The sequence below is a fragment of the Campylobacter sp. BCW_4338 genome, assembly GCF_001763255.1.
GTDB classification, from domain to species: Bacteria; Campylobacterota; Campylobacteria; order Campylobacterales; family Campylobacteraceae; genus Campylobacter_D; species Campylobacter_D jejuni.
On record NZ_MJYJ01000034.1, the window covers coordinates 1 to 99,287 of the forward strand.

General features: G+C 30.0%; 100 protein-coding genes and 4 pseudogenes. 41 read left to right on the top strand and 63 right to left on the bottom strand.

Going from position 1 to position 99,287, the window contains the following annotated elements; all coding sequences use genetic code 11:
- Positions 1 to 184: 184 nt before the first annotated feature.
- From AJN69_RS03285 to mog, 3 genes are all read left to right on the top strand, one after another.
- Entirely contained in the window at positions 185 to 1,939 is a 1,755-nt protein-coding gene (locus tag AJN69_RS03285; protein WP_070290204.1) for a hypothetical protein, read from the top strand.
- A 113-nt stretch (positions 1,940 to 2,052) separates the two neighbouring features.
- Positions 2,053 to 3,036, top strand: a complete 984-nt coding sequence (gene corA / locus AJN69_RS03290; RefSeq protein ID WP_002861405.1) for a magnesium/cobalt transporter CorA — start codon at positions 2,053 to 2,055, stop codon at positions 3,034 to 3,036.
- Between the two features lie 20 nt (positions 3,037 to 3,056).
- Positions 3,057 to 3,599 (top strand): molybdopterin adenylyltransferase, encoded by a 543-nt coding sequence (mog, locus tag AJN69_RS03295; protein ID WP_002861404.1) that lies wholly within the window; start codon positions 3,057 to 3,059, stop codon positions 3,597 to 3,599.
- Here mog and AJN69_RS03300 read toward each other — a convergent pair.
- Complete coding sequence (locus tag AJN69_RS03300) at positions 3,596 to 3,781, bottom strand: hypothetical protein (RefSeq protein ID WP_002861403.1); 186 nt, start codon at positions 3,779 to 3,781, stop codon at positions 3,596 to 3,598. The genes mog and AJN69_RS03300 overlap by 4 nt on opposite strands.
- Positions 3,782 to 3,907: 126 nt before the next feature.
- On the opposite strand from AJN69_RS03300, the gene AJN69_RS03305 reads away from it, so the two are divergent.
- The 5 genes from AJN69_RS03305 to AJN69_RS03325 are packed head-to-tail and all read left to right on the top strand — an operon-like array spanning position 3,908 to position 7,846.
- Positions 3,908 to 5,095 carry a M48 family metallopeptidase gene (locus AJN69_RS03305; RefSeq protein ID WP_070210737.1) on the top strand — a complete coding sequence of 396 codons (1,188 nt, stop codon included), beginning with the start codon at positions 3,908 to 3,910 and terminating at the stop codon, positions 5,093 to 5,095.
- Positions 5,092 to 5,907, top strand: a complete 816-nt coding sequence (locus AJN69_RS03310) for a HemK/PrmC family methyltransferase (RefSeq protein WP_052949698.1) — start codon at positions 5,092 to 5,094, stop codon at positions 5,905 to 5,907. Before AJN69_RS03305 ends, AJN69_RS03310 begins: the two co-directional genes overlap by 4 nt.
- 12 nt (positions 5,908 to 5,919) lie before the next feature.
- A complete protein-coding gene (locus AJN69_RS03315; protein ID WP_002871299.1) occupies positions 5,920 to 6,390 on the top strand; it encodes a DUF4149 domain-containing protein in 471 nt (156 codons plus the stop codon).
- A 37-nt stretch (positions 6,391 to 6,427) separates the two neighbouring features.
- Positions 6,428 to 7,177 (top strand): flagellin C, encoded by a 750-nt coding sequence (flaC, locus tag AJN69_RS03320; protein ID WP_070287780.1) that lies wholly within the window; start codon positions 6,428 to 6,430, stop codon positions 7,175 to 7,177.
- Between the two features lie 36 nt (positions 7,178 to 7,213).
- Positions 7,214 to 7,846: a YggS family pyridoxal phosphate-dependent enzyme gene (locus AJN69_RS03325; RefSeq protein WP_070287779.1), complete on the top strand. Its 633-nt coding sequence runs from the start codon at positions 7,214 to 7,216 to the stop codon at positions 7,844 to 7,846.
- Between the two features lie 12 nt (positions 7,847 to 7,858).
- Here the strand turns inward: AJN69_RS03325 and dnaE are convergent, their stop codons facing one another.
- Complete coding sequence (dnaE, locus tag AJN69_RS03330; RefSeq protein ID WP_070282766.1) at positions 7,859 to 11,461, bottom strand: DNA polymerase III subunit alpha; 3,603 nt, start codon at positions 11,459 to 11,461, stop codon at positions 7,859 to 7,861.
- Positions 11,462 to 11,656: 195 nt separating this feature from the next.
- Here dnaE and AJN69_RS09640 point away from each other — a divergent pair, with 195 nt between their 5' ends.
- Positions 11,657 to 11,899, top strand: a complete 243-nt coding sequence (locus tag AJN69_RS09640; RefSeq protein WP_257841545.1) for a SelT/SelW/SelH family (seleno)protein — start codon at positions 11,657 to 11,659, stop codon at positions 11,897 to 11,899.
- Between the two features lie 12 nt (positions 11,900 to 11,911).
- Here AJN69_RS09640 and AJN69_RS03335 read toward each other — a convergent pair whose 3' ends face one another.
- From AJN69_RS03335 to AJN69_RS03420, 18 genes are all read right to left on the bottom strand, one after another.
- Entirely contained in the window at positions 11,912 to 12,241 is a 330-nt protein-coding gene (locus AJN69_RS03335) for an ArsC/Spx/MgsR family protein (protein ID WP_002861397.1), read from the bottom strand.
- Complete coding sequence (locus tag AJN69_RS03340) at positions 12,238 to 13,578, bottom strand: class II 3-deoxy-7-phosphoheptulonate synthase (RefSeq protein ID WP_002861396.1); 1,341 nt, start codon at positions 13,576 to 13,578, stop codon at positions 12,238 to 12,240. Before AJN69_RS03340 ends, AJN69_RS03335 begins: the two co-directional genes overlap by 4 nt.
- Before the next feature lie 23 nt (positions 13,579 to 13,601).
- Positions 13,602 to 14,015 carry a hydroxyisourate hydrolase gene (uraH, locus tag AJN69_RS03345; RefSeq protein ID WP_002852246.1) on the bottom strand — a complete coding sequence of 138 codons (414 nt, stop codon included), beginning with the start codon at positions 14,013 to 14,015 and terminating at the stop codon, positions 13,602 to 13,604.
- Between the two features lie 132 nt (positions 14,016 to 14,147).
- Positions 14,148 to 14,504: a 50S ribosomal protein L19 gene (rplS, locus tag AJN69_RS03350; RefSeq protein ID WP_002861395.1), complete on the bottom strand. Its 357-nt coding sequence runs from the start codon at positions 14,502 to 14,504 to the stop codon at positions 14,148 to 14,150.
- A 9-nt stretch (positions 14,505 to 14,513) separates the two neighbouring features.
- The gene (gene trmD / locus AJN69_RS03355) at positions 14,514 to 15,218 is read right to left on the bottom strand and encodes a tRNA (guanosine(37)-N1)-methyltransferase TrmD (RefSeq protein WP_004305579.1); all 705 of its coding nucleotides are present in this window, start codon (positions 15,216 to 15,218) and stop codon (positions 14,514 to 14,516) included.
- On the bottom strand, positions 15,215 to 15,754 hold the full coding sequence (gene rimM, locus AJN69_RS03360; RefSeq protein WP_004305577.1) for a ribosome maturation factor RimM: 540 nt from the start codon (positions 15,752 to 15,754) through the stop codon (positions 15,215 to 15,217). The genes trmD and rimM overlap by 4 nt, the downstream gene beginning before the upstream one ends.
- A complete protein-coding gene (locus AJN69_RS03365; protein WP_002861392.1) occupies positions 15,747 to 15,989 on the bottom strand; it encodes a KH domain-containing protein in 243 nt (80 codons plus the stop codon). Before AJN69_RS03365 ends, rimM begins: the two co-directional genes overlap by 8 nt.
- Positions 15,990 to 15,991: 2 nt before the next feature.
- Positions 15,992 to 16,219 carry a 30S ribosomal protein S16 gene (rpsP, locus tag AJN69_RS03370; RefSeq protein WP_002852274.1) on the bottom strand — a complete coding sequence of 76 codons (228 nt, stop codon included), beginning with the start codon at positions 16,217 to 16,219 and terminating at the stop codon, positions 15,992 to 15,994.
- Positions 16,220 to 16,283: 64 nt separating this feature from the next.
- Positions 16,284 to 17,621 carry a signal recognition particle protein gene (gene ffh / locus AJN69_RS03375; protein ID WP_002861391.1) on the bottom strand — a complete coding sequence of 446 codons (1,338 nt, stop codon included), beginning with the start codon at positions 17,619 to 17,621 and terminating at the stop codon, positions 16,284 to 16,286.
- Between the two features lie 67 nt (positions 17,622 to 17,688).
- Complete coding sequence (locus AJN69_RS03380) at positions 17,689 to 18,441, bottom strand: RluA family pseudouridine synthase (RefSeq protein WP_004305576.1); 753 nt, start codon at positions 18,439 to 18,441, stop codon at positions 17,689 to 17,691.
- Positions 18,422 to 19,579, bottom strand: coding sequence for a lipid IV(A) 3-deoxy-D-manno-octulosonic acid transferase (gene waaA, locus AJN69_RS03385; protein ID WP_004305574.1), 1,158 nt, complete (start codon positions 19,577 to 19,579; stop codon positions 18,422 to 18,424). Before waaA ends, AJN69_RS03380 begins: the two co-directional genes overlap by 20 nt.
- Positions 19,576 to 20,292 (bottom strand): zinc ribbon domain-containing protein, encoded by a 717-nt coding sequence (locus AJN69_RS03390; protein WP_002861388.1) that lies wholly within the window; start codon positions 20,290 to 20,292, stop codon positions 19,576 to 19,578. The genes waaA and AJN69_RS03390 overlap by 4 nt, the downstream gene beginning before the upstream one ends.
- 9 nt (positions 20,293 to 20,301) lie before the next feature.
- Positions 20,302 to 21,027 carry a Nif3-like dinuclear metal center hexameric protein gene (locus tag AJN69_RS03395; RefSeq protein WP_002861387.1) on the bottom strand — a complete coding sequence of 242 codons (726 nt, stop codon included), beginning with the start codon at positions 21,025 to 21,027 and terminating at the stop codon, positions 20,302 to 20,304.
- A complete protein-coding gene (gene glyQ, locus AJN69_RS03400; RefSeq protein WP_002861386.1) occupies positions 21,014 to 21,877 on the bottom strand; it encodes a glycine--tRNA ligase subunit alpha in 864 nt (287 codons plus the stop codon). The genes AJN69_RS03395 and glyQ overlap by 14 nt, the downstream gene beginning before the upstream one ends.
- A gap of 11 nt (positions 21,878 to 21,888) precedes the next feature.
- Positions 21,889 to 22,425 carry a DUF3972 domain-containing protein gene (locus tag AJN69_RS03405; protein ID WP_004305571.1) on the bottom strand — a complete coding sequence of 179 codons (537 nt, stop codon included), beginning with the start codon at positions 22,423 to 22,425 and terminating at the stop codon, positions 21,889 to 21,891.
- A gap of 9 nt (positions 22,426 to 22,434) precedes the next feature.
- Complete coding sequence (purE, locus tag AJN69_RS03410; RefSeq protein WP_002861384.1) at positions 22,435 to 22,929, bottom strand: 5-(carboxyamino)imidazole ribonucleotide mutase; 495 nt, start codon at positions 22,927 to 22,929, stop codon at positions 22,435 to 22,437.
- Positions 22,930 to 24,183: a peptidase U32 family protein gene (locus AJN69_RS03415; protein WP_002861383.1), complete on the bottom strand. Its 1,254-nt coding sequence runs from the start codon at positions 24,181 to 24,183 to the stop codon at positions 22,930 to 22,932. It abuts the gene before it with no gap.
- A complete protein-coding gene (locus tag AJN69_RS03420) occupies positions 24,180 to 24,875 on the bottom strand; it encodes a chemotaxis protein (protein WP_002861382.1) in 696 nt (231 codons plus the stop codon). Before AJN69_RS03420 ends, AJN69_RS03415 begins: the two co-directional genes overlap by 4 nt.
- A gap of 202 nt (positions 24,876 to 25,077) precedes the next feature.
- Here AJN69_RS03420 and glnA point away from each other — a divergent pair, with 202 nt between their 5' ends.
- Positions 25,078 to 26,508 (top strand): type I glutamate--ammonia ligase, encoded by a 1,431-nt coding sequence (gene glnA / locus AJN69_RS03425; protein WP_002854995.1) that lies wholly within the window; start codon positions 25,078 to 25,080, stop codon positions 26,506 to 26,508.
- Positions 26,509 to 26,574: 66 nt separating this feature from the next.
- Here the strand turns inward: glnA and flgG are convergent, their stop codons facing one another.
- From flgG to AJN69_RS03450, 5 genes are all read right to left on the bottom strand, one after another.
- Positions 26,575 to 27,366: a flagellar basal-body rod protein FlgG gene (flgG, locus tag AJN69_RS03430; protein WP_002852142.1), complete on the bottom strand. Its 792-nt coding sequence runs from the start codon at positions 27,364 to 27,366 to the stop codon at positions 26,575 to 26,577.
- A gap of 29 nt (positions 27,367 to 27,395) precedes the next feature.
- Entirely contained in the window at positions 27,396 to 28,208 is an 813-nt protein-coding gene (locus tag AJN69_RS03435) for a flagellar hook-basal body protein (RefSeq protein ID WP_002861380.1), read from the bottom strand.
- 154 nt (positions 28,209 to 28,362) lie between these two features.
- On the bottom strand, positions 28,363 to 29,475 hold the full coding sequence (gene ftsZ, locus AJN69_RS03440; protein ID WP_002852071.1) for a cell division protein FtsZ: 1,113 nt from the start codon (positions 29,473 to 29,475) through the stop codon (positions 28,363 to 28,365).
- Positions 29,476 to 29,490: 15 nt separating this feature from the next.
- The gene (gene ftsA / locus AJN69_RS03445) at positions 29,491 to 30,879 is read right to left on the bottom strand and encodes a cell division protein FtsA (protein ID WP_074469321.1); all 1,389 of its coding nucleotides are present in this window, start codon (positions 30,877 to 30,879) and stop codon (positions 29,491 to 29,493) included.
- Positions 30,876 to 32,366 (bottom strand): peptidylprolyl isomerase, encoded by a 1,491-nt coding sequence (locus AJN69_RS03450; protein WP_070287776.1) that lies wholly within the window; start codon positions 32,364 to 32,366, stop codon positions 30,876 to 30,878. Before AJN69_RS03450 ends, ftsA begins: the two co-directional genes overlap by 4 nt.
- A 159-nt stretch (positions 32,367 to 32,525) precedes the next feature.
- Here AJN69_RS03450 and rsmH point away from each other — a divergent pair, with 159 nt between their 5' ends.
- Both rsmH and AJN69_RS03460 read left to right on the top strand, forming a co-directional pair.
- Positions 32,526 to 33,464: a 16S rRNA (cytosine(1402)-N(4))-methyltransferase RsmH gene (rsmH, locus tag AJN69_RS03455; protein WP_079860796.1), complete on the top strand. Its 939-nt coding sequence runs from the start codon at positions 32,526 to 32,528 to the stop codon at positions 33,462 to 33,464.
- Positions 33,464 to 34,402: a hypothetical protein gene (locus AJN69_RS03460; protein WP_004305554.1), complete on the top strand. Its 939-nt coding sequence runs from the start codon at positions 33,464 to 33,466 to the stop codon at positions 34,400 to 34,402. The genes rsmH and AJN69_RS03460 overlap by 1 nt, the downstream gene beginning before the upstream one ends.
- Here AJN69_RS03460 and AJN69_RS03465 read toward each other — a convergent pair.
- The 3 genes from AJN69_RS03465 to pta all read right to left on the bottom strand — a co-directional run bounded on the left by AJN69_RS03465 (position 34,390) and on the right by pta (position 37,658).
- Positions 34,390 to 34,881, bottom strand: a complete 492-nt coding sequence (locus tag AJN69_RS03465) for a hypothetical protein (protein ID WP_002855147.1) — start codon at positions 34,879 to 34,881, stop codon at positions 34,390 to 34,392. The genes AJN69_RS03460 and AJN69_RS03465 overlap by 13 nt on opposite strands.
- A 70-nt stretch (positions 34,882 to 34,951) precedes the next feature.
- Positions 34,952 to 36,139: an acetate kinase gene (locus tag AJN69_RS03470; RefSeq protein ID WP_070287773.1), complete on the bottom strand. Its 1,188-nt coding sequence runs from the start codon at positions 36,137 to 36,139 to the stop codon at positions 34,952 to 34,954.
- A 13-nt stretch (positions 36,140 to 36,152) separates the two neighbouring features.
- A complete protein-coding gene (gene pta, locus AJN69_RS03475) occupies positions 36,153 to 37,658 on the bottom strand; it encodes a phosphate acetyltransferase (protein ID WP_072238616.1) in 1,506 nt (501 codons plus the stop codon).
- 89 nt (positions 37,659 to 37,747) lie between these two features.
- Here pta and flgH point away from each other — a divergent pair, with 89 nt between their 5' ends.
- The gene (flgH, locus tag AJN69_RS03480) at positions 37,748 to 38,446 is read left to right on the top strand and encodes a flagellar basal body L-ring protein FlgH (protein ID WP_002864738.1); all 699 of its coding nucleotides are present in this window, start codon (positions 37,748 to 37,750) and stop codon (positions 38,444 to 38,446) included.
- 29 nt (positions 38,447 to 38,475) lie between these two features.
- Here the strand turns inward: flgH and ispG are convergent, their stop codons facing one another.
- Positions 38,476 to 39,549 carry a flavodoxin-dependent (E)-4-hydroxy-3-methylbut-2-enyl-diphosphate synthase gene (gene ispG, locus AJN69_RS03485; protein ID WP_002854766.1) on the bottom strand — a complete coding sequence of 358 codons (1,074 nt, stop codon included), beginning with the start codon at positions 39,547 to 39,549 and terminating at the stop codon, positions 38,476 to 38,478.
- Between the two features lie 122 nt (positions 39,550 to 39,671).
- Here ispG and AJN69_RS03490 point away from each other — a divergent pair, with 122 nt between their 5' ends.
- Positions 39,672 to 40,196, top strand: a complete 525-nt coding sequence (locus tag AJN69_RS03490) for an adenylyl-sulfate kinase (protein WP_002876965.1) — start codon at positions 39,672 to 39,674, stop codon at positions 40,194 to 40,196.
- Positions 40,197 to 40,206: 10 nt separating this feature from the next.
- A pseudogene (locus AJN69_RS03495) lies at positions 40,207 to 41,597 on the top strand (DUF2972 domain-containing protein).
- Between the two features lie 660 nt (positions 41,598 to 42,257).
- Here the strand turns inward: AJN69_RS03495 and AJN69_RS03505 are convergent.
- Positions 42,258 to 42,812: a hypothetical protein gene (locus AJN69_RS03505; protein WP_070287770.1), complete on the bottom strand. Its 555-nt coding sequence runs from the start codon at positions 42,810 to 42,812 to the stop codon at positions 42,258 to 42,260.
- A gap of 255 nt (positions 42,813 to 43,067) precedes the next feature.
- Between AJN69_RS03505 and AJN69_RS03510 the strand changes: the two genes are divergently transcribed.
- Both AJN69_RS03510 and AJN69_RS03515 read left to right on the top strand, forming a co-directional pair.
- The gene (locus AJN69_RS03510) at positions 43,068 to 43,697 is read left to right on the top strand and encodes a S24 family peptidase (protein ID WP_002877660.1); all 630 of its coding nucleotides are present in this window, start codon (positions 43,068 to 43,070) and stop codon (positions 43,695 to 43,697) included.
- 59 nt (positions 43,698 to 43,756) lie between these two features.
- Positions 43,757 to 44,041 carry a hypothetical protein gene (locus AJN69_RS03515; protein ID WP_002877661.1) on the top strand — a complete coding sequence of 95 codons (285 nt, stop codon included), beginning with the start codon at positions 43,757 to 43,759 and terminating at the stop codon, positions 44,039 to 44,041.
- Here the strand turns inward: AJN69_RS03515 and AJN69_RS03520 are convergent.
- Positions 44,038 to 44,589 (bottom strand): ImmA/IrrE family metallo-endopeptidase, encoded by a 552-nt coding sequence (locus tag AJN69_RS03520; protein ID WP_002877662.1) that lies wholly within the window; start codon positions 44,587 to 44,589, stop codon positions 44,038 to 44,040. The two genes, AJN69_RS03515 and AJN69_RS03520, sit on opposite strands and share 4 nt — an antisense overlap.
- Positions 44,590 to 45,027: 438 nt before the next feature.
- Positions 45,028 to 45,201 (bottom strand): annotated as a pseudogene (locus AJN69_RS09645) (DNA adenine methylase); the annotation flags it as partial.
- Here AJN69_RS09645 and AJN69_RS03530 point away from each other — a divergent pair.
- The 8 genes from AJN69_RS03530 to AJN69_RS03560 all read left to right on the top strand — a co-directional run bounded on the left by AJN69_RS03530 (position 45,179) and on the right by AJN69_RS03560 (position 52,080).
- Complete coding sequence (locus AJN69_RS03530; protein ID WP_002877665.1) at positions 45,179 to 45,622, top strand: S24 family peptidase; 444 nt, start codon at positions 45,179 to 45,181, stop codon at positions 45,620 to 45,622. The pseudogene AJN69_RS09645 and the gene AJN69_RS03530 overlap by 23 nt on opposite strands.
- Positions 45,623 to 45,795: 173 nt before the next feature.
- Positions 45,796 to 46,101, top strand: coding sequence for a hypothetical protein (locus AJN69_RS10030; RefSeq protein ID WP_002877666.1), 306 nt, complete (start codon positions 45,796 to 45,798; stop codon positions 46,099 to 46,101).
- A gap of 233 nt (positions 46,102 to 46,334) precedes the next feature.
- Complete coding sequence (locus AJN69_RS10035; RefSeq protein ID WP_002877668.1) at positions 46,335 to 46,502, top strand: hypothetical protein; 168 nt, start codon at positions 46,335 to 46,337, stop codon at positions 46,500 to 46,502.
- Positions 46,503 to 46,785: 283 nt separating this feature from the next.
- Positions 46,786 to 47,559 (top strand): class I SAM-dependent methyltransferase, encoded by a 774-nt coding sequence (locus tag AJN69_RS03540; protein WP_002877669.1) that lies wholly within the window; start codon positions 46,786 to 46,788, stop codon positions 47,557 to 47,559.
- Positions 47,560 to 47,611: 52 nt separating this feature from the next.
- Positions 47,612 to 48,373, top strand: a complete 762-nt coding sequence (locus AJN69_RS03545) for a class I SAM-dependent methyltransferase (protein ID WP_002877671.1) — start codon at positions 47,612 to 47,614, stop codon at positions 48,371 to 48,373.
- Positions 48,374 to 48,387: 14 nt separating this feature from the next.
- A complete protein-coding gene (locus AJN69_RS03550; protein WP_002877672.1) occupies positions 48,388 to 50,727 on the top strand; it encodes a PEP-utilizing enzyme in 2,340 nt (779 codons plus the stop codon).
- Entirely contained in the window at positions 50,718 to 51,320 is a 603-nt protein-coding gene (locus AJN69_RS03555; RefSeq protein WP_002877673.1) for a gamma-glutamyl-CDP-amidate hydrolase, read from the top strand. The genes AJN69_RS03550 and AJN69_RS03555 overlap by 10 nt, the downstream gene beginning before the upstream one ends.
- A gap of 1 nt (position 51,321) precedes the next feature.
- Complete coding sequence (locus AJN69_RS03560; protein ID WP_002877674.1) at positions 51,322 to 52,080, top strand: CTP:phosphoglutamine cytidylyltransferase; 759 nt, start codon at positions 51,322 to 51,324, stop codon at positions 52,078 to 52,080.
- On the opposite strand, the gene AJN69_RS03565 is transcribed toward AJN69_RS03560, so the two are convergent.
- Genes AJN69_RS03565 through AJN69_RS03580 form a run of 4 tightly spaced genes read right to left on the bottom strand, consistent with a single transcriptional unit; the run spans position 52,073 to position 54,804 of the window.
- Positions 52,073 to 53,926 carry a primosomal protein N' gene (locus AJN69_RS03565; RefSeq protein ID WP_002877679.1) on the bottom strand — a complete coding sequence of 618 codons (1,854 nt, stop codon included), beginning with the start codon at positions 53,924 to 53,926 and terminating at the stop codon, positions 52,073 to 52,075. The two genes, AJN69_RS03560 and AJN69_RS03565, sit on opposite strands and share 8 nt — an antisense overlap.
- Entirely contained in the window at positions 53,908 to 54,345 is a 438-nt protein-coding gene (locus tag AJN69_RS03570) for a prepilin-type N-terminal cleavage/methylation domain-containing protein (RefSeq protein WP_002852324.1), read from the bottom strand. The genes AJN69_RS03565 and AJN69_RS03570 overlap by 19 nt, the downstream gene beginning before the upstream one ends.
- A complete protein-coding gene (locus tag AJN69_RS03575; RefSeq protein ID WP_002854947.1) occupies positions 54,342 to 54,584 on the bottom strand; it encodes a hypothetical protein in 243 nt (80 codons plus the stop codon). The genes AJN69_RS03570 and AJN69_RS03575 overlap by 4 nt, the downstream gene beginning before the upstream one ends.
- The gene (locus tag AJN69_RS03580; RefSeq protein WP_002852327.1) at positions 54,574 to 54,804 is read right to left on the bottom strand and encodes a hypothetical protein; all 231 of its coding nucleotides are present in this window, start codon (positions 54,802 to 54,804) and stop codon (positions 54,574 to 54,576) included. Before AJN69_RS03580 ends, AJN69_RS03575 begins: the two co-directional genes overlap by 11 nt.
- Before the next feature lie 153 nt (positions 54,805 to 54,957).
- Between AJN69_RS03580 and uvrB the strand changes: the two genes are divergently transcribed.
- Positions 54,958 to 56,931 carry an excinuclease ABC subunit UvrB gene (gene uvrB, locus AJN69_RS03585; protein ID WP_014516973.1) on the top strand — a complete coding sequence of 658 codons (1,974 nt, stop codon included), beginning with the start codon at positions 54,958 to 54,960 and terminating at the stop codon, positions 56,929 to 56,931.
- Here uvrB and AJN69_RS03590 read toward each other — a convergent pair.
- The 10 genes and pseudogenes from AJN69_RS03590 to AJN69_RS03630 all read right to left on the bottom strand — a co-directional run bounded on the left by AJN69_RS03590 (position 56,926) and on the right by AJN69_RS03630 (position 67,765).
- The gene (locus AJN69_RS03590) at positions 56,926 to 58,857 is read right to left on the bottom strand and encodes a sensor histidine kinase KdpD (RefSeq protein ID WP_002877682.1); all 1,932 of its coding nucleotides are present in this window, start codon (positions 58,855 to 58,857) and stop codon (positions 56,926 to 56,928) included. The genes uvrB and AJN69_RS03590 overlap by 6 nt on opposite strands.
- Positions 58,858 to 58,859: 2 nt before the next feature.
- Positions 58,860 to 59,468, bottom strand: a complete 609-nt coding sequence (kdpC, locus tag AJN69_RS03595) for a potassium-transporting ATPase subunit KdpC (RefSeq protein ID WP_070261150.1) — start codon at positions 59,466 to 59,468, stop codon at positions 58,860 to 58,862.
- 1 nt (position 59,469) lies between these two features.
- Complete coding sequence (gene kdpB, locus AJN69_RS03600) at positions 59,470 to 61,515, bottom strand: potassium-transporting ATPase subunit KdpB (RefSeq protein WP_070243512.1); 2,046 nt, start codon at positions 61,513 to 61,515, stop codon at positions 59,470 to 59,472.
- Positions 61,516 to 61,524: 9 nt separating this feature from the next.
- Positions 61,525 to 63,216 (bottom strand): potassium-transporting ATPase subunit KdpA, encoded by a 1,692-nt coding sequence (kdpA, locus tag AJN69_RS03605; RefSeq protein ID WP_070210739.1) that lies wholly within the window; start codon positions 63,214 to 63,216, stop codon positions 61,525 to 61,527.
- Positions 63,217 to 63,225: 9 nt separating this feature from the next.
- Positions 63,226 to 63,413, bottom strand: a pseudogene (gene kdpF / locus AJN69_RS09660) (K(+)-transporting ATPase subunit F).
- A 141-nt stretch (positions 63,414 to 63,554) separates the two neighbouring features.
- Entirely contained in the window at positions 63,555 to 64,979 is a 1,425-nt protein-coding gene (locus tag AJN69_RS03610; protein WP_070243511.1) for an anaerobic C4-dicarboxylate transporter, read from the bottom strand.
- Between the two features lie 165 nt (positions 64,980 to 65,144).
- Entirely contained in the window at positions 65,145 to 66,395 is a 1,251-nt protein-coding gene (locus AJN69_RS03615) for an RNA polymerase factor sigma-54 (protein ID WP_052949653.1), read from the bottom strand.
- Positions 66,395 to 67,123, bottom strand: coding sequence for an LPS export ABC transporter ATP-binding protein (gene lptB / locus AJN69_RS03620; protein WP_002855252.1), 729 nt, complete (start codon positions 67,121 to 67,123; stop codon positions 66,395 to 66,397). Before lptB ends, AJN69_RS03615 begins: the two co-directional genes overlap by 1 nt.
- Positions 67,116 to 67,523, bottom strand: coding sequence for a tRNA (adenosine(37)-N6)-threonylcarbamoyltransferase complex ATPase subunit type 1 TsaE (tsaE, locus tag AJN69_RS03625; protein WP_044778954.1), 408 nt, complete (start codon positions 67,521 to 67,523; stop codon positions 67,116 to 67,118). Before tsaE ends, lptB begins: the two co-directional genes overlap by 8 nt.
- Entirely contained in the window at positions 67,520 to 67,765 is a 246-nt protein-coding gene (locus tag AJN69_RS03630) for an RNA-binding S4 domain-containing protein (RefSeq protein WP_070210754.1), read from the bottom strand. The genes tsaE and AJN69_RS03630 overlap by 4 nt, the downstream gene beginning before the upstream one ends.
- A 154-nt stretch (positions 67,766 to 67,919) precedes the next feature.
- Here AJN69_RS03630 and AJN69_RS03635 point away from each other — a divergent pair, with 154 nt between their 5' ends.
- The 9 genes and pseudogenes from AJN69_RS03635 to AJN69_RS03690 all read left to right on the top strand — a co-directional run bounded on the left by AJN69_RS03635 (position 67,920) and on the right by AJN69_RS03690 (position 77,390).
- Positions 67,920 to 69,140 carry an argininosuccinate synthase gene (locus AJN69_RS03635; RefSeq protein WP_002861361.1) on the top strand — a complete coding sequence of 407 codons (1,221 nt, stop codon included), beginning with the start codon at positions 67,920 to 67,922 and terminating at the stop codon, positions 69,138 to 69,140.
- 12 nt (positions 69,141 to 69,152) lie between these two features.
- Positions 69,153 to 69,596 (top strand): 50S ribosomal protein L9, encoded by a 444-nt coding sequence (gene rplI, locus AJN69_RS03640; RefSeq protein WP_002781628.1) that lies wholly within the window; start codon positions 69,153 to 69,155, stop codon positions 69,594 to 69,596.
- Complete coding sequence (gene hslV, locus AJN69_RS03645; RefSeq protein ID WP_002776411.1) at positions 69,596 to 70,138, top strand: ATP-dependent protease subunit HslV; 543 nt, start codon at positions 69,596 to 69,598, stop codon at positions 70,136 to 70,138. Before rplI ends, hslV begins: the two co-directional genes overlap by 1 nt.
- Positions 70,135 to 71,454, top strand: coding sequence for an ATP-dependent protease ATPase subunit HslU (hslU, locus tag AJN69_RS03650; RefSeq protein ID WP_004305504.1), 1,320 nt, complete (start codon positions 70,135 to 70,137; stop codon positions 71,452 to 71,454). The genes hslV and hslU overlap by 4 nt, the downstream gene beginning before the upstream one ends.
- Positions 71,451 to 72,326, top strand: coding sequence for a GTPase Era (era, locus tag AJN69_RS03655; RefSeq protein ID WP_004305501.1), 876 nt, complete (start codon positions 71,451 to 71,453; stop codon positions 72,324 to 72,326). The genes hslU and era overlap by 4 nt, the downstream gene beginning before the upstream one ends.
- A complete protein-coding gene (locus tag AJN69_RS03660; RefSeq protein ID WP_079264390.1) occupies positions 72,313 to 73,419 on the top strand; it encodes a hypothetical protein in 1,107 nt (368 codons plus the stop codon). The genes era and AJN69_RS03660 overlap by 14 nt, the downstream gene beginning before the upstream one ends.
- A complete protein-coding gene (locus AJN69_RS03665) occupies positions 73,412 to 73,960 on the top strand; it encodes a hypothetical protein (protein ID WP_070287767.1) in 549 nt (182 codons plus the stop codon). The genes AJN69_RS03660 and AJN69_RS03665 overlap by 8 nt, the downstream gene beginning before the upstream one ends.
- A 125-nt stretch (positions 73,961 to 74,085) precedes the next feature.
- Positions 74,086 to 75,584: pseudogene (locus tag AJN69_RS10305) on the top strand (peptide MFS transporter).
- 15 nt (positions 75,585 to 75,599) lie between these two features.
- Complete coding sequence (locus AJN69_RS03690) at positions 75,600 to 77,390, top strand: aminopeptidase P family protein (protein WP_070287762.1); 1,791 nt, start codon at positions 75,600 to 75,602, stop codon at positions 77,388 to 77,390.
- Positions 77,391 to 77,510: 120 nt separating this feature from the next.
- On the opposite strand, the gene mrdA is transcribed toward AJN69_RS03690, so the two are convergent.
- The 12 genes from mrdA to AJN69_RS03750 form a co-directional block, all read right to left on the bottom strand.
- Complete coding sequence (mrdA, locus tag AJN69_RS03695; protein ID WP_002859991.1) at positions 77,511 to 79,316, bottom strand: penicillin-binding protein 2; 1,806 nt, start codon at positions 79,314 to 79,316, stop codon at positions 77,511 to 77,513.
- Positions 79,317 to 79,811: a membrane protein gene (locus AJN69_RS03700; protein WP_002852364.1), complete on the bottom strand. Its 495-nt coding sequence runs from the start codon at positions 79,809 to 79,811 to the stop codon at positions 79,317 to 79,319.
- Positions 79,808 to 80,404 (bottom strand): ribosome biogenesis GTP-binding protein YihA/YsxC, encoded by a 597-nt coding sequence (gene yihA / locus AJN69_RS03705; RefSeq protein WP_002867727.1) that lies wholly within the window; start codon positions 80,402 to 80,404, stop codon positions 79,808 to 79,810. Before yihA ends, AJN69_RS03700 begins: the two co-directional genes overlap by 4 nt.
- Positions 80,401 to 80,862, bottom strand: a complete 462-nt coding sequence (locus tag AJN69_RS03710; RefSeq protein ID WP_002871339.1) for an LptA/OstA family protein — start codon at positions 80,860 to 80,862, stop codon at positions 80,401 to 80,403. Before AJN69_RS03710 ends, yihA begins: the two co-directional genes overlap by 4 nt.
- Positions 80,844 to 81,359, bottom strand: a complete 516-nt coding sequence (locus tag AJN69_RS03715; RefSeq protein ID WP_002859585.1) for a hypothetical protein — start codon at positions 81,357 to 81,359, stop codon at positions 80,844 to 80,846. Before AJN69_RS03715 ends, AJN69_RS03710 begins: the two co-directional genes overlap by 19 nt.
- Entirely contained in the window at positions 81,350 to 81,838 is a 489-nt protein-coding gene (locus AJN69_RS03720; RefSeq protein ID WP_044780548.1) for an HAD-IIIA family hydrolase, read from the bottom strand. Before AJN69_RS03720 ends, AJN69_RS03715 begins: the two co-directional genes overlap by 10 nt.
- Positions 81,839 to 81,843: 5 nt before the next feature.
- The gene (locus AJN69_RS03725; protein ID WP_002852227.1) at positions 81,844 to 82,671 is read right to left on the bottom strand and encodes a septal ring lytic transglycosylase RlpA family protein; all 828 of its coding nucleotides are present in this window, start codon (positions 82,669 to 82,671) and stop codon (positions 81,844 to 81,846) included.
- Positions 82,631 to 83,749 carry a lytic transglycosylase domain-containing protein gene (locus tag AJN69_RS03730; protein WP_004305487.1) on the bottom strand — a complete coding sequence of 373 codons (1,119 nt, stop codon included), beginning with the start codon at positions 83,747 to 83,749 and terminating at the stop codon, positions 82,631 to 82,633. The genes AJN69_RS03725 and AJN69_RS03730 overlap by 41 nt, the downstream gene beginning before the upstream one ends.
- Positions 83,749 to 84,564: a TatD family hydrolase gene (locus AJN69_RS03735; RefSeq protein WP_070287760.1), complete on the bottom strand. Its 816-nt coding sequence runs from the start codon at positions 84,562 to 84,564 to the stop codon at positions 83,749 to 83,751. Before AJN69_RS03735 ends, AJN69_RS03730 begins: the two co-directional genes overlap by 1 nt.
- The gene (gene cbrR, locus AJN69_RS03740; RefSeq protein ID WP_070287758.1) at positions 84,555 to 85,799 is read right to left on the bottom strand and encodes a bile resistance response regulator CbrR; all 1,245 of its coding nucleotides are present in this window, start codon (positions 85,797 to 85,799) and stop codon (positions 84,555 to 84,557) included. Before cbrR ends, AJN69_RS03735 begins: the two co-directional genes overlap by 10 nt.
- 104 nt (positions 85,800 to 85,903) lie before the next feature.
- Positions 85,904 to 87,427, bottom strand: coding sequence for an AAA family ATPase (locus AJN69_RS03745; protein WP_002861340.1), 1,524 nt, complete (start codon positions 87,425 to 87,427; stop codon positions 85,904 to 85,906).
- Entirely contained in the window at positions 87,427 to 88,287 is an 861-nt protein-coding gene (locus tag AJN69_RS03750; RefSeq protein ID WP_044778968.1) for an NAD(+) kinase, read from the bottom strand. Before AJN69_RS03750 ends, AJN69_RS03745 begins: the two co-directional genes overlap by 1 nt.
- A 90-nt stretch (positions 88,288 to 88,377) precedes the next feature.
- Between AJN69_RS03750 and aspS the strand changes: the two genes are divergently transcribed.
- Genes aspS through msrA form a run of 4 tightly spaced genes read left to right on the top strand, consistent with a single transcriptional unit; the run spans position 88,378 to position 91,770 of the window.
- Complete coding sequence (gene aspS / locus AJN69_RS03755; RefSeq protein WP_070287784.1) at positions 88,378 to 90,129, top strand: aspartate--tRNA ligase; 1,752 nt, start codon at positions 88,378 to 88,380, stop codon at positions 90,127 to 90,129.
- A complete protein-coding gene (locus AJN69_RS03760; RefSeq protein ID WP_002855137.1) occupies positions 90,126 to 90,704 on the top strand; it encodes an adenylate kinase in 579 nt (192 codons plus the stop codon). Before aspS ends, AJN69_RS03760 begins: the two co-directional genes overlap by 4 nt.
- Positions 90,705 to 90,713: 9 nt before the next feature.
- Positions 90,714 to 91,232: an inorganic diphosphatase gene (gene ppa / locus AJN69_RS03765; RefSeq protein WP_002871349.1), complete on the top strand. Its 519-nt coding sequence runs from the start codon at positions 90,714 to 90,716 to the stop codon at positions 91,230 to 91,232.
- Between the two features lie 40 nt (positions 91,233 to 91,272).
- Positions 91,273 to 91,770: a peptide-methionine (S)-S-oxide reductase MsrA gene (msrA, locus tag AJN69_RS03770; protein WP_070274938.1), complete on the top strand. Its 498-nt coding sequence runs from the start codon at positions 91,273 to 91,275 to the stop codon at positions 91,768 to 91,770.
- A gap of 174 nt (positions 91,771 to 91,944) precedes the next feature.
- Here the strand turns inward: msrA and AJN69_RS03775 are convergent, their stop codons facing one another.
- The 5 genes from AJN69_RS03775 to ilvC are packed head-to-tail and all read right to left on the bottom strand — an operon-like array spanning position 91,945 to position 96,064.
- A complete protein-coding gene (locus tag AJN69_RS03775) occupies positions 91,945 to 92,784 on the bottom strand; it encodes an RsmB/NOP family class I SAM-dependent RNA methyltransferase (protein WP_079396361.1) in 840 nt (279 codons plus the stop codon).
- A gap of 28 nt (positions 92,785 to 92,812) precedes the next feature.
- Positions 92,813 to 93,196, bottom strand: coding sequence for a Holliday junction resolvase RuvX (ruvX, locus tag AJN69_RS03780; RefSeq protein WP_044794336.1), 384 nt, complete (start codon positions 93,194 to 93,196; stop codon positions 92,813 to 92,815).
- Positions 93,193 to 93,966 carry a DNA-processing protein DprA gene (locus AJN69_RS03785; RefSeq protein ID WP_070287757.1) on the bottom strand — a complete coding sequence of 258 codons (774 nt, stop codon included), beginning with the start codon at positions 93,964 to 93,966 and terminating at the stop codon, positions 93,193 to 93,195. The genes ruvX and AJN69_RS03785 overlap by 4 nt, the downstream gene beginning before the upstream one ends.
- On the bottom strand, positions 93,956 to 95,038 hold the full coding sequence (locus AJN69_RS03790; RefSeq protein WP_002869356.1) for a divergent polysaccharide deacetylase family protein: 1,083 nt from the start codon (positions 95,036 to 95,038) through the stop codon (positions 93,956 to 93,958). Before AJN69_RS03790 ends, AJN69_RS03785 begins: the two co-directional genes overlap by 11 nt.
- Positions 95,039 to 95,041: 3 nt before the next feature.
- On the bottom strand, positions 95,042 to 96,064 hold the full coding sequence (ilvC, locus tag AJN69_RS03795) for a ketol-acid reductoisomerase (protein WP_070287755.1): 1,023 nt from the start codon (positions 96,062 to 96,064) through the stop codon (positions 95,042 to 95,044).
- 118 nt (positions 96,065 to 96,182) lie between these two features.
- Here ilvC and AJN69_RS03800 point away from each other — a divergent pair, with 118 nt between their 5' ends.
- Complete coding sequence (locus tag AJN69_RS03800) at positions 96,183 to 98,117, top strand: ribonuclease R family protein (protein ID WP_052949629.1); 1,935 nt, start codon at positions 96,183 to 96,185, stop codon at positions 98,115 to 98,117.
- Positions 98,110 to 99,075 carry a DNA polymerase III subunit delta gene (gene holA / locus AJN69_RS03805; RefSeq protein WP_070287753.1) on the top strand — a complete coding sequence of 322 codons (966 nt, stop codon included), beginning with the start codon at positions 98,110 to 98,112 and terminating at the stop codon, positions 99,073 to 99,075. The genes AJN69_RS03800 and holA overlap by 8 nt, the downstream gene beginning before the upstream one ends.
- The last annotated feature ends 212 nt before the right edge of the window (positions 99,076 to 99,287 follow it).

Below are 99,287 nucleotides of genomic sequence, written 5' to 3' on the forward strand. Positions count from 1 at the left end.
AGTTTAATTAGTTTTTACTCTCCTACTTGTTAAAAATTTCATCCTAATAATTTTAAAATTATTAGGATGGATGTTTTTATTGTATTTATTTTTGTTTTATTATTTAATTTTATAAAAATATAATTATCTTTTTATGCAACTTATAAGATAATATAGGATTTTAATTTTATTATCTAGGAAGATCATGTTTGATAAAATTCATTATTATTATTTTAATGCTAATTATGAAAAATGTTTAAACTTGAGTGAGCAATTTTTAAAAGAAAGTCCAAAATTTGCTTTAGAATTTGCTATGCTTTCTTCTTATAAACTTTCTCTTTTTCAAAAAGCTTTATATTATGCTCAAGAGCTTTTTTCTTTAAATCCTACAAGTTTTAATGGTCTTATACTTGCTAAAAGCTATATTGAAAATTTAAGATTTGATGAAGCCTTGAATTTATTACAAACACTTTTAACTCGCAAAGATGATTTAGAAGATGAACTTAAGTTAGAATTGGCTTTTATTTATAAACTGAGTAATAAACTAGAAGAATCTGAACAAATTTTCAAAGAATTACTTTCTAAAGATATGTATAATCTTAATCTATGGAAAAATTATGCAGAAATTTATTTTAAACATGATTTTACGAAGGCATTAAATGCACATGAGCACTTGTGTCATTTTATGCAAGATTTGATTGATAAACTACAAAAAGGAATCATTGCTGAACAAACCAATCTTAATTTAATTAAACTCGAAGATAGGCTTCACAGTAAAACCAAAGAAAATCTTACTATTTCTAAAATAGAAGATTTTTTAACTCATCAAATTTTACCCCAAAAAGCATACTTGCTTTTTAAGCTTTTTAGAATATCTGATTCTTTAGAACTTTTTCAATCACTACAAGAAGCCAATCAACACCATGCACAGTTTTGGCAAAACTATGCTAAGGTCTTAGAATTTAATTCAAACTATCAAGAAGCTTATTATGCTTATAAAAAATGTCTTAGTTTGGATTCTCATGCAACCTATCAATTTGATTTGGCTTATCTTTTGATGCGTATGGGAGTGGATGATAATTTTGAAGAGGGCAAGAAATATTATGAAAGCAGATTATTTTATGCTCATAATGAAACTTTTTCTACTTATCATTATAATGAAAGCTTAAAAGCTTTTAATAAATTTGGCGTTGATGCTTTTAAAAATAAAGAAGTTTTAGTATTTTGCGAGCAAGGCTTTGGCGATACTATAATGTATGCAAGATGCTTAGAAAAACTTTGCAAAATCGCTTCAAAGGTTTTATTTGCTCCTCAAAGTGCCATGTATGAAATGTTTAAAAATCAAATCAAATTTTTAAATCAAAATGATGATATTTTTAAAAATGTAAAGGTTTTAAAAAATCTACCTACAAATTTTGATTATGCTATTCCTATTTGTTCTTTGCCTTTTTTTATTGATATTAAGCTTGATGAGATTTCACGATTAAAAACACCTATATTGCCACAGAAAAAACCGCATAATCAAAGAAAAAAACTTGGTATTTTTTATGCTACTCCTAATGCTGAAAATTCTGATTTATTAAGAAATGTAAAATTTGAATTTTTATTTGATATATTAAAAGACTTAGATTATGAAATCATTTCTTTTCAAATGCAATTAAAAGAAGAATTGCCTAAGGTAATAGAAGATAGAAGCAAGCTTATAGAAAATTGGAATGATACTCTAAATTATTTATATGATATTGACTGTATGCTTAGTATTGATAGTGCTATAGCGCATTTAAGCTTAGCTATGGATATTCCTACTATAGTTCTTTTACATCCTAGATTTGATTGGCGTTGGGGAAAATTTGAAAATCCTAAAAGTTATTTTTGGCCAAAAGCAAAATGTTTTATCATAAAAGAACAAGAAGAAACAAAAAGGAATTTGCAAAAACTGATTAAAGATATTTTAAACTAAAGCTTAGTTTAAGAGCTTTAGGTGGAAAATTTGGTTTTTGATTTGCAAAAATTAAAAAATTGATTTTTAAACTAATCAAGGTATAATTTTAAAGTTAAAAATAAGGAATAACTATGCTCTATGTTTATATTAAAACTCAAAATGCTTTAGTTCAAAGAATCAACTTTAATCTCGATAGTCAAGAACTACCACAAAATATTTTATGGATTGATTTACTTCATCCAAGTGCAGCAGAAATTGCTTTTATATCAAGTGAATTTAATCTTGAGTTTCCTACAAAAGAAGAAAGAGAAGAAATAGAACTTAGCGCAAAATATTGGGAAGACAATGCGACAATAACCATCAATGCTCATTTTTTAGTAAGAGATCTTAAAAGCGATGAAGAAGATAGGAATTTAATCAAGCTTCGCACAGAAATTGTTACTTTTGCTACAGCTAAAAATATCTTATTTACTATAAGATATAACGAATTTAGTACTTTTGAAGAAATTCAAGCAAGAATTTTAGCTAGTCCGAAGAATTTTGAAGATGGTTTTGATATTATTGATAAAATGTTTGAAGTGCGCGTTGAAAAAGATGCGGATTTACTAGAATGGATAGATAAAGAAGCAAGACGCTTAAGAACAAGTGTTTTAGAAAAAAAAGATGAATATAGTTATGATGAAATGCTAAAGGATATTTCAAGCTTACAAGAGCTTAATATGCGTGTAAGAGATTCTTTATTTGATAAACGTCGTGCTATGACTTCTTTGCTAAAAAGCGATAAAATTGATAAAGATATAAAACAAAATCTTACTATAGTTTTAAAAGACTTAAATTCTTTGGTTGAATTTAGTGTTTCACAACTTAATATCTTAGACAATATTCAAACCATTTTAGCCAGCCAAATCAACATAGAACAAAACAAAATCATTAAAATTTTTACCGTTGCAACTGTTGCCATGATGCCTCCTACTTTAATAGGAACTGTTTATGGTATGAATTTTAAATTCATGCCAGAACTTGAACTTCACTATGCTTATCCCATAGTGCTTGGCGTGATGGTAATTTCTATCATTTTACCTTTGGTTGTTTTCAAGAAAAAAGGATGGTTATAAAAATTTATTAAGGAGGAACAATGGATACGATAAACATAGGAATTTTAACCCTAAGCGATAGAGCAAGTAGTGGCATATACGAAGATAAAGCTACTGCTGAAATTGAAAGAGTGTTAAATTCATATATAAAAAATGATATTATTTATCATAAAGAATTAATCCCTGATGATTATGATTTGATCATTAAAAAATTACTTTATCTAGCAGATGAAAAAAAATGCGATTTGATTGTTACAAGCGGAGGTACAGGTCCAGCGCTTCGTGATGTAACCCCAGAAGCCACGGAAGCCGTGTGTGATAAAATGATGCCAGGTTTTGGAGAGCTTATGCGCTTAGAAAGTTTAAAATATGTCCCAACAGCTATACTTTCAAGACAGAATGCAGGAATTCGCAATAAATCTTTTATTATTAATTTACCAGGAAATCCTAAAGCTATAAAAGAATGTCTAGAGCCTGTTTTTCCAGCTATACCTTATTGTATTGATTTAATAGAAGGTGCTTATATAGAAGCAAATGATGAAGTTATTAAGGTTTTTCGCCCTAAGAAAAAATGTCAAAATTAAAATTTATTAGCTCTGATAAGTCTGCTTAATTGTCTAGCAAGCAGACTTGCCGAAGCTTCATCTTTACTTATCTTTTGCACTTTATTTTTAAACTTACAAAGTCTGTCATCTAAAATCATATCATTGATTGGAATTTTAGGCTTTTCTTTTTGCTTTTGTGAAATCTTTTTCTTAAAAAACATTCTTTAATCCTTTTTTATAAATATACATCAACTTAGTTGAAAAGAATATTATTTTAGATTTTAAGCTATTAACTTTATTTCATTATTTTAAGCTAGAATTCGCAAAAAACCAATCAAGGAAAAATAATGACCTTAATTGCAATTTTATGTCTTTACACAGCACTTTTATCTTGGATTTCCTATACTCAAATTCGTTTCTTAGAAAGAGAAAAAGACAAACAAGCTCAAATTTTAAGCGAAAAAGACTATCAAAATGCAGCAGACATTGCCATCGAAAATGAAAAATTTAAACTATTTTCCAATTTTTATAATTTAATCATCAATGTTGCATGGATAGGTTTTGGATTTTTATATCTTAAAGAATTACTTATCTCAAATAACACTCGTTTTGAAAATACTTTATTTTTATTATCTTTTTTAATAATCACAAGCATTTTAAATCTACCTTTAAGTATTTATGAAAGTTTTATCAAAGATAAAGCCCATGGTTTTTCAAATATGACTGCAAAACTTTTTATCAAAGACACTGTAAAAAGTCTTATTTTAACTTTAATATTTGGATTTTTAATCCTTTATGCTTTGCTTTTTTGCTATGATTTTTTTGGAACTTTTTGGTGGATTGCGGCCTTTATTTTTGCCTTTTGTATTATAGTAATTATAAATCTCATTTACCCTACCTTGATAGCACCTATTTTTAATAAAATGGAAAAACTAAACGATGAAAATTTGCTGAAAAAAATCAGCTCTTTAATGAAACAATGTGGGTTTAATGCAAATGGGGTTTATGTTATTGATGCAAGCAAAAGAGATAAACGTTTAAATGCTTATTTTGGTGGACTTTTTAAAAGCAAAAGAGTGGTTCTTTTTGATACATTATTAAAAGCTTTAAATGAAAGAGAACTTTTAGCTGTTTTAGGACACGAGCTTGGACATTTTGTTCATAAAGATATTATCAAAGCTTTATTTAACGGTGCTATAACTATGTTTTTACTTTTTTTTGTTTTTGCAAATTTACCTGAATTTGTTTACTTAGAAAGTCATCTAGAAGGAGTAAATGGCGGTGTATTTGCTCTTTTATTTATCTTTGCAAATATTTTTAGCTTTTTAATCTCTCCTATACTTAATGCCTTAAGTAGAAAAAATGAATTTGCAGCTGATCAACACGGAGCTAAAGTTACAAGCAAAGAAGATATGAAAAATGCGTTGATAGCTCTAGCAAGAGAAAATAAAGCTTTTATCAAAACAAGTAAAATATATACATTTTTTTATCTCAGTCATCCAAGTATTAGCGATAGAATCAAGGCTCTTTCTTGACTATAAAAAATGCTCTTATAGAAGCTAAATCTAGGTTAAAAGGCTATGAAAATGAAGCAGTATTTATACTCTGTGAATATCTAAAAAAAGATAAAGCTTGGTTATTTTTAAACCAAGATATAGAAATAGATCACAAACCTTATTTTGAGCTTATAAGACGTTTTAAATCTGGAGAACCTTTTGAATATATATTTGAAAAAGTGGATTTTTGGGGCTTAGAATTTAAGATAAAAAAAGGTGTTCTAATCCCTCGTTACGATAGTGAAATTTTACTTTTTCAAATTTTAAATTTATGCAAAAAAAATACTTTTAATAAGATTTTAGAAATAGGATTTGGAAGCGGAATTTTAAGCATTGTTTTAGCCAAAGAACTTGGGTTAAAAATCACAGCCTGTGATATCAATCCTAAAGCCTTAGAATTAGCTTTAGAGAATGCCAAATTACACAAAGTCGATCACTTGATTGACTTTAAACTTTGTAATTTTAAGCAAATTAAAGAAAATTATGATTTTATTTTTTCAAATCCACCTTATATTAAAAATTCATATCCTATAGATATTTGGGTACAAAAAGAACCCAAAGAAGCTTTATTTGGCGGAGAAAAAGGATATGAAATTCTAGAAGAAATCATACATTTTTCCCTCGATAAAAAAGTTAAATTTTTAGCTTGTGAATTTGGCTATGATCAAAAAGAAATTTTGGAAAAAATCTTATATCAAAATAATTTCATTGTTGATTTTTTCAAAGATGAACAAGGTTATAATCGTGCTTTTATAGCTAAATTTACAAATATGCGTTATGATAAAAAATAAAAGGAGAAACTTTTGAAAGCTGTTAATTTATTTTTACTTGCCTCCATCATAGGGGTTGAACTCATACTAGGAATAGTTGTTGCACCAACAATTTTTTTTCCTCAGAATCTTATAGGGGAAGGAGTGTTGAGCCATTTTCAAAGTGGCTTAATGATGACGCAAATTTTTATTAAAATGGGATATTTACTGATTTTTGTTTCAGTGGTTAATTTTTTATATGAAATTTATTCTCTTATAAAAGATGAAATAAAATTTCAAATAAAATTTTCAAAATTTATGCTGAGTTTGCTTATTTTGATTTTAAGCTTAATATTTGTTTTTTATTTTACTAATACCATAATTGAACTCCAAAACTTAGGAGAAAACGCTACAAAAACTCAAGAATTTATCAGTATCCATAATGCAAGTGAAGTGGTGATTAAAATCATCTTGATAATGCAAGTTTTTTTATATTTCTTAAGCTTTAAAATAGCAAAAAAATGATAAAATATAAATAAATCTGAAAGAGAAGGAGTAGGCCATGATGATCTCTGAAGCAACTATGATGCAACAAAATTATTATTTAAATAATGCACAAAAAGCTAGCGATAAAGCTTTAGAAAATATTGCAGCTGTTCGCGCAATAAGTGGAGTTGATAGTGCTAATTTAGCTATTGCTGATTCTTTAAGATCTCAATCAAGTACTATAGATCAAGGTGTCGCAAATGCTTATGATGCTATAGGGGTTTTACAAATTGCAGATGCTAGCCTTACCAATATCTCTCAAAGCGCAGATAGACTTAATGAACTTTCAGTAAAAATGAACAATGCTGCACTTAATGATTCTCAAAAAGGAATGCTAAGAACAGAAGCAACACGCATACAAGAATCCATCAATGATTCTTTTAATAATGCAACTTATAATGGAAAAAATGTCTTTCAAACTATGAATTTTGTAGTAGGTAGCGGAACTGAAACTACAAATTTAAATCCATTGGCAACAGGTGGATTAAGCATAGATAATCAAGATAGTATTACAAATTTTATGGATCAACTTGGAAGTTTAAGAAGTGAAATAGGCTCAGGTATCAATGCCATTACATCAAATATTAATGCAAGTGTTCAAAACAGCATCAACTCAAAAGCAGCTGAAAATAATTTACTAAATAATGACATGGCAAAAAATGTTAATGATTTTAATGCCAATTATCTAAAAGAAAATGCTGCTGCTTTTGTTGCTGCACAATCTAACATGCAGCTTCAAAGCAAAATTGCTAATTTACTACAATAATATAAGCCCTAAAATAGGGCTTATTTCTTTATCAAAATGACTTTAGAACAAATTTTAGAAAAAACCAAAAACATTCGCCTTGTAGCTGCAAGCAAGTATGTCGATGCAAGTATAATTGAAAAGCTTTTTGATCAAGGTATAGTAGAATTTGGAGAAAATCAAGTCCAAGCTCTAGCACAAAAAAAAGAAAATCTTGATGAAAAAAAATTAGACATAAAGTGGCATTTTATAGGAACTCTACAAAGCAACAAAATCAATCTCTTAATCAAACAAAAACCTATATTATGGCACTCTTGCAATGGTATTAAAATAGCTAAAGCTATGGACAAAAGACTTGATTATAAATTAAATACTTTATTAGAAATCAATAGTGCAAATGAAAATAGCAAAAGCGGTCTAGATCCAAATCAAGCTGTAGAAGAATATTTACAAATACAAGAAGAATGCTCTAATCTAAATCTTTGTGGCGTAATGAGCATAGGATCACACAGCCAAGATAAAGAAAGTATTATCAAAAGCTTTGAAACTACATTTAAAATTTATGAAATTCTTCAAAAACATGGAGCTAAAATTTGCTCTATGGGAATGAGTAATGATTTTGAAATTGCTATAAAATGCGGATCCAACTTGGTAAGACTTGGGAGCATTTTATTTAAAAATCTCAAGTAAGAACAATCTTACTTAAGCATATTTATTAGAAATTTCCTCTACTATACTATCAGAGATAATAAAATCTGTATGATAAAGCAAGCAAGATCCCGCGCTAATAACTTTTAAAACAAGTTTTTTATTATTTTTTTCATTAGGATTATGTGCATTTCTAGCAATTTCATGAATTTCATAGATTAATTCTCTATTTAATCTTGTCAAATCTAGCTCTATGATATTTTTTTCAAATTCCTTAGGTTCTGCGGTAAAATGATTTTCTTCTTTATTTTTGAAATCTTTTTTTGCTCCAAATTTTTTTATAGCTTTAATCTCGCCATCTTCAAGACTTTGTAAATCTTTAATTGCTTTTAAAAAAAAGCTAGGCTTCTCCCCTCCCTCAGCTTTAAATCCCAATACAAAACCATAGGCATTATTTTTTAAATTTTCATCTTTGATGATGTTTTCTATTTCTTCTACATTGCTTTCAAATACAGTAGCATCAAACGAAGAATAATAATCCAAAATTTCAATTCTACCATAACGCTTATTATTTTTACTCATCATGGATTTGAAATCTTCAATTTTACCTATACTTAAAATTTCTCCATTGTTTTTTAAACTTTCAAAATCTAAACTTTTAACATAATCTATGGCATTAATTTGTTCATAAAATCGATCTAAAGGATGGCCTGAAACATAAATTCCTAAAATTTCTTTTTCATATCCTAATTTTTCCATCACTTCAAATTCTTCATTTTTGGGAGTAAAATTTACTTGAACACCTGAAGTTAATTCCTCTTCACCAAAAAGAGAACTTGCAGCATTTTTTCTTACTTCAGCCATTTTACGCGATGCTTCGCTAAGATTTTCCATATTATCAAACAAAGCTTTTCTAGTAAAACCAAACTCATCAAAAGCCCCTGCCTTAATAAGACTTTCTAATGTTCTACGGTTTATTTTGGTAGGATCTATCTTACCTAAGAAATCATTAATATCCTTAAATTCTCCATCTTGTCTTGCTTCAAGTAAATTTTCAACTGCAGGAATACCCACACTTTTTATAGCCCCAAGTCCGTATATAATAGCATCCTTGCCATCTTGCTCTAAAGCACTAAATTCACGGATCGCTTTGTTAATCGATGGAGGTAAAAGTTTAATATTCATTTTTTTCATCTCATCAATATAAACAGCAATTTTATCCACATTGTTTTCTTCGCTTGTTAAAAGCGCTGCCATAAATTCACTAGGATAATAAGTTTTTAAATAAGCTGTTTGAAAAGTAATCAACGCATAAGCCGCAGAGTGAGATTTATTAAAACCATATCCTGCAAATTTTACGATAAGCTCCCATAAATCCTCAGCTTTTGCTCTATCATATCCTTGTTTTTCTGCTCCATCTGCAAAATCAGTCTTAAGCTTTTTCATCTTTTCAGGATCTTTTTTACCCATAGCACGACGCACTACATCAGCACCTCCTAAAGAAAAGCCACCTATAATTTGAACAATTTGCATAACCTGTTCTTGATAAACGATAACCCCATAAGTAGGCTCTAAAACCTTTTCTAAACTGTCAAAAGGATATTCTATACTTTTTAAACCATGCTTTCTGTCGATAAAATCATCAAGCATTCCTGATTCCATAGGGCCTGGACGATAAAGCGCAAGAACCGCAATGATATCTTCAAAACGCTCTGGTTTTAAGCGTGCATTTAAGCTTTGCATACCGCCTGATTCGATTTGAAAAATCCCTAAAGTATTTCCACTTTGTATGGTTTTATAAACTTTGCTATCATTTACATCTATAGTTTCCCAAATAATGTCTTTATTATAACGCTTTTTAATAAGCTTGATTGCATTATTGATTACTGTTAAGGTTTTAAGACCTAAAAAGTCAAATTTTATCAAATCCACATCTTCTAAATGATCTTTAGAATACTGCGTTACCAAATGTCTTTCATCATTTTTACTTTGTCTAAAAAGCGGAGTTTTCTTCCATAAACTCTCATTAGAAATTACAACACCTGCTGCGTGCATACCCGCATTGCGATTTAATCCTTCTAAAGCTCTTGCATACTCCCAAACTTCAGGACCTTTAGGATGACGATCGATAAATTCTTTGATTTTAGGTTCTTTTTCATAAGCAGCATCAAGAGTGATTTTAAGCTCTTCAGGCACAAGTTTAGCAAGCTCATCAGCATCTTGAATACTCATATCACAAACTCTAGCCACATCACGAATCACCCCTTTAGCTAAAAGCTTACCAAAGGTAATAACCTGTGCAACCTTATCCGCTCCATATTTATCAATCACATAATCAATCACTTCAGCACGTCTGTCTTGACAAAAATCCACATCAATATCAGGCATGCTCACACGCTCAGGATTTAAAAAACGCTCAAAAAGTAGACTATAAGGAATAGGATCTAAATCCGTAATCCTTAAACAATAAGAAACCAAACTTCCTGCAGCTGATCCTCTTCCAGGACCTACTGGAATGCCTTTATCTTTAGCCACTTTAATAAAATCATGAACAATAAGCATATAACCTGAAAATTTCATATTTTTAATGATATTAATTTCTACCTCAAGTCTTTGTTTGTATTCTTTATGCTTGCTTTCATCGATAAATTTTAATCTCTCTTCAAGTCCCTTTTTACAAAGCTCTTCAAAAACTATGTCATCATTATCAAAGCTAAATTCTTTTGTTTCTTCAGGCAAGGTAATATTATGATCTTTAGCATATTCTCTTGTAAATTTGAAATTCGGTGGAGTGGGATTGCCAAGATTAAGCTCTAAATTACATTTTTGCGCGATTTCTTGTGTATTTTCTATAGCTTCTGGAATATCTGCAAAAAGCTCACTCATTTGCTCAGGGCTTTTAACATAAAATTCATGCACACTATGACGCATTCTATCAGGGTCATTAAGTTTTTTTCCCATAGCTATACACATAAAAACCTCATGGGCAGCCGCTCTTTCTTTAAAAGTATAATGCGTATCATTTGTAGCAATGATTTTTATATTTAATTCTTTAGAAAGTCTGATAATATCATCATCTATCATTCTTTGATCACCTATACCATGACGCATGATTTCAAAATAAAAATCATCTTTAAAAACTTTTTTATACCATAATGCTGCTTCTTTTGCTGCTTCATAGCCTTTTGCACCAAAACGCACATTTCTTTCACTATAAGTATTTAAGTGCCAATTTACTTCACCTTGCAAGCAAGCAGAAGAACAAATAAGACCTTCGCTATATTTTTCTAAAAGCTTTTTATTGATACGCGGATAATAATACAAACCTTTAATATAACTTTGAGAACTTAAATACATTAAATTTTGATATCCGATCTCATTTTTTGCATACAAACAAAGGTGAAAACGCTGACGAGAACTTTTATCATCTAATTCATCGTGATTATGTAAATACGCTTCCATACCAATGATAGGTTTTAAACCTTGTGCTTTCATTGTTTGATAAAAATCAATTGCCCCAAACATATTTCCATGATCTGTCATAGCAACACTTGTAGCACCCTGCTCTTTTAAAGTCAAAGCTAATTCTTTAAGCTTATTAGCTCCATCAAGCAAAGAATATTCTGTATGTAAATGCAAGTGTGTAAATTGACTCATTTTCTTCCTTTAGTTTTTTAAGGCTTATTTTAATTTTGATAAAAATTATAAATTTTTCTCGCTGAATTTGAAAGAAATTGACCCTAAATTTCAACTTAAATTTTACAAAAAAGGCAAAAATTCAGCCAAAATAAACTATAATAAAAATTTAAGATTTTAATCTTAAATAAAATAAACTTTTCAAAGGATGAAATGATGAAAGTAAAAATTGCTTATTGCAATCTTTGAAATTATCGCCCACAAGCTGCAAGGGTTGCAGAAGAACTACAAAGCGATTTCAAAGATGTTGAAGTAGAATTTGAAATTGGCGACAGAGGTGATTTTATCGTTGAAGTAGACGGAAAAGTTATCTTCTCTAAAACACAACTTATTAATTGCGAAAGTGAAAGATTTCCATATCAAAATGAAATTAATCAATTAATAAAAAATAGAGTGTAATCAAACACTCTATCATAATATTTTCTCATATTCCTTGCCAATATATATGTTTTGCTCATACTCGATAATAGGACGCTTAATACAGCTTGGATTTTCTAATACAATTTTCTCAAGTTCTTTTTCATTTAAACTTTTAACTTTTTCTTTGTTTAAACCAAGTTTTTTAGAAGTTAATCCAGCAGTATTGATAAGATCTTCAAAAGATTTTTGTTTTAACCATGTGTATAAAATATCTTGATTAATCTTTTTAATATCCATAAAATCAAATACAACACCTTTTTGTGTTAAAGCATCCATAGCTTTCTTTACAGAATTACAATTTTTAATACCATAAAGTTTCATTTTCTAGCCTTTTTTACTAAATCTGCAATTAAAAAAGCAAGCTCTAATGCTTGATCCGCATTAAGCCTTGGATCGCATTGAGTCTCATAACGATCTTCTAAGCTTTGAGCAGTAACATTGCTTGCACCACCTGTGCATTCTGTTACATCTTTTCCGGTCATTTCAAGATGCACTCCACCTGGATAAATCCCTTCGCTTATTGCAATCTCAAAAAAAGATCCCACTTCTTGCATGATTTTATCAAACTCACGTGTTTTAAAATTACCTGCTTTTACTGTATTTCCATGCATAGGATCTATGCTGTATACTAAATTTAAACCTTCACTTTTAAGTTTGGAGAAAATTTTTGGCAAATTATTGATAATTTTATCTGCACCCATGCGGATAATAATATTTAATCTTCCTTCTTCATTATTTGGATTTAAAACATTTGCTAAAGCTATGATATCATCAGCACTTGCACTAGGTCCTATTTTAACCCCTAAAGGATTTTTTACTCCTCTTAAAAAATGTACATGAGCTTCATCAAGCGCCCTTGTTCTTTCACCTATCCAAAGCATGTGAGCTGAACAATCGTAAATTTCTCCACTTAAACTATCCACTCTAGTTAAAGCTTCTTCATAAGGCAAAAGTAAAGCTTCATGTGAAGTATAAACACTAACTTCTCTTAGACTCGGAGTATTACTTGTATTAATCCCACAAGCTTCCATAAAAGCCAAAGCTTGTGAAATTTTTTCACTGATATCAGTATATTGCTTATGGAGTTCACTCTTTTTTAAAAACCTCAAATTCCAACGATGCACTTCATGCAAATCTGCTAAACCACCCTTAGCAAATCCGCGCAACAAATTTAGCGTTGTTGCACTTTGATAATAAGCTTCAAGCATTCTATGAGGATCAGGAATGCGCGCTTGTTCGCTAAATTCAAAACCATTAATAATATCACCACGATAACTAGGAAGACTTATACCATTTAACTCTTCAAAATCACTACTTCTTGGCTTGGCAAACTGCCCTGCAATACGACCAATTTTTACAACAGGACATCCACCGGCAAATGTAAGCACTATAGCCATTTGAAGTAAAATCTTAAACATGTCACGGATATTTACAGCGCCAAAATTTTCAAAGCTTTCAGCACAATCTCCACCTTGAAGTAAAAAAGCTTCTTTTTTACAAACTCTTGCTAAAGACTTTTGAAGATTTCTCACTTCTCCAGCAAAAACCAAAGGAGGAAGTTTCTCAAGTCTTGCTAAAACTCTATTCATTTCCTCTTGATCTGGATAGATAGGTTGCTGTTTTATGGGATAGTTTTTCCAAGAATTCTTAGTCCACATGGTTTTTTCTTTCGTTTTATTGATCAGCTTCCTCTATAAGTTGAATAACCAAAAGGAGAAAGGGTTATTGGAACATGATAATGTTTTTGATCTTTAGAAAGCTCAAAACTTACCTCTACAAAAGGATAAAAAGTATTTATTTTGTGTGATGTGTAATAGTCTTTTGTAAAAAATTTAAGCTTATAAATTCCAAAAGCCCTATTTTCAGCTTTTTCATATGGTAATAAATCCCCTATTCTACCATTTTCTTCGGTAAATTCTTCACTTACTTTTTTCCACTGTTGATTTGCTTCCAACTTATAAAGCTCAACTTTTACTTTAGGAGCGGGTTGTCCAGAAGTAATATCCAAGACATGAGTGCTTAATTGATATTCAGTAGCACTCAAAAACATTGGCACGCTTGCTAATATTAATAAAGTTTTTTTAATAGAAAACATTTTCTCTCCTTATATAATATTTACAAGGAATATTATATAAGAGCATTATTAATAATTAAAATCAAATAATAAAAATTATAAATTAATTATAATTATTTAATTGTTAGACTTATAATAAAAAATAATTATAAATTATTTTTTAAGCTCTTTAATACGTGCTGCTTTACCGCGTCTATCTCTTAAGTAGAATAATCTTGCACGGCGTACACGACCACGACGCAAAACAATAATACTTTCCAAACTCTCACTATAAATAGGGAAAATTCTCTCAACGCCAACATTATTAGCACCCATTTTACGTACGATAAAAGTTTCGCTTACGCCATTACCTCTTCTAGCAATACAAATACCCTCAAAATTTTGGATTCTTGTTTTATCTCCTTCTTTGATACGAATTGCAAGCTTTAAAGTATCACCAGCACGAAAATCTGGAACATTTTTACCTTCAATTTGTTTTGCTTCAAATTGTTCTATATATTTATTTTTCATAAAAATCCCTTATTTTTTGCGTTCATGCTCTAAAAATAAATCTGGACGAAAAAATTTCGTTTTGCAAGACGCCAAAGTAGTTTTTAAACTTGCAATTCTAGCGTGATTACCCTTTAAAAACTCTGAAGGAGTATAAAATTTTTGATTTTTTTTCTCAAAAATAAAAGGTTTTGAAAAAGCAGGTGCTTCGAGTAAATTATTTTCAAAGCTTTCTTCTTCCAAACTTTCCATATTCCCTAAAACCCCGTTAACATTTCTTAAAATCGCATCACACATTACAAGCGCAGGTAATTCTCCTCCTGTTAAAATAAAATCCCCTATGCTAAAAACTTCATTCGCAAAAATTTCAAGCACTCTTTCATCTATACCTTCATAGCGCCCACATACAAAAACTATGTGTTCTTTTTTACTTAAGCGTTTGGCGTCTTTTTGATTAAAAGTTTTACCACTTGGATTTAAAAAAATAAAATAGGGATTTTCTTTTTTTTCTTGAATACTTTTTAACACCTCATACATAGGTTCAACTTGCATCAAAAGTCCAGCTCCACCACCTATTTTATAATCATCGACTTTATGATAAGAATTTTTAGAAAAATCTCTTGGGTTATAAAAATTAAGTTTGAAAAGTTTTTTTTCTTTTGCTCTTGCAAGTATAGAATCCTGAAAGTAAAATTTCATAAGATTAGGGAATAAAGAAACGAAACTAAATTTCATGAATTTTCTAAAATTAAAAAAGCATCTTGCGTGCAAAAAATCTGTCGTTTTTCTATATCTATATTTTTAACAAATTTATCTAGATACGGAATAAAAAATATTTTAGAATATTTTTTATTCACCCATTTTTCATCACTTTGAATTTCAAATAAATAAGAAGCTCCAATTTCCAAGATATCAACAACTTTACCTAATCTTTTATCTTCTTCAAAAACTTCACACTCTAAAATATCAAAATAAAAAAACTCATCTTTTTTTAATTTACAAGTTTGTCTGCTTTTCTCGATACTCTGAAAAAGAATAAGATTGGTTAATTCTTTAGCTTTTTCTATATCTTCATAATTCTCAAATAAAACAGTAGAATTGCTTGCATTATAATGCTTAATCTTTAATATTTCTTTGGTATTTTTTATAAAAAAGGTAGCATCTTTTTTAAATTGAGAAGAAAAGTCGCTCAGGTTATGCAATTTTACATAACCCTTAAGACCCACAGTTTTACCAAGTTTTGCAACTTGAACAAAATCTTTTTCACTCAAGTGCTTTTACCGTTACCCTATAAGAACTTGCATCCTTGCTCTTATAAGCAGAGATTACGGTTTTTATAGCATTGATCATTTTTCCATTTTTACCTATAAGCTTACCTGTATCAACCTTATGTGCAAAAAGAACAATCTCAAAAAAATTTTCACTTAATTCAATTTTTTGAGTGTTAATCTGTTCAGGATAATCTGCAATTAATTTTGCGTATTCCCTAAGAAAATTCTCTACCATGATTATTTGCTAGTGATAGAAGCAACTTTATCGCTAAGTTTTGCACCAACACTTTTCCAATAAGCTAAACGCTCTGCATCAACTTTAATTACCTCAGGTTCTACCATAGGATTATAATATCCAATACTTTCTATCCAACCACCATCGCGACGTTTTCTACTGTCTGTAACCACAATACGATAAAATGGTCTTTTAGTTCTACCCATTCTTGTAAGTCTAATAACTGTCATTTATACTCCTTAAAAATTAAAAATTTTATTTATAGATACTATAAAAAGTATTTATAAATAAAATTTAAAATTGTCTTCTAGCTTGGCTCATCATTTGTGTCAAATTCTCCATTCCTTTTTTGCCTGAAAATCTTTTTGCAAGTTTTGCTGCATTACTAAATTGTTTTAAAAAACGATTGACTTCTACCTGAGAAAGACCTGCTCCCTCTGCTATACGACGTTTTCTAGCATTATTTAACAAATCAGGATTTTCTCTTTCTTTTGGAGTCATTGAAGAAATCATTGCCTTAATATGTATAATCTCTTTAGAATTATCCAAATCTATATCTTTTACCGCATTTGCCATTCCGCCAAGCCCTGGTATCATACCGATTAAAGACTTCATACTTCCTAATTTTTTAATACTTTCCATTTGGTTAAGAAAATCATTAAAATTAAATTCACCTTTTTTGATTTTTTGATTGAGTTTTTTAGCTTCTTTTTCATCAATCACTGCAGCAGTTTTTTCAGCTAAAGTAGCCAAATCACCCTCGCCCATGATACGACTTACTATGCGATCTGGTATAAAAACTTCTAAATCTGCTACTTTTTCACCTACACCAATAAATCTTAAAGGAATACCGATTTGTTTTGCTATACCTAAGGCTACTCCACCTTTAGTATCTGCATCAAATTTTGATAAAATTACCCCGCTGATACCTAAAACTTCATTAAAACTAGCCGCAGTCTTAACCCCATCTTGACCACTCATTGCATCAGCAACATAGAAAATCTCATCAGGATTTAAAACATCCTTAACTGCTTTTAATTCATTCATCAAAGTCTCATCTATAGCCAAACGCCCAGCAGTATCCACAAGCAAAACATCCACCATAGAACTTTCAGCCTTTTTTAAAGCCTCTTTAGCAACCCTAATAGGATCTTTTTCATTTTCTATGAAGAAAAGTTCAATTTCATTAGCTTCACAAAGTTGTCTTAGCTGCTCCACTGCCGCTAAACGCTGTAAATCACAAGCTGCAACTAAAACTTTTTTATTGCGTAATTTTAAATAATTTGCAAGTTTGATAGTGCTTGTAGTCTTACCGCCCCCTTGCAAACCTGCCATTAGAACTACTGTTGGGGGTTTAGAAGCAAAAACAAAACCTTGATTTTTGCCATTGACACTTAAAATATTTTCTAAATTTACTTTAATGGCATTTAAAAATTGTTTTTGACCTATTCCGTTTTGCTTTACATCTTCTTCTATCGAAGTCAAAAGCTCTTTAGTTACCTTATGGTGAACATCTGCTTTTAAAAGAGCTTTTTTTAAGGTTTCTAAAGCGTTCTTAAGTGCTTTTTCATCATCAACAAAACGTAATTTATTAATCGCTGATTTAAAAGATTCGCTAACTAACTCAAACACTTTATCACCTTTCTATAAAATTTTTAAATTAAACCTTGCATTATACAAAATTTTTTCTTAAATGGCTTTAAAAATCTAAATTTTTTATCTCAAAGCCAACTTTTGCAAAACTATTATCTAGCTCAGCCTTAAAATAATAATCAAAAATTTTAATTTCATAACTATGTAAATACATTCTATCGCTTGAAATTTTAGCATATTTTTCATCACCTACAACGCCATGTTTTATAAATTTAGCATGCACTCTGATTTGATGAGTTCTACCTGTTTGAATGACTATTTTTGCTAAGGTTTTTTTTGACTGCAACATAATAGGAGTAATGATACTTAAGGCACTTAAACCATCTTTTGAAACTTTACTTAATGCTCCACATTTTGCTTTTATGGTAAAAATAGGCTCATTCACTTCAACCTCTTCAGCCAAAACCCCATCTAAAACCGCAATATAACTTTTATAAACTCTGTGTTTTTTAAATTCTTCTATACAAAGCTTTCTAAAATCTTCATCTTTGCAAAGCAAAATCACACCGCTTGTTTCTTTGTCTAAACGATTTAAAAGCTTGGCATTAAATTTTTTCTCCAAGTCTTCACTCACATAAGCGTAAGGTTTATTAATAGCAATAATCTTATCATCTTCAAAAATAATTTGAGGATTTTTGGTTTTTATCACATTAAATCTTGCCTTATTGTTCATCAAAGCTCTAGCAACCACAACTTTTTTTCCATGTGAAAAAACACAACCCTTATCAATCAAATCTTTAGCTTCACGATTTGAAATTTTTTCTTGCAAAGCTAAGAGTTTATAAGCTTTTTCTTGCATCAATTCCCTTTTGTATAGTTTGCATGATAAGATCTAAATTTTCTTTTTTGGAAATTTTAGCTTTTAAATTTAAATAATGGATTTTATCATTTAAATCTTTTAAATTTTCACAAAAATATACATTTTCCACTTCTTCAAACAAAGCCTTTTGATTGTGAATAAATTTCCCGCTGATTAATACATTGTCAAAATATGCCACTTCTATAGGATTGTGTCCTCCTATGCCTTCTATGAAAGAACCTCCAAGTACAACAACATCAGAAATTGCATAAAAATTTACAAGCTCCCCTAAAGTATCTAAAAGTAAAATTTTTTTAGAAAATTTCTTATTTTCATCTTTTAAAGAGCTAAATTTTTCAAATTCTAAACCTTTGTTTAAAAGTAAATTTTCAACTTCTTTAAAACGCTCAGGGTGTCGTGGGGCGATAATGAGTTTTTCATTTTCTTCTAGTTTAAAATGATCAAGTAAAAGCTCTTCTTCATCTTTATGAGTACTAGCAAAAATGATAAGTTTTTCCTTAGGTTTGGTATAAATTTTATTATTTTTAATTTCTAAATTTGCCTTAATATTTTTAAAAATTTTAACATTTTTAGCTCCCAAACTTTCAAGTCTTACTTTATCTAATTCACTTTGAGCAAAAACTTCATCAATATAAGAAAAAATTTTTTTATAAAAAAAAGAAAATTTTTGATAAGAATGATAAGATTTATCAGATATTCTCGCATTAAGCAAAATAATCTTAGCCTTATAAATACGTGCCATAAAAACAAGCATAAGCCAATATTCTGCTTCAAAAATTACCAAAACCTTACAAGGATTAAACCAAAAAGGCAAAAAATTTTCAAAAGCAAGATAATTTACCTTTTTACAAAATTCTTTTGCACATTCAAAACCTGTTTGAGTAATAGTAGTTATTCTTGAATCAAATTTCAAAACCAAAGCTTTAATACTTCTTACCTCCCCGTAAGAACAAGCATGAAAATGTACATCAGCTTTTTCTTGATGTAAATTTTTATAAAGAAAAAATCGAGATTTTAAACTAATTTTGTATTTGGATTTTAAAAAAGAAAGCAAAAGAATAAAGACGGCACAAAATAAAAATGCCGTCCAAGTTAAAAAATAATAAAAAAAGATCAATTTTGTTCTTCTTGCTCTTTATAAAGAATTCTTCCGCAATGAGGACAAGTTACAATCTCTTCACCTTTTACAACGGACAGATAAGTCTTATCGTAAATTTTCATAAAACATCCATAGCATGCTTGTTTTTTAACAGGAACTACAGCAGTATTCTTCGCCCATTTGCGAATTTTCTCATAAAAACTTAAAACTTTTTGATTCATCTCACTCACAAGTTTAGTTTTTTTATCATAAACACTCATTCTATCTTTTTCAAGAACTTCCATTTCAGATTTAATACTTACTCTAATCTCGTTAATATTTTGCTCTTGTTTGATTTTTTCTTCTTCGAGTTCTTTTTTATAAGTTTCTTTATTCTCTAAAATTTTATCTAGTCTTACAATCTCATCATTTGCAGCGTCTAATTGCTCTTTTGCGATATCTTCTTCAATTTTTAAAGCATTAGCTTCTTTTTCTGTTTTTACCGCACCACTTTTTTTAGAAAGATCTTTAATTTTTGCTGAAAACTCGGAAATATGAGCATTATTTTGTACTTTTTGATTTTCTATATCTTTGATTTCTTCATCAATTTTTTCTAAATCTGTGTTGATTTTTCCTATTTTTAACTCAGCATCTTTTAAAGTCTTATTAATACTGTCTATTTTTGGTTCATAACTATCAATCTCTTGATCTATTTTTGATAAAAGCACTAATTGTTCAAGATATTTATTCATTTATTTTCCTTAAAAATATTGAAATGGATTTTTTGAAACTGTTATTATAACTTGTAGCGGCAAATTTTTCAAGTCTTTTGCTAAACATTGAGAAAAATATCTCTCACTTTCAAAATGACCCAAATCAATAAGACTGATTTGATTACTAAGCGCCTCTAAAGCTTGATGATATTTAAAATCTCCACTTAAAAAACAATCCGCATCTACTTTAGAAATTAAATCTCCACCACTTCCAGTACATATAGCAATACGCTTAATGTCTTTTTTACCACAATCGCTTACACGTAAAATTTGTAAATTTAACCTTTTTTTCACCCGGTCACACAAAGCTTCAAAAGACATAAAATTTTCTACATAAATCAAAAATTCGTCTTTAAAAGAAATTTTAAAACCTAAAATTTCTTTCGTAAAATAAGTATTTAAATGACTTAAATCATAATTTGTATGCATACTGATTAAAGAAATATTTTTACAAATCATTTCTTTAACAAAAGCCCTAGGATAAGTTTTGTCATATAAATCTTTTAAACCTTTAAATATCAAAGGATGGTGTGTGATAATTAAAGAATTTTCACTCGCTTTTTTAATGATATTTTCATCAATATCTAAGCTTAAATAAACAGTTGAAATTTCGCTATCCTTATCTCCAAGCAAAATTCCACTATTATCCCATGATTCTTGAGTATTAAAAGGACTTAATTGATCTAAAAAATTATAAATTTCACTCAGTTTCATTTAAATTTTTCTTATAAATTTCAGCACAATTTTTTGAAAGCTCACGAATTTTTAACATATAATCTTGTCTTTGTGCTACAGAAATTGCTCCTCTTGCATCTAAAAGATTAAAAGTATGTGCAGCAAGCATACAATAATCATAAGCAGGTAAAGCTAGTCCTTGTTCTAAAATATTTTTACATTCTTTGTAAGAATTTTCAAACTGCTCATTCAAGATTTTAACATCACTTACTTCAAAATTGTATTTACTAAATTCATATTCACTTTGCTTATGCACATCTGCGTATTTAATTTTTTCTCCATTAAATTCACTCCAAACTATATCATAAACATTATCAACATTTTGAAGATACATGGCTATTCTTTCAAGACCATAGGTAATTTCAGCACTTACTAAATCTACTGCTATACCGCCAACTTGCTGAAAATAAGTAAATTGAGTAACTTCCATACCATCAAGCCATACTTCCCAGCCTAAACCCCAAGCACCTAAACTTGGACTCTCCCAATTATCTTCAACAAAACGAATATCATGACTTTTTAAATCAAAACCCAAATTTTCAAGACTTTTAAGATATAATTCTTGGATATTATCAGGACTAGGTTTAATCAAAACTTGAAATTGATAATAAGCACCTAAGCGATTAGGATTTTCACCATAACGTCCATCAGTAGGCCTTCTACTTGGAGCTACATAAGCAGCTGCCCAAGGTTTTTTTCCTAAACTTCTTAAAAAAGTTGCTGGATGAAAGGTTCCTGCACCTGCTGGCATATCATAAGGTTGCATAATCGCACAACCTTGCTCTTGCCAATAATTTTGTAAATTAAGTATCATTTGTGAAAAAGTCATTGTATCTCTCTTTATCGTTCCATATTTTCAATAGGTTTTTCTAAATTTTTATTCATTTCCAAATCAGGCTCTGTCTTAGCTCCAAAAATTTCTGCGGTTTTACTCCACATTAATTTATATTTACGCTTGAGAAATTCTATCTCTTCACGCGCATGTTTTAGCTCATTGTTTAAGGTTTCTATAGTTTTTCTATCTTCATCATAAAGTTCTTGCATAGAATAAAGAGCATCTTTTAAAAATTTATTCTCATTTTTTAATGCTTCAAGTGTTTCATCTTTAGCATCTAAAACTTTTTCATGTAAATTTAAAATAGTTCCTATTGTTTTTTCAACAAAACTTTCCCCTGCTAAAGTCATTGAATTTACCATTGCAGGTTGAGATTTTGCAGCACTAGGCACCACACTAAAAGTACCTTGATGAGCTTCGATGTAAATTTTACCCTCTTCTTCTTTAAAATTTAAAGCCCCATTAGCCATCATACCCTTAACCACATCTTCATTTAAATGCACAAGTTTACAAAATTCTTCAAGTTCAAGATAGGTTTGCATTTTTATCCCTTATAATAAAACTTCTACTTCTTTTGAATCAGATACAAGTTTTTTTTCTTTTTCAAGACGATCTTCTTTAAGCTTTTGTGCTAAATCAACATCATAAATAGCTAAAATTTGCATAGCCAAATAAGCAGCATTGATTGCTCCAGCCTTACCAATAGCTAAAGTTCCTACAGGAATTCCACTAGGCATTTGCACCGTAGAAAATAAAGAATCCATACTTGCAAGATTGCTTCCTGACATAGGCACTCCCAAAACAGGTTTTGTTGTATAAGCTGCAACAGCTCCAGCTAAATGCGCTGCCATTCCAGCTGCTGCTATAAAAACTTTCGCACCTTTTTCTTCAGCATTTGCAATATACTCTTTTGTTCTTTTTGGACTACGATGAGCTGATGAGATAATAAGTTCATACTTTACCCCAAAACTTTCTAAAGTTTTAGCAGCCTCTTTCATAGTCTCATAATCACTCTTGCTTCCCATTAAAATAGAAACAAAATTCATCTATATTTCCTTTCTTAAAAAACTTAATGCACTGATTTTACTTGGTAATTGAATTTCATGTTCATTGCCGCTATGAATTTCACTAAATTCTTTATTGTTTTTAGCAATGAGTTTTTTAAACTCTATAAAATATTTATCCTCTTTTTGATAAATTTTACCTAGTTCATTATCGCAAGTTTGAATCACATCGCCTAAAGGAGCTAAAATTTCATAAGGCGTGTTTAAAACGATTTTCCCTTTACATTTAAAAAAGCTTCCATCTTCGCTTATAGCATGCACTTGATAAGAACCTTCTTCTATGCTTGTATTATGATTTTGTGTGTCGGTTTTTTCTAAAGGACGCGAAACAAGATAGCCATCTGTAAAACCACGATTCTTAAGCGTAGCAATCTCTTTTTCATACTTGTTTGACTCAAACTTACCCTCTAAAACATCCTGTATAGCCATTTTATAAGTTCTTGTTGTAAGCGCAACATAATATTCGCTTTTGGTGCGTCCTTCTATCTTAAAAGCACTGATACAATTTTCTTGCATGATTTTTTCTATATAAGAACAAAGATTTAAATCTTTGGAATTAAAAACATGAGTACCATTTTCATCTTCTTCTAAACGAAATAAAGTACCATTTTCTGGATTTTTAGCATAAAGCTCATAATTAAATCTGCAATCATTTGCACAAGATCCACGATTACTCATTCTTCCACTTTGCACAGAGCTTATTAAACAACGCCCAGAATAAGCAAAACACATAGAACCATGCACAAAGGCTTCAAGTTCAATATCGCAATTTTCTTTTAAAGCTTTAGCATCTTTAAGCCCTAATTCTCTCGCAATTACAACCCTTTTAGCGCCCATATCCTTATAAACTTGAGCATCTAAATAATTTAAAATATTCGCCTGAGTAGAAACATGTAAAGAAATTTCAGGTGCAAGCTCTTTAACAAGACGCATAGTTCCAACAGAAGCTACAATAAAAGCATCGGGTTTCATCTCACGTAATTTTAATATATGTCTTTTTAAGCCTTCAATTTGAGAGCTTAAATGAAAACCATTTAAAGTAACATAAATTTTCTTACCACGCTCATGAGTATATTTGATAGCTTCTTCAAAACTTTCATAATTAAATTCTCTTGCAGTGCGCGATCTTAAAGAAAAATTATTCACACCCGCATAAACCGCATCTGCGCCATAAGCTAAAGCAATTTTTAATTTTGTGAAATTTCCTGCAGGAGCTACTATTTCAGGAATGATCATTTTTGCCCTAAACTTGCAATTAAAGCTTCTATATCATCATTACTTACAACATCAGCAGTACTATCACCTTCAATATGCACTGCAGAACTTACACGTTTTTTATCATCAATTTTACCTTCAAATAAAGAACTCATATAACGGCTTAAAGCACGCATTACATTAATAACACGTTCGATTTTTTGACGATGTATATCTTGATACTGCATTGCATCCATTGCCATCATCACTTCATCTTGTCCGCTTTGAAGATTTCCGACAATCTCCTTAGAACTTTTTTTAGCTTGATTGTTTAATTCTAAAGCTTCACTGAAACTTTCCACATTAGGAAATTTTTCATTAAGTTTAGAAAAAATATCAATATTTTTTTCTATTGCTTTATTTATTTCTTTGAGTAAACTTTCAGAATCCGCAAAAAAATTATTAATACTTTCAAGCTTATCCATCATTTCCGTTGCTTTAAGCTCGCTATCTTTTGTAACATCATCTAACTGATGTACAACTTTATGCTCCTGATTTGGTGGGGGTGGTGGCCATACTACACTAGGATTAGGTTTGTAATCAGCTATTTTGACATCTTCTAACATCAAAGCATCTTCTTCGGTATTCGATTCTTCGGTTTTTATCTCTGCTTCTGTCTCTGAATCAAGATCAACATCACCATTCATCAAAGCATCAAGCTCTTCTTGAGTCATTTTTTTCCCTTTTTTAAATCTAGATTTTCAATAATTGCTCAAAATTATAATCAATTTTATCTAAAACAAAAATATAAATTTTTATTTTTTAATCTTTTTAAATTAAATTTTTAAATTTATTAAAAAAAATATATTAATTAAATCTTAATTAAAAATTTTATGATATAATTTTATAAATTTAATTACGTAAAGGAGTAAAAATATGGGAAAATTTGTTAATAATATAGATGATTTTTTCAAATTTTGCAAACAAAATGAAGTGCTTTTTGTTGATTTTCGTTTTACAGATATGATAGGAACTTGGCATCATATTACCTATAATCTTCATGCAATCAATGAAGAAACATTTCAAACTGGCATTCCATTTGATGGAAGCTCAATCCATGGATGGCAGCCTATAGAAAAATCAGATATGATTTTAAAACCTGATGCTCAAAGTGCTTTTTTAGATCCTTTTACAGCTGATCCTACTATCATAGTATTTTGTGATGTGTATGATATTTACAAAGGACAAATGTATGAAAAATGTCCAAGAAGCATAGCAAAAAAAGCAATGGAACACCTTAAAAATAGTGGCATAGCTGATACTGCTTACTTTGGACCAGAAAATGAATTCTTTGTTTTTGATAGTGTAAAAATAGTTGATACTACTCATTGTTCTAAGTATGAAGTTGATACCGAAGAAGGAGAGTGGAATGACGATAGAGAATTTACCGATAGCTACAATACTGGACACAGGCCAAGAAACAAAGGTGGATATTTTCCAGTTCAGCCAATTGATTCTTTAGTAGATATTCGTTCTGAAATGGTTCAAACCCTTGAAAAAGTAGGTCTTAAAACTTTTGTTCATCATCATGAAGTTGCACAAGGACAAGCTGAAATAGGAGTAAATTTTGGCACGCTTGTAGAAGCAGCTGACAATGTTCAAATTTATAAATATGTTGTAAAAATGGTAGCTCATTTAAATGGCAAAACTGCCACTTTTATGCCAAAACCTTTATACGGAGATAATGGCAATGGTATGCATGTTCATATGAGCTTATGGAAAGATGGAGTAAATTTATTTTACGATAAAGATGGATACAGTGGACTTAGTCAAACTGCTATAAATTATATAGGTGGAATTTTAAAAAATGCTAGAAGTGTTGCAGCTTTTACAAATCCAAGTTCCAACTCTTACAAAAGAATAGTTCCTGGCTTTGAAGCTCCTTGTATTTTAACTTATTCTTGTCAAAACAGATCAGCAAGTTGTCGCGTTCCTTATGGCATAGGTAAAAATTCAGCTCGTATAGAAATTCGCTTCCCTGATAGCACTGCTAATCCTTATTTAGCTTTTGTTAGTCTTTTAATGGCAGGTCTTGATGGAATCAAAAATAAAACCATTCCTGTGGGTCCTATGGATGAAAATTTATTTGATCTTACTTTGGATGAAATACGTGAAAAAGGGATAGAGCAATTACCACATACTCTAAGAGGAAGTTTAGAAGCTTTAATCCGACATAATTCTTATTTAAAACCTGTAATGAGTGATATTTTTATCGATGACTATCAGCATTTAAAATTTGAAACACAAGTTTGGCCAGTAGAAGCTCGTCCAACTGCTTATGAATTTAAAACTTGCTACTCTTGCTAAAAATTTAATGGCGTTTAACACGCCATTAAACTAAAAAAGAATTAAAAATTATTTATTTTATATCAACTATCGCTTAAGCTGATTTACAATTCCTAGCATATCATCACTTGTTGTAATTGCCTTAGAACCCGCTTCATAAGCTCTTTGTCCTGTGATAAGATCCGTCATTTCTTCAACAAGCTGAACATTACTAAGTTCTATAAATCCATGTCTTATTGTTCCAAGCCCATCTTGTCCTGCTATACCCGCAACAGGTGCACCACTTGCTCCTGTTTCAAGATAAAGATTATCACCCATAGAATGAAGACCCGCTGGATTTATAAACTGAACTAGCTCCACTTGGCCAATTTGAGTTTCTTGTTGCTCCCCTGGTAGCATTACAGAAACGGTTCCATCTGTAGCAACATTAATTGCTGTTGCGCCTTCAGGTATTGTCATCTCAGGTAAAAGTCTATAACCATCTGAATTTACAATATTACCTTCATTATCTTTTGTAAATTGCCCATTTCTAGTATATCCTATAGTGCCATCAGGAAGTTGTATTTGAAAAAACCCATTACCTGCAATAGCCATATCAAGACCATCAGTACTTGTTGATTTTAAATTTCCTTCAGTAAAAACTTTAGTTACCGCTGTTGGACGCACACCCACACCCACTTCTATACCCGAAGGAGAAAGAGTAGTAGCCGAAGTCGAAGTTCCTGCATACTTCATAACTTGATACATAAGGTCAGCAAATTCTGCGCGACTTTTCTTAAAACCTGCTGTATTAACATTGGCGATGTTATTTGAAGTAACATCAATTTGTGTTTGCTGCGCTACCATTCCCGTAGCAGCAGTATGAAGTGATCTCATCATTTTTAATCCTTTTTTTATTTTATTTTAAATTATTTAACAGCTGCAAGCTTATTGATAGCTTCTTGATTTAAGTCATCCATATGAGCTGTCATAACTTTTTGATACATTTCTACCATTCTGTTTGCTTCAATCAGTCCTACCATTTCAGTAACTGGATTAACATTTGATCCCTGAGAAAAACCTTGGCGAATAGCATTGGAGTTTTCCAAATCTCTAATGCGGGTTAGATCATCTATTTTATAGACATTATCTCCATCTTTTTGCAAAGCTCTTATATCATCTACTTGCGCTACAAATAATCTTGCATTTTGAACTCCATCAACTTCAATGCTTCCGTTTTTATCAACGCTAATTTGAACAGCACCATTAGGAATGCGTATGCCAGCATTCTGAGGATTATTAAAATAATCACTACTTAACACCTTGTATCCTTGCTTATTTACCAAATAACCCTCATCATCAAGTTGAAAATTTCCATCTTTAGTTAATCTTACTTCTCCATCTTTGGTCTGAACCAAATAAAAAGCATCTTCTCTAGTCATTGCCAAATCCAAAGGATTGTTTGTAGCCTTTAAAGAACCTAGGCTAAAATCCGTATATTCTTGAGAAACTTGTGGGATTCCATCTATTGTAGTATTTACAAAACGAGATGCATCTCTTGTGTGATTTTCTATAGGCAACTCATCCTGAGTTTCTTTAAAAATCCTTTTAAAATCTGCAATAACCACATCATCTCTTTTGTATCCACTTGTATTAATATTGGCAAGATTATTAGTAATCACATCAAGTTTATTAAACTGAGTTACCATTCCGCCAGTTGCTTGATAATATCCATTTTGCATATTTTCACCTATAAAATTAAGATTTTATAGCTATAAAAGCAAAGAGTGTTCCAACTTTTAAAAACAAAGAAAAATAAATATTTGAAAGATTATTAGGAGAGAATTTTAAACTATAAAAAGCAAGATTTGACTCAATCTTGCTTTAAAATCAATTTTAATCCATTTGACGACGCAAGAAAGTCGGTGTTTCAATTTGCGCCATTATCTCTTCATCGTAACCACCGCTTACCTTTTTAAGACTTAAATAAGGATTTTTCTTAGAAGCTTGAGCTTCTTCGGTAGATTTTTTAGCTACTGTATCTTTGTCTTCAAACCCTGTCGCAATAATAGTCACTTCAACTCTATCTTCCATGCTATCATCTGTAGTAGAACCAAAAATAATCTTAGCATTTTCATCAACAATTTCTTGTATACTATTTGCTGCTGCTGAAATTTCAAACAAAGAGCAATTAGAACTTGTTTTAAAATGTAAAATAACTCCCTTGGCACCTTTAATATCCATTCCATCAAGCAAAGGAGATTCTATAGCGTTTGAAAGAGCCTCTTCTATAGCATTTTCACCACTAGCACTACCAACGCCCATAAGTGCGAGTCCGCGATGACTCATGATGGTTCTTACATCTGCAAAGTCAACATTAATATCTCCATTATCAAGCAAGATAGACACCATACCTTTTACAGCACGAGCTAAAATATCATCAACCAATCTAAAAGCATCTTTAATGCCTGCTTTTTTATCAATAATGCTCAATAATTTTTCATTTTGAATTACAAGAATAGAATCACTTTCTTTTTTAAGCTCAAGGAGACCGCTTTCAGCAAGTTTTTTTCTTTGTTTTCCTTCGAATGCAAAAGGCATAGTTACAACAGAAACAGTTAAAGCTCCAATCTCTTTAGCTGCTTGTGCAATAACTGGAGTGGCACCCGTTCCAGTACCTCCACCAAAACCTGAAGCAATAAATACAATATCACTTTGACTAAGACTTGCTTTTATTTCTTCAAAACTTTCTCTAGCACTTTCTGCACCTACCTCAGGAAGCATACCAGCGCCTAAACCTTTAGTTTTTTTCTCGCCAAGTTGAATTTTAGTTTTTGCTAATGAAATTGAAATAGCTTGTGCATCAGTATTTGCTGCAATTAAATCAAGATCATTTAATCCCATTTTAACCATATGGTTGATCATATTACCGCCACCGCCACCGCAGCCTATAACCTTAATTTTTGCACCTTTATTATGTTGCATTTCTTCTACTAAAAATTCACTCATAAAAATTTCTCCTTGTTAAAATTGATTCATAATTTTATGCCAGATATTTGAAAAAACGCTAGGTTTTTTTTCTTTTGGCTCTTTAAAATCTAATTGTTCTTGTATTGCAATTGTATCATTTTCTTGCAAATTTTCATCAAAAAAATCAGATTTTATTTCACTTTCTGCATCTTTTTGCAAAACAATATCTTGTTTAATTTGACGATTAAAATTTTCAATTTCCCCTTTATATCTTAATTTTTCATTAGAATCAAGTTCATAAGGCGTAAAATACCCCGCTCCATATAAACAAAGTCCTATAGCACAAGTATTTTCAGGATCATTAAAAATTTCACTAAAACCAGTAATCAAATCTTTTCTTGCAGTAGCTAGTCTAACTGAGCGATTATCAAATGTTGCAGGAGCTAGCTCATCAATACCTGCTAACTTAGTCATTCCACCTGTTAAAACAACTCCACCGCCTATAGCATTGGCATAACGATTATCACTTAAGATTTTTGCCAAAATCATCAAAGTTTCTTCCGCTCTTGCATAAATTACGTTTGAAATAATATCCAAAGAAACTTCATTAACCTTTCTTTCATCACCCATTGAAGGAATTTGTATAAGGGTATTAGGCTGTTGTGAAAGAGCTGCATAATTAAGCTTGATTTTTTCTGCTTCTTTTAAAGGTGTATGCAATGCCATTGATAAATCTTGGGTAATATTAATCGAGCCAATTTGCAAACAATCATTATATCTAATTGAATTTCCAGTATGAACAACCATATCACAAATCGCTCCACCCATATCAATCAAAACAGCACCTAATTCCTTTTCGCTATCATCTAAACAAGCTATAGCTGAAGCATATCCTGAAAGAACTATATTATCCACTCTTAAATCAGCTAATTCAACTGCTTTCTTAAGATTTTTAATATGAGATTCTTGTGAAATCACTATATGGGTTGAAACTTCCAAACGATTACCACTCATTCCCAAAGGATCATCAACATGTTCAAGATCATTAACCTTAAAATTATAAGGCAAAACATGGATAATTTCATAACCACTTGGTAGATTGGCAGTATGCTTAGCTGTACTTACAGCACGATGAATTTCTTTAATGCCTATTTCATGATTTGGAATATTAACAACACCTATGCTATCAACGCTTTTAGTATAAGCACCTGATATAGATACCACAACCTTATCATAATGAACTCCGCTCATCATCTCAGCACTTCTAACAGCTTCTTCAATAGATTTAGAAGCAAGCTCTATATTGGTAATGGCACCTTTTTTAACCCCGTTGGTTTTCGACTTGGAAAAACCAATAATTTTTAATCCATCTTCATCTTTTTGAGCAATAATGGCACAAGTCTGGGTTGAGCCTAAGTCAATTCCTAATATATTCAAAATCAATTCCCTTTATAATAAATTTTTATCGGATATATCTTTTTAAGTTCATCAACAAGTTCTTGCTTAAGCTCATTTGCTTTTAAATTTCGCAAATTTTGTTCAAGCATAGTTTTGTATTGTTCAAATTTATCGGAGTTCATATCTAATTTTTGTTTATTTATTTTATATAATATTGCTTTATTGTCATTAATGATCACATAAGAACTATTTTGATCGGTATTAAATACATTCATCAAAAAATAAGCAAATTCAGAATCATTTAATATCTTATCACTAAGCTTTACACTCTCGCGAGAACTATCTCGACTTACAAAGCCTATATCATCGCCTTTAAAATTTACTAAACTATTTTTAGCTTTTTCTTCTAAATTTTTTCTAGCTTGTTCACTTAAATACATAGGTAAAACTTCTTCTCTAGCTTCTTCAAAAGTTTTATTTCTTATAGGATCTACTTTATTTAGTTTAACTATGATATATCCGTTATTATAAGGTGCTGGTCGTAAAACATCTCCATTTTTAGCTTTATTTAAAAGATCAATTGGATAATAAACATCAGATTCACTAATATTTTGATCTTTTTGAAAATTATCTTTCCCATTTTTTAAATCTAAAAATTTAGCATTAGCCACATTCTTTAGTTGCATTAAGGCGTAATCTTTAGCAACTTCATTTTTAGCAGACTGAAAATCCATCACTTTACCTGCAAAATCTTTATATTTTAGTTTATTTTCATCTTGATTGTAAAATTTTTCTAATTCTTTGTCGTCAATTTTCTCATTGCTAACTGGCAAAAAATAAGTTGAAATTTCATATATTTTTTTAGTTTTATAATCTTCTTTATGTTCATTCCAAAGCTTTTTTAAATCCTCTTCATTAATCTTAATATTTTTTTTGTCATAATCAATTTTTGCAATACTTAAAGCATCTTGCATAAAATAACTAGAAGCTAACATTTTTAATTCCTCATCTTTGCTAGGAATATTAAAAATTTGATTAAGTTTATCGGTAATTACTTCATTTGCAAGTTGTGTTTCATAATCTTTTGGAGTTAAATTATTGGCATTTAAAAGTTCATAATAAATTGTTTTGTTAAAATCCCCTGTAGGATCTTGAAATTCTCTAGTATTTGCAAGTTTTTGTAAAATTTCATTCTCGTTTATGCCAATACCCAAATCTTTAGCAAAATTTAACAAAAGCTTATCTTCAACAAGAGAACTTAAAGCTATATTTTTAATGCCTAGTTGCTCAGCATTTTCTGGAGTTAAAGCACCATTGCTAATTTGATTATAATAACTTAAAATCTGTCTATATCTAGTATCAAATTCGCTAAAACCTATCTTTTCATTTCCTACAGTTGCAACACTCGAACTTCTATTGAGATTAAAATCATAAGCACCCCAACCTAAAAAGCCGGCGCCAACAAAAGCTATAGTACTAACCCATATAGTAACAACAAGATATTTTTTGTGATGTTGCATCCAAGTAAGCATATCATTCCTTGATTAAATTTAAACTAGATATTGTATCGTAGAAGTGTTTAAGTGGAGTTTAATTATAGAATTTTTACCAAAAAAATATTTGTTCTTTAAATTTTATGATTTTTACAATGAAATTTAGTTATAATTATAGTTTATAAAAATTTATTAGGATTGATTTTGGAAATTCCTCATATCCCAGTTTTACTTAATGAAGTTCAAGAGATTTTTAAAAATCTTAAAACAGGTTATTTTTTAGACTGCACTTTAGGATTTGGCGGACACAGTGAAGCTTTGCTTAAAAATCATCCTGATCTTGAAATCATTGCTTGTGATCAAGATCAACAAGCTTTAGAATTTTCTAAAAAACGTCTTAAAGATTTTCACAATAGGATAACTTTTATACAAAGTAATTTTAGTGAAGTTTTAGAAAAAATTTCACATAAAGAAGAATTAAGAGGCATTTTAGCAGACATTGGAGTTTCTTCATTTCAACTCGATAATAACGAAAGAGGTTTTAGTGTAAATTCTGACTTTTTGGATATGAGAATGAATCAAAACTCCAAAATATCGGCTTATGAGATTATTAATACTTATACAAAAGAGCAATTAACTTCCATTTTTAAAGATTATGGAGAATTGCACGATGCACATTTTATTGCTGAAAAAATTTGCCTAGAAAGAAGTAAAAATCCAATCAAAAGCGCCAAGGAACTTTATCAAATCATAGGAAAAGGCAAACAAAATCATAGAAAAATTTCCAAAGCCACTTTAGCATTTCAAGCCATTAGAATAGAAGTAAATCAAGAACTTAAAGTGCTTAAAGATTTTCTTGGGCATTTAGAAAATTTAAAACCAAAAAATTGCATTTTAGCAATCATTAGTTTTCATTCTTTGGAAGATAGAATAGTAAAAAATTTTTTCAAAAAATGGTCAAAAAACTGCATTTGTGATGAAAAAATAATGCGTTGCGAATGTGGAAATAACCATAGCCTAGGGCAAATAATAACCAAAAAAGCTATAAGTGCAAGCAAGGAAGAACTTTTAAAAAATTCTCGCTCTAGTTGTGCTAAAATGCGGGCTTTTTATTTTAATAATTTGGACAATAAATAATGCTAGAAGATGATTTTATAAAAGAACGCCAAAACATACGCCAAAAAATGCTGAAATTTTCTCGCGCTATAAATCAAGGCAAACCGCTTGATGATGATTTAAGAGATGAAATTTCTAGCGATGATATTTTAAGACGTCGTTTTAAAAAAAAGACTCCTAATAAATTCTTAGAAGAACTCGATGAAGAGTATGAGTCAAAACATACTAAAAAATCAAATATATATTTAAAAGAAGATCTGATCAATGTTAAATTAGAAGAAAAGCAATCTCTTGCTAAAAAATTTTTTTCCAAAATGAAAGAAAGGAAAAAAGAAGAAAATAAAAAAACTAAAAAGATTTTTTCGTTTGGAAGAAAAAAAATAAACGAGATAAAAAATATTCAAACCAAACCAAAAATTCAAACAAAAAATGATCAAAACCCTATCCAAGATAAAAAAGAAAAAAAAGAATCTATAAAATCTATAGAAAAAATTCAAAAAACTGAGCCTAAAATACAAAATTCCCAAACTATAGAAAAACGACCTGATATTAAAAAACAACCCGATATTAAACAAAGTTTGGAAAATTTACAAAAAAAGATAACACCACAAGAAAATAAACAAGAACTTCCAAAACCATCCAATCAAGCCCAAGAAAAACAACAAAATGATGAAGATGCTCAAAAGGCAAAAAATGTTTTATTAGAAGGCTACTCTAATGCCACCAAAGAAGATAGAAACCTAAATTTCAATCATCTTCTTTTTGCGGCTTTACTTGTTAGTTTTGCGTTATTTTTATTTGCTCCACAAATTTATATTAGAAATCAAATTTATTATCTTAGTAGAGAAATTGCTACATTAAGAACAGAAGAAAGCGTTTTAAACGAAGAAAATAAAGATTTAAAAAGAAGGCTTGAAAATATGCGATTCCAAAATCAAATTTTAGACTATTTAGAATGAATAATCTTATCTAAAACATACTGCTCTAAATTTGCTTTTGGAATTTCCTCTTTTAAGGCTTCCTTATAAATTTCACCTGCCATTATAGAGTATTTTTCATAAGCAAAATAAGGGAAATGCAAAGCCCAGGCTTTTTGTATTATTTTTTTTGAGATTATTTTGCGAGTATAAACTTTAAAAATATCATATCCTATAAATACACAAGCAGTAACCATAACAGCACTCACTATGCTTATATGAAAGTCAAGTTTTGTTAAAAAATAATGAGTAATTAAAAGCAATGGCAACAAAACCACAGCACAAAAAACACCAAAATAAATATAAGAATTTAGAATTTTGAAATTAAAATTTAGCTTAGAAGGATCTACAAGCATACCGTCATTAAAAAGTGCATTTGCCTCTAATAAATCCTTCACTAAAACAGGTTGTTCTGATACTTTAAATAAAAAACGAAGGCTAAATTCTTTAAATTTTTTCATAATCCATGCTTTATTTTTTAATTAAAATTTTATCTAAAGAAAATTAATTTTTACTAAATATAAACCTCTTTCAATTGCTTATTAATTCTTCTGTAATTCTAGCGATTTCTAATTCTTCATCTGTAGGAATAACAAGCACTTTAACTTTAGAATTTGCATGATTTATCATTCTTTCGCCCGAAATCCTTTGTTTGTTAAGTTCAAAATCTAACTCGATACCAAGATGAGCTAATCTCTCACATACTTTTTGTCGAACCAAACTATCATTTTCTCCTATACCACCTGTAAAAATAATAGCATCGGTTTTTGGCAACACGGCAAAGTAGGATCCTATATATTTAACAAGACGATAACAAAACATATCAAGAGCCAAGCGTGCTTTATCATTACCTTGTTCTATCTCTCTTTCTATATCTCTAAAATCATTATAACCGCAAATTCCATATACTCCACTTTTTTTATTCATCAGTGTATCTATTTCTTCTATAGTTAAACCTTTGATATGACTTATAAAAGGTAAAATAGCAGGGTCTAAATCTCCACAACGCGTTCCCATAATAAGTCCTTCAAGTGGAGTAAAGCCCATAGAAGTATCTACACTCTTACCTTTTTCTATAGCACATACACTTGCGCCATTTCCAAGATGAGCAGAGATAACATTTAGTTCACTTTTATCTTTTTCAAGCAAACTTGCCGCTCTAGAACTGACAAAAGCATGAGAAGTCCCATGAAAACCATATCTTCTAATATTATGCTTATCATAAAAATCATAAGGCAAAGCATACATATAAGCAAAATCAGGCATAGTACGATGAAAAGCTGTATCGAAAATAGCCACATTTGCAACACTAGGTGCAGCTTTAATCATTGTTTTTATACCTGCTAAATGGGCAGGATTATGCAAAGGAGCAAAAATACTAACCCTATCTATCTCTTTAAGAACATAGTCATCTACTAAACAATGCTCACTTAAATTTCTTCCCCCGTGAACTATACGATGACCACAGCCATCAAGAGCATTTAAATCCGCTAAAATTCCTGATTCTTTAAAAAGCTCATTGACTATACTAAGTCCTTCTTCGTGATTATTTATCATTAATTCTCTTTCAAAACTTTCATTATTTAAAACATTTTTTAATATAACTTTTGAATTTTGCTCTCCGATTTTCTCTACTAAACCACTCGCTTTAACGACTTTATTATCAAAAAATTTAAATTTAATCGATGAAGAACCTGAATTTAAAACTAAAATTTTCATTTATTATTCCTTTCTATTGAGCTTGTATAGCACTTAAAATAACAGTATCTACAATATCATCTACCAAACATCCACGACTTAAATCATTAACAGGTTTTTTAAGACCTTGCAAAATAGGACCGATTGCTAAAGCATTAGCAGTTCTTTGAACTGCTTTGTAACAAATATTTGCTGCATTAAGATCAGGAAAAATATATACATTTGCATGGCCTGCTATCTTAGAATTTGGCATTTTCTTTGCTGCAGTCTTTGGATCATAAGCGCAATCAAACTGCATAGGACCATCTATATTTAACTCAGGGTATTTTTCTTTAGCAATCTTTAATGCTTCTTTTACAAGATCTACGCTTTCTCCCTTACCGCTATCACCACTAGAATAAGAAAGCAAAGCTATTCTTGGTTCAAGTCCAAAAGATTTAGCAGTCATAGCACTTACATAAGCACTAGTTGCAAGCTGTTCAGCAGTTGGACTTGGATTTACAGCACAATCAGCAAAAGCTAAAACTTGATCTTCAAGCCCCATAAAGAAAATTCCCGAAACAGAACTAATACCTTCTTTGGTTTTAATAAGCTGCAATGCAGGGCGAATCGTTTCAGCCGTAGTAGTTGATGCTCCACTAACCATAGCATCAGCTTTTCCAGTATGTATAAGCAAAGTTCCAAAATAAGTTTTATCCTGAACTAGCATCTTAGCCTCTTCTAAACTCATTCCTTTAGATTTTCTTGCCTCATAAAGAATGGAAGTAAATTCTTGATTATATTCTGAATTGAGCGGATTCATAATTTGTATAGTACTTAAATCAAGACTTAATCTAGCAGCATCTTGTTTGATTTTTTCCTCATCACCTAATAAAATAAGATCAACAACTTTACTTTTTAATAAAATTTCAGCAGCTTTTAAAATTCTCTCATCATTACTTTCTGGCAAAACAACAGTTTTTTTATTTTTTACGCTTTGTTTAATCAATTCATATTTAAAACGATGTGGAGTTATAAAATCATACTCTTCAAGCTTTTGCACTTCCTCAAAATTAAAATTTTCATTAATCAAAACATAATTACGACCATCTAGGGCATGATCGAAATATTTTTGAGCTATAAGTTTATCCTCATCGTTAATAATAGCAGCGATAGGGGTATTAAGATTTTTAGCCAATTTTATACTAAGATCAAATCCATCAAGTATTCCAAATTCGCAAAAGCTATTTACAAGCACAAAATCGTATTTGCGTTTTAACTCTTCGTATTCTTCTAAAATAACATTAAAAAAATTATGAGGATCTTTGCTAAATTCCTCCATTGCTTCTCTAAAGGTAAAACCATAAGCGCTTTTTACAGTTTGATTGATATTAAATTCTTCCAACCAACCTTGCAAAACAGGGACGCGATGTATGTATATTACAGGGCAATAAATTGCGATATTTTTGTAAATTTTGCTATAATTTTTAAGCAAATTTGTACTAATAATAGTATTTAACTCATCACTTCTAGATCTCATCAAATAAAGATTTGCCATCATTTTCTCCTTGAATTTATAAATGTGGAACACTCTTTGCTTTTTCTAATTTTAACAAAGAAAAATAAAAATTCATATTTTAAAGGACGAAAATGAAAAAAGTTTTATTTTATGTGTTACCGTTTGCGTTTTTTGGTTGTTCTGCAACGGTTGATCCGCAAATTTCAATGAAACCACCTGCTTATGTAGAAGAACTTGCACCAAAACAAAGTAATAATGTAGAAAGTGCACCAGGATCGCTTTTTGGCAAAGGGGATAATCCTTTATTTTCAGATAAAAAAGCTATGAATGTAAATGATTTAGTTACAGTTGTTATACAAGAAAGTACCACTCAAAGCACACAAGCTAATAAAGCAACAAGTAGAACTAATACCTCAAATTTAGGCGGAGGTGCTTTAACAGGAAGTTCAGGAGTGGTAGCTAATGCTCTTAATAAAGTCAATGCTTATTCTAATATAGGCTTTCAAACCAATAGTTCAAACAACTACACAGGAACAGGCTCACAAAGCAGAAATGAAAGTTTCAATACTACAATTTCAACGCGTGTAATTAAAATTTTATCAAATGGTAATTATTTTATCGAAGGCTCAAGAGAGCTTTTAATCAACGGAGAGAAACAAATCATACAATTAAGCGGTGTTATTCGTCCTTATGACATCGGTCAAGACAATACTATAGATAGTAAATATATAGCAGATGCTAAAATTCTTTATAAAACAGAAGGTGAAGTGGATAGAAGCACAAGAAAACCTTGGGGTAGCAAAGTTATAGAAGCGATATGGCCATTCTAAAAGCAAGGTTAAACCTTGCTTCTTGGCTTTTATTCTTTTACAGCCCTACTTTTAACCTCATCTTCAACTTCAGCTAAAAATCTATCTACAAGTTCACTTTCTTTTAATTTAGCTACAACTTCACCATGTCTTATAACAAGTCCTTGATTTTTCCCAAAGGCTATAGCCACATCAGCGCCCTTAGCTTCACCTAAAGCATTTACTACACAACCCATAACACTGATATTTAAAGGTTCTTTTATATGCTTGGTTTTTTCTTCTACGATTTTAATCGCGCTTAACAAATCACTTTGAATCCTACCGCAAGTTGGACATGAGATGATATTTACTCCGCTTTTTTGCACTCCACTATCTTGCAAAATCGCTCTTGCTACACGAATTTCCTCTTCAAGCTCACCCGTCATAGAAACACGCATAGTATCGCCTATACCTTTAAGAAGTAAATTTCCTAAAGCTATAGAACTTTTTACAGTGCTATGAAATTTAGTTCCTGCTTCAGTTACCCCTAAGTGAAAAGGATAATCACAAAGCGGTCTTAATCTCTCATAAGCTTCTATAGTTTTTTGAGCATCTGAAGTCTTCATGGAAATTTTAATATCAAAAAAGTCTAAATCCTCTAAAAGCTTGATATTATACATCGCACTTTCTAGCATAGCATCGACACCATAGCCAAATTTATCACTAAATTGTTTTTCTATGGAGCCGTGATTTACACCGATACGTATAGGGATACCCCGTTCTTTACATGCTTTTACCACTTCTTTGATATTTTCTTTAGAACCTATATTGCCAGGATTTATACGCACTCCATCGATAAATTCAGCACAATATACAGCCAAATTATGATTAAAATGAATATCTACGATTAAAGGTAGAGGACTTTTAGCTTTAATCTCTTTTAAAGCCCTTGCATCAGCCATATCCAAGCACGCCAAACGCACTATGTTTGCTCCTGCAAAATAAAGACGATTGATTTGTTCTAAAGAACCTTCTATATCTCTTGTTTTAGTAAAAAGCATAGATTGAACTGAAATAGGTGCATCACCGCCTATTAAAACATTTCCTACTTTGATTTGTCTGGTTTTAAATCTTTTATACTCCATAACTTCACTCTTTGAAAAATTTTAATATCAAATTTTAACTTTTTATTGCTTTAATTAAAGTTTATTTTTGATAATATAGGAAAAATTTTTACATTTATACTAAACAAAAAAGGAGGTTATCTATGGATTTTTTTAAAAATGGTGGAGTTATTTGGATTACAGGACTAGCAGGAAGTGGCAAAAGTTATATTGCAGAAGCATTATACAAAAAATTAAAAGAAAAATACAATAATATTATTTATCTTGATGGCGATGAACTGAGAGATCTTTTAGAGCATTATGGATATGATAAACAAAGTCGTATCGATATGTCAATAAAGCGTTCTAAATTTGCACATTTTCTCAGTTCTCAAAATATGCTAGTTATCGTAAGCGCTATTTCCATGTGGAATGAAATTTACGAACACAATAAAAAAACTTTAAAAAATTACTTTGAAATTTACATAAAATGCGATTTTGAAGAATTAAAAAAACGTGATAAAAAAAACTTATATAGCAAAAACTTAAAAGGTGAAATTTCAAATGTTGTGGGAATGGATATTGATTTTGATGAACCAAAATCTAATTTAATAATTGATAATACTTATATGACAGAACTTGACAATAAAATTTCCTACATCTTAACAGCTCTAAAAGAAAAAAAATAAAGAAAAAAGCATGCAAAATCTTTTACTCTATATAAAAAATAACCTAACTCCAACCCTAGCTCAAATTCTTTTACAAGCTTTAAAAAATTCGAATAATGAAAAATTTTTTACCTTTGTTTTGAAAAATATTGAAACAATTTGCACTTGGCTCAATTCTAGCGAATTTAAGAATAGATATTTATCAATAAAACATCCTTATCCACCTTTAATCAATCCTAATTTTATAGAAATAGATGCTAGTCGACATTGTGCAGAATTAGCTTGGGATTTAAATTTACCCCTACCTAAACACTATAAATTTATCTATATTTCTCCACATGGCGTTGGAGCAGCAGCATTTTTAAGATACCTTAATCAATGTTGCGATGTAACTTGTTTTGCCTCCTGGGTTTTACCACCTGATGCCAAAGAAAGATATTGTCTTAATTACATGTGTCTAAATGACAATACGATTACTCAATATGCTATTAATATATCAGAAATTAATCTACCTTATTTTGATAAATATCTATCTTTATTGGATTTTAACTCTAAAATTATTTGCGGAGTTCGCGATCCAATAGGAATTTTAAAGCATAACTGGGGAAGAGATTGGAGTAAAGTTTTAAGAAACTATCCCTCTGAATTTAATCTAACTTATGATTGGCGTTATTATATTGACTATCTTACTCATCAAAATCATAAAATTAAAATCGATATAAACGAACTACAACAAGGAGTTTTTATCATCTCTTATTTATTAAAATATTTTAACAAAGACAATGTATACTATCTTGATATGGAAGAAATCCGCCAATCAAAGGCCTTCGATACCATGAATTTACTTGCTATAAATTTTAATTTTACCCCCCCCATAAAGATAAATTAGATTTATTTAAAATTAAAGAATTTAGAGGTTATATTCGCTATCTTTTTCCTATCACACTCTATGCAAATTCTAAAGATATTAATAACACCTTTTATCTTAATACTCCTAAAAATAATAAAAATTTCAATATTGATAAAACTTCTAGCATTCCCATAATTTTAGACAGAAAACATATCAATCATGAAAAAATAGACATAATACAAGAAATTATAAAAAACGATCTATGTAATGATATGGGTGTATATATTGATAAAAATGATTTTAAACAATTAGAACAAAACAATCTTTTATTTTCAACAATTAAACATTATTTGTATGATTTTTTATATCAAATTAAAATAACCATAGATGAAACAGAATCAAAAATGATGAAAGAAAAAGATGTAATAGATTATTTTATAAAAAATAAATCACTTGTTTACACTTTTTTTAATATTTTTGAAAATGATCTAAATCATTTAAAGCAAAAATTTCCCAATATAATTAACTCTTGGACATACTATAAAGAATTTGAAAAATGCGTCAAGAGTTAGATGACAATATTCAGGGAAAAGATGTAAGGGGTATTTTAAAAAGAGTATGTAACTATCCCTAAATAATTTTAGCAAAAAATACCAAATAATAGGATTTTAAAGCTTACAAAAATGACTTTTTATCTTTCCTAGTTTAAAGTGTAAAAAATCCCAAATATCCCAAAAATCCCAAAATGTCTGTTTTATCCCAAAAAAACTGATTAAATGCTGTTTAAAAGGCGGATAAATACGAGCTTTGATTTTAAATTTTATATCCCAAAAGTGTTTTTTACTCTCTAGGATAGTTACATTTTTGCTTAAAATATTCTTATATTTTTTAACCTTGTAACTATCTCTATAAAACACTATATAATCATACTTTAACCACTTTTTATATAAAAATAGTATGTAACTATCTATAGCTTTAAGGTTTGGAGGATAGTTACATAGAAAACTTAAACATTTAGTTGGTTTTTATAATCTTATAATAGACTAAGATTACTTCAATTTATTTAAAAATTATTTTTATTTTTGATTTTATTTTTTAACTTTGATGATAACTTTTGCCAATTATAATGTTTTTTAAAAGATAAATATAAAGAGTGATTAACTTTTATAGAAATATATAGCTATATTTAGTTTTAGGTTTGTAAATATAGCTACATTATTTTTTAAATTAAATTATGATATATAGGTATTGCATCTATTTTTTAATTTTATAAGTTTTTTAAGCCCCAAGGGATTATTTTTTTTGAAATCATCGCTATTTAAGTAACAATCATACCTTTCCAAGATATCTTTTAACATATGTGCAAAATGCTCCATTATAATACCTTCATCTATCCTATTATTTTCAATAAAAGTTTGAAGTGTTTCAAAATAATTCATCATCATTATAATTGATCTTTTTAATTCTGGTTTTTCTTTAATTTCTTTTAATATTTCTTCATTTCCTTTTTTTTCTTTTATATTTTGTTGCTCTCTTGTATAATCTCTTGCCTCTATAAAATGTTTTTCATCCCATTTAGATAATAACTGCATTGTTAAATTAAATTTATCCGCTCTTGTTTTTTCAAAAATAGAATAAGCATTTAACACCAATGAGATTGACACCGCATAGGCAGAAATGGCAGATGCAATAATTTTAACTTCTAAATTAAAATATAAACATAAACATACGATTGCAAAAAACCCGATCATCCACAGAATAAAATATTTATTTTTTAATATTTTCATTAAAATCCCTTTAATATATAATTAAATTTCATTAGAATTATATATTAATTTTTTTTAATTTAGTCAATTTTAAAATTACCTTGCAAAGTTAAAGCTTTATTCTTTGACTTTAATTTCTAATACAAAATTAAGTATATTTTTATTTATAAATTTATAATTTTAACTTAAAAAATTAACCTTTTAAAACAAAAGTTTTTAATTGCCTTTTGTAATTTTTTGTTAAATTTCTTTGAAATTAAAATCAAAGGATTTAAAATGCAAATGCAAGAAGTGATTGAAAAGTTAAAAGATATATTAGCCAGTGAAGGTAAGTGTAATTTAAAAACAAAAGATATAGCCAAAGAACTAGGAATTCATCCTGATACTTTTAATTCCATGAAATTTAGAAACTCCATTCCATATCCACAAATCCTAAACTTTTTAAATCAAAGAAATATAAGCATTAATTATTTCTTCTATGGAAGTTCCCCAAAAGATCAATTAGAATGTGAAAACAAGTATAAAATTTTAAAGCTTTATAAAACAAATGCAAGTTTAGGCGGAGGTGGTATAAATGATTTGATTGATAGCTCTGATTTAATCATCGACGAAAAGGTTTTAAACTTTTTTGGAAGTAAAGAATGTGAGTTTATTACTTGTTACGGAGAGAGTATGGAACCAATAATAAAAGATGGTTCAATTTGTGTAATAGATAGAAATAAAACTTTTAAGAATAAAAGCATTTGTGTGATTAATACTAGAGATGGACTTTTTATAAAACAAGTTTTAAAACAAGATGATGGAGTGATTTTACACTCTTTAAATCCTTTATATGAAGATATATTTTATAAAAATGGAGATTTTTTGCTAATTGGTGTGGTAATTGGAGAACTTTCAAGACTATGACAGCACACAATAAGCTAAGCCAAGCTAATCTTGTCTCATCAATACAAAAGGATATAAAGATGGATAGAGTATCAGCAGACATAAGACAAGGTGTTAACAAAAGATTTATAAACGCAATTTGCAATCATAACAATGAACTTGTTTTAGAATATCTTAAAAATGGTATGAGTGTTACTAAAGAATGCATGGGTAAAGAGCCTATGTTTTATGCAGTAACTCATAATAATTTTGGAGCGATTTTACTTTTATTAAAATACGGTGCTATTTTAGATAAAGAGTACCTAGAAGAAAGCAATAAAAATTTTAGCAAAGAAGCTTTAGAATTTTTAGCCTCTTTGCTCTAAAAAGGATATGTATAATCTTGTTTTATCAGACCTACATTTTTAAGTCTGTGAAAAACAGCTTGCTTTGAAACTTCGAATTTTGAAGCAATAAGTAATATTGCTTCTGCTGCCTTTAAGTCAGGTGTTGTTTTTCTGCATTCTGCTATAAAATCTTCTATTTGTCGAAGAGGCATAAGTAGTCTTGCCGCAAATTGATTGGCTCTAGTTTCTATTCCACCATATGTATTGCTTCTATAAAGGGTTTCATAACTATCAATAATAGGATTTTCTATGCTAGGTAAAATATCATTAGCTAAATGCCCTAATTCATGTGCCAATGTAAAACGCTGTCTATTTTCATTTTTAAGCGGATTTATCCAAATAATAGGTTCACCTTTTTCATCTACGCTAATTTGACCTTCAGTGTCAATTTTATCAAGGTCAAGATCTTTAACTACATTTATACCTAATTTTTGAGCAATTTCAAACGGATTAAATGGTGGTTCTTTCATTTCCAATAAATCTAAAATTTCATAAGGGGTTTTATCTTTTATTTCTTTATAAGTCATTCCAAACCTCCTATTTGTGATTTTTCTTGATCAATATCTGTCAATATAGATATTTTATCATTTATATGTAAATCGACCATTCTTTCAAATTCTTCCATAAATTCACTATTTTTTAGAATTTTATTTATAAAATCATTGCGTAATTTCTCATCTTCTATAATTTTATTTAAAAATACATCAGTTGTTTCTTTTATTAATCTTTGTTTATCACGGTTATAATATATAGTAAGCCCTATGGCAATAACAGCTGTTAAGAAAGTAGCAATAGCAACAATTAAACTTCCATAAGTTAGATAAGAACTTGCAATAGTAATAATATCAGAATTGGTGTAATTGTTTTCTATAATAAATCCTTAAATTATTTTTAATTTTAAAGGTACTTTACCATATTTTTACAAAATTAAATATTAAAGAGAGTATTTTTACTCTCTTAGCTTGCTAAAAATTCATAATCAAAAGCTCTTTACTTTCTTTTCTTTTTAAAACATTATTATTTAAAGAATACCTTACTTTTAATTCCTTAATATTAAAATCTTTATAAAGCTCTCTTATAAGCTCACAATCATTATAAGAAAGCATAAATTTACCCTTGATATTTTTTAACAACTTGCAGCGAGATGCTAATTTTTATTCAATACCAAAACTTAATGTTTCGGCTTCTACCAGTGGTGACAATGAGTTAATTGGGCTCGAAGGATATGAAACAGGTGAAATGCTTGAGCTTAGTAAAGCCTTTTTTAAAACAACGCCTAAAAATATGAAAGCTATTAAAGTTGATGGTTATTCTATGGTTCCAATGCTTTTACCTGATAGCTGGGTTGTTTTTGAAGAAACGCATAAGTATCAAGGAGATGGATTGTATATTTTAAATTTTGATAACCAATTAATGGTTAAACTTTTGCAATTAGATCCAATAAGTAAAGTTTTAGATATTATTAGTGTAAATAAGGATTATAAAAGCTATAGTTTGGACTTAAAAGACTCGCAAGTTGAGCTGATTATACAAGGCAAAGTTTTGCGTTTTATTATATAATTTAAAGGAATTAAAGTGAATATTGTGTTGCTAATATTAATAAGTATCTTTATTTTCTTTTATGTAATTATTTATATAGAAAAATAAAAGGAACACCAAATAAGCCGCTAAAAGAAATTTGGAATGAATATAAGCAGGAAATGCAAAAAATCAACGAAGAGCATAGGTAAAAAATGCAGAAAATTGATGAAAATTTTAAAAAAGAAAAAGAGCAAAATAAGGACTTGGAACTTAATAAATTTCAAATAACCTCACGCGAAATTTTTACCATAAAAACTCCAGAGAATAAAGATGTTGAGGTTGAATTAACTTGTACAGCTGGATTAATTCAAACTAGCCAAATTAATTATGAAGAGATTGTTAGAAAAGAATTTTTATACAAATGTTTTCCAGTAACTTGGAATGATTTTTTAAAGCTTAACAAGTATGAAAAAAATTGGCATATACAGTTAAAGATTGTGATGATATTGGATTGTTAAAAGAGGTTTATGAGCAAATATTCAAATATTTAAAATGACAAAGTGAACTTCCTGAATATTTTAAAAAAGATATACGATCTAGGAAGAGATATTTGCACGAATTTTCGGACCCCGTTCAAATAAAAAGCAAATTAAGTTTAAAAGCTTATCGCTACTATATCGACTTCTTTTTAATGAAATACCAGAAGGAAGCTATTTTCCTATGCAAACAATGCATAGGGGTGATGAGTTGAATGAAGCTTTATATAATACTTACTTTTTTAAAAGATGATGAAAGTATAGATATATATTATCCGCCAAATTTTTATGAAGATACATCAATTTTTAATATAGTAGAACATAGTTTTTTTAACAGTAGGGAATATTATAAAAATTACAAACTTTTAATCGTTTTGATTTAAAGCCACACTCTGATTGCGACTTTAACATTCCAAAATATATAGTAAAGCATTATTTGGATATGAAAACTATTGTTAAAGAAAATGAACATCATAAACGAATTTTTTGTTAGTTTTATTTTAATAAAGTTATATTTTAAGTTTAAGGTTTGTAGAAAAATAAAATTTCCACTTTTATGGAAGTTTTATTTTTCCAAATGGAAATTTTATTTTTCCGCCGACAAAAGATTTGTAAATTAATAAAAAAAAGATATAATTGCATTTTAATTTAGAGAAAGGAATCAATATGAAACAAGGGGATTTTACAGAGGTTGCAAAGCATTATCATAATAGACCTGCTTATAGTCCGTTTTTACTTGAAAAACTTGTAGCTTGTATCAATGATAAAAATAAAAATTTAAAAGATTTAAATATTGTTGAAGTAGGAGCTGGCACTGGAAAACTTACTAAGATGTTGGGAGAAATGTTTGGATGCCAAATTAGCGCTGTGGAACCAAACGATAATATGCGTGAAGAAGGGCAAAAATTTACACAAAATTTATCAAATATTTCTTGGCACAAAGGAAGTGGTGAAGAAACCTGCATGAGCAATAATCAAGCTGATTGGGTCATCATGGCTAGTTCTTTTCATTGGACAGATCCTAAAAAATCTCTCCCAGAATTTAATCGTATATTGACAGGGGGGGGGTATTTCACTGCGATTTGGAATCCTCGCCACATTGTAGAGGGTTCGGTTTTTGATGAAATCGAAAAGGAGATTAAACATATTGTTCCAGAGCTTGCTCGTGTAAGCAGTGGCACTCAAAATGTTAAAAAATGGGAAGAAATTCTTGTTTCAACAGGAGATTTCACAGACTGCTTTTTTATGGAGTGTGACTATAAAGAGTTTTGGGATAAAGAACGTTATCTTGGAGCTTGGCATTCTGTAAATGATATACAAGCACAAGCAGGTGAAAAAAGGTGGAAGGAAATTTTAGAGATGATAGAAGCTAAAATTTCTCATATGCAAAGTATAGAGATTCCTTATAAAATAAGAGCATGGACAGCTAGAAAAGCATAAAATACCTCCTTTTTTTCATCAAGCTTGTCAAAGATGAAAAAAAGGAAATAAAATGCAAAAACTAGTAGAACAAGTGTGGGATTATACCAAGCATGCTAAATTTTATAGCTATAGACCAAATTATGCTCCAAAAACTATAGATATGCTTATTAGTTTAGTTGGAAAAAAAGATATTAAAGTCGCTGATATCGGTGCAGGAACTGGAAATTTAAGCATTATGCTTTTAGAAAGAGGATGTAAGGTAGTATCTGTAGAACCAAATGATGCGATGCGTGAGATCGGGATAGAAAGAACTAAAGGTGAGAAGGTTGATTGGGTTAGGGCAACAGGTTTAAACTCAACACTTCAAAATAGTGAATTTGATTGGGTGACTTTTGGTAGTAGTTTTAATGTAATGGATAGAAATGAAGCCTTAGAGGAAGCGCATCGCTTATTAAAATCAGAGGGATATTTTTCTTGTATGTGGAATCACAGGGATTTAAACGATCCTGTACAAAAAATAGCTGAAGATACTATTGTAGAATTTGTACCAAATTATACAAGGGGAACAAGAAGAGAAGATCAAAGACCAATTATAGAGAGTCGAAAGGATCTTTTTGATAATATTGTTTATATTGAAGAGGATTTTTATTTTCATCAAAGCATTGAAAATTATATTAATGCATGGAAAAGCGTTAAAAATCCTTACTGGGATTTGGAGGCTGATGAAGGAAATGAACTTTTTAATAAAATTAGTGATAAAATTTCTCAAAGACTTCCTAAGGAATTTAGCATAAAATATACCACTCGTTGTTGGAGTGCTAAAAAAATATAAAACTAAGGAAAAATATGGCGGAGTTAAAATTTAAAACCAAAGCACAAAATTTAAAAAATTTACAAACAAAATTAAAAAAAGCAAAAGTTCTATCTTTGGTTTTAACTTCGCTTGAAGAATTAATATCAAATGAAGATAAAGTTTTACAGGACATTCAAACTTTAAAGGCTAATAGACTCATTATAAGAAGTTCTTCTTTAAGTGAAGATAGTATGAAAAACTCCAATGCAGGTGCTTTTCTTTCTTTGGCAAATATTAAAGCTGATTCTAAAGATGAATTATTAAAAGCTTTATATGAAGTTGCCAATTCTATGCCATCAAAAAGCGATGAAATTTTAGTTCAACCTATGCTTGAAAATATTACTCTTTGTGGCGTTGGTTTTAGTGTTGATAAGGATAATTTTTCCCCTTATTTTTGTCTTCAATATGATGAAAATGGTTCAAATAGCTCTATTACAGATGGAAGTAGTAAGAGTGCAAAAACTTACTATCATTACAGAGATTATTTAGAATTTAAAGATATTAGACTTCAAAAAATTATAGAACTTATAAAAGAATTAGAAGTTTTATATAACTGTTGTTTTTTAGATGTTGAATTTGCATTTGCTATTCAAGATGATGAGGAAGAACTTTTTTGCTTGCAAGTGCGTCCTTTGGTTATGCATGAAAAAAATAATTTATTTCACTCTTTACCAAAAGAAGCTTTATATAGATTTTATAAACGTTTTGAGTCTTTAAAAGAATCAAGATCTAGAGTTTTGGGAGATAAAGCCATTTTTGGGGTAATGCCTGATTGGAATCCAGCTGAAATCATAGGGTTAAGACCTAAGCGTTTAGCTTTTAGTTTATATAAAGAAATCATTACGGATAATATCTGGGCGTATCAAAGAGATAATTATGGTTATAGAGATTTAAGATCCCATCCTTTAATCCATTCTTTTTTAGGCATTCCTTATGTGGATGTAAGATTATCTTTTAATTCTTTTATACCAAAAAAATTAGATGAAAATATCGCGCAAAAACTTGTCAATTTTTACTTAGATAAGCTTAATAAAAATCATGAATTGCACGATAAGATTGAATTTAATATTGTTTATTCTTGTTATGACTTTAATAGTTCTAAAAAATTAGAAGAACTTTTAAATCATGGTTTTAATGAAAATGAAATCAAAAGATTAGAATTTTCATTATTAGAACTTACAAACAAGATTATTAATCCTAGATCAGGGCTTTATTTAAAAGACATACAAAAAGCTTATAAGCTAAAAGAAAGATATGATGGCATTATTAATTCTAATTTTTCTTTAATTGATAAAATTTATTGGCTTATTGAAGAATGTAAACGTTATGGAACTCTGCCTTTTGCGGGGGTGGCTAGGGCTGCATTTGTAGCAATGCAACTTTTAAATTCTTTAGTTGAGATTGATTTTATAACCAAAGAGGAAAAAGATGATTTTTTAAATTCACTCAATACAGTGAGTAAAAATTTAAGTAAACAAACAAACCATCTTAATTTTCACAACAAAGATCAATTTTTGAAAGATTTTGGACACTTAAGAGCAGGAACTTATAATATTTTATCTCCAAGATATGATGAAGATTTTGAACTTTATTTTGATGTGGATCAAAAAGATAGTAAAGTTTATTTGCAAGATAAAGCTTTTGTTTTTTCAGAAGAAAAGACAAAAGCTTTAAATGCTTTACTTAGAGAACATGGACTAGAGATTAATGCTTGTGAATTTTTTGATTTTTTAAAGCAGGCTATCGAGGGTAGAGAGCTCGTTAAATTTGAATTCACTAGATTGCTTTCTAAGGCTATAGTTTATATAGAAGAATTAGGCAAATATTATGGTATTGAAAAAGAAGATTTGGCTCATCTTGATATAAAAAGCATTTTAAATCTTTATTCTAGTCTTTATTCTATAAATCCAAAAGAGCAGTTTGTAGAAGAAATTAATCGCAATAAAAAAGAATATGAACTTACACAAGCTATAAAACTTCCTTCTTTGCTTTGCAATGCCGATGAAATTTTTTCTTTTTATAATCATAGTATTATTCCAAATTTTATTACACAAAAGAGCATTACTGCATTTACGGCGAAGGAAAATGATAAAGATTTAGAAGGAAAGATTGTTTTAATTTATGCAGCAGATCCTGGATATGATTATTTATTTACAAAAAATATAGCAGGACTTATTACATGTTATGGGGGTGCTAATTCACATATGGCCATTCGTGCCTCAGAACTTGGAATGCCTGCTGTTATAGGAGTTGGAGAAGAAAATTTTGAAAAATATTTAAAAGCTAAAAAAATAAATATAGAATGTGAAAGTGAGCAAATATTTTGTTTATAGGTATTACTCAAAGGCTTATTTACAACGAAAGTTATCATGAAGAAAGAGAATGTTTGGCTTTGGATTGGGGAAAATTATTTAATAAAGATTTATTTAAAAATTTTACTCCTCTTCCTCTTAGCTATGAAATAGATTTTTCTCATTATAAACATCTAATAAAAGCTGTGATATTAAGCGGTGGTAATGATTTAAGTTTTTATAGTCCTAATGTCTTATCTAAAAAGAGAGATTTATATGAAAAGCAAGTTATAGAAATTTGTTTAAAAGAAAAAATACCACTTTTAGGAATTTGCAGAGGAGCTCAGATGATAGCTCATTATTTTAACAGCCATATAAGTCCTTGTGAAAATCATATAGGCAAACATGAAGTATTTTTCTCAAAAGAAAAATTTATAAGTAATTCTTTTCATAATTTTGCTATTGAAAAATTAGGCGAAGATCTTGTAGAACTTTGCTTAGCAAAAGATAATACCATAGAAGCTTTTAAACATAAGTATGAAAATATTTTTGGTATAATGTGGCATATTGAAAGAGAAAATGGGCTTAATAATATTCAAATTTTAAAAGAGTGGTTTAGTTTAATCAAGGAATAATATGAATGCAATTATCTTAGCAGCAGGTTTTGGATCAAGGCTGATGCCTTTAACAAAAGATCAACCAAAGTGTATGGTTGAGTATAAGAATAAAAAAATAATAGATTATGAAATCGAAGCTTTAAAATCAGCAGGTATAAATGAAATAGCTGTTGTGGGTGGATATTTAAACGATGTGCTAAAAAATTATCTTAATAAATATGATATTGAGCATTTTTTTATTAATTCAAAATATGATAAAACCAATATGGTTCATACTTTTTTTTGCGCTAAAGATTTTATATTAAAATGCATCGAAGAAAAACAAGATTTGATTATTTCTTATGCGGATATTGTTTATTTTCAAGATTGCGTGCAAAAGCTTATAAATGCCAAAGAAGAACTTGCTATAGTAGTTGATAAGTCTTGGCGTAAGCTTTGGAACAAACGCTTTGCAAATCCTTTAGAAGATGCTGAAACATTAAAGATGACAAATGGTTATATTATAGAACTTGGAAAAAAAGCTAATGCCTATGATGAGATAGAAGCTCAATATATAGGACTTTTTAAATTTTCTTATCAATTTCTTTCTGAAGTTATTGCTTTTTATGAAATGCTTGACCGAGATATTTTATATGATAATAAAAATTTTGAAAATATGTATATGACAAGTTTTTTGCAGGCTTTGATTGAAAAATACAACAACGCAAAAGCAGTGGAAATTGATGGCAATTGGTGTGAAATTGATTTTATGAGTGATTTAAAAATTAATTTCATATAAAATCAATAGGATCAATATCCGCACTTACATTTTTAAATTGCAAAATATAATTTTCAATTGCCACTAAAGCTTTATAATTTTCACTTCTAAGTAATAAATAAAAACGATATTTTCCATGCAGCATTTCAACTCCACAAATTCCATAGCCTACTAATTCTACTTGTTTGATATTTTTAAATTGATAGGCAAGTTTTTCACAAAGTTTTTGTGCATTTTTTTGATCTTTATCTTCTATAAGAACTCTTAAAAGGCGTTTAAATGGAGGATAAAGATCTTTTCTATTTTCTAACTCATCTTTTAAAAAAGCATCATAATCCTCTATATACCTTTCAAAAAAAGCTCTATTTTTTGTTTGTAAAAGCACTCTTGCTTCGCCTTTACGCCCTGCCCTACCAGCAACTTGCATAGCTAAAGCTAAAGTTTCTTCACTCGCTCTAAAACTAGGACGCAACAAATACTCATCAAGCCCTAAAATCACACTCAAATCCACGCTATGATAATCATGCCCTTTAGCAAGCATAGAGGTGCCAATAAGTATATCGATCTTATTTTCATTAAAGTCTTTTAAAATAGTATTAAGCTTTTTAACGCTTGTGATTTCATCGCTATCAAATTTTGCTATTTTTGCTAAAGGCAAAGCATTTTGCAAAAGCTCTAAAAGTTCAGCAGTCCCCATTTTTCTAGCTTCTAACATTTCTCCTTTGCAACTTGGACAATTTTGCTCTATTAAAGAAGTATAATTACAATAATGACATTTTAAAACATTTTTCTTTTTATGCATACTCATGGCGATAGAACAAAAAGGACATTTTATCGTTTCTCCGCAATCCTTGCAAATGATTTGCCTAAAATTAGCCCTTGTAGGTAAAAACACTATAGCTTGTTTTTGATGTTTTAAACTTTTTTCTAATTCGCTTAAAAGCATAGGCGTTATACCAAGCTCATTTTCATCATATAAAAAATGTTTTTTGCTCTCAAAAAAAGTTCCTTTTAGTCTAAAACTTTTTTGTTTGTAAAAACTCGTCAAAGATGGGGTTGCAGAACCTAAAACCACTTTAATATTATTTTTTTGACCCAAAAAAAGCGCTAAATCTCTTGCATTGATAAAAGGCTGATTAGAAGCCTTATAAGAATTATCATGTTCTTCATCTACTACAATAAGTCCTAAATTTCTAAAAGGCAAAAACAAAGCCGATCTTGCACCCGCTACTAAAAGTACTTCTCCCTTGCAAAAACGCTCTAAATATTCTTGCTTTTTTTTCTTTGAAATTTTAGAATGCCACAGGAAAAAATTATCCTTAAAATACACTTCTAAACGCTTTTTCATTTGTGGAGTAAGTGCGATTTCTGGCATTAAAAGTAAAGCTTGCTTACCCTGTTCTAAACACTCTTTTATCAAAGAAATATAAATTTCAGTCTTGCCACTACCTGTATCAGCAAAAAGTAAGGAATTATTTTCTTTTTGAAGAAAACTTAAGGCATTTTGTTGTTGATTGCTTAGCTTAGGGGTATCTTTAAAAAACATTTTTTGACATTCATATTTAGGACTGGTTTCAAAAAAGCCCAAAACAAAACCAAGTTTTGAAGCATAATAATAAACAATAAAATTTGCCAATTCAAATTGCAAAGGAGTTAAAAAATACTTTGTAATTTCTTTAATTTCTACGGTTTTAAAATCAGGTTTTTGACATTCTTTAAGCACGATAGCTTTAAGGTTTTTTTTAGTTTTTAAATCCACTAATACTTGTGTTAAAGGTTTGATTTCATCAAAACTATGAAAAGTTAAATTATCCAAATACAAACCACAAATTGCAAGTTCATAATATCTTATATCAGATCTTTGCATCTAGAACTTCCTATACACTTTAACAAGCCTTCTTTAGAATCATAAATAAATTCAACCATCTCTTTGGCGTTTAATGCAAATCTATAGTGATTTTTACCTATTTTTATCCAAGATTTAAAATCAGAATAAATAGGTGTATCAAGCAAAGAATAATCACAATCATTTAAACAATAAAAGAGTTTTTCTTTGGCTTGATTGTTTTGCGCATTATCTAAAATTTCTGGAAAATTTAAATTTTTAAGTCTCATTTGACTACGCATTAAAGCAAGAGCTGAGCTTAGCATTTCATAGTCCATTTTTAATTTTAAAATTTTAACCTCATCTTTTGTAGTATTGATAAAAGATAAAGATAAGCTTGATAAAATTCCCAAAATCAAAATCACAAAAACAAGCTCAAGCAGAGTAAAAGCTTTATTCATTTTGTCGGGAGTTCTTCATTGATTGCTTTTATTAGTTTCTTAAGTTCTCTTTCTAAAATATAATTTTCATAACTTTTTTTAACAAACGCATCTACAAAGCGTTTAAGTTCTATTTTTTTAGTACCGCCAGAAATCAAAGCGATATCATCTTCTAAAAAATTTGCAAATTCTTCACTGCACTTAACAATGAAATCTTTTGCATTGACATTAACAATGACTTGTTTTAGATTATCTGCCAAGAACAGCCTCTATTTTCTTGTAAATATCTTCGCTTTCTATATTGCGAGATTTAAGTTCTTCTTCTAAACGCATGATTTGATTACTTTTCGCTTCATTTTGTGCTTTAACGCTTACAAGCTCATTTCTTAAAGCCTCATTGGCTTCGCAAACTTCGTTATACTTTTCAATTAATTCATTTACTTTATCTGTCATAGTATTGATTATTTTTTCATCAAACATATTTTTGCCTTCTTAAGAAATTTGTAATTTATGGAAAATATTATTTGATATTGTAGCAGAAAAAAATTTAAATTTAGGTTTTTATTGTCAATTAATTTTTAATTAAAGCATTTTCTTTTAAAATTTTTTCAAAAATAAAAATAAAGTAGAAAAATGTTAGAACTTACCAGCGAATTTAAACCCAGTCCCGATCAACAAGAAGCCATAAAAGGCATAGTAAAAAGTATAAAAAAAGGCAACAAATATCAAACCTTACTAGGCGTTACAGGAAGTGGAAAAACCTTTACCATGGCAAATGTCATTAAAGAACTTAATATACCCACTCTTATCATGAGTCACAACAAAAGCCTTTGTGCACAACTTTATAGTGAATTTAAAGGCTTTTTTTCTAAAAATCATGTAGAATATTTTATATCTTATTATGATTATTATCAACCTGAAGCCTATATCCCACGCACTGATGTTTTCATAGAAAAAGACAGCTCGACCAATGAAGACTTAGAGCGTTTAAGACTGAGTACTACTGCTTCTCTTTTAAGTTATGAAGATGTAGTTTGCATAGCTAGTGTTTCAGCAAATTATGGACTTGGTAATCCAAATGAATACATAGGCATGGTTTTAATCTTTGAACTAGGTATGCAAATTTCACAAAAAGAACTTTTAAAAAAACTTGTAGATATGGGTTATAAAAGAAATGATAATTTTTTTGATCGTGCAGATTTTAGAGTTCAAGGAGATATTATAGACATTTATCCAGCTTATTATGAAGATGAAGTAGTAAGACTTGAATTTTTTGGCGATGAGCTTGATGCTATGTATCATTACAATGTTTTAGAAAATAAAAAAGGTAAAGATTTAAAACGCTTCATACTCTATCCTACAAGCCAGTTTAGCGTGGGCGAAACAAGATTAAAACAAGCGATAAAAGACATAAAAGCAGAACTTAACGAACGCCTTGCTTATTTTGAGCATGAAAATAAACTCGTAGAATATCAACGCCTTAAACAAAGGGTTGAATTTGATCTTGAGATGCTTACAAGCACAGGAATGTGTAAAGGCGTTGAAAATTATGCAAGGCATTTAACAGGGCTTAAAGAAGGTGATACTCCTTATACGCTTTTTGATTATTTTGCGATTAAAGATAGAAAATTTCTTGTTATAGTCGATGAAAGCCATGTATCTTTACCGCAATTTAGAGGTATGTTTGCAGGAGATAGAAGCAGAAAGCAAACCTTAGTGGATTATGGTTTTCGTTTGCCTTCAGCCTTGGATAATCGTCCTTTAATGTTTGATGAATTTATCCATAAAAATTGTCAATTTCTTTTTGTTTCAGCTACACCTGCACCTTTAGAACTTGAACTTAGCAAAGAAAACATCTTTCATCAAATCATGCGTCCTACAGGACTGCTTGATCCTTTAATAGAATTAAAAGATAGTGATAATCAGGTTGAAATTTTATTTGATGAGGCTAAAAAAGTCATACAAAGAAACGAACGGGTTTTAGTAACCGTGCTAACTAAAAAACTCGCTGAAGAACTTACAAGGTATTATTTAGAGCTTGGTATAAAAGTCAAATACATGCACTCAGACATCGATGCTATAGAACGCAATGAAATCATAAGAGGTTTAAGAAGCGGTGCTTTTGATATGCTAATTGGCATTAACTTACTTAGAGAAGGACTTGATTTGCCTGAAGTTTCACTCATTGCCATTATGGATGCAGATAAGGAAGGCTTTTTAAGAAGCACTACAAGTTTAATCCAAACCATGGGAAGAGCAGCTAGAAATGTCAATGGTAAGGTTTTGCTTTTTTGTAAAAAGATTACAAAATCCATGCAAGAAGCTATGGATACCACCAATGAACGCCGCAAACTTCAAATGGCTTATAATAAAAAATACAATATTACCCCAACTTCAGTCAAACGCCATATTGAAGAAAGTTTGAAAAATGAAGAGGATTTAGGCGAAATTTATCGCAAAGGTAAAAAACTAGAAAAAATGCCTGCTAGCGAAAGAGCAAAACTTGTCAAGGAATTAAGAAAGCAAATGCTTGAAGCAGCAAAAGCACTTGAGTTTGAAAAAGCTGCTGCAATTAGAGATGAGATTAATAAATTAAGGGATTTATAATAAAAATATATCCCTTGTTCTAACTCCCGCCTCATTAAGTAAAGCACTTAAAATTTCATACTGAAAGTCTTGTAAGGGACGTTTTTCTTTTAAAACTATACCTATGACCCCTTTAGTTTTTTCCCCATCTTCTATAGGTAAATACATAGCATTGGCATTAGGCAGGGTATTTGTGCAAACACCTGCTCTTTCTTTATTTGTTGCAACCCATTGAGCAATAGCAATCTCATCGGCACTAAAACAATTTTTTAACATTTGCTTATCATCGTTAAAAAACAACAAAGGTTTCGATAAAATATTGTTTTTATTTATAGGATAAATAATAATAGGTAAATTTAATAATTTTAAAGCTTGATTTCCAAGTTGTTCCCAAAGCTCTTGTTTGCTTTTTACTCTTGCTAACTTTTCACTATTTTCAAGCAAAATAGCTGTTCTATAAGCTCTTTTAGTGAGTTCTTTAGATTGCAATTTTAATCTTCTAGTAAAAACAGCTGTTAAAAATCCAACTATAAACATAGTTGTAAAAGTAATAATATTTCCACTATCATGAACTTTAAGACTAAAAATAGGTTCTAAAAAGAAAAAATTATAAATCAAGACACTTACCAAAGAAGAATAAAAGGCGAAAATTTTATTATCAGAAATAAAAGAAGAAGCAAAAACTGCTAAAATAAAAATCATAACTATATTACTTGGCTGAGTATTAAATTTATGAAATACAAAAGCTATAAAAGTTGCTAAAAGCAAAACTCCTGTGATTTTTAAAAAACCTAAAAAATCAAAACCTTTTTTACTTCGTATTTTAGGAGTAGAAATTTGATTTTCATTAACAAGATATAAATCAATATTGGGTGCTTTTTTAGCAACAGCTTCAAAAATCTCTTCTTTAAACTTTTTTTTATCTTTATTTTTACCTAAAACAATTTTAGAAACATTGCTAAGGCTTGAATACTCTGCAATTTGTCTTGCTATATCATCATCATATACGCTAATGATTTCAGCATCAAAACTTTTAGCTAGTTCTATATTTTCTTCTAAGGCTTTTTCTTCTTTAATATTGGGATTTTTTATATAAAGCGCACTCAATTTAGCATGAAAAGCTAAAGCAAGTCTTGCAGCTGCACGAATAACCTTTGCATTTGAAGCATTAATACAAACTAAAATATGCTCTCCAGTATGATAAGCTAAATCATCATTAATAAGCCTTTGTTCACTTGCTCTTAAATTCACTCTTGAAGCAAGTCTTCTTAAGGCAATCTCACGCAAAGCTATAAGTCTTTCTTGGCGAAAGAAATTTTCAAGTGCTAGTTTAGCTTGTTTTTCCTTATAAATTTTGCCATCTTGCATTCTTTTTAAAAGCTTATTGGGTTCAATATCAACAAGTTCAACCTGATCAGCCTCATCAAAAATACGATCAGGAATACGCTCTTTAACTTCTATCTTACTGATATTAGCGACTAAATCATTTAAACTTTCTAAATGTTGTATATTTAAAGTAGTATAAACATCAATACCTGCTTTTAGAAGTTCTTCTATATCTTGAAAACGCTTTTCATTACGCAAACCTTTAGCATTAGTGTGTGCAAGCTCATCTACTAAAACCAAAGCAGGTTTTCTCTTAAGGGTAGCGTCTAAATCAAATTCTTTTAATACTATATTTTTATAAGGAATTTCAAGATTAGCTATACTTTCAAAACCTTGTGTTAAAGCCATTGTTTCAGGTCTATCGTGAGGCTCTATATAGCCTAAAACAACATCAACTCCATTATCCCTTAAAGTTCTAGCTTCACTTAACATAGCATAAGTTTTTCCAGAACCTGCAGCATAACCTAAGAATATTTTTAATTTTGCAAGTTTGTTTTTTTCTTCTTCCTTGGCTTTAACCTCAAGTTTTTTAAGAATTTGTTCAGGACTTTGTCTTTGCATGTTTATTCTTTTTTCATGGCTTTAGCAATAGCTATATTAACGGCTAAAACATTAACTTTTTCTTCCCCAAAAATCCATAAAAATTTAGACTCTGTATTTTCTTGAATGATTTTTTCTAATTCTTCTTTGGTGATTTTTGAAGATTGACTTATCCTAGGAATTTGCACTAGGGCTGCTTGAAGACTGATATGAGGATCAAGACCTGATCCTGAAGCGCTTAACAAATCCAAAGGAATTTGTTCTTTTGTAATTTGCGGATTTTCATCTAAAAATTTTTGCAAATCTTTTTGCACACGCTCTTTCAAAGCAGGATTTGACATAGCATAATTAAATCCACCTGAACTTACACTGCTTTCATTTGCATCACTTGTATTGTAATTTAATACAGATGCTCTTGAATGTAGAAAATAAGGCTTATTAAAATCTTGACCCAAAAGCTTTGAACCTACCGCTTTGCTTATATCCAAAGTCGGACGACCTTCTTTATCCACTAAACTTCCACTTGATTGATAAGGAAAAATAAATTTTGCAACTGTATTTAAAGCAAAAGGATAAATAAGAGTACACAATATTAGCATTACCACAAAAAAACTAAGCAAAGTTCTAAGCATATCACACTCCTAAAATTCTAAGTATCCAAGCTGTAGGAATATCAATTATTTTTATCCCTATAAAAGGTGCGATCATACCGCCTAAACCATAAATACTCAAATTTCTTAAAAGCAAATGCTCGCTTTTCATAGGCTTAAATTTAACTCCACGCATAGCAATAGGTATGAGCAAAGGTATAATAATAGCATTAAAAATAAGTGCTGATAAAATAGCACTTTGCGGGGTAGCCAAATGCATAATATTTAAAATTTGCATTTGAGGTAAAACCACACTAAACATAGCAGGTAAAATAGCAAAATACTTAGCAATATCATTTGCCATGCTAAAAGTTGTAAGACTACCCCTAGTAATAAGCAAACCTTTTCCTATTTCAACTACTTCTAAAATTTTAGTAGGATTAGAATCAAGATCTATCATATTGGCTGCTTCTTTGGCTGCTTGAGTTCCTGAGTTCATAGCTATACCTACATCAGCTTGTGCAAGAGCTGGAGCATCATTGGTTCCATCTCCTGTCATGGCTACTATCTTACCTTGGGCTTGTTCTTTTTTAATGGCTTCTATTTTATCTTCAGGCTTGCATTCTGCTATAAATCCATCAAGCCCTGCTTCTTTAGCTATAGTAGCTGCTGTTAAAGGATTATCTCCAGTACACATTAAAGTTTTTATGCCCATTTTTCTAAGCTCATCAAAACGCTCTTTAAGTCCTGGTTTTACTGTATCCTTTAGATAAATCACTCCTAAAATTTTTTCATTTTTACACACTACCAAAGGAGTGCCACCAAGATTTGAAATTTCCATTACCTTAGTTTCTAAATCGCTAGGAATTTTTCCATTCATTTCGCTTATATAAGCTCTTATAGCATCAAAAGCACCTTTGCGAATTTTTGTATTATCTTGCAAATCCACACCGCTCATTCTATTTTGAGCGCTAAATTCGATAAATTCTTTAATATCATTACCTTCTAATTCATAACCCATTTTTTGAGCCAATGCAACTATACTTTTACCTTCTGGAGTTTCATCTTTTAAAGAGGATAAAACACAAGCTTTAATCATTTCGTCTTTGCTTATACCTTGGACTTCATAAAATTCATTTGCCAAACGGTTTCCAAAAGTAATCGTTCCCGTTTTATCTAAAATCATAGTATCAACATCACCACAACTTTCAACAGCCTTACCTGAAAGCGCGATCACATTAAAACGCGTTACCCTGTCCATACCTGCTATTCCTATAGCTGATAAAAGCCCCCCTATAGTTGTAGGAATAAGACATACAAGCAATGCTACTAACCACGAAATAGGCAAACTCACGCCTAAAAATTGCATAAAAGGATATAAACTTACAACCACTACTAGAAAACTCAAACTAAGCACAATTAAAAGAGTATTAAGAGCAATTTCATTTGGAGTTTTTTGACGCGCAGCACCTTCTACAAGATTGATCATTTTATCTAAAAAACTTTCCCCAGCTCCAACTAAAATTTTAATCTTTAAAAAATCAGTTAAAACCGTAGTCCCACCTGTAACAGAAGAAAAATCACCGCCCGCTTCACGCATAACAGGAGCACTTTCACCTGTAATAGCTGATTCATCAACACTTGCAGCACCTTCTATAATTTCTCCATCATTAGGTATAAGTTCACCTGCTTTAACTAAAACTATATCACCTATTTTTAACTCGCTAGAATTAAGCATTTCTTCACTGCCATCACTTTTTATGCGTCTAGCTTTAGAATCCTTTTTACTTTGTCTTAAGGTAGCTGCTTGGGCTTTACCCCTTCCTTCTGCAATACTTTCTGCAAAATTTGCAAAAAGCAAGGTTACAAATAAAATAAAAGTGATTAAGATGTTATAAATTCTTTCATCAGAATTTCCATTAAACAAAGTAGGAAAAATACTTAAAATCAAAGTAAGAATCAATCCAACTTCCACCATAAACATAACAGGATTTTTTATCATAAAGCGTGGATCAAATTTTAAAAATGCTCCTTTTATGGCATTATTTAAAATTTCTTTTGTAATGAGTTTATTTTGTTTTTTAGACATTGACTCTCCTTAATGCCATAAAGATAAATATTCTGCAATGCTTGATAAAGTAAGCACCGGAAAAAAAGTAAGTGCAGCAAAAATATATATAATACAAACAAGCACAAACATAAAAGTTAAATTATCCGTTTTTAAAGAATTTGCAGTATTTTCTTGTGTATTTTTAGCCAAAAGCGATCCAGCTATAGCAAGCTGAGCTATTAAAACCAAATAACGCCCACAAAACATAGCAAAAGCTGTACTTAAATTCCAAAATAAATTATCATCTTTTAAACCTTCAAGTCCTGAACCATTATTTGCTGCCGAAGAACTAAATTCATACAAAATTTGAGCCAAGCCATGAAAGCTAGGATTACTTATGCTATCTTTTGCAAAAACAACAGCTAATGCACTTAAAACAAGGATTAATAAAGGATGGATAAGAATTACCAAAGCTATAAGCTTCATTTGTGCGCTTTCTATTTTTTTACCCAAGAATTCTGGAGTTCTGCCTATCATTAATGCACAAATAAACACGGTTAAAAGCACATAAATAATCATATTCATAAGCCCTACTCCTTCGCCACCAAAAGCTACATTTAACATCATATTTAGCAAAGTAGCACTGATGCTTAAAGGATTTAAACTATCGTGCATATTATTGACGCTTCCTGTAGTAAAAGCAGTAGTTACAGCACTAAATAAACTCGAACCATCTGTGCCAAATCTTATTTCTTTACCTTCTAAATTTCCCAAATTTGCATTTAAACCCAAAGAATCCAAATTTGGATTTGACATTTTTTCGCTAAAATAAATTAAAAGCAAAGAAATGATAAAAATAATCCCCATTGCACCAAAAATAACTCCCCCTTCTTTTCCCATAAGAGCAAAACCTTGTCTTTCTTTTCTATGATAAACCATCAATCCAAAAGCTACAACACAGGCACTAGGAATAAGCATCATGGATAAAATTTGTAAAAAATTTGTAAGTGAAGTAGGATTTTCAAAAGGCATGCTTGAATTAGCACCAAAAAAACCACCCCCATTTGTCCCTAAATGTTTTATAGACTCAAGAGCTGCAACAGGACCTGTGGCAATACTTTGAAATTTATTTTCTAAAGTAAGCACGCTAAAATTTGCGTGATAGTTTTGCACCACGCCTTCAGAGATAAAAATTACAGCCAAAATAAAACTTAAAGGCAACATCAAACGCGTAATAATACGCGTAAAATCTTCATAAAAATTTCCCATTTGCATACCACATAAAGCACGACAAAAAGCCATACAAGCAGAATATCCACTTGCACTTGAAACAAACATAGCAAGTAAAATGCCTGTATTTTGGGAAAGCAAACTTAAAGCACTCTCTCCACTATAATGCTGAAGGTTTGTATTTGTAATAAAACTAATTACAGTATTTAAATTCAAATCCCCTTTCATAGAATTTATCGAATTGGGATTTAAAAAAAGTTTATCTTGTAAATAAAAAATCACGAAAGAAAAAATAGCCACTAAAGCATTAAAAGCAATTAAATGCAAAGAATATTTTTGCCAAGTCATATTTTTTCTATCAATTGCACAAATTTTATAAATTAAATTATCAATTGGATTAAAAATAAAATCAAAAATAGTTTTTTTACAGCTTGCAATTTTATAAAGATAATTTCCAAAAATTAAAGCCAATATAAAAGCTATAATCAGTGTTATTAAAATTTCTAGCATATTTTTCCTTTAAAATTTTTCAGGATATAATAGAGCATAAAATAAATAAAGAGCAAGTATTAAGCTTAAAACTAGTAAAAATATCATCCGCGTGTCCTAGTTTGAATTTCACAAAAACGGATAAAAAACCATAAACTACCAAAAGCTAAAAGCAGAAGCAAAGCAAAGATAACATCCATAGGATAGCCCTTTCTCATTGATTCAAAATAGGATTTATTCTATCCTTGTTAAGCTTATATTTTGATTAATACTAATTTTATGATTTATTTATAATTTTTATCTATATTAAATAAAAAGACAAATGAAAAATTTAGCAGGAAAAATCCTGCTAAAAATTGTTAAAGATAACCCGCTGCCATAGCAATAAAATATCCTGCTATACAAGAAGTGATTACACCTATAAGACCTGGTAAAATAAAACTATGATTGATAACAAATTTACCAATATGAGTAGTACCTGATCTGTCAAATTGTATAGTAGCTAAATCGCTTGGATAAGTTGGTAAAATATAATACCCATAACAAGCAGCCGCAAAAGCAACAATTACACCAGGTTCAACACCAATTCCTAAAGCCAAAGGAACAAAAGCCGAAATAGCCGCTGCTTGAGAGTTTACAAATTTTGAAATTAAAAGAAGCATTACAGCATAAGTCCAAGGATACTCTTTTACTATATCTCCAAGCGCTGCTTTCATCATAGGAGTGTGAACTGCAAACATAGTATCAGCCATCCAAGAAATTCCAAAAACCGCAACAAGTGCTATCATACCTGATTTAAAAATTTCATTAGAGCCGATTTTCTTTGCATCTGTTTTAGTAAAGATGATAATCAAAGAACCTGCTAAAAGCATAAACATCTGAATAACTGAAACCATGGATAAAACATCCATTTTAGGATTGCCTAAAGCATCTACTTGAGGAATGCCATTTTTTACAACTTGTCCCCAGTTTGGACGCAAGAAATCAAATACACCCAATAAAGCTACTAAAGCAATAGCTCCTAAGAAAATCCACATTGCAACCCAATTGCTTTTTGGAAGTTTAACACCTAAAAGTGTTTTAGAATCCCCATAAACATATTTTTTAAATTCAGGATCTTTAAGTTTTTCTTGAAATACTTCATCTTTATCCAAATCTTTTCCTCTAAACCAAGAAAAAATTCCTATACACAATACACCAAATAATGTACTAGGTATAGTAATTTGAAGAAGATTGATATAACCATCAAAACCTGCTAATTTATGATTAGCATTTAAAAGCAAAGCAGTCAAACTCACAACAGCCACAGATACAGGAGATGCAATAATACCCATTTGTGATGATATAGAAGCTGCTGCCATTGGACGCTCAGGGCGAATACCATTTTTAATCGCTATATCATAAATAATAGGCATAATAGTATAAACCACATGTCCTGTTCCACAAAGTATAGTCAAAAAGCAGGTTACAAAAGGTGCTAGTATTGTTAAAAACTTAGGATTGCGTCTTAAAATTCTTTCTGCTATTTGAAGCATAACATCTAAACCACCACTCGCTTGCAAAGTTGCACTCGCAACCACCACCGCTAAAATTGTAAGCATAACATCTATGGCTGGTTTTCCAGGCTTTATATGAAAAGCAAATACAAGCATTAAAATACCTATACCACCAAGCAAACCAAGCGCTATACCGCCTTTTTTTGCACCGTAAAAAAGACAAATTAAAACGATAATGATTTGGACTGCAAATTGCCCTCCCTCACTAAGGCTTGTTAAAAAGTCCATTTTAACTCCTTTGAAAATTGATATTTAAAAACAGTTATTATTGTATCACATTTTTAAATTAAAGAATAATATTTATAAAAATAAAAATAATAATTTTTTAAATTATTTAAATTAAATTTAAATATAAAACACAAGCGTAATGGGTTTGACAGATTGTATAGAATTTTATCCTTCAAGTTCATATATTTTTTTTCTATCTGTAGAGCTTGCTATATTAAGATGTTTGCGATATTTTGTAATAGTTCTTCGTCCGATATCGACCTTAAATTCTTCTTTGATTAATTCTAAAATTTTACTATCGCTTAAAGGTTTATTGCGATCTTCATTCTTTACTAAATTTGCCACAAATTCTTTAACACCTACATTTGAAGTCTCTCCCTCTTCATCAAGAGCAAAAGCAAAAAAATCACGCAAGGGAATAAGTCCTCTTTCACAACTTAAATATTTATTTGCCACAGCTCTTGATATAGTCGAAGCATTACGTTCTAAATCAAGTGCTAAATCCTTAAAAGTCATAGGTTTTATCTCTTTTCCCATGAAAAAATCATATTGATATTCTACTATCATAAGCCCTATTTTATAAAGAGTAGCTTTTCTCATCGCTAAAGCATCAACTAAATTTTTTGCTTCTTTGATGTAATGATTTAAAAAATCATGCTCTAAACCATCAGTTTGGATTGAAATTTCAGGATAATAATCATCATTGATTTTTACTTTAATTTCACCATTTTCTTTATAAACAAAAATATCAGGAACAATTATACGAGAATCTTCAAAATATTCCAAAAAAGGAGGAGTGCTAAAGCGCTTAAGTACAGCCAATGCTTCTTTATATAAAGGCTCTTTGGTATAGTTTTGTATATTTTCAAAATCCATAATCAACATTCTACAAAACTCATCAATATCTTCATCTAATTCCATATTTTCAAGAGCAAATAAAAATGCTTCTTTATAATCTTTAGCTCCCACTCCTACAGGATCTAAAAATTTAAATCTTGCTCTTACTCGCTCAATTTCTTCTAAGGAATACTCTTTTAAAAATTCTTCATCGTATTCAAAATATCCTTCCTCATTTAAGCATTCTATAATTTTTTTTGCAAGCTCTTGAGATTTGTTTGTAGGAAACAAAGGAGGAAGAATCTGTTCATTTAAAAGCTCATAAACACTTTTTTTGGCAAGTCCTTTACTATCCACAAAAGCCGAATTTACATTATGTTTATAAAATGAATCAAAATAATTCTTACCCTTATCATGAGTTTGTATCGAATCTTGAACATTTAAGAAAGGATTATCCTCAGCAAATTTATCTAAATTTTCTTTTAAATCCTCTATGTTTGCTTGTAAAATCGGCAACCAAGAGCGTAAAGTTTGAGAAATTTTAGTCTTGGGTGCTTGGGTGATTTTTTGCTTTAACATCAATCAAGGAGTTTAAACTCCGCTCCTAAATAATACTTTTTCACGTCTTTATTGGTTGCAATTTCATCAGCATTCCCACTAGCAAGCAAAGAACCTGATCTTATAACATAAGCTCTATCACAAATAGCCAAAGTCTCACGCACATTATGATCGGTAATTAAAACCCCAATCCCTAATCTTTTAAGCTCTTTAATCAAAGTTTGAATTTCAGCCACTGCTATAGGATCAACACCTGCAAAAGGCTCATCAAGAAGCAAAAACTTGGGTTCGCACATCAAGCTTCTAGCGATCTCACAACGCCTTCTTTCACCTCCACTTAAACTTAAACCTTTCCTTAAACGAATAGGTTCTATGCTTAAAAGTTCAAGCATTTGCTCAACTTTATCATGTAAAATTTTTTTATCTTTATAAAAAATCTGAGCCGCTAAAAGCAGGTTATCTTCTACACTTAAATCCTTAAAAATACTACTTTCTTGAGGTAGATAACCTATCCCTGATCTAGCTCTTTTGTTTAAAGGATCTTTTGTTACATCCAAACCATCTAAAAGAACTTTTCCACTACTTGGAGAAATAAGTCCACATATCATATAAAAAGTTGTTGTTTTTCCTGCGCCATTTGGCCCTAAAAGTCCTACAACTTCTCCGCTATTAACCTCTAAAGAAATTCCATGTATAATCTTAGTTTTTTTAATAATTTTTTCTAAATTTACAATTTCTAATTTACTCATAAATTTCATACTTTCTTTTATTATCTTTAATGCTAATTTTAATCTGGATAGTAGAAATTCCAAATTTCATTAAAGTTTTTTTCAAATTTTCACCGCCCCATTCAACCAAATGTAAACCTTTTTCAAAAAAATTTTCAAATAAACCATTCGCTAAAAGTCCTTCTAAACCTTCTTGATAAATATCATAATGATAAATGCAAATATCATGATTTTCATATTTTTGCATAGTGGAAAAAGTTGGAGAATCTACCCTTGCATCAAGACCAAGAAATTTAACCCAAGCTTGCACCAAGCTTGTTTTTCCGCTAGCCAAATCTCCTTGAAGCAAAACAACACCTTCTTTAGGCATTATTTGAAGCATCGTTTTGATCTCATCTTTTGCTAAAATAAATTCTTTCATAATTTTACCACATATTCATTTTGTGCATTTTTAGGAATGCTTTTCGTGCTAGGTATAGCTAGGACTTTATATTTTTGAGTGTATTCAATAAAATGTAAAGTGATAATATCACCCACCTTAATCTCTTTACTCGCTTTAACAATAACGCCATTAATCCCCACTATGCCACTTTTACACATATCTTCAGAAATAGCTCTTCTTTTCGTGATATTAACTACATTTAAAAATTTATCTACTCTCATAAAAGCAATTTTAGCAAAAAAAATCAATTTTTGGAACAAAATTTGCTTACGCCTTTGCTTTATTTTTTAAGAAAATAGCAAGTAAAAACTTTTCTTTAATGAAATTTGGATACAATTTTACAATTTTCAAATCTATTTTAGCAAAGGATATCTTATGAAAAATGAAGTAAAAAAAGTAGTTTTAGCGTATTCTGGGGGGCTTGATACGAGCATCATTTTAAAATGGCTTCAAGATGAGTATAATTGTGAAGTTGTAACTTTTACAGCAGATATTGGTCAAGGCGAAGAACTCGAACCTGCAAGAAAAAAAGCCCTTTCTTTAGGTATAAAAGAAGAAAATATTTTCATTAAAGATTTAAGAGATGAATTTGTTAAAGATTATGTATTTCCTATGTTTAGAGCCAATGCGATTTATGAAGGAGAATATCTTTTAGGAACAAGTATAGCAAGACCACTTATAGCAAAAACTCAAGCACAAATTGCCCTGCAAACAGGTGCTGATGCGGTAAGTCATGGTGCCACAGGCAAAGGAAATGATCAAGTGCGTTTTGAACTTGGTTATCTTGCTTTTAATCCCGATTTAAAAATCATCGCTCCATGGCGTGAGTGGGATTTAAACAGTCGTGAAAAACTCCTTGCTTATGCACAAAAACACGGTATTGATATTTCTAAGAAAAAAGGAAAATCTCCTTATTCTATGGACGCAAATTTACTTCATATTTCTTATGAAGGACTTGTTTTAGAAGATCCTGCACACGCACCCCAAGAAGATATGTGGAGATGGAGTAAAAGCCCAAAAGACGCTCCAAATGAAAGTGAAATTATAGAACTTGATTTCCAAAAGGGAGATTTAGTAGCGATAAATGGAGAAAAACTAAGTCCTGCAGGACTTTTAACCAAACTTAACGAACTAGGCTGCAAACACGGTATAGGACGCCTTGATATAGTAGAAAATCGCTATGTAGGAATGAAAAGTCGTGGTTGTTACGAAACTCCAGGCGGTACTATACTTTTAAAAGCACACAGAGCGCTTGAAAGCATCACGCTTGATAGAGAAGCAGCACACTTAAAAGATGAACTCATGCCAAAATACGCAAGTTTAATTTATAATGGCTATTGGTTCTCGCCTGAAAGAATGATGCTTCAAGCCTTAATCGATGAGTCTCAAATTCACGCCAATGGCAGAGTAAAACTCGAGCTTTATAAAGGCAATGTGATGGTTATAGGACGTGAAAGTGCGAACGATAGCTTGTTTAACGCAGCTTATTGTACTTTTGAAGAAGATGAAGTGTATAATCAAAAAGACGCAGCAGGCTTTATCAAGCTTAATGCTTTGCGTTTTATCATTGCAGGAAAAAATGGAAGAAAATTTTAATAAAGGAATAAAATGAAAGTATTATTAATCAAAGATGTAAAAGCACTTGGAAAAGCAGGAGAAATAAAAGAAGTAAAAGACGGCTACGGACAAAATTTCTTAATCGCTAAAGGCTTTGCTAAAGCAGCTACTAATGAAGTTTTAAGAAAATACGAAAGCGATAAGAAAAAAGAGGCTGAAAATTTACGCTTTGAAATCGCAAATTTAGAAAAACTCAAAGAAGAACTTAGCAAAATCACTCTTGAAATTTCAAAACCCGTAGGTGCAAATGGAAGTTTGTTTGGTGGTGTAACCAAAGATGAAATCGCTCACGCCCTAAAAGAACAAAGCCATATAGAAATCGATAAAAAAAGTTTAGAATGCGACACCTTAAAAAGCTTAGGAATTCACGAGGTAAGCGTAAAACTTGGACACGCAATCCATGCTAAATTTAACATAAACATAAAGGCAGAATAATGTTTCACGCAACAACGATTTTAGCTTACAAAGGTAAAAATAAATCCGTAATCGGCGGAGATGGACAAGTAAGCTTTGGAAACACGGTACTAAAAGGCAATGCTGTAAAGATTAGAAAACTTAATAATGGAAAAGTTTTAGCAGGTTTTGCAGGATCGACAGCTGATGCTTTTAATCTTTTTGATATGTTTGAAAATCTCCTTCAAAGTTCTAAAGGCGATCTTTTAAAAGCAGCGATTGACTTTTCTAAAGAATGGAGAAAAGATAAATACCTAAGAAAACTTGAAGCCATGATGCTTGTACTTGATAGAAATCACATTTTTCTACTTTCTGGTACAGGCGATGTGGTCGAACCTGAAGATGGGCAAATCGCAGCCATAGGAAGTGGTGGAAACTATGCACTTTCAGCTGCTAGAGCCTTAGCAAAACATGCAAATTTAGATGAAGAAGAACTTGTAAAATCAAGCCTTCAAATCGCAGGTGAAATTTGCATTTACACCAATACCAATATCAAAACTTATGTAATCGAGGATGAGAAATGAATCTAACTCCAAAAGAAATTGTTAAATTTTTAGATGATTATGTTATAGGACAAAAAAAAGCTAAAAAAATCATAGCTATAGCTTTAAGAAATCGCTACCGCAGAATGCAACTTAGCCCTGAATTACAAGATGATATCGTACCTAAAAATATCTTGATGATAGGTTCTACAGGTGTAGGAAAAACAGAAATCGCTAGGCGTTTAGCTAAAATGATGGGCTTTCCTTTCATCAAAATCGAAGCGAGCAAATATACTGAAGTGGGTTTTGTAGGTCGTGATGTGGAAAGCATGGTAAGAGATCTTGCCAATGCAGCTTTAAATTTGGTAAAAAATGAGCAAAGAGAAAAAAACAAAGATAAAATCGATGAATTTATAGAAAATAAAATTTTAGAAAAACTTTTACCACCTTTACCAAAGGGTATCAGCGATGAAAAACAAGAAGAATATAAAAACAGTCTTGAAAAAATGAGAACTAAACTAAGAAATGGCGATCTTGATGAAAGCACCATAGAGATAGAAATTTCACAAAATATGTTCGATACCAATCCTAACCTACCTCCTGAAATGGGTGCAATGCAAGATATAGTTAAGGTTATAGGCGTTGGCAGTAAAAAAGTCAAAAAAGAAATGAAAATCAAAGACGCTAAAAATGCTTTAAAAAACGAAGCAGGAGAAAAAATCCTAGATCAAGAAAGTATCAAAAGCGAAGCCTTAAAAAGAGCGGAAAATGAAGGGATTATTTTTATTGATGAAATCGATAAAATCGCTGTTTCAAGCGGAAATTCAAACCGCCAAGATCCAAGTAAAGAAGGGGTGCAAAGAGACTTACTTCCTATAGTAGAGGGATCAAATGTACAAACAAAAATAGGTACTTTAAAAACCGATCATATTCTTTTTATCGCCGCAGGGGCTTTTCATCTTAGCAAACCAAGCGATCTTATCCCTGAACTTCAAGGACGCTTTCCTTTAAGAGTGGAATTAGATAGTCTTGATGATAAAGCTCTTTATGAAATTTTAACACGTCCTAAAAATTCACTTTTAAAACAATACTCTCAGCTTTTAAAAACTGAAAAATTAGAACTTGAATTTAATGATGAAGCCATTAAAGAAATAGCAAAAATAGCTTCAAGAGCTAATGAAGAAATGCAAGATATAGGTGCTAGACGCTTACATACTGTGATAGAAAAATTACTTGAAGATCTAAGCTTTGAAGCTGATGAGTATGCGGGTAAAAAATTCGTAGTGGATAAAAAAATGGTAGAAGAAAAACTCGGAGATATCATAGAAAATAAAGATCTTGCAAGGTATATTTTGTGAAAAGTGGCTTTGTTAGCATCATAGGGCGCACTAATGCAGGAAAAAGTACTTTAATCAATTCCTTATTAGAAGAAAAAATTGCCCTAGTTTCTCACAAACAAAACGCCACAAGACGTAAAATCAAAGCCATAGTGATACATGAAAAAAATCAAATCATTTTCATCGATACCCCAGGACTTCACGAAAGCGGTGCTAGGCTTAATCAACTGCTTGTCCAAAGTGCTATTAAATCCATGGGGGATTGTGATGTGATTTTATTTGTGGCGAGTATTTTTGATAGTACAAAAGACTATGAAAATTTTCTTAGTCTAAACCCACAAGTACCACATATCATCGTTTTAAATAAAGTAGATTTAACCGACAATGCTACGCTTTTAAAAAAACTTGGCGAATATGCAAAATTTAGCCAACATTTTAAGGCTATCATTCCTTATTCTTCTAAGAAAAAAAGCTATAAAAAAGGCTTGTTAGATGAGATAGTAAAATATCTTGACGAACATGAATATTTTTATGATCCTGAATTTTTAAGTGCGAGTAGCGAAAAAGAACTTTATAGAGATTTCATACTTGAAAGTATTTATGAAAATTTAAGCGATGAGCTTCCTTATAGTAGCGAAGTGCTTATCCATCGCACTAAAGACACACCTAATCTTTTAATCCTAGAAGCCAATATCATCACCGATACAAACTCTCACAAGGGTATGCTTATAGGAAAAGAAGGGGCAACTTTAAAAAGAATAGGCAAAGATGCACGCTTTAAAATTTCAAAACTTGCACAAAAAAAGGTACTTTTAAAGCTTTTCGTAACAGTGAAAAAAAACTGGCAAAAAGATGAAGAATTTTTAAAAAAACTTTTAAATGATGAAAATTAATTCATTAAATAAAATAAATTTTATAAAATCTACAGATTTGCTTTATACTCAAAGAACAGGAATATTCAAAGAAGACGAACTTTTTAACAATTTAACCGCAGATTTTAAGCTAAGCAAACCCTTTGACTACCAAATAGCTTTTTTTAAACATAATGAAATTTATCATTGTTTTTTAGCACCTGTTTACAAATTGAAAAAAAGTCGTTTTTGCTTTCCTGAGCCTTTAATTTTTCAAGCTTTATTTGATGAAAGATTTATTGAGGAAAGTGATTATTGTGTTTTAAATTTATATGATCAAACTTTATATTTATATTTTTACCAAGAAGGAAAATTTATCAATCTTAAAAAAATCGAAAATTTCAACCCAAGTAATATGGATTTATTTTTTAAACAAAATCGATTTATAGAACTTTTAAAACACTATGAAAGCAAATTGCTACTTTATCAGGATTTGGATACAATCAAACATTACTTCTCGTCTCAAATAAAATGTTTAAATCTAAATGATATTCTTGATAAAAATAGTTTATTGAAATTAAGTTCATATAGCATAAAAAATCTAGATCAAAATTGTAATTTTATCAAGTATAATAAAATAAAAATATCTATTTCTTTTAAAATTATATTAATATTTATTTTTAGCTTTAGTCTTAGTATGATGATTTTATTATTTAAAGATTTTATAGAGTACAAACAAAATAAGGAAATTCAAAATAAAAATTTTATCATACAAGAAGAAATTTCTAAACTAAAACAAGATAAGCAAAAATTATTAACAAACATACAAGATTTAAACTTTACTCTTTCCAATAAAATATCATCTACACAACAACAATTTCATATTTTATCCATCATAACAAAAGAAATCAATTTAGATAAAAATAAAGCAATCATTCTAAATCAAATCATATCATGGCTTAACTCCAATGAACTTAAAATCACAAATCTTGAATTTGAACAAACAAAAATCATTCTTTCTTTTATCGATGAAAACCACTTTAAAAGAGCATTAGAAAATCTAAATTCTGCTTTTAAAATTCTTGATAAAAATAAAGAAACATTTAATATCATATTAGAAGTCATACATGAATAAAATAGAAGTATTTTTGCAAAATTTAAATCCTAGGGAAAAATTTCTTTTTATTTCTTTTATCTGCCTTTGTGCTTTGTTTTTAGCTTTTAAAATTCACGATCACTTTTTGGAAGATATTTTTCAAAAAACATTAGTAAAACATAATTACCTTGCATTAAATGAAGCAAAAATAGAAAATTCACATCTTAAAGAAATAGAGACAAAGCTAACAAAACAGATAAAAACAGAGGAAGAAAAATTAAAATACTATAAAGAAAAATTACATTTATTTTCTTATGATAAAGATTTTTTCAATAAAAAAATCAATAATTTATCCAAAAATTTAATCATTAATGAAATAAAATTTTCCCAAGAAAACAAAAATTTTATTCACTATAATTATGTTTCTCTAAGTTTAAATGGCAACTTTAAAGACTTGCTCAATTTTATACAAAATTTAGAAAATCTTCCTATAGCTTTAAAAATTGATAAAATAAAACTATACAATACACAGGGTTTAAAATTAAAGCTTGATTTAATGTTTAAATTTATTAATTTATAATAATATTAAAATGTTATATTTTTAAATATTATTATAAAAAAATATTTAAAAATATTGTAATTTAATTATTTTTCTATTACTATTAGTTAAAATATTTTAAGCATAAAAAAGAAAGGTGTTGGGAAGTGACTAAGCAAGAAATACAAAAACTCGATACAAATTTCCTAGGTCATCCCAAGCCTTTATTCTCTCTATCAATGGTGGAACTTTGGGAAAGATTTGCTTTTTATGGCATACGATCTTTACTTGTGCTTTTCATGGCAACAACCATAAGCAAAGGTGGACTTGGAATAAGTACTGAATACGCCTTGGCAATTTATGGCATTGCAGGATGCTTGTATTTAGCAGCACTTCCTGGAGGCTGGATTACTGATAATTATTTAGGGCAAAAAAGGCTTTATTTTTAGGTTCTTTTATTATAGCTTTAGGACATATTAGCATAGCCTTATCTATTTTAAGCACACCTATGTTTTTCTTAGGGCTTACTTTTATCGTTATTGGTACTGGATTTTTTAAAACTAGCGCTTCTGTAACAGTTGGAATGTTATACAAACAAAATGATACAAGATGCGATACTGGCTATACGATTTTTTATATAGGAATTAACATTGGAGCATTCATTGCTCCTCTTATATGTGGTTTTGTTCAAGCAAAATGGAATTATCATTTAGGATTTGGCATAGGAGGTTTAGGTAATCTCTTTGCTTATTTTATATTTTAAAGCTATCCCTGAGCTTGAAGAATTTCATAAAAATTACACTTTAAAGCGAAACTGGGAACAACCATTTAAAAAAAGTAAAAATTTAACTCTTATACTAAGTATAAGCTTGTTAAGTATTATTGGATTTTTTCTAATTTTTATTAATCTTGCAGATATTAATCCCATAATACTATCAAAAAAACTTCTAATTGTAATTTTACTATGTTTGGTAATTTATTTCATATATCTTTTTGTTTTTAAAACCTTAAATAAAAGAGAAAAACAGCAATTAACAATTTTAATTGTTTTATTCTTTGCAGCCACTTTTTTTTGGAGTACTTTTAAACAAAAACCTACTGCTTATAATCTTTTTGCGCAAGATTTTACAAATAGAAATATTTTTGATTGGAAAATTCCAACAAACTGGTTTCAATCTTTTAATCCAATTTTTATCATCATACTTGCTCCTATAGCAAGTTATATTTGGATATTTTTAGAGAAAAAAATATATATTTTTCTTCCATTGGAAAATTTACTTTAGGAATATTATTTGCCGGCATTGGTTTTATGATGATGACCTTTGCTTCACAAAATCTAATAAACAACAATGGTTTACCAATATCCATGGCTTGGATTATCATAAGTATATTCTTTTTAACACTTGGGGAAATATGCGTGTCTCCTATTGGACTCTCTATAATGGCTAAGGTTGCCCCTGATTTAATCGAAAATCAAGTCATGGGACTTTGGTTTGTAGCAAGTGCATTAGGCAATGCTTTAGCTGGATTCATAGGTGGTAAAGCAAGTGAAGAAAATATAGCTTATTTACCAAATTTATTTTACCAATATATGTGGATATTACTTGGTGCTGTTATAATTTTACTTATACTCAAAAAACCTATCAATAAAATACTAAAAAATTAATATTAAGGAGAAAATATGAGTATTTACAAACAAAGAGTATTAGAACTTAGAAGATTAATGAAAGAAAATAATATTGACGCCTATCTCATCTTAAGTGCAGATCCGCATTTGAGCGAATATTTACCAGAATATTACAAAAACAGAATCTTTATCAGTGGCTTTAAGGGTTCTGTTGGAACAGTTCTTATCACACAAGAAGAGGGCTTTTTGTGGGTAGATGGAAGATATTGGCTTCAAGCACAAAAGGAATTAGAAGGTAGTGGCATACTTTTACAAAAGCAAGATGCTAAAAATACTTTTACCAAATGGTTGGAAAAAAATTTAAGCGAAGATCAAATTTTAGGCATCGATTTTGCACTTTTACCTTTATCTTTGCAAAAAGATTTAAAGATTAATTGCAAGGCAAATTTAAAACATATAGATTTAATAAGTCCACTTTGGAAAGATCGTCCCACTTTACCACAAGAAAAAATTTATGAACACGAACTAGAATACTGCTCTTACTCAAGAAAAGAAAAATTAGCATTAGTGCGTCAAAAAATGAAAAATTTAAATGCTACTTCTCATTTAATCTCCAGCCTTGATGATATAGCTTGGCTTACAAATTTAAGAGGGAATGATGTAAATTATAATCCTGTATTTTTAAGTCATTTGCTAATCTTGGAAGACAAAGCTTTGCTTTTTGTTGATCAGAAAAAAGTAAATTCAGAACTTGAAAAAAAATTAAATTTAGATGGGTTTTGGCTTAAAAATTATGATGAAATCATCATGGAGCTTGAAAAACTTACAAATACAAATTTGCTTATTGAACCTTCAAAAATGACCGCTTTACTCATAAATTCTTTAGACAAAAGCGTAAAAATCATCCAAGAAATTAATCCAAGCACTCACTTAAAAGCAGCTAAAAATACAAAAGAAATAGCGCATATACAAGATGCTATGATAGAAGATGGAGTGGCTTTATGTAAATTTTTTGCCTGGCTTGAAGAAGCGATAGAAAATAAAGAATTAATAAGCGAATTGGACATAGATGCTAAAGCAAGCGAATTTAGAGCACAAAGCAAGTACTACATAAGTGATAGTTTTGCCACTATAGCAGGTTTTAACGAAAACGCAGCATATCCACATTATAAAGCCACAAAAGAGAGTTTTGCTTATCTTAAAAAAGATGGGCTTTTACTTATTGATTCTGGTGGACAATATAAAAACGGCACAACAGATATTACACGCGTTGTACCAATAGGAAAGGCTAATGCAGAACAAATTCATGACTATACCTTGGTTTTAAAAGCACATATTGCCATTTCCAGTGCAATTTTTCCAAAAGATATAGCTATGCCCTTACTTGATGCAATCACACGCGCACCTTTATGGAAAGAACAAATTGACTATATACACGGCACAGGACATGGCGTGGGATATTTTTTAAATGTCCATGAAGGTCCACAAGTTTTATCTTATCTATCCCCTGTGCTTGAAAAAACAAAAGCCAAAGAAGGTATGCTAACCTCCATAGAGCCAGGTATTTATAAAGTAGGTAAATGGGGTATAAGACTTGAAAATTTAGTTATTCATACTAAAGTAGAAAATCCTAAAAATAAAGATTTTGGAGAGTTTTTATACTTTAAACCTGTTACTCTTTGTCCTTTTGAAATATCTTGTATTGATACAAAAATGTTAGATGAAAAAGAAAAAGAATGGTTAAACAATTATCACAAAGAAGTATTTGAAAAACTTTCTCCTAAGCTAGGTGATTATCCAAAAGCTCTAATTTGGCTTGAAAAAAGAACAAAAGCCATCTTTTAAGATACTTTTGTTAACATAGATAAATTTTCCTTGTATTAAACTTATAATTTGTTTAATACAAGATTTTTAAACCAATTGCTAAAAAAGTTTTTTTTGAAAAACTCAATTTACAACTAAAAATTATTTAAAATATCCAAGTTCAATCATTTTTTGATAAATTTTAGCTACAGTTGCCCCTGAAGTAATATTTCTCCCACCATGTTCCAAAAGAACGGTAACTACATATTTTGGCTTAGAATAAGGAGCATAAGAAGTAAGCCACGCATGAGATCTAGTATAATACTCAAATTGTTTTTCATCAACCCTATTTTTATCTGTTTGTGAAAATCCCACAACCTGAGCAGTTCCTGTTTTTGCTGCAACTTTCACATCAAGATTATGCAAATAACGATAAGAGGTTCCTCCTTGCTCATTGGCAACGGCATACATTGCATCTCTTATATAAGGCAATTGACTCTTTTCAAATAAAGTAAAAATTTCTTTTTTATTTTCATCCATTTGATTTTCTATAGTTGTATTATTATTTTCTATGCTTTTTAAAAAATGAGGTATAACCTCTCCACCTTTTGCGATTTGAGCCGTATATCTAGCAATTTGCATAGGTGTTGCAAGAAAATTACCTTGACCTATAGCTGTATTTAAAGTATCACCTTGAAACCAAGATTGTCTATATCTTTGCATCTTCCATTCTTTGCTTGGTAAAGTTCCTACAAATTCACTAGGTAAATCTACTCCTGTTTTCGCTCCAAAGCCAATGCGAGATAAAGTTTCACTTATTTGATCGATTCCAACTTGCAAACTGCCATTATAAAAATAAACATCACAACTATATTTTATCGCATGTTTTAAATCCACAGGTCCATGGCCTGATCGATTCCAACATCTAAAAAACCTGCCTCCAAGCTCAATGCTTCCATTGCAAACATATTGAGTCGACGGGCTAATATTTTTAGAATTTAAAAAAGAAAGCCCTACTCCCATTTTTACAACAGAACCTGGAGGATAATATCCATTTATAAGTTTATTTGTAAAAGGATGATCAAGACTATTTGAAAGCTCATCCCAATCCTTAAAAGAAATCCCTGTTACAAAAGGATTAAGATCATATTCAGGGAAACTCCCTGCAGCTAAAATAGATCCATCATTTACATTCATAATTATAGCAGCTCCAGCATTCCCTTCAAACAATGAAGTTAAATAAGACTGAAGCTCTATATCTATCGTAAGTTCTATATCATTAGACATAGCAGGAGTGTAAGAAAGCTGTTCTACTTCTTGATTTAAGGCATTAACCTTATAAACCCTAGTTCCTTTTTCTCCTTGTAAAATATCATTATAATAGCGTTCTATACCGCTTTTTCCCGTATAGTTAGAAAGTTTTGCTATTTCATTTTCTTGAACATCTTGTAAATTTGCCTTACCTACATACCCAATAATATGCGAAGCCAATTTTCCAAAAGGATATTTTCTTTTTACAACAGGATCTATTTTTATTGTTTTATTAAGATTTAACTCTGAATAATGCGGAATAATCTCATCGTAGGGTATAAAATCTACAACTTTAATAAAATCTTGATTATAGTAAGAATCATTTCTCTTATAAATTTCTGCTAATTTACTAGCATTTAAATCAGGAAATAAATTTGTAAGTTCAGATAATTCTTTATCTAAAATTCCTTTATTTGACTTTTTAATACTTAAATAAGGTTTAATAGAAATACTAAAACCCAAATCATTAATAGCCAATAAAGTTCCATTTCTATCTGTAATTTGACCCCTAACAGGTGGTAAAAATTCAGTTTTTATGGCATTTTGTTTAGCAAGCTCTTCATAATATACATTTGATTTTATACTCAAATAATACACACGACTTAATAAAAATATAAAAAACAATAGTATAAATCCAACAACTAGACGCATTCTCATTTAAATTTTACCTTTAAAAAACACATAAGCTAAACAACATTCTATAAAAACTGAAACAATATACGCCCATCCTAAAATTTTAATTTTTTCATCTCCAATATAAGACAATATCATATCCAAAAACAAAATAATGCCGTAAGCACAAAGCACAAAAACAACAGGGATAAATTTACCAATTTTTAAATTTGTCTTAATCCAATCTGCACAAAGATAATAAAAAATAAAAAATGCCAACCAAGATGAAAAAATAAAAAAATTATAAGTTATATCAGTAAAAAATAAAAAAAATAAAGAAAAATACCATCTAAAATCAAGCTTTGAAAAAGTTCTTTCTCTCTCTTCTAGTAAGCAAAACATATAACAGAAAAAAATCCCATAAAGTAACGGGGTATATACAAAAGTCGAACCAAGAATCTGATAAATTAGAAAAAAAAATCCTAAAAAGACATAAGCTCCATTAAATTTTGCTTTATAAGCACTTAAATTTCTTCTCATTTATCAAGACCTAAAGTTTGATTGATAATAATATCTTCTAAAGAATCAAGGCCAAATTTATTCAAATTTGAAACTAAAATAGAGTCTTTAAATTCATTTTTTAACTTAGCTTTTTCACTTTGATTTAATTTATCGCATTTGGTAAAAACTTTTAAAATTTTTTGATCAGGTCGTAAAAATCTTTTCAAATAGTCATTTAAATTTACATCGATCTCTAAATGAGTATGTCTTGAGTCGATTAAATGTATAAATAACTTTATCGAGGTTCTTAATTTTAAAAATTCATCTAAGTTTTGATTCCATATTTCTTTTAAATTTTTAGAAACCTTTGCATAACCAAACCCTGGCAAATCGATAAAATTGATATTAAATTTTTCTTCATTTCTTTTGCAAATTACTTCGAAAAAATTTATAAGCTGAGTTTTTCCAGGAGTTGCCGAACTTTTGGCTAAATTTTTTTGTTTACACAAAGAATTGATTAAAGAACTTTTTCCGACATTAGAACGCCCCAAAAATGCTACTTCACTAAAATTTGAGCTCAAATTCTCATCAAATTTCACTAAAGAAGTGATAAATTTAGCACTAATTATCATTTGTCTTTAAGATCAAACACAAAACGAGCAGGTTTTTGATCCTTACTCTCCACTCGATAAATATTAGCTTTTCTATCGACTATTATTTTATCACCAAAAAGTTTTTGATTGCTTCCAAGCTCATTTATATAAGCATGACCATTAATCTCGTAAGTATCTTTAATAACATTATAAATAAATTTATCTCCACTACCTTTATAAGTTTTACCCTTTAAAACAATCTTAAACGTAGCATTTTGCATTGCTTCATAACGAATAGGTTTGCGATTTTTATCCGTATAAATAATCAATTTTTCAGAATTTAAAATATCATCACCTCTAATTACTTCTACATTTCCACTAAGAATACTTTCACCCTTATTTTCATCTGAGTAAAAATTTAAAGCTTTTACTTCAATTTGAGTTGCCCAAGTTACACTTACACAAGCTAACAATAAAATTATTTGTCTTGCAACCACGCATTTACTCCTTGGATATTTAAAATTTTGTTTTTTACATCATAGTTTAAAGTATTTCCGTTAATAATACTTCCATTGATCAGAGCTTTAAAATTAGTATTTGTGTGTAAAATTTTATCCTTAGGTTGGTATTCTACCTCTTGAGAAATAATTTTGACATTATTAGAACCTATATAAGTAACATTTCCTTCAAACAAAACCTTGCTCATATCTTTATTGAAAAACTCTAAACGATTCGCACTAAGATTAAAATCTAAATTTAAAGTAATAAAATCATTAAATTCATCTCTATCTGCATATCTCACCCAAGAATTTGCCTTATAATATGCCTTAATTGTACTAGCATTACTCTCATAAGCTTTCAAATTTTTAGCCTCAATATTTTTAAAATTTAAAGCATTAGTTTGCAAATTCAAAGAATACGGATCTTGCAAACTTAAAATCGTAAAAGTAATTGTAAAAAGAGCAATTAAAATTCCAAAAATTTTTATAGCCAAAGCTTATTCCATTCTTCTTCTAGATGATTTTTTTCTACTAAAATTTCTATCATCTGTGCTACAGCAGCCTTACCACCTTTTTTGCTAAGCACTATGTCTACATTTAAATCTTTATGACCATCTTTTGGCTTAAAACTAAGTCCTACACTTTCAAGCAAAGCCTTATCGTTAAAATAATCCCCAATAGCCGCACACTGAGAAAAATCTAAATTAAGTTTTTGTAAAATTTCTTTTGCACAAGCTAACTTATCCTTGATGCCTTGATATAAAATTTCTATTTTTAAATCTTTAGTTCTTTTTTCAACACAAGGACAATTTCTACCTGTAATAATAGCAATTTTTTTACCAAGCTTTAGCCAAGCCTCGATAGCCGCTCCATCTTTTACATCAAATTCTTTAATAAATTCTCCATTAGAAGTATAAATAATCTTCCCATCAGTTAAACAGCCATCTACATCCAAAAAAATCAATTCTGTCATAATTTCTACTCTCTTACAACAAATGCACCTGCAAATGCACCACTTGCAGCAAAATCCCTTGCTTCATCTTCACTTCTAAAGCCTGTTAAGAAAACGCGATTTAACCCATCCACTGAGCTTGTGCGTATAGTAGAGCTATAAGTTCTATAAGTTTTATATCTTGCTGCTATCGTTTGTGCTCCAGCTGGGTTTTTAAAGGCTCCAATTTGAACCATGAAATTTCCACCTTCATAAATTTGTCCATTATTTGCAATCTCTCCACTATTTCCATAGTTTACATTAGAATGTACAATATTATTACCCGAATTACTTGATCCAAACCCTATAACCTCAAGCCTTACTGGAGCTGTTCCTGAAGCAATCATATCAATTTGACTAGCAGCTCCTTTTGATAAATCTATAATACGATTATTCACAAAAGGACCTCTATCATTTACACGAACGGTAACTTGACGATTGTTATTTAGATTAGTTACTTTTAAGATGGTATTCATAGGTAAAGTTTTATGAGCCGCGGTTAAAGCATTTTGATTATAGGTTTCACCATTAGAGGTTTTCTTGCCGTGAAAGCCTGGCCCATACCAACTCGCAATACCATCAGCAGTTTCACCTACTGCTACAACAGTAGGATAATAAGTTTTACCATTGATAGTATAAGGCTTCATCGTTCCTTTAGTCCCTGAAGAACTAGGACTGCTTTTAAAATCATTTGAAGGATAATACACTTGAGCATTATCCAAGCTAGAAAAAAAACTAGTGCCTAAACAACCACTAAAAAATAAAGCCCCTAGACTAACGGCTGACAACTTTAGTGTAATTGTTTTTATTTGCATTTTTATTCTCCTTGATTGGTATAATTAATTTTTGATTAATACTAAGATGATTTTTTGCTATTTTATTAAATTCTCGAATTTCATCAACACTTATATTATAATTTCTTGCTATTTTATATAAAGAGTCACCAGACTTAACGGTATAAGTTCTTGTCATAGGTATAGTTGTATCAACCTTCGCAAGTTTTTCTGCTTTAAAATTTTTATCAAAAAATGCCACTTTATTAAGTGGTATATACATATAATACCCTTTACCAGGAGGCGTAAAATTATGTTTAAATTGTGGATTATATTTCTTAAAAGTTGCAAGATCCATATTTAAATTTTTAGCTATTTCTTTTAAAGATGCAGAAGAAGGCACATCAACTTTTGCGAATTCGTTGCTTAAAGCATAATTCATTAAAGACGCATCTTTATCTAGTAAAAAATCCCTATCATTGGCTAAAAAAGCAAGAGTTAAAATTTTTCTTATAAAATTTCTAGTTTCTAAAGAAAGATATTTCTTATCAGGGTTCAATAAAACACTTAAATCATCACTTCCTGCTTGCTTGATAGCTTGTCTTAGTTTACCATTTCCACAATTATAAGCTAAAAGCGCTAAATACCATTTGCCAAATTCTTCTTTTAACTCTTTTAAATAATTTGTAGCGGCATAAGTTGACTTGACCGGATCACGCCTTTCATCAACATAAGCATCGATTCTTAAACCCAAATTTCTAGCTGTTGGTTGCATAAATTGCCAAACCCCTACAGCCTTGGCATTAGAAACACTATGAGTTTTCAAGCCTGATTCAACCATAGCTAGATACAAAATCTCATCAGGAACTTCCTGCTGGGCTAAAATTTTTCTTATCATAGGAGTAACTTTTGAAAAATTTTGCATACTATCTATTAAAGTTTGAGCGTGTTTTGATTTTATATCTTGTTGAGTTTGCACAAAAATCAAATCACTAATAAAACTTGGATTAATATCCAAATTTCTTAAAACATTCATTTGTCTTTCATAAAATTCAGGAGTATTAATTTGTGCAAAAAGAAAATTAAAACATATTAAAAAACACAATAAAATTTTTTTCATCAATAACCTTTAAAAAATAATTTTTCAGAATTGTTAAAACAAATTTCTAAAAGCTCTTTTCTTGATAATTTCAATACTTCACACATTTTGTTTGCTACAAATTGAGTTAACAAAGGTTCATTTCTTTTACCGCGATAAGGCTCTGGAGTAAGATATGGAGCATCAGTTTCAAGTAGCAGTCTATCTTTTGGAATTTTAGGTAAAATTTCAGCTAATTTCTTAGCATTTTTAAAAGTTAAAACTCCTCCAATACCAAAATAAAATCCCTCTTCAAAAAGAGTTAGCAAATGCTCGCTTGCATTAAAGCAGTGTAAAACTCCTCCTAAAAGATCCTTAGAATACCCATGTAAAATCTCATAAGTATCATGATTTGCTTCTCTTGAGTGGATGATAACAGGTTTTTTAAATTCAATAGCAAGTTCAAGCTGTGCGATAAAAATCTTTTTTTGATTTTCTTTTTCTTTTTGAATTTCTTCAGCAAGATCACTTTTAAAACGAAAATAATCAAGCCCACATTCACCTACAGCTACACACTTTTCATCGCATAAATATTGCCTTAAAATTTTCTCATCATAATTATCAATTTCATAAGGATGCACCCCTGCTGCAAAAAAAATATTTTTATATTTATGAGCAATTGTAGCTGCATAGGGCAAATCTTTTATATCAGCACCAGGTATGATGATTTTCTCTATACCATTTTTAAAAGCACGATTTAAAGTTTCATCTAAATCATCTTTAAATGCTTCACTGTCTAGATGGCAATGCGTATCAACAATCCTTAAACCATCTTGAAAATCAAGATTTAAGAACATACTTCAACTCTATCCTTGCCATTATCTTTTGCTTGAGACAATATTTTACTTGCTTTATTAACCAAAGAATCAATCTTATCTCCACTTTTTCCAAAAACCACGCCTATAGAAGCTGTAAAAAAGATTTCATCTAAATTAACCAAAACACCAGCCTTTTTTATATTTACTCGTATACGAGAAAAGATTTTAATCGCTCTTTCTTGGGATATATTTTTAAGTAAAATACAAATTTTTTCTGCACTATATCTACCTACAAGATCTCTTCCTTTAGTTTCATTAACTATTTCATTAGCACAGATTTTAATTACTTCATCACCAACTTCACGGCCGTATTCATCGTTAATCATTTGAAGATTATCTATATCTAAGAAAGCAAAAGCAAATTCCTCGTCTTTTGTCGCTATTTCATTAAAATAATTATCTATTCCATCGATTAAGGCATTATAATTTTTAACCCCAGATACAGGATCTAAAACATTATAAGTGCTTAAAAATTTTTTATCATCCATATAAGATAAACAACGATCTAAGCGACAATTAAAGCTTTCTTTGCTTAAAGGCTTGAACAAATACTCATTAACTCCATTTTTAAAAGAATTTGCTTCAAATGAATCATTATGATCCCCCAAAAGAATCACACCTAATTCATCATCACTAAAACGCTCTCTTACTTGAGTTAAAAGCTCAAAACCACTAATTACTGGCATATTGACATCTGCTATAATAAGCTTAACATCATTATTATCATTTAAATAACTCATTGCTTCTTCACCATGAGCTGCAGCTAAAACATTAAATTGTCTTTGAGTAAGTATTTTTTTAATTTCATTACGTTCAGGTAGCTTGCTCATAGCTAAAATCACTTTAGTTTTTGCATATTGATTAAGTTTTATAATAGAACTAATAATCTCATCAATGCAAGTTTCACTTTCTTTAAAAATATAATCTAATATATCTTTATCCATAAATTTTTCTTTAGTAGCCTTATCACCACTAGCCGTAAGAACAATAGCAGGAATTTTCTTTTCTATAACATAATCCACAACTTCACCATTTGGGGCATCTGGCAAACATAAATCCACAAAAGCTAAAAAATAATTATTATTCATTAACTCCTTGGCTTCAGCAAAACCAAAAGCAATATCTACCTCATAATTTAAAGTCATTTGAATTTTTTTAGCCAAAAGTTTGCCGAGCATTTTATTATCATCAATAATTAAAATTTTCTTATTCATAGTGCGTAAAATACCTTTATATCTAAAAATTTTTAATATATTTATTTCAAAAGAAAGGAAATTTTATAGTTATATATTTTAACATAGTAAAATAAAAAATCCGCTTAATTCTTAAACAAGGTCTTAGCAAATTCGATTGCTTCATCACTAACAAGCTCTCCACTTACCATCCTAGCAAGCTCTTTAATTCTTTCTTTTTGATCAAGCTTTTTTACCTTACTTTCTTCGCCATTTTTTTCAACTAAAAAATGATTATGTGCCTTAGAGGAAAGTTGGGGTAAATGAGAAATAGCAAAAATTTGATAAAACTTAGAAAGCTCCTCTAAAACCTTAGCTATACTCATAGCCTCTTTTCCACTTAAATTTGCATCGATTTCATCTAAAAATAATATCCCTTTACCTGCATTTAAAATTTTACATTCTGTAGCTATAAAAGCAAGTCTTAAGCGATTTAATTCACCTGAACTTAAATTTTTTAAATGAGCTAAATTAATATCTAGCATTATCTCATCTTTGCCTAAAATTGAAATTTTTCCACTTTCTTTAAGCGTCAAACTTGCATCTTTCATATAAAGTTCTTTAAGATAATTATTTAAACATTTTTCTAATTTTTTAAGGTTTTTCTTTCTTGTTTGAGTTAAAATTTGTGCTTTTTCTTCTAATTTTTGTTTTGATTCTTGAAATTTTTTTTCAAGTTCTTTTTTTTCAAAACTTAAATTTTCATAATGTTCTAGTTCATGTTTTTTTTGTTTTAAAACTTCTAAAGCATTTTCTATGCTTTCATAACGCTTGATGAGATAGGATAAATTTTCAATGCGATCTAAAAGTGTCTCCACATCAAAATCCAAATCTTCCATTTTTTGATTTTCACAAATCACACGCAATTCATTTAAACATTCACTAAAAAAACTCGCATCAACTTCGCTTAAATTTAAAGCTTCAATAACAACTTTTTCAAGCTCAAAAATACGCTCTGCCTTACTCCAAGCTTCTTCTAATTTATCTTTTTTAGAAAGCTTCTTTTTAAGTATTAAAAGCTCTTCATACTCGCCTATTTTAGGATTAATGCTTGAAATTTTTTCAATTTGCACTCTAGCTAATTCTTTTAATTCTTCTACTTTTTTTTCTTCTTCTAAAATTGCATTAAGCTCATTAGAAATTTGACTATAAGCATTAAAATCTTTTTTAAAATCTTCCAAAAAGGAAACAAAATTTGTATTTTCTTGCATTTCCAAGGCATCTAAGAGATTTAAAAATTTTTCATTTCCAAATTCGTTATTTTCCTTTGCGCTTAAATACTTAATAAAAGTTTTACTTAAATTTTGCAAACTTTTTTTCGCTATGCTTTGATTGTTAATAAAATATTTTGTGTTTTTTTCTTTTAAAAGCTTAAAAACATTCTCCTCTTCACTTTCTATGCCAAAACTTTCTAAATCTAATTTATCATCTAGTTCTATTTCGACAATTTTAGCCTCACTTTCACTCAAAGAAAATGCGGATAAAATTCCTTTAAACAAGACCGATTTTCCAGCTCCACTTAACCCTGTAAAAACAGTAAGCCCTTTAGAAATTTCAAGCTCAGCCTTTTTAAAACCAAGATTTTCTTTCATAAAAATTCTATTTATCATCAATTTCCCCAGTGTAATTTTTCTTTTAAAATTTGAAAATAATCCCTATTTTTTGGATGAATTAAAGCCACATTTTTATCACTTAAACCCACTTTTATACTTTTAAAATCATTCATTTTATAATTTTCTTGCCCATCAATGCAAAGTATACAATCCTTTGCCATAATCTCTATTTCAAAACCTTTTGGTAAGACAATAGGGCGTTGTGTTAAAGAATGAGAACAAACAGGAGTTAAGATAAAAGCTTGAGCTAAAGTATAAACTATGGGCCCATTTGCACTTAAATTATAAGCTGTTGAACCCGCAGGAGTTGCAACAATAAGCCCATCTCCAAAATATTCATTAAATTTCTTTTCTTTTCTAAAAACTTCTATATGAGCCATAGAAGCTTGATTATTTTTACTAATAACCACATCATTAAAAGCCAATTTTTCTAAATTTTTTCCTTGCTTATCTTCTAAAAAAACACTTAACAAATAAGGCTTTTCTATTCTAAATTCTCCTTGAAAAAAAGCTTGAAAAAAATTTTCAGCTTCATCAACTTTAAAATCTGTTAAAAAACCTAAATGTCCAGCATGAATTCCTAAAACTGCTTTATCGTATTCACAAGCTTTACGGCATAAAGAAATCAAAGTCCCATCTCCACCTAAAGAAATAACAAAATCAGATATTTTAAACAAATCATCCAATCCATACTTTGGCAAATCTAAAATTTCAGAACTTTCTTTAAACAATACAAGTTCAACTTTATATATAGATAAAATCGATTGAAGTTTTAAAATTTCCTTATCTAAACTCACATTGGGTCGTGTAACAAGTCCAATTTTTTTAATATTTTTATGATCTATTTTATTTTGCATAAAAAATTATATCAAATCTTAGCAAAGCAAAAGAATAAAAATACTATAATTTTGCTCATTATCTTAAAAAATCTTTTTCAAGGAATAAATTTGCGAAGTCATTATAATACAGACTTGGGAATTTCCCATGTTGGTCAAAGCGTTAAACTTTGCGGTTGGGTAAATAGCTACCGCGATCATGGTGGAGTTATTTTTATAGATTTAAGAGATAGAAGTGGTATTATCCAACTTGTTTGCGATCCAAATGATAGTAAAGAAGCTCATGAAATCGCTTCCAATGCAAGAAATGAATTTGTACTTATTGCAGAAGGTGCTATTCGTCCGCGTGGCGAAGGACTTGTAAATCCTAAATTAAAAACAGGAGAAATCGAAGTAGTTGTTTCTAAACTTACCATAGAAAATGAAAGTGCCGTGCCTCCTTTTGCTATCGCTGATGAAAGTGTAAATGAAGAATTACGTTTAAAATATCGCTTTTTAGATTTAAGAAATCCTAAACTTTATGAAAATTTTGCCCTGCGTTCTAAAGCTTGTATAGCAGCTAGAAATTCTTTGGCAAATATGGGATTTTTAGAAGTTGAAACCCCTATTCTTACCAAAGCTACTCCTGAAGGCGCAAGAGATTATCTCGTACCTTCTCGTGTACATCAGGGTGAATTTTACGCTCTTCCACAAAGCCCTCAGCTTTTCAAACAACTTTTAATGTGTAGCGGTTTTGATCGTTATTTTCAAATCGCAAAATGTTTTAGAGATGAAGATTTAAGAGCTGATCGCCAACCTGAATTCACACAAATTGATGTTGAAATGAGTTTTTGCGAACAAAAAGATGTGATCAATGTAGCCGAAACTTTTTTAAAAGATATTTTCAAAGCTTGCGGCAAAGAAATTCAAACCCCTTTTAGGCAAATGCAATACAAAGACGCTATGGAGAATTATGGCTCTGATAAGCCAGATTTAAGATTTGATCTTAAATTTATTGATGTGATTGATATTTTTGCTAAGTCAAATAATGAAATTTTTGCAAATATTGCCAAAGATACAAAGAAAAATCGCATCAAAGCCATACGTGTTCCAAAAGGCGATACTATTTTTTCAAAAAGACAAATGCAAAGATTTGAAGAATTTGTGCGTAAATTTGGTGCCCAAGGCTTAGCTTTTATACAAGTTAAAGAAGATGGGCTTAAAGGTCCACTTTGCAAATTCTTTAGCGAAGAAGATTTAAATGAACTCAGCAAACGCTGTGAGCTTGGAATAGGAGATGTGGTATTTTTCGGTGCAGGAGCTAAAAAAACCGTGCTTGATTATATGGGAAGATTTAGAATTTTCTTAGCCAACGAGTTAAATCTTATAGATCCAAATGCCTTAGAATTCTTATGGGTTGTTGATTTTCCTATGTTTGAGCAAAATGATGACGGAAGTTATTCTGCGATGCACCATCCTTTTACCATGCCAAAAAATATCAATGAAGCTGATTTAGAAGAAATTTCATCTATCGCTTATGATGTAGTACTAAACGGCGTTGAGCTAGGTGGAGGTAGTATAAGAATCCATAAAAACGATATTCAGCAAAAAGTATTTAAACTTTTAAATATAGATGAAGAACAACAAAAAGAAAAATTTGGTTTCTTGCTTGATGCTTTAAGTTTTGGTGCTCCACCACATGGAGGTATTGCTATAGGACTTGATAGACTCATCATGCTAGTTACAGGAGCAAACAGCATAAGAGAGGTTATAGCCTTTCCAAAAACCCAAAGAGCGCAATGCTTAATGACAGATGCACCATCACCTGCTAACAATGAAGCAATGAGAGAATTAGGAATCAAATTAAGGGAGAATATAAAATGAAAGAATTGTTTTTAATCATAGGTGCACCAGGTAGTGGAAAAACTACCGATGCTAGTTTAATCGCACAAGCAGATGCGACAAATATCACACACTATTCAACAGGCGATCTTTTAAGAGCTGAAGTAGCAAGCGGGAGTGAACTTGGAAAAACTATAGATAGTTTTATATCCAAAGGCAATCTTGTTCCTTTAGATGTTGTTGTAAATACTATAGTTTGCGCACTAAAAGCTGCTCCAACTAAAACTATCATCATCGATGGCTATCCAAGAAGCGTAGAACAAATGATGGAATTTGACAAGGTTTTAAGTGAGCAAAATGAAATTTGTCTTAAAGGTGTCATAGAAGTAAGAGTAAGCGAAGAAGTTGCCAAAGAAAGAGTTTTAGGCAGAAATCGTGGTGCAGATGATAATGAAGAAGTATTTTACAATAGAATGAAAGTTTATACAGAACCTTTAAATGAAATTTTAGATTTTTATCAAAAGAAAAAACTTCATTTTATTATCGATGGGGAACGCACTATCGAACCTATCGTTGCAGACATGAAAGAACTGATTAAAAAAATTCAAAGTATATAAGGAGAAAAAATGGATTTAAGCAAAATCAAAATCGGAGATATTCCAAATAAAATCAATGCCGTAATCGAAATTCCATACGGCTCAAACATAAAATATGAAATCGATAAAGATAGTGGTGCTATCATGGTAGATCGCGTTATGGCTAGTGCGATGTTTTACCCAGCAAACTATGGTTTTATTGCCAATACTTTGGCTGATGATGGTGATCCTGTGGATATTTTAGTGCTTAATGAATATCCTATCCAAGCTGGAGCCGTGATTCCTTGCCGCTTAATCGGTGTTTTAATCATGGAAGATGAAAGCGGAATGGATGAAAAACTTCTTGCGGTTCCAAATTCAAAAATAGATGCAAGATATGATAATATAAAAACTTACACAGATTTACCACAAGCAACTTTAAATAAAATCAAAAATTTCTTTGAAACTTATAAAATTTTAGAGCCAAACAAATGGGTTAAAGTACAAGATTTTAAAGATGAAAAAGCTGCAATTGAAATTTTAGAAAAAGCAATCAAAAACTACAAATAATCCCAGCCCTTCAAAGGGCTAAACTCAAGGAAAACTCATAATGAAAAATATCGTTTTAGGTGGTGGTTGTTTTTGGTGTGTTGAAGCTGTATTTGAACGCCTAAAAGGTGTAATTGATACTGAAGTTGGATATAGCGGAGGAAATCCAAATCCTAGCTATGAAAGCGTGTGTAATGGTGATGGTAACATAGAAGTTGTCAAAATAAATTACGATGAAAAACAAATCTCTCTTCTTGAAATCTTAACGCTCTTTTTTAAAATTCATGATCCAACAAGTATAGATAAACAAGGTGGAGATATTGGTATGCAATATCGCTCAATAATCTTTTACGAAAATGAAGAAGATAAAATTTTAGCTCAAAATTTCATCAAAGAACAGCAAAAAATATTTAGCAAAAAAATAGTTACTAAAATTTCAAGATTGCAAACTTACTACAAAGCTGAAAACTATCATCAACATTATTTTATAAATAATCCCAATCAAGGATATTGTCAAGCTGTAATAGCTCCAAAACTGCAAAAAATACAATCAGACTAATTTCATCTTTTTAAGGTTAAAAAAATTTCAACTTTATTCACAGCCTTTTCACGCTGTGATTTTCTTTCAAAGTACTTAAAAATAGAACTTTAAGCTTTAAAATAAAGAAAAAATTATTTATTGTTTTTTAAGTTTTTTTATGAATTTGTATTTAAATGTGAATAATTTTATTAATTAACATAATTTCCTAAGTTTAGCTATAAAAAATCCATCATAGTCCAAGCTTGGTAAAATCCGTCTGCATTTTGAAATTTCAGCAAATTCTTCACTTTGCCCTGCTTTAGCCTCAACATTTTCCAAATCAATATCTAAAAGCTCTAATTTAAACTCGCTTTTTAAAGCATTCTCTATCACTTCTTCATTTTCTTCCTTGGTAAAGGTACAAGTACTATATACAAGCTCTCCACCTATTTTTAATGCCTTTAAAGCAGAATGTAGAAGTTTTTTTTGAGTTTTTGCAATATTTTTGATTTCTTTATAACTTTTTTCCAAATCAAAACCTATTTTAGCAAAAGTTGAACAAGGCGCATCAAGTAAGATTTTATCAAATTTTAAAGGACACAAATTGCCTATATTTTTACCATCTTTCATAAAAACTTTAGCATTCACGCCGTAATTTTTAAGATTTTTTTGCAGAATAAAAAATCTATCCCTACTCATCTCATTGCAAGCTAAATAACCTGTATTTTGCATAAAATTTGCAAGATTGATACTTTTGCCACCCGGAGCTGCACACATATCAAGAACACTTTGCCCTGCTTTGACTTCTAAATTTAAAGCACACAAATAAGAAGAATAATTTTGTATATAAAAGCACCCCTCATTAAAAACTTTCATAGAACTTAAGATGGCTTTATCTTTAGCGTCAAACAAATAACAATAAGCATTGATCTTTTTAAATTTTAAATTTTGTTTTAAAAATTCTTTTTCTAATTCTTCAGTGCTAATTTTTAAAGTATTTGCAAATACACAAACATTTTTTTCTTGAGTAAAAGAAGATAAAATATTTTGCATTTCATCTTTGGTATAAAGTTTTTCTATTCTAGAGAGCAAAATAATCCTTTATCATGATAAAAGCAGCCAAAGAGTCTAATTTACCATCTTTTTTACGTGTATTTGCTATGCCGTATCCTAAAGCTTCTTTACTTGTTCCGCTTTCATCTACAAAGCAAATTTCTTTATCAAATTCAAGCAAAGAAACAAAATGCTTAATGCGTCTTGTCATTTCTTCTTCACTTGACCCACCCTTAGGAATGCCTACAATAAGTAAAGAAATCTCATGTATTTTAAGTAAATTTTTAATTTCATTAGCGGCTTGATTGCGATTTTTTCTTAAAACTGCATCTAAAGGCAAAGCGATCTTTTTATCTACGCAAAGCGCTACACCTATGCGTTTTAAACCTACATCTAAAGCCAAAGCTCTCATACTAAAACCCTTATAAAAAGCCCTTCTATGGAAATTTTTCCCTCAAGTTCGTATTCATAAACTTTTTGTCCATAAATTTTTAAAGCCTCATCAACACTCACACCTTTTTTACAAAACTCTAAAAATTCATCTTGATTTGTATCTATACTTGCAAACTCACTTACAAATTCTTTAAAATCACAGATTAACTTTGCTTTATTTTCCTTTAAAAGTAAATTAGTCCCTGTGCTTTCTCCTAGTCTTTGCGGTAAAACATATAAAGGCTTATTAAGCTCTAAAGCAAGCCTTGCACTTTGCATAGAACCACTTTTTATATCTGCTTGTGCAACCACAACAGCCTTGCTTAAAGCAATAACCAAACGGTTTCTTAGTAAAAAGTCATAATTTTTTGGCAAATAATCATCTTCGTATTCGCTTAAAGCTAAAGCGTTTTCATAAATTTGTTTAATGATTTTTTCATTAGTTCTTGGATAAATTTGATCTAAACCATTAGCAAAAATACCTATAGTATTTGGCATAGCTGCCATACTTGCAGTGATATCCACACCCAAAGCACCGCCACTTACCACGCAAAGATGAGCATTTTTAAGCATACTCGCTAAGGAAAAAACACAATTTTTCGTATAAACACTCATACGCCTTGAACCTATAATAGCGATTTTATCTTGTTTTAATAAAGATAAATTTCCTTTGTAGTGTAATTTTTTAGGAGACTTTTTTAAATCTTTAAAAAGTTTCAAAAATTCATCAGGCAAAATTTCACTTGCCATAAATTTCACTCAAATACACAAGATCAACGCCTTTTAACAAATCCTTACTTTGCTCTAAGGCTTTAAAAGTATTTTTCCTAGGATGTCCTATGGCTATAACAAAACCTTTTTTTTGTGCAAGTTTTACTGCGCTTTCGAGTTGTTTTTTAACATAATTAACATCATCTTCATTATCCAAAAACACATCTCTTTGTATATAAGGCATACTGAGTTCTTTAGCGATTTTATTTGCCTTAGAATTTCCTATAGTTTTAGAATCTACAAAAAATATATTTTGATTTTTTAAAGCCTCGTAAAGCTTTCTCATAGCTTCTTCATTGCTTGTAAATAAACTTCCTGTGTGATTATTGATATATCTTAAATCCTTAAAATCTTTTTTAATTTGCTTGATTTTTTTAAAAATTCTTTCTTTGCTATCATTTGGATTTAAAGTATCAATTTCTGGTTTATTATAATTAATTGCTGCTAAAGGTAAATGCACCATATAAAAATCAAATTTTAAAGCAAGTTTTGGCGTTTCACTATGGTTTTTATCTGGCGGAAAAAAAGAAGGATTTAACTTTAAATTTAAAGCTTTTAAACCTCTAACCTGACTTGCATTTGCCATATCATCGATAATAATAGCAAGTTTTGGTTTTTTAGAAATTTTATTTAAATGAATATCTTCATCAAAAGTTAAATTTTGATCTTGGGTTAAATTTGTATCTTTTGGAATAAAATTTTGTTCTAAACTCTGATTTTGCTCTAAACTTAAATTCTGCTCCACACTGCTTAAATTTTGCTCATTTAAACTTGTATTTAAATCATCGATTTCTTGAATTTTTTGCTCTAAAATACTTACAGATTTATTATTATCAAACTCATTCTCTTGAAAAATACCAATTTCATAATGATCTTTATTTGATGAAATTAAATCTTCTTGTTTATCAATAAAATAATCCGGCTTAACAGAAAAAACATCTTGGGAATTTTGATATTTTACTAAAATTCCCAAAGCTAAAGCTATACAAAGTAAAAAAAGTATAGCTATGATTAAATAACGCTGAATTTGAACTAATTTTTTCTTTGACAATGTTTAATTCTTATCTTTATCTACTAATTTTTTAGCACTGATCCAAGGCATCATAGCACGCAAATTGCGCCCTGTTTTTTCTATCAAAGAATCATTCATATTTTTGCGTTCTGCATGCATTCTAGCAAAACCTGCACGGCGTTCTAAGATAAAATCTTTTGCAAAAACACCATTTTGTATATCTTTTAAAACACCTTTCATCGCTTTTTTAGTCTCTTCAGTAACAATCTTTGGTCCTGTAATATAATCGCCGTATTCTGCAGTATTTGAGATAGAATAACGCATATCTGCAATACCACCTTGATAAATCAAATCCACAATGAGTTTCATTTCATGCAAACACTCAAAATAAGCCATTTCGGGTTCATAACCTGCTTCAACCAAAGTCTCAAAACCTGCTTGAATCAAAGCACTAAGCCCACCACAAAGCACAGCTTGTTCACCAAAAAGATCTGTTTCTGTTTCGGCTTTAAAGGTTGTTTCTATAATACCTGTGCGTCCGCCCCCAATCGCACTTGCATAACTTAAGGCTAAATTTTTAGCATTTTTACTTTCATCTTGATGGATGGCTATTAAACAAGGAGTTCCACCTCCTAAAGTAAATTCATTTCTTACTGTGTGTCCTGGTGCTTTAGGTGCTATCATGATAACATCTACACCTTTTGGAGCAACAATTTGACCATAGTGGATATTAAAACCGTGCGCAAAAGCTATAGCCTTGCCTTCACTTAAATTTGGTTTTATTTCGACATTAAAAATATCTGCTTGAATTTCATCAGGAGCTAAAATCATAACCACATCTGCTGTCTTAGAAGCCTCGCTTACACTCATTACTTCAAAACCAGCATTTTTTGCTTTAACAGCACTTACACTACCTTCACGAAGTCCGATAATTACATTTACGCCATTATCTCTTAAATTCATCGCATGAGCGTGTCCTTGAGAGCCAAAGCCTATAATTGCTACTTTTTTTGATTTGATTAAATTTAAATCACAATCTTTATCATAATATACTGTAATAGCCATATTCACTCCTTAAAAATTCAAAAATTAAAGGTATTATTATAGCAATTAAAGTATAAATTTCATATTTTTTTTATAAACTTTATGTAAGAATTTTACAAAAAATCATAAAGTATCAAAAGTGAAAGAATTTTTAAACAGTCTTAGTTATGGCATTAGCTCTCACGAAGTAAGCAATGAATTTAAACAAATTTTAAGAGAGCTTTTAGCTAATCATATCATCAAAGAACACAAAAACAAATACTATCTTAACAATGGTTTTGCCTTTGGAGTACTTGATATTTCAAGCAAAGGCACAGGTTTTTTACAATGCTTTGATGAAAGTTTCAAAAAAGATCTTTTGATAGAAAACAAAAACCTAAAAGGTGCAAACTATAAAGATATAGTCGCAGTAAAACTTCTACCTTTAAAGAAAAAACGCCCCAGTGCAAAGGTGATTTTAGTTCTAAAAAGAGCCAATGAAACCTCTTTAGTGATCACCAAAAGGTACGGCGAAGCCGTGCTTGGAATGAATATCAAAACAGGATTAAGCACTGCCTTAAAAGCTTCTCAAAAATCCTTAAAAGCACTACCTTTAGGAACAGTTTTAAAAATAGAAAATGAAAATAACAATATCATAGAAGTTTTAGGACATATCGATGATGAAAGTATAGATGAAAAAATCTCCTTAGCTCTTTTTAATAAAAATAACGAATTTAGCGACGCTTGTATCAAAGAAGCCCTAGCAAACGGCGATAGTGTTGATGCGAGTATGTATGAAAATCGCATGGATTTAAGAGCCTTGCCTTTTTGCACTATAGATCCTATACATGCAAAAGATTTTGATGATGCGATTTATTTTGACACTCAAAAACGAGAAATTTATGTAGCTATTGCTGATGTTAGCGAATATGTTTATGCTTATAGCGCTATAGATAAAGAAGCAAGAAATCGTGGATTTTCTATTTATTTTCCGCACATTGCTATACCCATGCTGCCTCGTCCTTTAAGTGAAAATATCTGTTCTTTAAAACCTCATTTAGATCGCTTAGCGTATTGTTTTAAAATCACGCTCAATCATGAAAATAAAGTCATCAAAGAAGAACTTTTTGAAGGTATTATCAACTCAAAACGCCGTTTTAATTACGATGAAGTTGATGAAATTTTGGTACAAAAACCTGATTTAAAAGAACTTTCATGGCTTTATGAGCTTTTTGAAATCACAAAAAATTTACGCAAAATGCGTCTTAAAAATGCCTTTGAATTTCGCACCGAAGAATTAAGAATGAATTTAGATGAAAATTTAAGTCTAAAAAGCACAGTTTTTGAAAAAGACACGCCTTCGCATAATTTGATCGAAGATTGTATGCTTTTAGCCAATAAAGCCGCAGCAAAACTCATAGATATAGGTATTTTTAGAAATCACTTAAGTGCTGATACAAGAAAAATCGATAAACTTTTAAATGAATTACGCGAACTCGGAATCGATGTAAATTTTAAGCCCAATCTTCCTGAACTCATACGAGACATACAAGCTTTAGCTGATGAATTAAATTTAAGAGCAGAAGTAGATAAACTCATCATCAAAGCACAAAAAAAAGCGGAATACTCTAGCGTAAATGCGGGACATTTTGGCTTAGGTTTTGATAAATACTCACATTTTACAAGCCCTATAAGAAGGTATTCTGATCTTATTTTACACAGACTTTTAAAAGCCAAACAAAAAAACGATGAAAAACTTTTTAATTATCTGCTTTTAAACATAGAAAGCACTTGCGAGAGTCTTAGTACGCTTGAAAGAGAGGCGGATAAGGTTGCTTTTGATTTTATGGATAGAAAATTTGCTAGATGGGCAGCCAAAAATATAGACAAAAAATTTAAAGCTTTAGTTGTGCAAAATGATGGAGTTTGCATAGCCAAACTAGATGATGAAATCAAAGGAGCGGATATAATCCTTTATGATACGCGTGTGAATTTGCTAGAAAGTGTTGAAGTGCAAATCATGGAAGCAGATATAGTTATGGCAAAAATTTATGCTAAAATCACCCAAAGACTTATAAAGGAAGAAAATGTATAGAAAAGAGCTCCAAACCCTGCTTTCTAAAGATTCAATACCTAATTTTTTCTTTCTTTATGGAGCAGATAATTTTCAAAGCGAACTTTATGCTGAATTTATAAAAGAAAAATATAAGCCCGATGAAACTTTAAAGCTTTTTTTTGAAGAATACAACTTCGCTCGTGCGAGTGATTTTTTAAGCACAGGATCGCTTTTTAGCGAAAAAAAATTACTAGAAATCAAAACTTCTAAAAAAATTGCAATAAAAGATCTTAAAATTTTAGTAGATCTTTGTAAAAACAATGCGGACAATTTCTTTCTTTTAGAATTTTATGATGAAAGTTCAAAGCAAAGCGACATAGAAAAAATTTTCTCTCCTCATTTTGTAAGATTTTTTAAAGCTAACGGAGCTAAAGAAGGCGTGGAACTTTTAAGCATAAAAGCAAAACAACTAAGGGTTGAAATCACTCAAAATGCTTTATTTACTCTTTTTACAAGTTTTGATGAAAACTTGTATCTTGCTGCAAGCGAACTTAATAAATTTAGCGGTTTAAGAGTAGATGAAAAAACCATAGAACAATACTGCTATAGTTTAAATACAGGAAGTTTTGAAAGCTTTTTTGATAAAATTTTAAAAAAACAAGACTTTAAAAGCGAACTTGAAAAAATTTTAGATAATTTTAATGAAATTGCTTTAATCAACTCTTTATATAATTCTTTTTATCGTTTATTTAAAATCGCACTTTATGTTAAAGTCAATGGCAAAATTGATTTTAAAGAGCTTTTAGGCTACACTCCACCCCCTCAAGTGGGACAAAATTTAAGCTCTCAAGCCTTTAGTTTAAAAATCGAACAATATAAAGAAATTTTCACTCTTTTACTTAAAAGCGAATACGAACTTAAAACCAATCCTAAACTCGTAAAAAAAGAATTTTTGATTTCGAATTTGCTTAAACTTGCAAGGATTTTAAAAAGTTAATTTTTAATCTTCAATCCTCTTCACTTCTTTTTAATCGTCTTAAAATGATTTAAAATGATTTATTGTTAATCTTAGCTGAGTTTTTAAAATACTTTAAAAGAATGATTGCAATCTAAAAAGAGTTTAACAACCTTAAAAACATCCATCCCAATAATTTTAAAATTATTAGGATGAAATTTTTAACAAGTAGGAGAGTAAAAACTAATTAAACT

Excerpts from the sequence above, each read along its gene's own strand:
- AJN69_RS03285 (WP_070290204.1), top strand. The coding sequence starts at position 185 with ATGTTTGATAAAATTCATTATTATTATTTTAATGCTAATTATGAAAAA.
- corA (WP_002861405.1), top strand. The coding sequence starts at position 2,053 with ATGCTCTATGTTTATATTAAAACTCAAAATGCTTTAGTTCAAAGAATC.
- mog (WP_002861404.1), top strand. The coding sequence starts at position 3,057 with ATGGATACGATAAACATAGGAATTTTAACCCTAAGCGATAGAGCAAGT.
- AJN69_RS03300 (WP_002861403.1), bottom strand. The coding sequence starts at position 3,781 with ATGTTTTTTAAGAAAAAGATTTCACAAAAGCAAAAAGAAAAGCCTAAA.
- AJN69_RS03305 (WP_070210737.1), top strand. The coding sequence starts at position 3,908 with ATGACCTTAATTGCAATTTTATGTCTTTACACAGCACTTTTATCTTGG.
- flaC (WP_070287780.1), top strand. The coding sequence starts at position 6,428 with ATGATGATCTCTGAAGCAACTATGATGCAACAAAATTATTATTTAAAT.
- AJN69_RS03325 (WP_070287779.1), top strand. The coding sequence starts at position 7,214 with ATGACTTTAGAACAAATTTTAGAAAAAACCAAAAACATTCGCCTTGTA.
- dnaE (WP_070282766.1), bottom strand. The coding sequence starts at position 11,461 with ATGAGTCAATTTACACACTTGCATTTACATACAGAATATTCTTTGCTT.
- AJN69_RS03335 (WP_002861397.1), bottom strand. The coding sequence starts at position 12,241 with ATGAAACTTTATGGTATTAAAAATTGTAATTCTGTAAAGAAAGCTATG.
- AJN69_RS03340 (WP_002861396.1), bottom strand. The coding sequence starts at position 13,578 with ATGTGGACTAAGAATTCTTGGAAAAACTATCCCATAAAACAGCAACCT.
- uraH (WP_002852246.1), bottom strand. The coding sequence starts at position 14,015 with ATGTTTTCTATTAAAAAAACTTTATTAATATTAGCAAGCGTGCCAATG.
- rplS (WP_002861395.1), bottom strand. The coding sequence starts at position 14,504 with ATGAAAAATAAATATATAGAACAATTTGAAGCAAAACAAATTGAAGGT.
- trmD (WP_004305579.1), bottom strand. The coding sequence starts at position 15,218 with ATGAAATTTAGTTTCGTTTCTTTATTCCCTAATCTTATGAAATTTTAC.
- AJN69_RS03365 (WP_002861392.1), bottom strand. The coding sequence starts at position 15,989 with ATGGTAGAGAATTTTCTTAGGGAATACGCAAAATTAATTGCAGATTAT.
- rpsP (WP_002852274.1), bottom strand. The coding sequence starts at position 16,219 with ATGACAGTTATTAGACTTACAAGAATGGGTAGAACTAAAAGACCATTT.
- AJN69_RS03380 (WP_004305576.1), bottom strand. The coding sequence starts at position 18,441 with ATGCAAGAAAAAGCTTATAAACTCTTAGCTTTGCAAGAAAAAATTTCA.
- AJN69_RS03390 (WP_002861388.1), bottom strand. The coding sequence starts at position 20,292 with ATGAATAAATATCTTGAACAATTAGTGCTTTTATCAAAAATAGATCAA.
- AJN69_RS03395 (WP_002861387.1), bottom strand. The coding sequence starts at position 21,027 with ATGAAACTGAGTGAAATTTATAATTTTTTAGATCAATTAAGTCCTTTT.
- glyQ (WP_002861386.1), bottom strand. The coding sequence starts at position 21,877 with ATGACTTTTTCACAAATGATACTTAATTTACAAAATTATTGGCAAGAG.
- AJN69_RS03405 (WP_004305571.1), bottom strand. The coding sequence starts at position 22,425 with ATGCAAACCTATCTTGAACTTGAAGAATTTTGTAAACTTGTGCATTTA.
- purE (WP_002861384.1), bottom strand. The coding sequence starts at position 22,929 with ATGAATTTTGTTTCTATTTTAATGGGAAGCAAGAGTGATTATGAGACT.
- AJN69_RS03415 (WP_002861383.1), bottom strand. The coding sequence starts at position 24,183 with ATGATCATTCCTGAAATAGTAGCTCCTGCAGGAAATTTCACAAAATTA.
- AJN69_RS03420 (WP_002861382.1), bottom strand. The coding sequence starts at position 24,875 with ATGACTCAAGAAGAGCTTGATGCTTTGATGAATGGTGATGTTGATCTT.
- glnA (WP_002854995.1), top strand. The coding sequence starts at position 25,078 with ATGGGAAAATTTGTTAATAATATAGATGATTTTTTCAAATTTTGCAAA.
- flgG (WP_002852142.1), bottom strand. The coding sequence starts at position 27,366 with ATGATGAGATCACTTCATACTGCTGCTACGGGAATGGTAGCGCAGCAA.
- AJN69_RS03435 (WP_002861380.1), bottom strand. The coding sequence starts at position 28,208 with ATGCAAAATGGATATTATCAAGCAACTGGCGGAATGGTAACTCAGTTT.
- ftsZ (WP_002852071.1), bottom strand. The coding sequence starts at position 29,475 with ATGAGTGAATTTTTAGTAGAAGAAATGCAACATAATAAAGGTGCAAAA.
- AJN69_RS03450 (WP_070287776.1), bottom strand. The coding sequence starts at position 32,366 with ATGCTTACTTGGATGCAACATCACAAAAAATATCTTGTTGTTACTATA.
- AJN69_RS03460 (WP_004305554.1), top strand. The coding sequence starts at position 33,464 with ATGCTAGAAGATGATTTTATAAAAGAACGCCAAAACATACGCCAAAAA.
- AJN69_RS03465 (WP_002855147.1), bottom strand. The coding sequence starts at position 34,881 with ATGAAAAAATTTAAAGAATTTAGCCTTCGTTTTTTATTTAAAGTATCA.
- AJN69_RS03470 (WP_070287773.1), bottom strand. The coding sequence starts at position 36,139 with ATGAAAATTTTAGTTTTAAATTCAGGTTCTTCATCGATTAAATTTAAA.
- pta (WP_072238616.1), bottom strand. The coding sequence starts at position 37,658 with ATGATGGCAAATCTTTATTTGATGAGATCTAGAAGTGATGAGTTAAAT.
- flgH (WP_002864738.1), top strand. The coding sequence starts at position 37,748 with ATGAAAAAAGTTTTATTTTATGTGTTACCGTTTGCGTTTTTTGGTTGT.
- ispG (WP_002854766.1), bottom strand. The coding sequence starts at position 39,549 with ATGGAGTATAAAAGATTTAAAACCAGACAAATCAAAGTAGGAAATGTT.
- AJN69_RS03490 (WP_002876965.1), top strand. The coding sequence starts at position 39,672 with ATGGATTTTTTTAAAAATGGTGGAGTTATTTGGATTACAGGACTAGCA.
- AJN69_RS03505 (WP_070287770.1), bottom strand. The coding sequence starts at position 42,812 with ATGAAAATATTAAAAAATAAATATTTTATTCTGTGGATGATCGGGTTT.
- AJN69_RS03510 (WP_002877660.1), top strand. The coding sequence starts at position 43,068 with ATGCAAATGCAAGAAGTGATTGAAAAGTTAAAAGATATATTAGCCAGT.
- AJN69_RS03515 (WP_002877661.1), top strand. The coding sequence starts at position 43,757 with ATGGATAGAGTATCAGCAGACATAAGACAAGGTGTTAACAAAAGATTT.
- AJN69_RS03520 (WP_002877662.1), bottom strand. The coding sequence starts at position 44,589 with ATGACTTATAAAGAAATAAAAGATAAAACCCCTTATGAAATTTTAGAT.
- AJN69_RS10030 (WP_002877666.1), top strand. The coding sequence starts at position 45,796 with ATGCAGAAAATTGATGAAAATTTTAAAAAAGAAAAAGAGCAAAATAAG.
- AJN69_RS10035 (WP_002877668.1), top strand. The coding sequence starts at position 46,335 with ATGAAGCTTTATATAATACTTACTTTTTTAAAAGATGATGAAAGTATA.
- AJN69_RS03540 (WP_002877669.1), top strand. The coding sequence starts at position 46,786 with ATGAAACAAGGGGATTTTACAGAGGTTGCAAAGCATTATCATAATAGA.
- AJN69_RS03545 (WP_002877671.1), top strand. The coding sequence starts at position 47,612 with ATGCAAAAACTAGTAGAACAAGTGTGGGATTATACCAAGCATGCTAAA.
- AJN69_RS03550 (WP_002877672.1), top strand. The coding sequence starts at position 48,388 with ATGGCGGAGTTAAAATTTAAAACCAAAGCACAAAATTTAAAAAATTTA.
- AJN69_RS03560 (WP_002877674.1), top strand. The coding sequence starts at position 51,322 with ATGAATGCAATTATCTTAGCAGCAGGTTTTGGATCAAGGCTGATGCCT.
- AJN69_RS03565 (WP_002877679.1), bottom strand. The coding sequence starts at position 53,926 with ATGCAAAGATCTGATATAAGATATTATGAACTTGCAATTTGTGGTTTG.
- AJN69_RS03570 (WP_002852324.1), bottom strand. The coding sequence starts at position 54,345 with ATGAATAAAGCTTTTACTCTGCTTGAGCTTGTTTTTGTGATTTTGATT.
- AJN69_RS03580 (WP_002852327.1), bottom strand. The coding sequence starts at position 54,804 with ATGTTTGATGAAAAAATAATCAATACTATGACAGATAAAGTAAATGAA.
- uvrB (WP_014516973.1), top strand. The coding sequence starts at position 54,958 with ATGTTAGAACTTACCAGCGAATTTAAACCCAGTCCCGATCAACAAGAA.
- AJN69_RS03590 (WP_002877682.1), bottom strand. The coding sequence starts at position 58,857 with ATGCAAAGACAAAGTCCTGAACAAATTCTTAAAAAACTTGAGGTTAAA.
- kdpC (WP_070261150.1), bottom strand. The coding sequence starts at position 59,468 with ATGCTTAGAACTTTGCTTAGTTTTTTTGTGGTAATGCTAATATTGTGT.
- kdpB (WP_070243512.1), bottom strand. The coding sequence starts at position 61,515 with ATGTCTAAAAAACAAAATAAACTCATTACAAAAGAAATTTTAAATAAT.
- kdpA (WP_070210739.1), bottom strand. The coding sequence starts at position 63,216 with ATGCTAGAAATTTTAATAACACTGATTATAGCTTTTATATTGGCTTTA.
- AJN69_RS03610 (WP_070243511.1), bottom strand. The coding sequence starts at position 64,979 with ATGGACTTTTTAACAAGCCTTAGTGAGGGAGGGCAATTTGCAGTCCAA.
- AJN69_RS03615 (WP_052949653.1), bottom strand. The coding sequence starts at position 66,395 with ATGTTAAAGCAAAAAATCACCCAAGCACCCAAGACTAAAATTTCTCAA.
- lptB (WP_002855252.1), bottom strand. The coding sequence starts at position 67,123 with ATGAGTAAATTAGAAATTGTAAATTTAGAAAAAATTATTAAAAAAACT.
- tsaE (WP_044778954.1), bottom strand. The coding sequence starts at position 67,523 with ATGAAAGAATTTATTTTAGCAAAAGATGAGATCAAAACGATGCTTCAA.
- AJN69_RS03630 (WP_070210754.1), bottom strand. The coding sequence starts at position 67,765 with ATGAGAGTAGATAAATTTTTAAATGTAGTTAATATCACGAAAAGAAGA.
- AJN69_RS03635 (WP_002861361.1), top strand. The coding sequence starts at position 67,920 with ATGAAAAATGAAGTAAAAAAAGTAGTTTTAGCGTATTCTGGGGGGCTT.
- rplI (WP_002781628.1), top strand. The coding sequence starts at position 69,153 with ATGAAAGTATTATTAATCAAAGATGTAAAAGCACTTGGAAAAGCAGGA.
- hslV (WP_002776411.1), top strand. The coding sequence starts at position 69,596 with ATGTTTCACGCAACAACGATTTTAGCTTACAAAGGTAAAAATAAATCC.
- hslU (WP_004305504.1), top strand. The coding sequence starts at position 70,135 with ATGAATCTAACTCCAAAAGAAATTGTTAAATTTTTAGATGATTATGTT.
- AJN69_RS03660 (WP_079264390.1), top strand. The coding sequence starts at position 72,313 with ATGATGAAAATTAATTCATTAAATAAAATAAATTTTATAAAATCTACA.
- AJN69_RS03665 (WP_070287767.1), top strand. The coding sequence starts at position 73,412 with ATGAATAAAATAGAAGTATTTTTGCAAAATTTAAATCCTAGGGAAAAA.
- AJN69_RS03690 (WP_070287762.1), top strand. The coding sequence starts at position 75,600 with ATGAGTATTTACAAACAAAGAGTATTAGAACTTAGAAGATTAATGAAA.
- mrdA (WP_002859991.1), bottom strand. The coding sequence starts at position 79,316 with ATGAGAATGCGTCTAGTTGTTGGATTTATACTATTGTTTTTTATATTT.
- AJN69_RS03700 (WP_002852364.1), bottom strand. The coding sequence starts at position 79,811 with ATGAGAAGAAATTTAAGTGCTTATAAAGCAAAATTTAATGGAGCTTAT.
- yihA (WP_002867727.1), bottom strand. The coding sequence starts at position 80,404 with ATGATAATTAGTGCTAAATTTATCACTTCTTTAGTGAAATTTGATGAG.
- AJN69_RS03720 (WP_044780548.1), bottom strand. The coding sequence starts at position 81,838 with ATGACAGAATTGATTTTTTTGGATGTAGATGGCTGTTTAACTGATGGG.
- AJN69_RS03725 (WP_002852227.1), bottom strand. The coding sequence starts at position 82,671 with ATGCAAATAAAAACAATTACACTAAAGTTGTCAGCCGTTAGTCTAGGG.
- AJN69_RS03730 (WP_004305487.1), bottom strand. The coding sequence starts at position 83,749 with ATGAAAAAAATTTTATTGTGTTTTTTAATATGTTTTAATTTTCTTTTT.
- AJN69_RS03735 (WP_070287760.1), bottom strand. The coding sequence starts at position 84,564 with ATGTTCTTAAATCTTGATTTTCAAGATGGTTTAAGGATTGTTGATACG.
- cbrR (WP_070287758.1), bottom strand. The coding sequence starts at position 85,799 with ATGAATAAGAAAATTTTAATTATTGATGATAATAAAATGCTCGGCAAA.
- AJN69_RS03745 (WP_002861340.1), bottom strand. The coding sequence starts at position 87,427 with ATGATAAATAGAATTTTTATGAAAGAAAATCTTGGTTTTAAAAAGGCT.
- AJN69_RS03750 (WP_044778968.1), bottom strand. The coding sequence starts at position 88,287 with ATGCAAAATAAAATAGATCATAAAAATATTAAAAAAATTGGACTTGTT.
- AJN69_RS03760 (WP_002855137.1), top strand. The coding sequence starts at position 90,126 with ATGAAAGAATTGTTTTTAATCATAGGTGCACCAGGTAGTGGAAAAACT.
- ppa (WP_002871349.1), top strand. The coding sequence starts at position 90,714 with ATGGATTTAAGCAAAATCAAAATCGGAGATATTCCAAATAAAATCAAT.
- msrA (WP_070274938.1), top strand. The coding sequence starts at position 91,273 with ATGAAAAATATCGTTTTAGGTGGTGGTTGTTTTTGGTGTGTTGAAGCT.
- AJN69_RS03775 (WP_079396361.1), bottom strand. The coding sequence starts at position 92,784 with ATGCAAAATATTTTATCTTCTTTTACTCAAGAAAAAAATGTTTGTGTA.
- ruvX (WP_044794336.1), bottom strand. The coding sequence starts at position 93,196 with ATGAGAGCTTTGGCTTTAGATGTAGGTTTAAAACGCATAGGTGTAGCG.
- AJN69_RS03785 (WP_070287757.1), bottom strand. The coding sequence starts at position 93,966 with ATGGCAAGTGAAATTTTGCCTGATGAATTTTTGAAACTTTTTAAAGAT.
- ilvC (WP_070287755.1), bottom strand. The coding sequence starts at position 96,064 with ATGGCTATTACAGTATATTATGATAAAGATTGTGATTTAAATTTAATC.
- holA (WP_070287753.1), top strand. The coding sequence starts at position 98,110 with ATGTATAGAAAAGAGCTCCAAACCCTGCTTTCTAAAGATTCAATACCT.